This is a genomic window from Ramlibacter sp. bp-362 (assembly GCF_054956735.1).
This window is the reverse complement of sequence record NZ_JBUDXE010000011.1, coordinates 56,246-151,174: the sequence shown is the minus strand read 5'-3', so window position 1 is coordinate 151,174 and position 94,929 is coordinate 56,246. Positions and strand designations below refer to the sequence as shown.

65 protein-coding genes, 2 tRNA genes and 3 pseudogenes (1 of these 70 running past the window's edge) are annotated in these 94,929 nt (G+C 70.9%); 33 read left to right on the top strand and 37 right to left on the bottom strand.

The genetic code is table 11. The features are described from left to right. Nucleotide 1: 1 nt before the first annotated feature. Nucleotides 2-1,132, bottom strand: a complete 1,131-nt coding sequence (locus ACY0MJ_RS16675; protein WP_462639646.1) for a toll/interleukin-1 receptor domain-containing protein — start codon at nucleotides 1,130-1,132, stop codon at nucleotides 2-4. A 316-nt stretch (nucleotides 1,133-1,448) separates the two neighbouring features. Here ACY0MJ_RS16675 and ACY0MJ_RS16670 point away from each other — a divergent pair. Beyond that, nucleotides 1,449-1,931, top strand: a pseudogene (locus ACY0MJ_RS16670) (YebC/PmpR family DNA-binding transcriptional regulator); the annotation flags it as partial. A gap of 68 nt (nucleotides 1,932-1,999) precedes the next feature. Next, on the top strand, nucleotides 2,000-3,007 hold the full coding sequence (locus ACY0MJ_RS16665; RefSeq protein ID WP_462639644.1) for a J domain-containing protein: 1,008 nt from the start codon (nucleotides 2,000-2,002) through the stop codon (nucleotides 3,005-3,007). Between the two features lie 73 nt (nucleotides 3,008-3,080). On the opposite strand, the pseudogene ACY0MJ_RS16660 reads toward ACY0MJ_RS16665, so the two are convergent. Beyond that, a pseudogene (locus ACY0MJ_RS16660) lies at nucleotides 3,081-4,372 on the bottom strand (O-acetylhomoserine aminocarboxypropyltransferase/cysteine synthase family protein). Between the two features lie 187 nt (nucleotides 4,373-4,559). Here ACY0MJ_RS16660 and ACY0MJ_RS16655 point away from each other — a divergent pair. Beyond that, a complete protein-coding gene (locus ACY0MJ_RS16655; protein ID WP_462639643.1) occupies nucleotides 4,560-4,826 on the top strand; it encodes a ribbon-helix-helix domain-containing protein in 267 nt (88 codons plus the stop codon). Between the two features lie 63 nt (nucleotides 4,827-4,889). Here ACY0MJ_RS16655 and ACY0MJ_RS16650 read toward each other — a convergent pair whose 3' ends face one another. The 7 genes from ACY0MJ_RS16650 to ACY0MJ_RS16620 form a co-directional block, all read right to left on the bottom strand. Further along, nucleotides 4,890-6,311 (bottom strand): amidase, encoded by a 1,422-nt coding sequence (locus tag ACY0MJ_RS16650; protein WP_462639642.1) that lies wholly within the window; start codon nucleotides 6,309-6,311, stop codon nucleotides 4,890-4,892. Beyond that, nucleotides 6,312-7,340, bottom strand: coding sequence for a DctP family TRAP transporter solute-binding subunit (locus tag ACY0MJ_RS16645; RefSeq protein WP_462639640.1), 1,029 nt, complete (start codon nucleotides 7,338-7,340; stop codon nucleotides 6,312-6,314). It abuts the gene before it with no gap. 41 nt (nucleotides 7,341-7,381) lie between these two features. After that, nucleotides 7,382-8,680, bottom strand: coding sequence for a TRAP transporter large permease (locus ACY0MJ_RS16640; protein ID WP_462639639.1), 1,299 nt, complete (start codon nucleotides 8,678-8,680; stop codon nucleotides 7,382-7,384). Beyond that, the gene (locus ACY0MJ_RS16635; RefSeq protein WP_462639637.1) at nucleotides 8,677-9,207 is read right to left on the bottom strand and encodes a TRAP transporter small permease; all 531 of its coding nucleotides are present in this window, start codon (nucleotides 9,205-9,207) and stop codon (nucleotides 8,677-8,679) included. The genes ACY0MJ_RS16640 and ACY0MJ_RS16635 overlap by 4 nt, the downstream gene beginning before the upstream one ends. Before the next feature lie 3 nt (nucleotides 9,208-9,210). Then, nucleotides 9,211-10,176, bottom strand: coding sequence for an alpha-ketoacid dehydrogenase subunit beta (locus ACY0MJ_RS16630; protein WP_462639636.1), 966 nt, complete (start codon nucleotides 10,174-10,176; stop codon nucleotides 9,211-9,213). Next, a complete protein-coding gene (locus ACY0MJ_RS16625; protein WP_462639634.1) occupies nucleotides 10,167-11,183 on the bottom strand; it encodes a thiamine pyrophosphate-dependent dehydrogenase E1 component subunit alpha in 1,017 nt (338 codons plus the stop codon). Before ACY0MJ_RS16625 ends, ACY0MJ_RS16630 begins: the two co-directional genes overlap by 10 nt. A gap of 97 nt (nucleotides 11,184-11,280) precedes the next feature. Then, the gene (locus ACY0MJ_RS16620) at nucleotides 11,281-11,772 is read right to left on the bottom strand and encodes a YbhB/YbcL family Raf kinase inhibitor-like protein (protein WP_462639633.1); all 492 of its coding nucleotides are present in this window, start codon (nucleotides 11,770-11,772) and stop codon (nucleotides 11,281-11,283) included. Nucleotides 11,773-11,877: 105 nt separating this feature from the next. Here ACY0MJ_RS16620 and ACY0MJ_RS16615 point away from each other — a divergent pair, with 105 nt between their 5' ends. Then, nucleotides 11,878-12,630, top strand: a complete 753-nt coding sequence (locus ACY0MJ_RS16615) for an HAD family hydrolase (protein ID WP_462639632.1) — start codon at nucleotides 11,878-11,880, stop codon at nucleotides 12,628-12,630. A 53-nt stretch (nucleotides 12,631-12,683) separates the two neighbouring features. On the opposite strand, the gene ACY0MJ_RS16610 is transcribed toward ACY0MJ_RS16615, so the two are convergent. After that, the gene (locus ACY0MJ_RS16610) at nucleotides 12,684-13,574 is read right to left on the bottom strand and encodes a ketopantoate reductase family protein (protein ID WP_462639657.1); all 891 of its coding nucleotides are present in this window, start codon (nucleotides 13,572-13,574) and stop codon (nucleotides 12,684-12,686) included. Nucleotides 13,575-13,648: 74 nt separating this feature from the next. Here ACY0MJ_RS16610 and ACY0MJ_RS16605 point away from each other — a divergent pair, with 74 nt between their 5' ends. The 5 genes from ACY0MJ_RS16605 (at nucleotide 13,649) to ACY0MJ_RS16585 (ending at nucleotide 18,691) form a co-directional block, all read left to right on the top strand. Beyond that, nucleotides 13,649-14,665, top strand: a complete 1,017-nt coding sequence (locus ACY0MJ_RS16605) for a phosphotransferase (RefSeq protein ID WP_462639630.1) — start codon at nucleotides 13,649-13,651, stop codon at nucleotides 14,663-14,665. Beyond that, nucleotides 14,662-15,939 (top strand): phosphopyruvate hydratase, encoded by a 1,278-nt coding sequence (gene eno / locus ACY0MJ_RS16600; protein WP_462639628.1) that lies wholly within the window; start codon nucleotides 14,662-14,664, stop codon nucleotides 15,937-15,939. Before ACY0MJ_RS16605 ends, eno begins: the two co-directional genes overlap by 4 nt. Nucleotides 15,940-16,024: 85 nt before the next feature. Further along, nucleotides 16,025-17,437, top strand: a complete 1,413-nt coding sequence (locus ACY0MJ_RS16595; RefSeq protein WP_462639627.1) for a cytochrome P450 — start codon at nucleotides 16,025-16,027, stop codon at nucleotides 17,435-17,437. Nucleotides 17,438-17,471: 34 nt separating this feature from the next. Beyond that, nucleotides 17,472-17,936 (top strand): EVE domain-containing protein, encoded by a 465-nt coding sequence (locus tag ACY0MJ_RS16590; RefSeq protein WP_462639625.1) that lies wholly within the window; start codon nucleotides 17,472-17,474, stop codon nucleotides 17,934-17,936. Continuing rightward, complete coding sequence (locus tag ACY0MJ_RS16585) at nucleotides 17,933-18,691, top strand: TSUP family transporter (RefSeq protein WP_462639624.1); 759 nt, start codon at nucleotides 17,933-17,935, stop codon at nucleotides 18,689-18,691. The genes ACY0MJ_RS16590 and ACY0MJ_RS16585 overlap by 4 nt, the downstream gene beginning before the upstream one ends. Nucleotides 18,692-18,835: 144 nt before the next feature. Here ACY0MJ_RS16585 and clpA read toward each other — a convergent pair whose 3' ends face one another. Together clpA and clpS are read right to left on the bottom strand one after the other, a co-directional pair. Then, nucleotides 18,836-21,181: an ATP-dependent Clp protease ATP-binding subunit ClpA gene (clpA, locus tag ACY0MJ_RS16580; protein WP_462639623.1), complete on the bottom strand. Its 2,346-nt coding sequence runs from the start codon at nucleotides 21,179-21,181 to the stop codon at nucleotides 18,836-18,838. A 54-nt stretch (nucleotides 21,182-21,235) separates the two neighbouring features. After that, the gene (gene clpS / locus ACY0MJ_RS16575) at nucleotides 21,236-21,604 is read right to left on the bottom strand and encodes an ATP-dependent Clp protease adapter ClpS (protein WP_462639622.1); all 369 of its coding nucleotides are present in this window, start codon (nucleotides 21,602-21,604) and stop codon (nucleotides 21,236-21,238) included. 231 nt (nucleotides 21,605-21,835) lie between these two features. Between clpS and ACY0MJ_RS16570 the strand changes: the two are divergent. Next, nucleotides 21,836-22,033, top strand: a pseudogene (locus ACY0MJ_RS16570) (cold-shock protein); the annotation flags it as partial. A 175-nt stretch (nucleotides 22,034-22,208) separates the two neighbouring features. On the opposite strand, the gene ACY0MJ_RS16565 reads toward ACY0MJ_RS16570, so the two are convergent. The 5 genes from ACY0MJ_RS16565 to icd all read right to left on the bottom strand — a co-directional run bounded on the left by ACY0MJ_RS16565 (nucleotide 22,209) and on the right by icd (nucleotide 29,310). Further along, entirely contained in the window at nucleotides 22,209-22,922 is a 714-nt protein-coding gene (locus ACY0MJ_RS16565; protein ID WP_462639620.1) for a glycine zipper 2TM domain-containing protein, read from the bottom strand. 101 nt (nucleotides 22,923-23,023) lie between these two features. Further along, on the bottom strand, nucleotides 23,024-24,550 hold the full coding sequence (gene amaB, locus ACY0MJ_RS16560) for an L-piperidine-6-carboxylate dehydrogenase (protein WP_462639618.1): 1,527 nt from the start codon (nucleotides 24,548-24,550) through the stop codon (nucleotides 23,024-23,026). Nucleotides 24,551-24,566: 16 nt separating this feature from the next. After that, nucleotides 24,567-25,661 carry a saccharopine dehydrogenase family protein gene (locus tag ACY0MJ_RS16555; RefSeq protein WP_462639616.1) on the bottom strand — a complete coding sequence of 365 codons (1,095 nt, stop codon included), beginning with the start codon at nucleotides 25,659-25,661 and terminating at the stop codon, nucleotides 24,567-24,569. 82 nt (nucleotides 25,662-25,743) lie between these two features. After that, nucleotides 25,744-27,981 (bottom strand): NADP-dependent isocitrate dehydrogenase, encoded by a 2,238-nt coding sequence (locus tag ACY0MJ_RS16550; protein ID WP_462639615.1) that lies wholly within the window; start codon nucleotides 27,979-27,981, stop codon nucleotides 25,744-25,746. 75 nt (nucleotides 27,982-28,056) lie between these two features. Further along, nucleotides 28,057-29,310, bottom strand: coding sequence for an NADP-dependent isocitrate dehydrogenase (gene icd, locus ACY0MJ_RS16545; RefSeq protein WP_462639614.1), 1,254 nt, complete (start codon nucleotides 29,308-29,310; stop codon nucleotides 28,057-28,059). Between the two features lie 107 nt (nucleotides 29,311-29,417). On the opposite strand from icd, the gene ACY0MJ_RS16540 reads away from it, so the two are divergent. The 3 genes from ACY0MJ_RS16540 to ACY0MJ_RS16530 all read left to right on the top strand — a co-directional run bounded on the left by ACY0MJ_RS16540 (nucleotide 29,418) and on the right by ACY0MJ_RS16530 (nucleotide 30,564). Continuing rightward, nucleotides 29,418-29,654 carry a hypothetical protein gene (locus ACY0MJ_RS16540; protein WP_462639612.1) on the top strand — a complete coding sequence of 79 codons (237 nt, stop codon included), beginning with the start codon at nucleotides 29,418-29,420 and terminating at the stop codon, nucleotides 29,652-29,654. A gap of 182 nt (nucleotides 29,655-29,836) precedes the next feature. Further along, nucleotides 29,837-30,058 carry a hypothetical protein gene (locus ACY0MJ_RS16535; protein ID WP_462639611.1) on the top strand — a complete coding sequence of 74 codons (222 nt, stop codon included), beginning with the start codon at nucleotides 29,837-29,839 and terminating at the stop codon, nucleotides 30,056-30,058. A 71-nt stretch (nucleotides 30,059-30,129) separates the two neighbouring features. After that, nucleotides 30,130-30,564, top strand: a complete 435-nt coding sequence (locus tag ACY0MJ_RS16530; RefSeq protein ID WP_462639610.1) for a DUF192 domain-containing protein — start codon at nucleotides 30,130-30,132, stop codon at nucleotides 30,562-30,564. Nucleotides 30,565-30,739: 175 nt separating this feature from the next. Here ACY0MJ_RS16530 and ACY0MJ_RS16525 read toward each other — a convergent pair whose 3' ends face one another. Both ACY0MJ_RS16525 and xseA read right to left on the bottom strand, forming a co-directional pair. After that, nucleotides 30,740-31,321, bottom strand: coding sequence for a superoxide dismutase (locus ACY0MJ_RS16525; protein WP_462639609.1), 582 nt, complete (start codon nucleotides 31,319-31,321; stop codon nucleotides 30,740-30,742). A gap of 38 nt (nucleotides 31,322-31,359) precedes the next feature. Continuing rightward, nucleotides 31,360-32,664 (bottom strand): exodeoxyribonuclease VII large subunit, encoded by a 1,305-nt coding sequence (gene xseA / locus ACY0MJ_RS16520; RefSeq protein WP_462639608.1) that lies wholly within the window; start codon nucleotides 32,662-32,664, stop codon nucleotides 31,360-31,362. Between the two features lie 350 nt (nucleotides 32,665-33,014). Between xseA and ACY0MJ_RS16515 the strand changes: the two genes are divergently transcribed. The 6 genes from ACY0MJ_RS16515 (at nucleotide 33,015) to adk (ending at nucleotide 36,797) form a co-directional block, all read left to right on the top strand. Continuing rightward, nucleotides 33,015-33,647, top strand: a complete 633-nt coding sequence (locus ACY0MJ_RS16515) for a MotA/TolQ/ExbB proton channel family protein (RefSeq protein ID WP_462639607.1) — start codon at nucleotides 33,015-33,017, stop codon at nucleotides 33,645-33,647. Further along, a complete protein-coding gene (locus ACY0MJ_RS16510) occupies nucleotides 33,644-34,072 on the top strand; it encodes an ExbD/TolR family protein (protein WP_462639606.1) in 429 nt (142 codons plus the stop codon). The genes ACY0MJ_RS16515 and ACY0MJ_RS16510 overlap by 4 nt, the downstream gene beginning before the upstream one ends. 4 nt (nucleotides 34,073-34,076) lie before the next feature. Beyond that, nucleotides 34,077-35,069 carry a tetraacyldisaccharide 4'-kinase gene (lpxK, locus tag ACY0MJ_RS16505; RefSeq protein ID WP_462639605.1) on the top strand — a complete coding sequence of 331 codons (993 nt, stop codon included), beginning with the start codon at nucleotides 34,077-34,079 and terminating at the stop codon, nucleotides 35,067-35,069. Next, nucleotides 35,050-35,256, top strand: coding sequence for a Trm112 family protein (locus ACY0MJ_RS16500; RefSeq protein ID WP_462639604.1), 207 nt, complete (start codon nucleotides 35,050-35,052; stop codon nucleotides 35,254-35,256). Before lpxK ends, ACY0MJ_RS16500 begins: the two co-directional genes overlap by 20 nt. Nucleotides 35,257-35,260: 4 nt before the next feature. Continuing rightward, a complete protein-coding gene (gene kdsB, locus ACY0MJ_RS16495; protein ID WP_462639603.1) occupies nucleotides 35,261-36,022 on the top strand; it encodes a 3-deoxy-manno-octulosonate cytidylyltransferase in 762 nt (253 codons plus the stop codon). A 115-nt stretch (nucleotides 36,023-36,137) separates the two neighbouring features. After that, nucleotides 36,138-36,797, top strand: a complete 660-nt coding sequence (gene adk / locus ACY0MJ_RS16490; RefSeq protein ID WP_462639602.1) for an adenylate kinase — start codon at nucleotides 36,138-36,140, stop codon at nucleotides 36,795-36,797. Here the strand turns inward: adk and ACY0MJ_RS16485 are convergent. Next, the gene (locus tag ACY0MJ_RS16485; protein WP_462639601.1) at nucleotides 36,794-37,729 is read right to left on the bottom strand and encodes an asparaginase; all 936 of its coding nucleotides are present in this window, start codon (nucleotides 37,727-37,729) and stop codon (nucleotides 36,794-36,796) included. The genes adk and ACY0MJ_RS16485 overlap by 4 nt on opposite strands. A 68-nt stretch (nucleotides 37,730-37,797) precedes the next feature. Here ACY0MJ_RS16485 and lexA point away from each other — a divergent pair, with 68 nt between their 5' ends. Next, nucleotides 37,798-38,472, top strand: coding sequence for a transcriptional repressor LexA (gene lexA, locus ACY0MJ_RS16480; RefSeq protein ID WP_462639600.1), 675 nt, complete (start codon nucleotides 37,798-37,800; stop codon nucleotides 38,470-38,472). 112 nt (nucleotides 38,473-38,584) lie between these two features. Then, nucleotides 38,585-38,854 carry a hypothetical protein gene (locus ACY0MJ_RS16475; RefSeq protein ID WP_462639599.1) on the top strand — a complete coding sequence of 90 codons (270 nt, stop codon included), beginning with the start codon at nucleotides 38,585-38,587 and terminating at the stop codon, nucleotides 38,852-38,854. Here the strand turns inward: ACY0MJ_RS16475 and ACY0MJ_RS16470 are convergent. Then, nucleotides 38,851-39,366 (bottom strand): DUF1993 domain-containing protein, encoded by a 516-nt coding sequence (locus ACY0MJ_RS16470; RefSeq protein ID WP_462639598.1) that lies wholly within the window; start codon nucleotides 39,364-39,366, stop codon nucleotides 38,851-38,853. The two genes, ACY0MJ_RS16475 and ACY0MJ_RS16470, sit on opposite strands and share 4 nt — an antisense overlap. A 98-nt stretch (nucleotides 39,367-39,464) precedes the next feature. On the opposite strand from ACY0MJ_RS16470, the gene ACY0MJ_RS16465 reads away from it, so the two are divergent. Next, a complete protein-coding gene (locus ACY0MJ_RS16465; protein ID WP_462639597.1) occupies nucleotides 39,465-40,472 on the top strand; it encodes a D-2-hydroxyacid dehydrogenase family protein in 1,008 nt (335 codons plus the stop codon). Next, entirely contained in the window at nucleotides 40,469-41,620 is a 1,152-nt protein-coding gene (locus ACY0MJ_RS16460) for an MFS transporter (RefSeq protein ID WP_462639596.1), read from the top strand. Before ACY0MJ_RS16465 ends, ACY0MJ_RS16460 begins: the two co-directional genes overlap by 4 nt. A gap of 9 nt (nucleotides 41,621-41,629) precedes the next feature. On the opposite strand, the gene ACY0MJ_RS16455 is transcribed toward ACY0MJ_RS16460, so the two are convergent. After that, nucleotides 41,630-42,943, bottom strand: coding sequence for a hypothetical protein (locus ACY0MJ_RS16455; RefSeq protein ID WP_462639594.1), 1,314 nt, complete (start codon nucleotides 42,941-42,943; stop codon nucleotides 41,630-41,632). A gap of 45 nt (nucleotides 42,944-42,988) precedes the next feature. On the opposite strand from ACY0MJ_RS16455, the gene ACY0MJ_RS16450 reads away from it, so the two are divergent. From ACY0MJ_RS16450 to ACY0MJ_RS16430, 5 genes are read left to right on the top strand one after another with little or no spacing between them, the layout of a single operon-like run. Next, nucleotides 42,989-44,548, top strand: coding sequence for a 3-hydroxyacyl-CoA dehydrogenase (locus ACY0MJ_RS16450; protein ID WP_462639593.1), 1,560 nt, complete (start codon nucleotides 42,989-42,991; stop codon nucleotides 44,546-44,548). A gap of 1 nt (nucleotide 44,549) precedes the next feature. After that, entirely contained in the window at nucleotides 44,550-45,329 is a 780-nt protein-coding gene (locus ACY0MJ_RS16445) for an oxepin-CoA hydrolase, alternative type (RefSeq protein ID WP_462639592.1), read from the top strand. A gap of 53 nt (nucleotides 45,330-45,382) precedes the next feature. Continuing rightward, entirely contained in the window at nucleotides 45,383-46,102 is a 720-nt protein-coding gene (locus ACY0MJ_RS16440) for a Crp/Fnr family transcriptional regulator (RefSeq protein WP_462639590.1), read from the top strand. A gap of 4 nt (nucleotides 46,103-46,106) precedes the next feature. Further along, the gene (locus tag ACY0MJ_RS16435) at nucleotides 46,107-47,210 is read left to right on the top strand and encodes a phosphotransferase (protein ID WP_462639589.1); all 1,104 of its coding nucleotides are present in this window, start codon (nucleotides 46,107-46,109) and stop codon (nucleotides 47,208-47,210) included. A 22-nt stretch (nucleotides 47,211-47,232) separates the two neighbouring features. Then, a complete protein-coding gene (locus ACY0MJ_RS16430) occupies nucleotides 47,233-48,507 on the top strand; it encodes an acyl-CoA dehydrogenase family protein (protein WP_462639588.1) in 1,275 nt (424 codons plus the stop codon). A 39-nt stretch (nucleotides 48,508-48,546) separates the two neighbouring features. Here the strand turns inward: ACY0MJ_RS16430 and ACY0MJ_RS16425 are convergent, their stop codons facing one another. Further along, complete coding sequence (locus ACY0MJ_RS16425; protein ID WP_462639587.1) at nucleotides 48,547-49,233, bottom strand: hypothetical protein; 687 nt, start codon at nucleotides 49,231-49,233, stop codon at nucleotides 48,547-48,549. Between the two features lie 56 nt (nucleotides 49,234-49,289). On the opposite strand from ACY0MJ_RS16425, the gene ACY0MJ_RS16420 reads away from it, so the two are divergent. After that, a complete protein-coding gene (locus tag ACY0MJ_RS16420) occupies nucleotides 49,290-49,988 on the top strand; it encodes a glutathione binding-like protein (RefSeq protein WP_462639586.1) in 699 nt (232 codons plus the stop codon). Here ACY0MJ_RS16420 and ACY0MJ_RS16415 read toward each other — a convergent pair whose 3' ends face one another. Continuing rightward, nucleotides 49,989-51,323, bottom strand: a complete 1,335-nt coding sequence (locus ACY0MJ_RS16415; RefSeq protein WP_462639655.1) for an MFS transporter — start codon at nucleotides 51,321-51,323, stop codon at nucleotides 49,989-49,991. Between the two features lie 153 nt (nucleotides 51,324-51,476). Between ACY0MJ_RS16415 and ACY0MJ_RS16410 the strand changes: the two genes are divergently transcribed. Together ACY0MJ_RS16410 and ACY0MJ_RS16405 are read left to right on the top strand one after the other, a co-directional pair. Next, nucleotides 51,477-52,436 carry a recombination-associated protein RdgC gene (locus ACY0MJ_RS16410; RefSeq protein ID WP_462639585.1) on the top strand — a complete coding sequence of 320 codons (960 nt, stop codon included), beginning with the start codon at nucleotides 51,477-51,479 and terminating at the stop codon, nucleotides 52,434-52,436. Nucleotides 52,437-52,539: 103 nt separating this feature from the next. Further along, nucleotides 52,540-53,109, top strand: a complete 570-nt coding sequence (locus ACY0MJ_RS16405; RefSeq protein WP_462639584.1) for an MEDS domain-containing protein — start codon at nucleotides 52,540-52,542, stop codon at nucleotides 53,107-53,109. Nucleotide 53,110: 1 nt separating this feature from the next. Here ACY0MJ_RS16405 and ACY0MJ_RS16400 read toward each other — a convergent pair. From ACY0MJ_RS16400 to ACY0MJ_RS16360, 9 genes are all read right to left on the bottom strand, one after another. Further along, nucleotides 53,111-53,187, bottom strand: a tRNA-Arg gene (locus ACY0MJ_RS16400). Nucleotides 53,188-53,200: 13 nt separating this feature from the next. Next, nucleotides 53,201-54,553: a tetratricopeptide repeat protein gene (locus ACY0MJ_RS16395; RefSeq protein ID WP_462639583.1), complete on the bottom strand. Its 1,353-nt coding sequence runs from the start codon at nucleotides 54,551-54,553 to the stop codon at nucleotides 53,201-53,203. 2 nt (nucleotides 54,554-54,555) lie between these two features. Further along, nucleotides 54,556-55,452 (bottom strand): methyltransferase domain-containing protein, encoded by an 897-nt coding sequence (locus ACY0MJ_RS16390; protein WP_462639582.1) that lies wholly within the window; start codon nucleotides 55,450-55,452, stop codon nucleotides 54,556-54,558. Next, nucleotides 55,449-56,318 (bottom strand): efflux RND transporter periplasmic adaptor subunit, encoded by an 870-nt coding sequence (locus ACY0MJ_RS16385; RefSeq protein ID WP_462639581.1) that lies wholly within the window; start codon nucleotides 56,316-56,318, stop codon nucleotides 55,449-55,451. The genes ACY0MJ_RS16390 and ACY0MJ_RS16385 overlap by 4 nt, the downstream gene beginning before the upstream one ends. Next, nucleotides 56,315-58,330, bottom strand: coding sequence for a preprotein translocase subunit SecA (locus tag ACY0MJ_RS16380; RefSeq protein WP_462639580.1), 2,016 nt, complete (start codon nucleotides 58,328-58,330; stop codon nucleotides 56,315-56,317). Before ACY0MJ_RS16380 ends, ACY0MJ_RS16385 begins: the two co-directional genes overlap by 4 nt. After that, on the bottom strand, nucleotides 58,323-60,479 hold the full coding sequence (locus ACY0MJ_RS16375; protein ID WP_462639579.1) for a hypothetical protein: 2,157 nt from the start codon (nucleotides 60,477-60,479) through the stop codon (nucleotides 58,323-58,325). The genes ACY0MJ_RS16380 and ACY0MJ_RS16375 overlap by 8 nt, the downstream gene beginning before the upstream one ends. Before the next feature lie 16 nt (nucleotides 60,480-60,495). Beyond that, the gene (locus ACY0MJ_RS16370) at nucleotides 60,496-62,355 is read right to left on the bottom strand and encodes an HlyD family efflux transporter periplasmic adaptor subunit (RefSeq protein WP_462639578.1); all 1,860 of its coding nucleotides are present in this window, start codon (nucleotides 62,353-62,355) and stop codon (nucleotides 60,496-60,498) included. A 76-nt stretch (nucleotides 62,356-62,431) separates the two neighbouring features. Continuing rightward, a complete protein-coding gene (locus tag ACY0MJ_RS16365; protein ID WP_462639577.1) occupies nucleotides 62,432-63,250 on the bottom strand; it encodes a SapC family protein in 819 nt (272 codons plus the stop codon). Nucleotides 63,251-63,275: 25 nt separating this feature from the next. Then, nucleotides 63,276-89,576, bottom strand: coding sequence for an LEPR-XLL domain-containing protein (locus ACY0MJ_RS16360; RefSeq protein WP_462639576.1), 26,301 nt, complete (start codon nucleotides 89,574-89,576; stop codon nucleotides 63,276-63,278). A gap of 240 nt (nucleotides 89,577-89,816) precedes the next feature. Between ACY0MJ_RS16360 and ACY0MJ_RS16355 the strand changes: the two genes are divergently transcribed. Further along, nucleotides 89,817-90,602, top strand: coding sequence for a hypothetical protein (locus tag ACY0MJ_RS16355; protein WP_462639575.1), 786 nt, complete (start codon nucleotides 89,817-89,819; stop codon nucleotides 90,600-90,602). Here ACY0MJ_RS16355 and ACY0MJ_RS16350 read toward each other — a convergent pair. The 4 genes from ACY0MJ_RS16350 to ACY0MJ_RS16335 all read right to left on the bottom strand — a co-directional run bounded on the left by ACY0MJ_RS16350 (nucleotide 90,603) and on the right by ACY0MJ_RS16335 (nucleotide 94,823). After that, nucleotides 90,603-90,679 (bottom strand) — tRNA-Pro (locus tag ACY0MJ_RS16350). A 77-nt stretch (nucleotides 90,680-90,756) separates the two neighbouring features. Further along, nucleotides 90,757-92,181 carry a benzoyl-CoA 2,3-epoxidase subunit BoxB gene (boxB, locus tag ACY0MJ_RS16345; protein ID WP_462639574.1) on the bottom strand — a complete coding sequence of 475 codons (1,425 nt, stop codon included), beginning with the start codon at nucleotides 92,179-92,181 and terminating at the stop codon, nucleotides 90,757-90,759. A 3-nt stretch (nucleotides 92,182-92,184) separates the two neighbouring features. Beyond that, nucleotides 92,185-93,879, bottom strand: coding sequence for a 2,3-epoxybenzoyl-CoA dihydrolase (gene boxC / locus ACY0MJ_RS16340; RefSeq protein WP_462639573.1), 1,695 nt, complete (start codon nucleotides 93,877-93,879; stop codon nucleotides 92,185-92,187). Between the two features lie 5 nt (nucleotides 93,880-93,884). Beyond that, nucleotides 93,885-94,823 carry a helix-turn-helix transcriptional regulator gene (locus ACY0MJ_RS16335; protein ID WP_462639572.1) on the bottom strand — a complete coding sequence of 313 codons (939 nt, stop codon included), beginning with the start codon at nucleotides 94,821-94,823 and terminating at the stop codon, nucleotides 93,885-93,887. A gap of 79 nt (nucleotides 94,824-94,902) precedes the next feature. Between ACY0MJ_RS16335 and ACY0MJ_RS16330 the strand changes: the two genes are divergently transcribed. After that, nucleotides 94,903-94,929 carry the 5' end (the start) of a flavodoxin domain-containing protein gene (locus tag ACY0MJ_RS16330; protein WP_462639571.1) on the top strand. It continues 450 nt past the right edge of the window, so the window shows 27 of its 477 coding nt (coding positions 1-27); it begins with the start codon at nucleotides 94,903-94,905; its stop codon lies beyond the right edge, outside the window.

Here is a 94,929-nt window from a genome sequence, read left to right as displayed (position 1 = left end):
ACTATCGCCAACTCGCCGAGTCAGAAATAATCGTCTGACTCACACCAACGAGTCTCCGAGATTCCCGGCGCGGTTCAAACAGATGTAGAGGGAAGTACCTTCCTGTGCTGTCCAGTTCCCGCCTTATGGCAGCGACGTTCCCTACGCGCTCGATCAAGCCCACTCCAAGCTCGCGCTCCGGAACCCCGATAAACATAGGCTGCAGTCTTTCTGCTATTGACTTGCAGACGCGTGCAAACTCATTCGGATGTCGTGCATGCACGATCGGAAGCATGCTTTCTAGCTCATTGTCTCTACGATCTCGAATCGTCGATTGCTCGATCTGCTCAATGCTCTTCTCGACCGATGCAGGAGGATCTAGGTCATCGAAGCAGAACGCCAGTGTCACAGGGGTATAGCTTAGTACCTCATGGAACTGTTTAACGTTCCAATTTAGCTTCTTCCAGTACTTCTCGTAGTTCCCAGAGTCGAGCAGGACAATCTGTCCTTGTCTTCCGGCTTCCGTCAGATGTTCAGATATTTTTCGAGACTCCGCTTGTCGGTGTTTGCGGAGAAAGTAGATGTCGGCCGCCGAAACGAGAAACTGTGGATGATGGAGAGACAGTAAGAGGCTCAGGTGCGCCTCTACTCCGATTGTGGTCTTGGCCGCTGTAGACAACGACGGAAAGAACACGGGCAACTGAAGCGTTCTACCCCCTGCTGGGACAGTAGTCAGCCGCTGCACGATACAGGTCCGGTCGTTCGCAATCGAAGCCAGCCATGCCTCCCAAGCGCCCGCACGAAAAGCATCCACCGAATGTCTTTGCTCAAGCCCCTTAGGCAGAGGACAAGCCTCTAAGCGAACTGGGACTATCCAGTCCTTCAGGTTCTCCGCGCCTTCACGCAGCAGAGCTCGATTAGTTTCATTTTGCTGCGTACGCCAGTTCTGAACAGAGTTTCGGGAGAGGAATGTCAAGAATAGATCTGAACTCTGAATAGCTCTGGCGATCTCTTCTGGCCAGTTCTGCCCGGGTTGTAGTCGGCGGCGGTCCAACCATACATCGATGCCCCGAGCTTCAAGCTGCTCTACTTTTTCTTGAACCAAGAGCTCGTCATCATGACAATAGCTCACGAAGATGAGTCCCCTACCCATTTCCGCCCCTCGTTCTTGGTAATTTCGGCGGATGCTATCAACTTCGCAATTCGAACGCTAGCCAGCACTTGGGTGTGATCGAGCCACCTTCTTTGATGCCTTAAGGCTTACATCCTAGTAGACAGGAGTTAGACCGTTGCCGTGTGGCCGCGTTGTCGAAGCTGGGTGCAGCTCGGCGGGCGATGCAGCAACGGCCAGAAACGCCAAGGGCGGCGGACCGGCCCGCGCGGCATCTGAACCTCCGGTGCCCACAAGAGTCGGGTGCGCGAGGCATCCTTAAGTCTGCCAAACTCCCCCTCCTTTCCCGGAGACATTCATGGGTGCCCAATGGAAAGCCAAAGGCAAGGCCCAAGCCGCCGACGCCCGCGGCAAGTTGATCGGCCGCCTGGCCAAGGACATCATGGTCGCCGCGCGCAGCGGCGCCGACCCCGCCAGCAATTCCCGCCTGCGGCTGGTGGTGGAGCAGGCCCGCAAGGCGTCGATGCCCAAGGACACGCTGGAGCGCGCCACCAAGAAGGGAGCCGGGCTGACCGGTGAGACGGTGCACTTTGAGCACGTCATCTACGAGGGCTTCGCGCCGCACCGCGTGCCGCTGATGGTCGAATGCCTGACGGACAACGTCAACCGCACGGCGCCCGAGATGCGCGTGCTGTTTCGCAAGGGCCAGCTGGGCACGTCCGGCTCGCTGCCCTGGGACTTCCACTACGTCGGCACGATCGAAACCAAACCCGCGCAGCCGGGGAACGATCCCGAGCTGGCGGGCATCAAGGCGGGCGCGCAGGGCTTCGAGCCCGACGGCGCGCACGACGACGTGCAGAACGTCTACGTGGGGCTGGCAGGCTGAAACTTCCTCGCGCAAGCGCCGGCATGCGGGACCCCTCCCTGTCCTCGCTGCAGATCCGTCCCGATGCCGGCCAGCCGGTGCTGTCGGCGCAGCAGTCGCAGTTCAACGCCTTGGTGCAGGACGTCGCGACGTGGCGCGCCACGCTGGCCGACTGGAAGGAGCGCTTCGAGCGCCTGCACCAGGTCGTGGAGCCTCTGCGGCGTGAGTTCCATGCGGCGTGGCGCGAATGGGTGCTGGCGCTGGAGAACGCAAGCCACCATCCGGAGCTGACGCGGGGCGAACAGGCGCAGCTCATCGAACTGATGCGCGACGCGGCATCGGCCCTGCTGCAGGTGGACGAGGACGACACCATCGCGGAACTGGCGAAGCCTCTGCAGGACGAACCGGCCTCCGCGCAGCCCTCGCCACCCGATGCCCCCGCCGCAACCAGCGACGAAGACCTCCAGCACCTCGCCGACGACTGGGAACGCCAGGCCGCCGCCCCAGCCGCCCAACGCGCCGAATGGGCGGCCAAGCGCCGCTCGGCCGCCGCGCTCCGGCGCAGCAAGCAGGCTGCGCAGGAAGTGTCGCAGTCGCTGCGCGACGTGTACCGGCGCCTCGCCAGCGCCGTGCATCCGGACCGCGACCCCGACGCGGACGTGCGCGCGCGCAAGACGGCGCTGATGCAGCAGGCCAACGAGGCCTACGCCGCGGGCAACCTGCTCGCGCTGATGGAACTGCAGCTGCAGGCCGAGGAATTGGATGCCGCCCACCTGGCCACCGTGGACCAACGGCGCCTGGTGCACTTCGTCATCATCCTGCAAGGGCCGCTGGCGGACTTGCAGTCGGAGGTGCGCCGGCTCGAAGCGGACTTTCGCGCGGCGGTGGGCGCGCCGCCCGGTCACGGCCTGCAGCCGCGCAAGGCCGACCGCTTGATCTCGTCCGAGGCGCAGGCCCTGCGCAGTGAGCTGGAGTTGCTGCGGCGGCAAGTCAAGGCGCTGGCCGATGTCGAGGCAACGAAGGACTGGCTGCGGGCGCAGCGCAGGGCCTGAGGTTCGTTGCGCGGTTACGCGGCACAGGTGGGGACGCCGGGTCGTCTGCGGCGAACCCGGCCTACGGCGCCCGTCAGCCCGCAGCTGCCGCCAGCGCCTGATCCAGATCCGCCCGCAGGTCGTCGATGTGCTCGATGCCGACCGACAGACGCACCGTGTCCTCCGACACGCCGGCCTTGACCAGCTCCTCCGGCGAGAGCTGGCGGTGCGTCGTCGAGGCGGGGTGCGTGGCGAGGGAGCGCACGTCGCCGATGTTCACCAGCCGCGTGAAGAGCTGCAGCGCATCGAGGAAAGGCGCGCCCGCCTCGCGGCCGCCGTCGAGGCCGAAGGTCAGGATGCCGGAGGCGCGGCCGCCCAGGTACTTCTGCGCCAGCGCGTGCTGCGGGTGGCCGGGCAGGCCGGCGTACTTCACCCACTTCACCTTCGGATGCGCCTGCAGGTGCTTGGCCAGCGCCAGCGTGTTGTCGCAGATGCGGTCCATGCGCAGCGGCAGCGTCTCGATGCCCTGCAGCACCAGCCAGGCGTTGAAGGGAGAGATCGCCGCGCCCATGTTGCGCAGGGGCACGACGCGCGCGCGGCCGATGTAGGCGGCCGGGCCCAGCGCCTCCGTGTAGACCACGCCGTGGTAGCTCACGTCCGGCTCGTTGAGGCGGCGGAAGCGCGCCTTGTGCTGTGCCCAGGGGAACTTGCCGCTGTCGACGATGATGCCGCCGATGCTGTTGCCGTGGCCGTTGAGGTACTTGGTCAGCGCGTGCACCACGATGTCGGCGCCGTGCTCGATGGGCCGCAGCAGGTAGGGGCTGGGGACGGTGTTGTCGACGATCAGCGGGATGCCATGGTCGTGCGCGACCTTGGCCAGCGCGGCGACGTCGGTGACCTTGCCCAGCGGGTTGCCGATGGATTCGCAGAAGACCGCCTTGGTGCGTTCGTCGATCAGGGCGGCGAAGGACGCCGGCTGGTCCGGGTCGGCGAAGCGGACCCCGATGCCCTGCTGCGGGAAGGTGTGCGCGAACAGGTTGTAGGTGCCGCCGTAGAGCGCGCTGGCCGACACGATGTTGTCGCCGGCCTCGGCGATCGTCTGGATCGCCGCCGTGATCGCCGCCATGCCCGAGGCCACGGCCAGGGCCGCCACCCCGCCCTCCAGCGCCGCGACGCGCTGCTCCAGCACCGACTGCGTCGGGTTCATGATGCGCGTGTAGATGTTGCCCTCGACCTTCAGGTCGACAGGTCGGCGCCGTGCTGGGCGCTGTCGAAGGCATACGCCGTCGTCTGGTACAGCGGAGGCACGACGGCCCGCGTGGTCGGCTCGGGCGTGTAGCCCGCGTGCACCGACAGGGTCTCGAACTTCCAGTCCTTCTTGCTCATGCTTCAGTCTTCCATGGGGAGTGCAGGGGGAGTCTCCAGCCGGCAGGGGAAATCCCGGCGGTGGGAGCGGCCCGCCATTCTGCAGGAAGGGAGTCGCCCTCCTGTTCCTGACGCACGGAGCCCGGCCTTTGCCGATGGAGATCTCGCCAAAATATGGCAAAACGGCTATGTTCACCCGATGGGCACGATGAAGATCTCCCTGCCGGATGGCCTGAAGGCTTTCGTGGACGAGCAGGCCGCCCGGCGCGGCTATGGCTCGAGCAGCGAGTACATCCGTGACCTGATCCGCAGGGAACAGGACAGGCTGCAGTTCAGGGACCTGATCCTCGATGGAGCCGCAAGCCTCCGTACGGGTGAAGCGGACGCGTCTTACTTCGATTCCCTTCGCTTGCGCGTCACCACGAGGTCTGATGCCGCGAAGCAGCAGGCTCCCACCCGCCTGCGCAAGCCCTGAGCCCGGGAGCGGCCTCGATCACCCTCACCCCCGCCCTCTCCCGCACGCGGGAGAGGGAGCAAATCAGGCCGCCGCCCGCGGATCGATCGGCGTGAGCGGCCCCACCTCCAGCACCTGTTCCAGCCAGGCCCCGATCTGCAGCAGCCGTGCCTCGGTACGCGGTGCGCCGATCACCTGCAGGCCGACCGGCAGGCCGTCGCGGGTGAAGCCGCAGGGCAGCGCCAGCACCGGGCAGCCCGTGACCGAGACCGCGCAAGTGGAAGCGAGCCAGCCCATGTAGCCCTCGAACTGCACGCCGTTCAGGCTTTCGAGGTAACGCTGTTCCACCGGGATGGCCGGCGTCATCACGGTCGGGCAGATGAGCACTTCGTGCTGCTCCAGGAAGCGCGCCATGCGGCGCACGATCTCGCCCTGGGCGATCTCCGCGCGCGCGATGTCCGCCGCGCGCAGGCCGAAGCCGTACTCCGCGTTCGCGATCACCTCGGGCTTGAGCTTGTCGCGGTGCTGTTCGAGCATCGACCCCATGTTGGCCACGAAGCCGGCGCCGCGCAGCACCTGGAAGGTCTGGTACGCATCGCGCAGGTCCGGGTGCGCCTGCTCCACCGGGCAGCCGGCCGCTTGCACCTTGCGCGCGGCTTCCGTGCACACGCGCGCGACTTCCGCATCCAGCGTGGGATAGAAACCCAGGTCCAGGCTGAAGGCGATGCCGCGCGGCGGCCGCGGGTTGCCGGCCGCCGCCAGGTAGGCGCCCTGCTCGACCGGCCAGGACAGCGGATCGAGCGGATGCCAGCCGGCTTCGCACTCCAGCATCAGCGCGCAGTCCGCCACCGACCGGGCCATCGGCCCTTCGACGTTGAGCGGCGAATACGCCTGCTTCTGGATGCGGGGCACCAGGCCGGCGGTGGGCCGCAGGCCGACCAGCGAGCAGAAGCTCGCCGGCAGGCGGATGCTGCCGCCGAAGTCGTTGCCGGTGCCCAGCCACACCTGCCCCGAAGCCAGGGCCGCGGCCGTGCCGCCCGAGGAGCCGCCCGGCGTGCGCGCGGTGTCCCAGGGGTTGCGCGTGATGCCGAACACCTCGTTGAAGGTGTTGCCGCCGGCCGCGAACTCGGGGATGTTGGACTTGCCGATCACCAGCGCGCCGTTGGCCTCCAGCCGCTGCACGCAGGGATCGGACTGCGCCGACACCTGGTCGGCCAGGATAGGCGAGCCGAAGGTGCAGCGCACGCCCTGCACGTGCACGTTGTCCTTCACCGCGATGGGCAGCCCGTGCAGGTAATGCGGCGGATGCTCGCCGCCGCGCTGCTGCATCAGCCGCCTGGCCTGGTCGCGCGCGCGGTCCAGGCACAGGATGGGCATGGCGTTGAGCACGTCGTCGGTTTCGGCGATGCGCGCCGCGGCCGCATCCACCATCTCCAGCGGCGACACTTCGCCTTTCGCCAGCAGCGCCACGGCTTGCGTGGCGCCCAGGGCGCACAGCGGGTCCACTTACTTCTTGCGCGCCGCGATCGCCTTCTCGGCCGCGTTCACGAGGTCCACGCCGATCGACTTCTTCCACTTGTCGTAGACGGGACGGGTCACCTTGACGAACGCCTCGCGCTCGGCCGGCGTCAGGTGCGTGACGGTCACGCCCAGAGCGGCGATGTCCTTCAGCAGCGGCTGGTCGGCCTCGGCCAGGCCCTTGCGGGCGATGGCGATTTCCTGCTTGCCGGCGTCGATGGCGGCCTGGCGCACGATCTCGCGGTCGGCCGGGGTCCAGGAGTTCCAGACTTCCTTGTTCACCACGAACACCAGCGGGTCGGCCACGTAGCCCCACATCGTCACGTTCTTCTGGCCCACGTTCTGCAGCTTGGCGGCCGTGAAGATGGACATCGGGTTCTCCTGGCCGTCCACGGCGCCGCTGGCGAGCGCCGGCTGCGCGTCGGCCCAGCTCATCTGCGTCGGGTTGGCGCCCAGCGCGGTGAAGGTGTCCAGGAACAGCGGCGAGCCGACCACGCGGATCTTCATGCCCTTCATGTCCTCGGGCGACTTGATCGGGCGCTTGGAGTTGGTGATCTCGCGGTAGCCGTTCTCGCCCCAGGCCAGCGGCACGACGCCGGCGCGGTCCAGGATGGCGAACATGCGCTTGCCGACCTCGCCCTGGGTGAGCGCGTCGATGGCCGCGTAGTCGGGCATCAGGAAGGGCATGGAGAACAGGTTCAGCTCCTTCACCTGGGGCGACCAGTTGATGGTGGAGCCGATCGCCATGTCGATCACGCCCTGGCGGATGGCGGTGAACTCGCGCGTCTGGTCGCCCTGCACCAGCGAAACGCCCGGGTACAGCTTGATGTTGATGCGGCCGTTGGTGCGCTCGCGCACCAGGTCGGACCAGATCTGGCCGCCCTGCCCCCAGGGGAAGGCGGTGCCGACCACGAGCGACATCTTGTACTCGGGCTTGTAGGTCTGCGCCGGGGCGGCGGCGGCGACGGCCAGCGCGCCGGCGGCGGCGGCGAACTTGAGGAAGGTGCGGACTTTCACGACGACGGTCTCCTTGGGGTTGTGTCGTTGGGACGGGGAACTCAGTAGCCCAGGGCTTTCGGCAGCCACAGGGCGATGGACGGGAAGACGATGACGAGCGCGATCACCACCAGCATCGCGCCCACCAGCCAGCCGATCCAGCGCAGCGTGTCTTCCATGCGCACGCGGGCGATGCGGCAGGTCACCATGAGGTTCACGGCCATCGGCGGCGTGAACTGGCCGAGCGCCACCAGCAGCGTCAGCAGCACGCCGAACCAGACCACGTCCCAGTGGTAGTGCCGGATCAGCGGCTCCATCAGCGGAATGAAGATGAGGAAGATGGAGATGCCGTCGAGCACCATGCCCACCAGCACCAGCAGCAGGACCAGCAGCGACAGCACGCCCCACTCGCCCAGGCCCGACTGCGTGATGGCGCGCGTGATGGGGTCGATGATGCCCAGCGTGGACAGCGAGTAGGCGAACACGCCCGCCAGCCCCACGACCAGCAGGATGATGGCGGACAGTTCCGCCGATTCGCGCAGGATGGGGAACAGGTCGCGCACCCCGATCGTGCGGTGCACCGCCATGCCGATGAAGAGGCCGTAGAACACCGCGACCACCGCCGCCTCCGTCGGCGTGAACCAGCCGGCGCGCATGCCGCCCAGGATCAGCACCGGCGCCGCCAGCCCCCAGCTCGCCTCGCGCAGGCTGGTCCAGAAGCGCGGCCGCGGCAGGTCGGCCTCCGCCGCGCCCAGGCCGTGGCGCCGCGCCAGCCAGACGGCCGGCAGGATCAGCGCCAGGCCCACCAGCACGCCCGGCAGCATGCCGGCGGCGAACAGCGCCGGCACCGAGGCGCCGGGCACCAGCACCGAGTAGACGATGAAGGCGATCGAAGGCGGTATCAGGATGTCCGTGGACGCGGCCGCGCCGACGATCGAGGCCGAGTAGCCGCCCGGATAGCCGGCCCGCGCCATCGCCGCGATCATCACGCCGCCGACCGCGGCCGCATTGGCCGGGCCCGAACCGGAGACGCCGCCCAGGAACATGGCCACCGCGATCGCCACCAACGGCAGCATGCCGGGGCCGCGGCCGACGATGGCGATCGCGAAGTTCACCAGCCGCGACGCCACTCCCGAGCGGTCGAAGATCGAGCCGAGCAGCACGAACATCGGGATGGCGAGCAGCGGGTACTTGTGCAGGCCGGCGTAGAAGTTCTGCGGCACGGCCAGCAGCCCGAACCACTGCGTATCGAGGTTGGCCAGCCCGATCGCGGCGGCGCCGGCCAGGCCCAGCGCCACGCCGATCGGCACGCCCACCAGCATCAGGCCGACGAAGGCGGCGAAGAGGATGAAGCCGATCATGACTGCCTCCCGCGGCGCAGGAACAGGCCGAAGGCGCGGCCGGCGATCGCCAGCGACAGGATCGGCAGCCAGATCGAATACCACCACTGGGGCACGCCGATGCCGGGCGAGGTCTCGTCGTAGCGCCAGTGGTCGTACACGATGCGCACGCTGAGCGCCGCCAGGAACAGGAACATGCCGCACACCATCAGCGCACTGAAGCGCGCCAGCCTGCGCCGCCGCGCGGGCGAGCCGGCATCGGCGAAGAACTCGATGCGGATCTGGCGGTTGCGCGCCACCGAGGCGGAGCCGGCCACCAGCGTCAGCACGATCATCAGGAACACCGAGAGCTCCTCGGTCCAGGCGAAGGACTGGTCGGTGAAGTAGCGCACCAGCACGTTGGCGAAGGTGATCAGCGCCAGCAGCGCCATCGCGATCACGCTGATCCAGTCCTCGATCCGGAGCGGCACGCGCGTGGGCTCGTCCTGCTCCTCTTCCAGCGGAAGCTCGCCGGGCAGCGGCCGGGCGCTGTCATGCTGTTGCGACATCGTCTAGCGTCCCCCGGCGACCAGTGCGCGCGCCGCCTCGGCGATGGCTTCGGGCTCGACGCGCGACTGCGCCTCCAGCACCGGCGCGTAGCCGACCGGAATGCGCGGCGCGCCCAGCCGGCGGACGCGGCAACCCGTCGCCTCCGCCGCCGTCGCCGCGATCTCGGCGCCGAAGCCGGCGGGCTGCACGGCCTCGTGCACCACCAGCAGGCGCCCCGTGCGCTGGCATGAGGCCAGCACGGCGTCGCGGTCCCAGGGCCAGATGCTGCGCAGGTCGATCAGTTCCGCCTGCACGCCCTGCGCGGCGAGCGCCTCGCAGGCCTGCGCGCAGGCCTGCACCTGCCGGCTCCAGCTGACGATGGTGAGGTCGCCGCCAGGGCGCAGCACGCGGGCCCGGCCCGGCACCGCAAGCTCCGCGGGATCGACCTCGCCTTGCAGGCCCCACAGCGTCTTGTGTTCCATGTAGACGACCGGGTCGCCGCTGGCGAGCGCGGCGCGCAGCAGGGAGTAGTTGTCCTGCGGCGTGGCGGGGCACAGCACCACCAGGCCCGGCAGGTGGGCGAACCAGCTTTCCAGCGACTGCGAGTGCTGCGCCGCCGACGCGTCCCAGATGCCGATCGGCATGCGCACCACCATGGGCACGCGGCCCTGGCCGCCGAACATGAAGCGGTTCTTCGCGCCCTGGTTCGCGATCTCGTCCATCGCGCAGAGCGCGAAATCGACGACGCGCATCTCGACCACCGGTCGCAGGCCCGCGAGCGCCATGCCGACGCCGGCGCCCAGGATCGCGGCTTCGCTGATCGGCGTGTCGATCACCCGCTGGGCGCCGAAGCGCTCCTGCAGCCCGCGGTACTGCCCGAAGATGCCGCCGCGGCCGACGTCCTCGCCGAGCACGACCACGTTGGCATCCGCTTCCATCTCGTGCTGCAGGGCCAGCACCGCGGCCTGCGCGTACGTCATCAGCGCCATTGGCCGGCTCCCGTGGTCTGTACGTCCGTGAAGGCGCTGGCCGCATCCGGCCAGGGCGCCGCCTCCGCGGCGGCGAGGGCGCGCTCCACTTCCGCGGCGGCCTCGCGCTCGAGGGCCTGCAGGTGCGCGGCCTCGGCGCCGGGCAGCGCGAGGTAGGCGGCGCGGGCGCGGGCGATCGGGTCGGTCTTGAGGGCCTCTTCCAGCTCGCCGCGGTCGCGGTACGCGGCCGGATCCACCGAGACATGGCCCTTGACGCGGTACGTGATGGCGTGCAGCAGGCGCGGCCCGCTGCCCGAGCGCACCTGCGCGACCAGCCTGGCGGCGGTGCGGTGCACAGCCACCACGTCGTTGCCGTCCACCTGCACCGCGGGAATGTCCAGGCTGGCGGCGCGCGCCGAGGCGCCCTCGCCTGCCGTCATCGGGCCGCTGGCCGTGGTGGCGCTCCAGCGGTTGTCCTCGCAGACGAACAGCACGGGCAGCTCAAACACGCGCGCCCAGTTCAGCGCCTCCAGGAAGGGGCCGCGGTTGATCGCGCCGTCACCGAAGAAGCAGGCGGTGATGCCTTGGCGCTGCTGCAGCTTCTGCGCATGCGCCGCACCGACGGCGATCGGCAGGCCGGCGGCCACCACGCCGTTGGCGCCCAGCATGCCGACCGAGAAGTCCGCGATGTGCATGGAGCCACCCTTGCCGCCGTTGTAGCCGCTGGCCTTGCCGAACAGCTCGCACATCATGCGCACGGGATCGGCGCCCTTGGCCAGCGTGTGGCCGTGGCCGCGGTGGGTGGAGGTGAGATAGTCGTCGGGCCGCAGGTGCGCGCACACGCCGGCGGGCACGGCCTCCTGCCCCGTGGACAGGTGCAGCGGGCCACGCACGCGCGCGCTGCCGGCAGCCGTCATGCCGTAGGCGCTGACGCCGCCCTGGCTCGCGACTTCCGCCGCGTCTTCGAACGCCCTGATGCGGACCATCGTCCGGTACAGGGCCAGGAGTGTCTCCGCCTCAGAGGCCATCACTGCAAAGCCTTTTCGTTGCTGATGGCTATTCTAGGGAGCTCTTGTCGAGCAAGGGTTTTCCCGAGGCGGCGGGCGGCCATCGCCCGTGAACGATCTAGCGCTCGTACTTCGCCGTCAGCTTCGCCTCCGCGATCTTCGCGAAGTGGATCATGAAGCCGACGTACGCCGCCGACGCATCGTCCGGCACGTCCAGCTTGTCGACGTTCAGCGCATAGAGCGTGAAGACGTAGCGGTGCGGCCCATGGCCGGGCGGCGGCGCGGCGCCGCCGTATTCCTTGCTGCCGAAGTCGGTGCGGCCCTGCTTGGCGCCCTTCGGCAACTGCGCATTGCCCGCGACGCCGGCGCCCTTGGGCAGGCTCGTCGCATTGGCGGGGATGTCGTACACGACCCAGTGCCACCAGCCCGAGCCGGTGGGCGCATCCGGGTCGTACATGGTCAGCGCGAAGCTCTTCGTGCCCTCGGGCGCGCCGCTCCACGTGAGCTCCGGCGACACGTTCTGGCCGCCCGCGCCCATGGCGTGGTGGACGTGCTCTTTCGGCAGGGTGGCCTGCTCGGCGAAGTTCGGGCTGCGGAGGACAAGACTCATGGGGCGCTCCTCGGTTGGATGGTGAAGGACTGCGCGACGCGGTGCCGGCCGACACCGGCGCGCGGCGGTCCCGCTATCCTAGGCCAGCCACGCCGCCGCTGTCCCATGGCCCTCGAACTCCAGCGCATCCGCGCCCTCTGCTTCGACGTCGACGGCACCATCGCCGACACCGACGACCACCTGGTCGCGCAACTCGCCGGCCTGTTCGCCCGCGTCCCCGGCGTGAGCGGACGGCGCAGCGAACGCCTCGGGCGCCAGGTCGTGATGGGCCTGGAGACGCCCGTGCACGGCGCCTATGCGCTGCTCGACCGCTTCGGGCTCGATGTGCCGGTGAGCCGGCTGCGCGCGCGCCTGAAGGCCGCGAAGCAGCGCCAGGCCGACGCGTCGCACATGCGCAATCCCGAGGCCATCGACGAAGTCCCGCACGACATGGTCGCGGGCGTGCAGGAGATGCTGCACAAGCTGGCCGCGCACTATCCCATGGTGACCATCAGCACCGGCGGCGCGCCGCGCGTGGAGCGTTTCCTGGAGCACTACGGCGTGCGCGAGCTGTTCACGGCCGTGATCGGGGCGCAGACCACGCGGCGGATGAAGCCGCATCCGGAGCCGCTGTTCTACGCGGCGGAGAAGATGGGCGTGGATCCGCGGGACTGCCTGATGGTGGGGGATACGACGATCGATGTGCGCACCGGGGTGGCGGCGGGGGCGCAGACGGTGGGGGTGTTGTGCGGGTTCGGGACGGAGAGGGAATTGCGCGAGGCGGGGGTCGGGTTGATCCTGAGGACGACGTCGGACCTGCTGGCGGTGTTGCGGCCGCAGGAGGATGCGTTGGGGAGGACGGCGAGTCCCAAGGGGTGAGCGCGCAGCTGCCCTCACCCCGGCCCTCTCCCGCGAGCGGGAGAGGGAGTGGGTCACTTCTTTTCGATCAGCTTGACCAGGGACCAGAGCACGCGGTTCGCGGGCGTGGGGATGCCCAGCGCTTCGCCGCGGCGGACGACGTAGCCGTTGAGGTAATCGATTTCGGTGGGCTTGCCGCGCGCGAGGTCCTGCGCGGTGGAGGAGTACTGCGCCGGCATGCTCTCGACCAGCTTGCGCGTGGCAGCATGCGCGTCGCCGGGCACCTGCACCCCGTCGGCCTGCGCGACCGCCAGGCATTCGTCCACGACGTCGCGCATCACGTCCCGGATGCCCGCGCCCTGCACGTTCTCGCCATACGGCTTCTGCGCGATCGCCGACACCGCGTTGTACGCGCAGTTGAGGATCAGCTTCATCCAGAGCGCGCCGCGCACGTTCGCGGAGATGTCGGTCGGCACGCCGGCCGCCGCCAGTGCCTGCGCCGCGCGCTCGCTGCCGGTTGCCGGCTCGATCACCAGTTCGCCGCGGCCGTGGTGCTTCAGGTGGCCGGGGCCGGCCATTTCGGTGGCGACGTAGACGACGGCGGCGGCCACCGCGTGGTCCGGCAGCACGGCGCGCAAGCGGTCGGCGTTGTCCACGCCGTTCTGCAGGCACAGCACCAGCGTGTCCGGCCGCAGGAAGGGCGCGAGCTGGCGCCCTGCCGACTCGGTGTCCATGGACTTGACGCAGAACAGCACGAGGTCCGCACCGGCCGCATCGCGCGGATCGGTCACGGCGGACAGGCGCACCTGCTCGTCGAAGCTCTTCGTCTCCATGCGCAGGCCGTCGCGGCGGATCGCCTCCACGTGCTGCGGGCGCGCCACGAGGGTCACGTCGTGGTCGGCACGGGCCAGCATGCCTCCGTAGTAGCAGCCGACGGCGCCGGCGCCCATGACGGCGACTTTCAGGGGACGGGATTCGGGCATGCGCGGCTCTCCGGTGCTGGGGGGAACCGCATTCTAGGAAGACATAATGCCCCGCCATGGCGTATGTCGATCTCGCGCAGGATCCGCAGGCGATGCGGCGCATCTTCCTCGCGCTGGGCCTGGCGCAGGCGGACGAGGCCGTGCACGCCACCGCGCTGGCCGGCGGCGTGTCCTCCGGCATCTACCGCGTCGACCTGCGCGGCGGCAGCTACTGCGTGAAGCAGGCCCTGCCGCAGCTGAAGGTCGCCAAGGAATGGAAGGTGCCGGTGGAGCGCGTCTTCTCCGAGGTGGCTTACCTGCGCGCCGTCGCGCCCATCGCGCCGGGCCAGGTGCCGCGGGTGCTCGGCGAGGACGCGGCGAGCAAGAGCTTCGTCATGGACTTCCTGGGCCCGCTGGACCACCGCAACTGGAAGTCCGAGCTGCTGGCCGGCCGCGTGGAGCCCGAGGTCGCGCGGCGCACGGGCGAGCTGCTGGGCCGCATCCATGCGGCCACCGCCGACCACACGGAGCTGGCGGCGCGCTTCGCCACCGACGCCAACTTCCACGCGATCCGGCTGGAACCCTACCTGGTGGAGACGGCGCGCGTGCACGGCGACCTGGCGGACACGCTCGCGCAGCTCGTGCAGCGCACGGCCGCCACGCGCCGCGTGCTCGTGCACGGCGACGTCAGCCCCAAGAACATCCTGCTGGGGCCCGCCGGCCCCGTGCTGCTGGATGCGGAGTGCGCCTGGTTCGGCGACCCGGCCTTCGACGCTGCGTTCTGCCTCAACCATTTCCTGCTGAAGGCCGCGCACCTGCCGGCGCACGCGCCCGCCCTGCTCGCGTCCTTCGACGCCTTCGCCGCCGCCTACTTCGCGCGGGTCACCTGGGAGCGGCGCGAATCACTCGAAGCGCGCATCGCCACCCTGCTGCCCGGCCTCACGCTCGCCCGCATCGACGGCAAGTCGCCCGTCGAGTACCTGGGCGAGCCGCAGCGGGACGCCGCGCGCCGCGCCAGCAGCGCGCTGCTGCGCGACGCGCCCACCACCCTTGCCGACATCACGCTCCGCTGGAGCCGGGAATTCAACGCATGAGCATCGAACAGGTCCTCGCCCGCCGCATCTGGGATTCGCGCGGCCGGCCCACCGTGGAAGTGGAAGTCGTCAACAGCGACGGCACGCGCGGCATCGGCATGGCGCCGGCCGGCGCCTCGCGCGGCCGCCACGAAGCGGTGGAGCTGCGCGACGGCGGCCCGGCCTTCCGCGGCCTGGACGTGCAGCAGGCGCTGCGCGGCATCGAGCGCGAGATCGCGCCCGCCCTGCGCGGCCGCGACGCGGCCGACCAGGAAGGCATCGACGCGATGCTGATCGCGCTGGACGGCACGCCCGACAAGTCGCGCCTGGGCGGCAACGCGCTCATCGCGACCTCGCTCGCGGTGCTGCATGCGGCGGCCGCGCAGGCAAGACAACCCTTGTGGGCCTGGCTCGCGCAGGGCCGCGCCGTGCAGCTGCCGCTGCCGCAGGTGCAGGTCTTCGGCGGCGGCGCCCACGCGGGCCGTCGCGTGGACGTGCAGGACTTCATGGTGATCGCGACCGGCGCGCGCTCCTTCGCGCAGGCGATGGAGATGACGGCCGAGGTGTACCGCGCGGCGGGCGAGGTGATGGCCGCGCGCGGCGCGCTGGCCGGCGTCGCCGACGAAGGCGGCTGGTGGCCCAGCTTCGAGCGCAACGAGGACGCGCTGGACACGCTGGTGCACGCGATCGTCAAGGCGGGCTACGTGCCGGGCGAGGAGGTGGCGATCGCGCTGGACATCGCCGCCTCCGAATTCGGCCATGGCGGCCGCTACCGCCTCGCGCTGGAAGGCGAGGAGCTGGACAGCGACGGGATGTGCGAACGCCTGCTGGGCTGGATAGCCCGCTACCCCATCGTCTCGATCGAGGACCCGCTGGCGGAGGACGACGAGGCCGGCCTCGCCGCCTTCACGCGCGCCGTCGGCGGCCGCGTGCAGGTGGTCGGCGACGACTATTTGGTAACGAATGCCGAGCGCGTGCGCCACGCCGCGCAGCGGGGCGCGTGCAACTGCGTGCTGGTGAAGCCCAACCAGGCGGGCACCGTCACCGAGACGCGCGCGGCGCTCACGGCCGCGCAGTCGCTCGGCTACGGCACCATCGTCTCGGCCCGATCGGGCGAGACGGAGGACGTGAGCATCGTGCACCTCGCGACCGGCTGGAACGCCGGCCAGCTGAAAGTCGGCTCCTTCGCGCGCTCCGAGCGCATGGCGAAGTGGAACGAGGGCATCCGGCTGGAGACGCGCGCCGGCGCACCGGCGGGCTTCGCCGGCGCGGCCGCGCTGGCCCGCGGACGCTGAACGTCTTCCCCCGTTCGGGGGATCCGCGAAGCTGGCGCCGCCTGCCGCGCGCCCCTATGCTGGCCTCCCCATCCCGGAGGCACCCATGGAAGCAGCCGCTGCACCGGCCACGCGCATCGCCGACCTGCCCGGGCCGCCCGGGCTGCCCGTGGTGGGCAACGCGCACCAGATCGAACTGCCGCACTTCCACGAGCAGCTGGAAGCCTGGCGCGAGCACTACGGCGATGCGTACCGCATCCGCATCTGGGCGCGCCAGTTCATCATCTTCGGCGACCCGCAGCTGGCCACCGAGGCCATGCGCGATCGCCCCGGCACTTTCGGCCGCACCGAGCGCGTGTCGACGACCGCCACCGAGATGGGCTTCGGCGGCCTGTTCGCCTCCAACGGCGAGAAGTGGCGGCGCCAGCGCCCGATGGTGATGGCCGCCTTCGATCCCGGCCACGTGCGGCGTTATTTCCCGGCCCTGCAGCTCGTCGCGCAGCGGCTGGCGAACCGCTGGGGCCGCGCCGCCGACACCGGCACGCCGATCCCGCTGCAGCAGGACCTGATGCGCTACACGGTGGACGTGATCGCCGGCCTGGCCCTCGGCACCGACATCAACACGCTGGAGGACGAGCGCGACGTGATCCAGCGCCACATGGACCAGATCTTCCCCATGCTGTTCCGGCGCACGCTGGCGCCCTTCCCGTACTGGCGGTGGTTCAAGCTGCCGGCGGACCGCGCGCTCGATCGCCACCTCGCGGCCTTCCGCGGCGCCGTGCAGGACTTCATCGCCGCGGCGCGCGAGCGGATGCAGGCCGATCCCTCGCTGCGCGAGTCCCCCAGCAACCTGATCGAGGCGATGATCGCCGCGCGCGACCGCCCGGGCAACGCCCTGGACGACGAGGACGTCGCCGCCAACGTGGGGACCATGCTGCTGGCCGGCGAGGACACCACGGCCAACACGCTCGCCTGGATGTTCTGGCTGCTGGCGCGCAACCGCTATGCGCTGCAGCGCGCCACCACCGAGGTGCGCATGGCGCTGGCCGGCGACCGCGGGCCGACGCGCTTCGAACAGCTGGAGGCGCTGCCCTTCGTGGAGGCCTGCGCCCACGAGACCATGCGGCTGAAGCCGGTGGCGCCCATCCTGCCGCTGCAGGCCGAGCGCGACACGTCGCTGGGCGGCATCGCCATCCCGAAAGGCACGCTGTGCATCTTCCTGATGCGAGCAGGAGCGGTCGACGCGCGCAACTTCCCGCGGCCCGACGCCTTCGACCCCGACCGGTGGCTGCGCGACGAGGGCGCGGCCGGCAAGCGCATCTCCATGCCCTTCGGCGCCGGTCCGCGCATGTGCCCCGGGCGCTACCTCGCCCTGCTGGAGATCAAGATGGCGGCCGCCACCCTGCTCGGCGGCTTCGACCTGCTCTCGGTGGGCGCGCCCGATGGCGGCGCGGTCAGCGAGCGGCTCGCCTTCACCATGACGCCCACGCCCCTGCGCCTGCGCGTGCGCCGCCGCTGAGCGCGGGCCGGGCGAGCCGATAATGGCGCCGGCGATGAACTACTGGCTGATGAAATCCGAGCCGGACGAGGCTTCGGTGGACGACGCGCTCGCCGCGCCCGACGCCACCGTGCCGTGGACGGGCGTGCGCAACTACCAGGCGCGCAACTTCATGCGCGACGGCATGCGCGTGGGCGACGGCGTGCTGTTCTACCACTCCAGCTGCGCCGAGCCGGGCATCGTCGGCATCGCGCGGGTGGCCTCTCAGGCCTACCCGGACCCCACGCAGTTCGACCCGAAGTCGCCGTACCACGACCCCGCCTCGAAGCGGGAGGAACCGCGCTGGCTGCTGGTGGACGTGCAGGTGCTGCGCAAGACGCGCAACCTGACCCTGCCCGAGCTGCGCGCCGATCCGGCGCTCGCGGACATGCTCGTGCTGAAGAAGGGCAATCGCCTGTCCATCACGCCGGTGGAAGCGAAGCACTGGAAGCGCATCCTGCAGAAGCTGGACGCTCAATGACCGGCTGGCAGGTCGCGGGCTTCCTGGCCTGCCTGGCGGTCGCGACCTTCGCGCAGAGCATCACCGGCTTCGCGCTGGCGCTGATCCTGCTGGGCCTCACGGGCCTGTTCGAGCTGGCGCCGCTCGCCGACGTCGCGAACGTCGCCACCGTCACGGCCCTGTTCACTTCGGCCATCCACCTGCGCGGCGCGCGCAAGGACCTGGACTGGCCGATGATGCGCTCGACCATCATGGGCAGCGTGATCGGCGTGGCGGTCGGCGTGGGGCTGCTCGGCTGGCTGAGCGCGAACGTGCAGATGGTGCTGCGGCTGCTGCTGGGCATCGTGATCGTCGCCTGCGCGATCGTCGTGCTGGTGCGCACCGAGCCGCTGCCGCAACGCTCGTCCAACGCCTCCTTCCAGGGCTTCGGCTTCCTCTCGGGCGTGCTGGGCGGCCTGTTCTCGGCCTCGGGGCCGCCGCTCGTGTACCAGTTCTACCGGCAGCCGCTGCGGCTCGCGGCGCTGCGCGACACGCTGATGGCGTCGCTGGCCTTCGGCGGGGTGATCCGCGTGATCATGGTGGTAGCCAGCGGCCAGTTCAGCCTGCGCTCGCTGGGGCTGTGCGCGATCGCGGTGCCGTTCGCGTCGGCGTTCACGTGGTGGATCAAGCGGCACCCGCCGGGGTGGGATCGCGAGGTGGTGCTGAAGATCGTGTGCGTGCTGCTGGTGATCACGGGGGTGGGGTTGATCGCCCCGGCGATCGCGGCCTTGGCGTGAGGATGCTGGGGTTCGCCTTCGGCTCACCGCCAGCCTACGGGAAGCGCGCATCGATTTCGTAGGCTGGCGGTGAGCGCAGCGAACCCCAGCATCTCGCCCAAAGAAAAAGCCGCCCGAAGGCGGCTTTTTCGCGGTGGCCGAGGCTTACTGCCCGTCGCTGGAGATCTCCTCCGGCTCCGGCTTCGCCTTGCCTTCCTTCTTCGGCAGGGGCTGGATGTCCAGCTGGACGTCCGCCTTTTCCTCGCCCTTCTCGTCGGTCTTCAGCTCGATGTCCACCGTCAGGCGCCCACCTTCCGTGAGCCGGCCGAACAGGAGTTCGTCGGCCAGCGCCCGGCGGATGGTGTCCTGGATCAGGCGCTGCATCGGCCGCGCGCCCATCAGCGGGTCGAAGCCCTTCTTCGCCAGGTACTTGCGCAGGTTGTCCGTGAACGTGACCTCGACCTTCTTCTCGGCCAGCTGCTGCTCCAGCTGGAGCAGGAACTTGTCGACGACGCGCAGGATGATCTGCTCGTCCAGCGGCTTGAAGCTGACGATCGCGTCCAGGCGGTTGCGGAACTCGGGCGTGAACAGCCGCTTGATGTCGGCCATCTCGTCGCCCGGGCTGCGCTCGGTCGTGAAACCGATCACCGCCTTGTTCATGGTCTCGGCGCCCGCGTTCGTGGTCATGATGATGATCACGTTGCGGAAGTCGGCCTTGCGCCCGTTGTTGTCCGTCAGCGTGCCGTGGTCCATCACCTGCAGCAGCACGTTGAAGATGTCCGGGTGCGCCTTCTCGATCTCGTCGAGCAGCAGCACCGCGTGCGGCTTCTTCGTGACCGCCTCGGTCAGCAGGCCGCCCTGGTCGAAGCCGACGTAGCCGGGAGGCGCGCCGATCAGGCGCGACACCGCGTGCCGCTCCATGTACTCCGACATGTCGAAGCGGATCAGCTCGATGCCCATGATGTAGGCCAGCTGCTTCGCCGCTTCCGTCTTGCCGACGCCCGTGGGGCCGGAGAACAGGAAGGCGCCGATCGGCTTGTCGCCGCGGCCCAGGCCGCTGCGCGCCATCTTCACGGAGGCAGCCAGCACTTCCAGCGCCTTGTCCTGGCCGAACACGACGCTCTTGAGGTCGCGCTCCAGGTTCTGCAGCTTGCCGCGGTCGTCGTTCGACACGGACGCGGGCGGAATGCGGGCGATCTTCGCCACGATCTCCTCGACTTCCGCCTTGGAGATGGTCTTCTTGCGCTTGTTCACCGGCAGGATGCGCTGGGCGGCGCCGGCCTCGTCGATCACGTCGATGGCCTTGTCCGGCAGGTGGCGGTCGTTGATGTACTTGGCGCTCAGCTCCGCCGCCGCCTGCAGGGCGTTGGCGGCGTACTTCACGCTGTGGTGCTCCTCGAAGCGGCTCTTGAGCCCCTTGAGGATCTCGATCGTCTGCTCCACGCTGGGCTCGACCACGTCGACCTTCTGGAAGCGCCGCGACAGGGCCGCGTCCTTCTCGAAGATGCCGCGGTACTCGGTGAACGTGGTCGCGCCGATGCACTTCAGCTGGCCGCTCGAGAGCGCCGGCTTCAGCAGGTTGGACGCGTCCAGCGTGCCGCCCGACGCCGCGCCGGCGCCGATCAGCGTGTGGATCTCGTCGATGAACAGGATCGCGTTGGGCTTGTCCTTCAGCGAGCGCAGCACGCCCTTGAGGCGCTGCTCGAAGTCGCCGCGGTACTTGGTGCCCGCCAGCAGCGCGCCCATGTCGAGGGAGTACACGGTGGATTCCGCGAGGATCTCCGGCACGTCCTTCTGCACGATGCGCCAGGCCAGGCCTTCGGCGATGGCGGTCTTGCCCACGCCGGCCTCGCCCACCAGCAGCGGGTTGTTCTTGCGGCGGCGGCACAGGATCTGGATCACGCGCTCGACCTCGTACTCGCGGCCGATCAGCGGATCGATCTTCCCGTCACGCGCGGACTGGTTCAGGTTCAGCGTGAACTGCTCGAGCGGCGAGGCCTTCTCGTTCTTCTCCCCGCCCTCGCCCTCTTCGGACGAGGCGTTCTCGCCGCTCTTGGCGGGCTCCGGCGGGTCGCTCTTCTTGATGCCGTGGGCGATGTAGTTCACCACGTCCAGCCGCGTCACGCCCTGCTGGTGCAGGTAGTACACGGCGTGCGAGTCCTTCTCGCCGAAGATCGCGACCAGCACGTTGGCGCCGGTCACTTCCTTCTTGCCGTTGCCGGTGGACTGCACGTGCATGATCGCGCGCTGGATGACGCGCTGGAAGCCCAGGGTCGGCTGGGTGTCCACGTCGTCCGTGCCCGCGACCTGCGGGGTGTTGTCCTTGATGAAGTTCGCCAGCGACTTGCGCAGGTCGTCGATGTTCGCGCTGCAGGCGCGCAGGACTTCGGCCGCGCTGGGATTGTCCAGCAGGGCCAGCAACAGATGCTCCACGGTGATGAACTCGTGGCGCTGCTGGCGCGCTTCCACGAAGGCCATGTGGAGGCTGACTTCCAATTCCTGGGCAATCATGAGATTTCCTTCTGCCTGTCGTTCAAAACTTTCTCTCTTCCTCTGAGTGTCCGGCTACTCTGCCGGTTCACTCAAACACTGCAGGGGGTGCCCCGCCTGCCGGGCGGCTTCCTGGACCTGCTGCACCTTGGTGGCCGCGACGTCCCTCGAATAGACGCCGCAGATGCCTTTTCCGTCGAGGTGGATCTTCAGCATGATCTGCGTGGCCGTCTCCCTGTCCTTGTTGAAAAACTCCTGGATCACCACGACCACGAATTCCATGGGCGTGTAGTCGTCGTTCAGCATGACGACCTGGTACATCTGCGGGGGTTTGGTCTTCTGGGTTTTCCGCTCCGCCACCACAGAGCCGCCGTCGTCGTCCGACGGCCGGATCACGGGCCCGGCCGGAGGAGGAAGAGGTGTCTGACTGGCCATGAAAATCATTCTATCGAGCGGGAATCCGGCCCGCCGACCCAAGGTGAAATGGCGACGGTCCCGTCACATTCAAGCGACAGGATTTCGCGCCGTCCGCGGCAGCCCGCACGGGGGCGCCGGACGAGCAGAAACGCTTGCGCGGCGCGCACTTGCGTGCTACTAAGTGAAAATATTGACAGCTGAGCGGTCTTCAAGGACACTCGCGCGCAATCGAGGGAACAAAAAACGGGGGCGCGCATCATGGCGACCGGCACAGTCAAGTGGTTCAACGACGCCAAGGGCTTCGGGTTCATCGAGCCCGACGGCGGCGGTTCGGATGTCTTCGCCCATTTCTCGGCGATCACCATGGACGGCTTCAAGACCTTGAAGCAGGGTTCGCGCGTGAGCTTCGAAATCCAGCAGGGCCCCAAGGGGCAGCTGGCGCAGAACATCCAGGCCCAGCCCGGCCCGATCCAGACGCAGCCCGCGACGGGCACCGAGCGTCCGCCCCGCCAGCCGAAGGTCCGCGCGCCGCAGTTCCATGCGCCCAGCGGCCACGGCAGCGGCGGCGATCACATCAACAAATAGGGGCGGCCGCCCCGAAAAAAAGCCGCCCTCGGGCGGCTTTTCTCGCTCAGGCGGCGACCCAGACGCCGTCGCCCCGCCGGCAGGCCGTTCCCTGCGTTCGCTGCACGCCGTTGGGGCCGCGCACTTCCAGGGTGTAGGGGCGGCAGTGCCGGCCCGAGCGCATGACCACCTGCTGCGGCACCACGACGTAGGTGGAGGGGCCCTGGACCCACTGCACGCGGTGGTTCACCGGCGCGACCTCCAGCACCTCGCCCACGCAGGCCTGGTTGCCGGAGTCGATGCGGCGGCCGATCTCGCCGCCCACCAGGACGCCGGCCACGGCGCCGCCGATGGTCGCGAGCGCGCGGCCGTCGCCCTTGCCGATCTGGTTGCCCAGCACGCCGCCGACCACGCCGCCCAGCACGCTGCCGACGGCGGCGCTGTTGCAGCGGACCACGCCCGTCGCGACCGGCTGCGGCCGGTACTGCGGCGCGTAGACGTATTCATTCTGCTGGCGCACGATCCACGGCGGATACACCATGACGGTGCGCGTGGGCGCGGGCTGCACGACGACGACGCGCTCGCGGGGGACGCGGCACGTGCGCTTCTCCTCCATCTCGCCGTGCTTCCACTTGCGTTCGACCTTGCAGTCGCCGTCCCAGAATTCTTCCTTGTGCTTCTTGTGGCCCCAGGCGTGGCCGTGGCCGTGGCCCGGGTCGGCGAAGGCCACCGGCGCGGCGCAGTAGGCCGCCAGGGCGGCGAGGATGATGGTGTGACGCATGCGTTGCTGTTCTCGAGTGATGCTCCCACCGCAACGGTAGCGCGGCGGCGCGCGTTGACGCCGCCGTTGATACCGCTGTAACGACCGGTTGGCGCGCCGCCTCAGAGATCGAAATGGATGCCCTGCGCCAGCGGCAGCGCGGCGCCGCGGTTGATCGTGTTGGTGCTGCGGCGCATGTAGTTGCGCCAGGCGTCGGAGCCCGACTCGCGGCCGCCGCCCGTTTCCTTCTCGCCGCCGAACGCGCCGCCGATTTCCGCGCCCGAGGTGCCCAGGTTCACGTTGGCGATGCCGCAGTCGGAACCGGCGGCGGACAGGAAGGCCTCGGCTTCGCGCAGGTCGTTGGTGAACACGGCCGACGACAGGCCCTGCGGCACGCCGTTGTGCAGAGCGATCGCCTCGGCGAAGTCGCGGTAGACCATGACGTACAGGATGGGCGCGAAGGTTTCCTCGCAGACCACGGGCGTCTGGGAAGGCATCTCCACGATCGCCGGCTCCACGTACCAGGCCTCCTGCGCAATGCCTTCGGGCAGCACGCGCTTGCCCCCCGTCAGCACGCGGCCGCCCTCGGCCTGCGCCCGCTCCAGCGCCCGCTGCATGGACTCGAAGGCGCGGCCGTCGATCAGCGGGCCCATCAGCACGCCCTCTTCCAGCGGGTTGCCGATGCGCACGCTGCGGTAGGCGCGCACCAGGCGGTCCAGCAGCTCGGCCCGGCGCGACTCGTGCACGATCAGCCGGCGCGTCGTCGTGCAGCGCTGGCCCGCGGTGCCCACCGCGCCGAACACGATCGCGCGCACGGCCAGCTCCAGGTCGGCGCTCGGCGCGACGATGAGGCCGTTGTTGCCGCCCAGTTCCAGCAGGCAGCGGCCGAAGCGCTGCGCGAGGACCGGCGCGAGCGCGCGGCCCATGCGCGTGCTGCCGGTGGCCGACACCAGCGGCACGCGCGGATCGGCCGCGAGCGCCTGGCCCAGCGCCTGGCCGCCGACCAGCAGCTGCGACAGGCCGTCGGTCTCGCGCGCATCGCCCCAGCGGCCGGCGGCGCGCTCGAAGAGCGCCTGCACGGCCAGCGCCGTGAGCGGCGTCTTCTCCGACGGCTTCCAGATCACCGGGTCGCCGCAGACCAGCGCCAGCGCCGCGTTCCAGGACCACACCGCGACGGGAAAGTTGAAGGCCGTGATCACCCCCACGACGCCCAGCGGGTGCCACTGCTCCATCATGCGGTGCTCGGGCCGCTCGGAGGCGATGGACAGGCCGTGCAGCTGGCGCGAGAGGCCCACGGCGAAGTCGCAGATGTCGATCATCTCCTGCACCTCGCCCTGCCCTTCGGCCACGATCTTGCCGGCCTCGATGGAGACCAGCCGGCCCAGGTGCTCCTTGTGGCGGCGCAGTTCCTCGCCCAGCAGCCGCACCAGCTCGCCGCGGCGCGGCGCCGGCACGTCGCGCCAGCGCGTGAAGGCGGCGGCGGCGCGGGCGATCGCCGCATCGGCCGCCGCCGCGTCGTGTTCGCGCAGCCGAGCCAGCACGCTGCCGTCGATGGGCGAACGCACGGCCAGCGTGCCGCCCGCCAGCCCGCCGGGCTCCAGCCCGAGCGCCGCCCAGGCGGCCTGCAATTCGCTGTTCATGTCCTGCATGGGATCTCCCTTGTCTTCAACCGATGGATTCGACCTGGCGCAGCGCCTCGTAGGCCCGCCCGAAGCGGTTGGCCAGGAAGTCCGGCAGGGCGATGCGCTCCTGGGCGATGAAGCCCGAGCGCGGCAGCTTGCCGGCGCGGAACAGGTCCACCGCCGCGCACACGCCGGCGGCCGTCGTGATCTGGATCGCCGAGAGCGGCTGCGCCGCCTCGCGGTCCGCGAAGATCTTGCGCGCGAACACCTCCTGCACGAGGTCGCCGCCCTTGAGGCCGCTGGCCGTCACGAACACCAGCACCACGTCCTGCATGGTCGTGGGCACGGCACGGCGCAGGATCGCCTTGAGCGTCTCCTGGTCGCTCTTCAGCTGCAGCTCCTCCAGCAGCACGCGCATCAGGGCGTTGTGGCCGGGGTAGCGCACGGACTTGTAGTCCAGCGTGCGGGCGCGGCCCCGCAGCGTCTCGCAGAGCGTCCCCAGCCCGCCGCTGGTGTTGAAGGCCTCGTACTCGGTGCCGTCCAGGCTGAAGTGCTCCAGGCCTTCCAGCGGCAGCACCTCGATCATCTCGCCGTCGCGGATCGCCTCGCAGGGGTGGCAGTACTCGTTGATGAGCCCGTCCACGCTCCAGGTCAGGTTGTACTTCAGCGAGTTGGTGGGAAAGGCCGGCAGCGCGCCGACGCGCATCTTGAGGTCGTGCAGCGTGTCGAACTGCTGCGCGAGGTGGTAGGCGACGATGCTGATGAAGCCGGGCGCGAGACCGCACTGCGGCATGAAGGCCGTGCGTGCGTCCCGCGCCAGGGCCTTGATCGCGCGCGTGGCGGCGACGTCTTCCGTGAGGTCGAAGTAGTGGCAGCCGGCCTCGGCCGCGAGCCGCGCGGTCTGGGCCGCGAGGTGGTAGGGCAAGGCGTTCACCACCGCGTCGTGGCCGCGCAGCGCGTGCAGCAGGACGGCGGGGTCGGCACTGTCCAGCGTGCGCACCTCGATGGCGGGAGCGGCCAGGCGCTGCAGCGCGGCCGGGTCCCGGTCCAGCACGGTGAGGGCGTAGTCTCCGGTGGCCGCCAGCTGGCGGGCGATGGTCTGGCCGATGTGGCCGGCCCCGAGGAGAGCGATCTTCATGCCCTGATTGTGGGCGAGGCACGAGCGGGCGGGGGTGCCCCCACCCCGACCCTCCCCCGGAGGGGGAGGGAGCTGGGAGGCGTCAGCCTTGCAGGGAGGCCAGGGCGGCGTTGAAGGTCGGGCTGGGGCGCATCACGGCGTTGACCTTCTCGCGGTCCGGCAGGTAGTAGCCGCCGATGTCCACCGGCTTGCCCTGCACGCCGTTGAGCTCGGCCACGATCTTCTGCTCGTTGGCGGCGAGCGCCTTGGCGAGCGGCGCGAAGCGCGCGGCCAGTTCCTTGTCCTCGGTCTGCTCCGCCAGCGCCTGGGCCCAGTACAGCGTCAGGTAGAACTGGCTGCCCCGGTTGTCCAGCTCGCCGGTCTTGGGCGACGGGCCCTTGGCGTTGTCCAGCAGCTTGCCGGTGGCGGCGTCCAGCGCGGCGGCGACGATCTTCGCCTTGGCGTTGTTGGTCTTGATGCCCTCGTCCTCCAGGCTCACGGCCAGGGCGAGGAATTCACCGAGCGAATCCCAGCGCAGGTGGTTCTCCTCCACCAGCTGCTGCACGTGCTTGGGCGCGGAGCCGCCGGCGCCCGTCTCGTACATGCCGCCGCCGGCCATCAGCGGCACGATCGACAGCATCTTGGCGCTGGTGCCCAGCTCCATGATCGGGAACAGGTCGGTCAGGTAGTCGCGCAGGATGTTGCCGGTGACGCTGATCGTGTCCATGCCGCGGATCACGCGCTCCAGCGTGTAGCGCATGGCGCGCACCTGGCTCATGATCTGGATGTCCAGGCCGCTGGTGTCGTGGTCCTTCAGGTAGGTGCGGACCTTCTTGATCACCTCGTTCTCGTGCGGGCGGTACGGGTCCAGCCAGAAGACCGCCGGCATGCCGGAGTTGCGCGCGCGCGTGACGGCGAGCTTCACCCAGTCGCGGATCGCCGCGTCCTTCACCTGGCACATGCGCCAGATGTCGCCCTGCTCCACGTTCTGCGACAGCAGCACCTCGCCGGTGGCGAGGTCGGTGATGTTGGCGACGCCGTCCTCGGGGATCTCGAAGGTCTTGTCGTGCGAGCCGTATTCCTCGGCCTGCTGCGCCATCAGGCCGACGTTGGGCACCGTGCCCATGGTCCGCGGGTCGAAGGCGCCGTGCCACTTGCAGAAGTTGATGACCTCCTGGTAGATGCGGGCGAAGGTCGACTCCGGCATCACGGCCTTGACTTCCTTCAGGCGGCCGTCGGCGCCGTACATCTTGCCGCCCTGCCGGATCATCGCCGGCATGGAGGCGTCGACGATGATGTCGTTGGGCGAGTGCAGGTTGGTGATGCCGCGCGCCGAATCCACCATCGCCAGCTCGGGGCGGTGCTCCTGGCAGGCGTGCAGGTCCAGCTTGATCTCGTCCTGCTTGGATGCCGGCAGCACCTTGATCTTCTCGTACAGGCTGGCGAGGCCGTTGTTCGGGTTCACGCCCAGCTCCTCGAACAGCTTGGCGTGCTTCTCGAAGGCTTCCTTGTAGAACAGGCGCACGCAGTGGCCGAACACGATGGGGTGCGAGACCTTCATCATGGTGGCCTTCACGTGGAGCGAGAACATGATGCCGGTCTTGCGGGCATCCTCGATCTGCTTCTCGTAGAAGGCCAGCAGCGCCTTCTTGCTCATGAACATCGAGTCGATGATCTCGCCGGCCAGCAGCGAGGTCTTGGGCTTCAGCACGATGGTCTTGCCCGACTTCGTGATCAGCTCCATCTTGACTTCGCGGGCCCGGTCCAGCGTCATCGACTTCTCGCCGTGGTAGAAGTCGCCCTCGGTCATGAAGGACGCGTGCGTGCGCGAGGCGGGGCTCCACTCGGCCATGCTGTGCGGGTGCTTGCGCGCGTATTCCTTCACCGCGCGCGGCGCGCGGCGGTCGGAGTTGCCCTCGCGCAGCACCGGGTTCACCGCGGAGCCCAGCACCTTGCCGTAGCGCTGGCGGATCGCCTTCTCCTCGTCGGTCTTCGGGTTCTCCGGGAACTCGGGGACCATGTAGCCCTTGGAACGCAGCTCGCGGATCGCCGCGACCAGCTGGTTCTGCGAGGCGCTGATGTTCGGCAGCTTGATGATGTTGGCATCGGGCTGCAGCGTCTTCTTGCCCAGTTCGGCCAGGGTGTTGGGCACCTTCTGCGCGTCGGTCAGGAATTCCGGGAACTCGCCGAGGATGCGGTTCGCCACGGAGATGTCGCTCTCCACCACGTCGATGCCGGCCGCGGACGCGAAGGTGCGGACGATCGGCAGGAACGAATGCGTGGCGAGGTACGGGGCTTCGTCGGTCAGCGTGTAGATGATCTTGGAACGGTCGGCAGCCAAGGCAGTTCTCTCAGAAGGTTGGTGGCGTCGCGCCACGATGCGAGGGTTTATTTTACGCTGTGGAACAGCGCGGCCTCACATGTGGTCGATCATCACCTGCCCGAAGCCCGAGCAGCTGACCTGCGTCGCGCCTTCCATGAGGCGCGCGAAGTCGTAGGTGACCTTCTTCGACAGGACCGCCTTCTCCAGCGAGCTGATGATCAGGTCGGCGGCCTCCGTCCAGCCCATGTGCCGCAGCATCATCTCGGCCGAGAGGATCTCGGAGCCGGGGTTCACGTAGTCCTTGCCGGCATACCGGGGCGCGGTGCCGTGCGTGGCCTCGAACATCGCCACCGTGTCGCTCATGTTGGCGCCGGGGGCGATGCCCATGCCGCCGACCTGCGCCGCCAGCGCGTCGGAGATGTAGTCGCCGTTCAGGTTCAGCGTGGCCACGACGCTGTATTCGGCCGGGCGCATCAGGATCTGCTGCAGGAAGGCGTCGGCGATCGCGTCCTTCACGATGATGTCGCGGCCCGTCTTCGGGTTGCGCAAGCGGCACCACGGCCCGCCGTCGATCGGCTCGGCGCCGAACTCCTTCTTCGCCAGCGCGTAGCCCCAGTCGCGGAAGCCGCCCTCGGTGAACTTCATGATGTTGCCCTTGTGGACCAGGGTCACGCTGGGCTTGTTGTGGTCGATCGCGTACTGCAGCGCCTTGCGCACCAGGCGCTGCGTGCCCTCGACCGACACCGGCTTGATGCCGATGGCGGAGCTCTCCGGGAAGCGGATGCCGTGGATCCCCATCTCCTGCACGAGGAAGCCGATCACCTTGCGCGCGCCCTCGCTGCCCGCCGGGTATTCGATCCCGGCGTAGATGTCCTCGGAGTTCTCGCGGAAGATCACCATGTTGGTCTTCTGCGGCTCCTTCAGCGGCGAGGGCACGCCCCTGAAGTACTGGATCGGCCGCAGGCAGACGTAGAGGTCCAGCTGCTGGCGCAGGGCGACGTTCAGCGAGCGGATGCCGCCGCCCACCGGGGTGGTCAGCGGGCCCTTGATCGAGACCACGAACTCGCGCGCGGCGGCCAGCGTCTCGTCGGGCAGCCAGACGTCGGGGCCGTAGAGGCGCGTGGCCTTCTCGCCCGCGTACATCTCCATCCACTGGATCTTGCGGCGGCCGGCGTAGGCGCGGTCCACCGCGGCGTCCACCACCCGCAGCATCACCGGCGTGATGTCCACCCCGATCCCGTCGCCCTCGATGTAGGGAATGACCGGCCGGTCCGGCACGTTCAGCGACATGTCGGCGTTCACCGTGATCTTCTCGCCCTGGGCGGGCACCTGGATGTGCTGGTACATGGGGAAATTCTAGTGGCGGGCGCCGTGTCAACCGGCCGGCCTGCTGCCGCGTTGCCGGGTGGTCTGGCATCCGTCAGGCACATCTCACAAAGACAAGGAAACATCCCATGAGCAAGCTCCTCGCCGCCCTCGTCGCCGGCCTCTTCTCCGCCGTCGTCTTCGCCCAGGGCACCGCTGCCCCGGCCGCCGCCGCGCCCGCCGCCGCCGCCCCGGCCGCCAAGGTCGAAGCGAAGAAGGAAGAGAAGACCGAGAAGAAGGCGGCCGCGAAGAAGGCCACCAAGAAGGTCGCCAAGAAGAAGGCCGACACCAAGAAGGAAGCCGCCGCCGAAGAGAAGAAGTCCTGATCGGGCTGCTTCCGGTTGCGCAAGGAGCCGCCTGCGGGCGGCTTTTTGCTGCGCTCCGTGAATACCCCGCCCCCGTCGCTGCGCGCGCATGTCAACGCGGGCGGCGCGCGCGCCGTTACGGATGGGCCCCCGGCCGTTCCGGGAGGCGCCCGCCCCGGATTCCACCCTGAAAGGACCTCTCCATGAACAAGCTCCTCGCCGTCATCCTCGCCGGCCTGTTCTCCGCCACCGTGTTCGCGCAGGCCGCCGCCCCCGCGGCCCCCATGGCCGGCGCCTCCGACGCCAAGGCCGAAGCCAAGGCCCCGGCCAAGAAGGCGACCAAGGTCGCGAAGAAGTCCAGCAAGAAGTCGGTCAAGAAGGCCAGCGCCAAGAAGGCCGTCGAGCCCAAGACCGACAAGAACTGAGCACCGCCTCGCACGGCGCGAATGCCCGCCCGCGCGCGGGCATTCTGCATTTGTTCCCGCACAATGGCACCATGAAGAAGTCCCTCGTCCTCGCCGCCGCCCTGGCCGCCTGCGCCGCGTTCGCCCAGGAGCCGCAGATGAACCTGCCGCGCGTGAAGCTCAATGCCGGCATGCACGTGATCGACGCCCAGGTGGCGTCCACGCCCGACCAGCGCATGACCGGGCTGATGCACCGCAAGGAGATGCCGCAGCACGAGGGCATGCTGTTCGTGTTCGAGTACCCGGCGCAGCAGTGCTTCTGGATGAAGGACACCCTGCTGCCCCTGGCCGTGGCCTTCGTGGCGGACGACGGCACCATCGTCAACATCGACGAGATGAAGCCCCAGACGCTCGACGCGCACTGCTCGGCGAAGCCGGTGCGCTACGTGCTGGAGATGAACAAGGGCTGGTTCGCCAAGAAGGGCATCAAGCCCGGCGCGAAGCTGGAAGGCGCGCCCTTCCACTGAACTTCCGAATGCGGACAGCCGGACGCAAAGGTCGCAAAGGATTCGCAGAAGTCGCAATAGGAAACCGGAAGGAAGAATTTTCTTCCTCCTTCATCGGCTGTTCTTTTGCGACCTTTGCGTAACCTTTGCGAGCTCTGCGTCCGGCTGTCTGGCTGTTTGGCTGTCTAGCGCGCGATCAGCCGAAGTTCTTCGCCGCGAATTCCCAGTTCACCAGCTTGTCGAGGTAGGTCTCGACGAACTTCTGGCGCAGGTTGCGGTAGTCGATGTAGTACGCGTGCTCCCACACGTCCACCGTCAGCACCGCGCGGTCGGCGGTGGTGAGCGGCGTGCCGGCGGCGCCGGTGTTGACGATGTCGACGCTGCCGTCCGGCTTCTTCACCAGCCAGGTCCAGCCGGAACCGAAGTTGCCGACGGCCGACTTCACGAAGGCTTCGCGGAAGGCCTGGTAGCTGCCCCACTTGGCGTTGATCGCCTGGGCCAGCGCGCCGGTGGGCTCGCCGCCGCCGTTGGGCTTCATGCAGTTCCAGAAGAACGTGTGGTTCCACACCTGGGCGGAGTTGTTGTAGATCGCGCCCGAGGACTTCTTGATGATGTCCTCCAGGGGCATGTTCTCGAACTCCGTGCCCTTCTGCAGGTTGTTCAGGTTCACCACGTACGCGTTGTGGTGCTTGCCGTGGTGGTACTCGAGCGTCTCCTTGGAGTAGTGCGGCGCCAGCGCATCGATCGGGTACGGCAGGGGGGGCAGGACGTGTTCCATCTTCTTCCTCGGTGGGTTTGTGGTTTGAACGGCCGATTCTAGGGACGATTCGCCGGCTGGGGCAGCACCTGCAGATCAACCGTGCCGTCCGCAAGGGCTGCGCGCACGGCCTGGCCCGCGCGCGCGTCGGCGACGCTGGTGATCGCGCGGCCCGACGCCGCGTCGGTGAGCAGCGCGTAGCCGCGCTGCAGCACGAGCCTGGGGTCGAGCAGCTGCAGGCGCAGCTCGAGCCGCTCGCAGTGCCGCGCGGCCCGCTCCACGCGGCCCGCGGACGCCGCGCGCAGCCGCTCGCGCGACAGCACCAGCGCATCCTGCGCGCGCTGCAGCCGCGTCCCGAGCGCGAAACGCAGCCGCTGCGCCTGCCGCTCGATGCGCAGGTGCTGCTGGGCCGTGCGCGCGGAGGGGCGCCCCAGGTGCGCGGCCGCCTGGTCGAGCCGCTGGTTCGCGCGGTCGAGCCGGCCGAAGGTGGCCTGCTGCAGCCGCTCATGCATCATCGCCAGCGCGGCGAGCCAGGTCTCCTGCGGCTGCGCCGCCAGTTCGGCGGCCGCCGTCGGCGTCGGCGCGCGCAGGTCGGCGCAGAAGTCGGCGATGGTGAAGTCGGTCTCGTGGCCCACGCCGCTCACCAGCGGCACCGGGCTCGCGACGATCGTGCGCGCGAGCTGTTCGTCGTTGAAGGACCAGAGGTCCTCGATCGAGCCGCCGCCGCGCACGAGCAGGATCACGTCGATGCTGCCGCGTTCGGCCAGCCGGTACAGCGCCTGCAGCCCGGCCACGAGTTCGCCCGCCGCCTGGCCGCCCTGCACGGAGGCCGGCGCCAGCACCACCGGCACGTGCGGCGCGCGCCGCCGCAGGCAGGTGACCACGTCGTGCAGCGCCGCCGCGCCGAGCGAGGTGACGATGCCGATGCCCTTGGGCAGCAGGGGGAGCGGCCGCTTGCGGCCGGCGTCGAACAGGCCCTCGGCCTCCAGCTTCGCCTTCAGGCGCAGGAACTGCTCGAACAGCGCGCCCTGGCCGGCCCGCCGCATGCTCTCGACGATCAGCTGCAGGTCGCCGCGCGGCTCGTACACGCCCAGTCGCCCGCTCACCTCCACCAGCTCGCCGTCGCGCGGCGCGAAATCCAGCAGCCCGGCCGCGCGGCGGAACATGGCGCAGCGGATCTGCCCCTGCGCATCCTTCAGCGAGAAGTAGCAGTGGCCGCTGGCCGCGCGCGAGAAGCCGGTGAGCTCGCCGCGCACCGTCACGGGATTGAAGCGCGCTTCGAGCGCGTCGGCCACGGCGCGGCACAGCGCGCCCACGGCCCAGACGCGGCGCGCGACGCCCGCCGCGAGGTTTCCGTCCGTCAACAAACCAGGCACTCCCGAGGGTAAACCCCATGGAATTCCATCCACAGCGTGCTCCAGAGGCCCTTCGTGCCGGACGGCCGCGCGCCAACGCAGATTTCTCCGAGCAAGTGCTTGATCTGCAAAGGGAAATTCCTGCTCATTTGGTCATCGTTCTGTCTGGGTGAAGCACTGGCGCGGGCCGGCGGGGTGGCGAGGGGCCTTTCTCAACAAAGTTATCCACAACTTTTGTGAGTGTCGTCCTACGGCCACGCGGCTACGTCCTACAGTGCGCAACTCGCTGATAATCCGGCGACGCGAGGCGCGCGAAATGACGCCCTTCCAGCAGTAAGAGACCCGGCGGAGTACCCCTTTTGCTTTCGATCATACAAGCCGCAGGCTGGCCGATCTGGCCGCTGGTTGCCTGCTCCATCCTCGCCCTCGCCCTGGTCATCGAGCGCTTCCTGAGCCTCAAGACCGCCAAGGTCGCGCCGCCCCGCCTGCTCGACGAGGCGCTGGCCGTCTCCCGCGTGTCGGTGCCCTCGCCCGACGTGGTGCGGCAGCTGGAACAGAACTCCGCGCTCGGCGAGGTGCTCGCCAGCGGCTTCCGCGCGCTCAACTCCGACCCGCGCTGCAGCGAGGCCGACCTGCGCGCCAACATGGAGCACACGGGCCGCGCGGTGGCGCACCGCCTCGAGCGCTACCTGAACGCGCTGGCCACCATCGCCTCGGCCGCCCCGCTGCTGGGCCTGCTGGGCACGGTGATCGGCATGATCGAGATCTTCGGCTCGCAGGCGCCCACGGGCGGCGCCGCCGGCGGCAACCCGGCGCAGCTCGCGCACGGCATCTCGGTCGCGCTCTACAACACGGCCTTCGGCCTGATCATCGCGATCCCGGCGCTGATCTTCTGGCGCTACTTCCGCGGCCGGGTCGACGAGTACCTGCTGACGCTGGAACTGGCCGCCGAGCGCTTCGCCCGCCACCTCAACCAGCTGCGCCGGGCATGAACTTCCGTCCCCGCGTCAAGGAAGAACCGGAGATCAACCTGATCCCGTTCATCGACGTGCTTCTGGTCGTGCTGATCTTCCTGATGCTGACCACCACCTACAGCAAGTTCACGGAGATGCAGCTGAAGCTGCCGGTGGCCGACACCGAGGCGCAGCGCGACTATCCGCGCGAAGTGGTGGTCGCCGTGTCCAGCGACGGCCGCTACATGGTGAACAAGCATGCGGTGAACGGCCGCAGCCCCGACGCGCTCGCGGAGTCGCTGGCCGATGCCGCGAAGATGGGCAAGGATTCGGTCGTGATCATCAGCGCCGACGCGACCGCCACCCACCAGTCGGTGATCACCGTCATGGAAGCGGCCCGGCGCGTGGGCCTGAGCCAGATCACCTTCGCCACCCAGTCCTCGGCACAGGCCGGGGCCAAGTAGCCCGATGGCGCAGGCGCTGCAGCGCGCCTGGCTGCGCCGCGGCCCGCTGGCCAGGCTGCTGCTTCCCGTCTCCCTGCTCTACCGCGCGCTGGTCGCGCTGGCCCGCGCCTCGTACGCCAGCGGCCTGCGCCGGCGCGAGCGGCTGCCGGTGCCGGTGGTGGTGGTCGGCAACGTGGTCGCCGGCGGCGCCGGCAAAACGCCGGTCGTGCTGGCTGTGCTGGAACACCTGCGCGCCCGCGGGCTGCAGGCCGGCGTGGTCTCGCGCGGTTACGGCCGCGCCGGCAGCGGATGCACCGAGGTCGGCCCCGATGACGATCCCGCGCGCGTGGGCGACGAGCCCCTGCTGCTGCGCCGCCGATCCGGCGTCCCGGTCTTCGTGGCGCCGCGCCGCGCCGACGCCGGCCGCGCCCTGCTGCGCGCGCATCCCGGCACGCAGGTGATCGTGAGCGACGACGGCCTGCAGCACCACGCGCTGGCACGCGACCTGGAGATCTGCGTGTTCGACGGCCGCGGCACCGGCAACGGCTGGCTGCTGCCGGCGGGGCCGCTGCGCGAACCCTGGCCGCGGGCCGTGGACCTGGTGCTCGTGCACGGCGGCGCGCCGGGCATCGAAGGCCACGCGATGGAACGGCGGCTGGCGGCGCACGCGGTGCGCGCCGACGGCGCCACGCTGCCGCTCGCGCAGCTGCGCGGCCAGCCCGTGCATGCGCTGGCCGGCATCGCCCGGCCCGAGACCTTCTTCGCCATGCTGCGCGGGCAGGGCCTGGACCTCGCCGCGACGGTCGCGCTGCCGGACCACCACGACTTCGCTTCCGCCCCCTTCCCGCCGGGCGCCACGCTGGTCTGCACGGAAAAGGACGCCGTGAAGCTGTGGCGCCTGCGGCCCGACGCGTGGGCCGTTCCGCTCGAGGTGGCGATCCCCGATGCGTTCTGGCAGGCATTCGATCGCCTGCTCGATGCGCGGCTATCATCGCCGCATGGATCCCCGCCTCCTTGAGCTGCTGGTGTGCCCCGTGACCAAGGGGCCGCTGGACTACGACCGCGAGCGCCAGGAACTGCTCTCGCGCAGCGCCCGCCTCGCCTACCCGATCCGCGACGGCATCCCGGTGCTGCTGGAGGAGGAGGCGCGCACCCTCAGCGACGAGGAACTCGAGCGCCTGCCCCCGCGCACGCCGCTGGTCTAGGCGCATGGGTTTCACCGTCCTGATCCCGGCGCGGCTGGCATCGACCCGCCTGCCGGACAAGCCCCTGGCCGACATCGGCGGCCTGCCCATGGTGGTGCGCGTGGCGCAGCGCGCCGAGCAGTCGGGCGCCGCGCAGGTCGTCGTGGCCGCCGACAGCGAACGCATCGCCGACGCCTGCAGCCGCCATGGCGTGCGCGCCGTGCTGACGCGGCCCGACCACCCCTCCGGCAGCGACCGCCTGGCCGAGGCCTGCGAGCAGCTCGGGCTGGGCGGCGACGACCTCGTGGTCAACGTGCAGGGCGACGAGCCGCTGATCGCGCCGGCGCTGATCGACGCGGTGGCCGGCCTGCTGCAGCAGCGGCCGCAGGCCAGCATGAGCACCGCCGCGCACCCGATCGCGTCGCTCGCGGAGTTCACCAACCCGAACGTCGTGAAGGTCGTGCTGCAGGCCGACGGCCTGGCGCTCTACTTCACGCGCGCGCCCATCCCGTGGTGGCGCGACGGCTTCGCGCAGGGCGTGAACGCCCTGCCCGACCCGGCGCCGCTGCGGCACATCGGCATCTACGGCTACCGGGCCGGCTTCCTGCGCGACTTCCCCCGCATGCCGCCCGCGCCCGTGGAGTCCTGCGAGGCGCTGGAGCAGCTGCGGGCGCTGTGGCACGGCCACCGCATCGCCGTGCACGTGAGCGACGAGGCGCCGGGCGCGGGCGTGGACACGCCCGAGGACCTCGAGCGCGTGCGCCGCCGGTTCGCCGCCGGCGCCTGAGGCCCCCCGCCGCGCGCGGGGGTGCATGCTATCCTCTGCCGCAACGGCGCAGGCCGGCGCGGGAGGCGCCGCGGCCACCGCGCCTCCCGCTTCCAGGAAAACCGAGGATTCCCCCATGAGACTGATCCTGTTGGGCGCGCCCGGCGCCGGCAAGGGAACACAGGCAGCCTTTCTCTGCCAGAAATACGGCATCCCGCAGATCTCCACCGGCGACATGCTGCGCGCGGCCGTCAAGGCCGGCACGCCGCTGGGCCTGGCCGCCAAGAAGGTCATGGACTCCGGCGCGCTGGTCAGCGACGACATCATCATCGGGCTGGTGAAGGAGCGCATCGCGCAGCCGGACTGCGCGCGCGGCTTCCTGTTCGACGGCTTCCCGCGCACGATCCCGCAGGCGGAGGCGATGAAGAACGGCGGCGTGAAGATCGACTGCGTGCTGGAGATCGACGTGCCCTTCGACGCGATCGTCGAGCGCATGAGCGGCCGCCGCTCGCATCCGGCCTCGGGCCGCACCTACCACGTGAAGTTCAACCCGCCCAAGGTCGAGGGCAAGGACGACGTGACCGGCGAGCCGCTGATCCAGCGCGACGACGACCGCGAGGAAACGGTGCAGAAGCGCCTGGAGGTCTACGCCGCCCAGACCCGCCCGCTGGTGGAGTACTACAGCAACTGGGCCAAGGCCGACCCGCAGAACGCCCCGAAGGTGCGCCGCATCGACGGCCTGGGCAGCGTGGAAGAGATCACCGCCCGCGCGCTGCAGGCGATGGCGGACTGCTAACGCATCAACTCCAACATCAACGCGATCCTCGCCTTCACCGGCGAGAGCCCGTCCATCCCGGGGATCGCGTCGCCTTCCCGCCCGAACACCCGCCCCTGCGCGCAGCGTGCGCTGCGCCGGACAGCCACGCCCTGCTGCTGCGCCGCGAGCAGCGCCTCTTCGAGCGCGTGGTGCACCGTGCCGTTGCCGGTCGCCGCGACGACCAGGCCCGCCACGCCATCGCGCACCAGCGCATCCACCGTCGCCGCGGACGCGCCGGCGTAGCTGAAGACCACCTCCACCCGCGGCCAGGCCTCGGGATCGGGCACCGTCGCGGCATTGCGCAGCGCCGGCCCCTGCGGCCACGCGCGCAGCACGCGCAGCCGCCCTTCCTCGACGTAGGCGATCGGCCCGGCGTCGCCCGAGCTGAACGCATCGGCGCGCCAGGCGTGCAGCTTCTGCACGTCGACGGCACCGTGCACCGCGCCCGCGAACACCACGCTCACGCCCTGCGCGATCGGCGAGGACGCGACCGCGAGCGCGTCGACGAGGTTCTGCGGCCCGTCGGCCGCCGCCGAAGTCGCCGGGCGCATCGCGCCGGTCAGCACCACGGGCTTCACCGGCGCGAGCACCGCGTGCAGGAAGAAGGCCGTCTCCTCCATCGTGTCGGTGCCGTGCGTGACGACGATGCCGGCGACCTCGGGCCGCGCGAGCCAGTGCGCGCAGCGCCGGGCGAGGCTGCACCACACCGCGAAGTCCATGTCCTTGCTGTCGATCTGCGCCACCTGCTCGGCGCGCACGTCGATGTCGGCGGCGAGCGGCAAGCCGCGCAGCAGGTCCTCCACGGCGATGGCCGCGGCCTGGTAGCCGAGGTTGTCCTGCGCCGATGCGGCGCGTCCCGCGATGGTCCCGCCGGTGCCCAGGACGACGATTGTTCTTCGACTCACTTGCATTCCCGTGGAAACTGTTGAAAAATACAGGTACTGGATATCAACACAGTGCACCCACCGAGGAGCCCGCCATGATGGACACGCCCAAGCTGACGGCCCGCCAGCAGCAGATTCTGGACCTGATCCAGAGCGCGATCGCGCGCACCGGCGCCCCGCCCACGCGCGCGGAGATCGCTGCGGAACTCGGCTTCAAGTCCGCCAACGCCGCCGAGGAACACCTCCAGGCGCTCGCGCGCAAGGGCGTCATCGAGCTCGTGAGCGGCACGTCGCGCGGCATCCGCCTGCGCGGCGAGGCGCTGCGCTCCATCAACGAATCGCGCCACAAGCAGTTCGCGCTGCCGCTGCCCGGCATGGCGCAGCTGGCGCTGCCCCTGGTGGGCCGCGTCGCGGCGGGCTCGCCCATCCTCGCGCAGGAACACGTCGACCAGACCTACTACGTCGAAAGCGGCCTGTTCCAGCGCCGGCCCGACTACCTGCTGAAGGTCCGCGGCATGTCGATGCGCGACGCCGGCATCATGGACGGCGACCTGCTCGCCGTGCAGGCCACGCGCGAGGCCAAGAACGGCCAGATCATCGTCGCGCGCCTTGGCGACGACGTCACCGTGAAGCGCTTCCGCCGCAACAAGCAGGTGATCGAGCTGCACGCGGAAAACCCCGACTACCCGACCATCGTGGTGGAGCCGGGCGAACCCTTCGAGGTGGAAGGCATCGCCGTCGGCCTGATCCGCAACACGATGCTGATGTAAATCCCCGCGGCCGCCGCAGGTGGCAGGCGTATGGCGAGGCGTCGCCATCACCCTGCGGCCGCCGCATGTCCAACCAATCCTGCCTGTGTCTTGCGCGAACAGGAGCTGTCACATGGCAACCGCATTCTTCCTTCCCCTCTCCCACCTGCTGCAGGCGCTCGCCGCCTTCTTCGCGCCGCCGCGCGCCGTCGCCGTGCCTTGCGCCGTGTCGCGTCCGGCCGCGCGCCGCATGGCGCAGCCCGCGCCGGCCAAGCCCTTGCGCGTCGTCCGCGTGCTGGAGCCCAGCGCCCCGCGCGCGATCGCCGGGCGCATGGTGATCTCCGGCCGCCTGGCCGACGTCTGCGCCGAACTCGACCGGCTCGCCGCCCTGGAAGCGCGCTAGCGCTTGCCGCCGGACAGGTAGTCCGCCTTGCCCAGGTCCACGCCGTTGTGCCGCAGGATCGCGTACGCGGTGGTCACGTGGAAGAAGAAGTTGGGAAGGGCCCAGGTGGTCAGGTAGGCCTGGGCCGTCATGGTGCGGGTGGCCTCGCGGCCCGCGGGGAAGGTGATCTCCTTGTCCTCGGTGCCGTCCAGCGCGCTGGCCGGCACGCTCCCCAGATAGTCCACGGTCTTCTGGATGCGGGCCTTCAGCTCGGCGAAGGTCGTCTCGGTGTCGTCGAACTTCGGCGCCTCCCGGCCCGAGATGCGCGCCACGGCCAGCTTGGCCGCGTCGCAGGCGATCAGCACCTGCCGCGTGAAGGGCAGCATGTCGGGCGCCAGCCGGAAGTTCGCCAGCACCGCCGGGTCGAACTTGCGTGCCTGCGCGTTGGCCTCGCCCTTGTCGAGGATGTGCACCAGGTTGCGCAGCATGTGCTGGAACAAAGGCACGCTGGCTGCGTACATGGACATCGCCATCGGAATTCCCTCCTGTCTGGAAAGGCCGCATCGTACGCCGGCCGCGCCCGGCGCGCCGGCCGCGGCACCGCCGCGGCGGCCAAGGCACAATCGAGGGAATGAACATCGTCATCCTCGATGATTACCAGGACGCCGTGCGCAAGCTGCAGTGCGCGTCCAAGCTGGAGGCGTATCCGGCCAAGGTCTTCACCAACACCGTCAAGGGCATCGGCCAGCTGTCGGTGCGCCTGCGCGACGCGGACGTGATCGTGCTGATCCGGGAGCGCACCGCCATCTCCCGCCAGCTGGTGGAAAAGCTGCCGCGCCTGAAGCTGATCTCGCAGACCGGGCGCGTCGGCGCGCACATCGACATCGAGGCCTGCACCGAGCGCGGCATCGCCGTCGCCGAGGGCGTGGGCTCGCCCGTGGCGCCGGCCGAACTGACCTGGGCGCTGATCATGACGGCCATGCGCCGCCTGCCGCAGTACATCTCCAGCCTCAAGCACGGCGCCTGGCAGCAGTCCGGCATGAAGTCGGCCTCGATGCCGCCCAACTTCGGCATCGGCATGGTGCTGCGGGGCAAGACGCTGGGCATCTGGGGCTACGGCAAGATCGGCCAGCTGGTGGCCGGCTACGGCAAGGCCTTCGGCATGCGCGTGCAGGTCTGGGCCAGCCCCGAGTCGCGCGCCAAGGCGGAGGCCGACGGCCTGATCGCCGCGCCCAGCCGCGAGGCCCTCTTCGCCGAGAGCGACGTGCTGAGCCTGCACCTGCGCCTGAACGAGGAGACCTTCGGCATCGTGAAGCTGGAGGACCTCAACCGCATGAAGCCGACGTCGCTGATCGTCAACACCTCGCGCGCCGAACTGATCGAGCCCGAGGCGCTGATCGCCGCGCTCAACCGCGGCCGCCCGGGCATGGCGGCCATCGACGTCTTCGAGAGCGAGCCGATCCTGCAGGGCCACGCCCTGCTGCGGCTGGAGAACTGCATCTGCACGCCGCACATCGGCTACGTGGAGCAGGAAAGCTACGAGCTGTACTTCGGCGCCGCCTTCGACAACGTCGTGAACTACATCAAGGGCACGCCCACCAACATCGTCAACCCGGGAGCGCTGCAGGTGCGGCGGTGAGCCGCAACGGGGTCCTCTGGGCCCTGCTGTTCGGCAACTTCGTGATCGGCACCGGCGTCATGACGGTGCCGGGCACGCTGGACGAGATCAGCAGGGCGCTGGACGTGTCGATCGCCACGGCCGGCCAGCTGATCTCCGCCGGGGCCGTGCTGATGTGCGTGGGCGCGCCGCTGTGCGCCGCGCTCGTCGCCGGCTGGGACCGCCGCCGCCTGCTCGCGTTGTCGATGGCGTGGTACGCGCTGCTGCACCTGGCCTGCGCCCTCGCTCCCGGCTTCGCCTCGCTGCTGGTCCTGCGCGTGCTGGCCCTGGTGGCGCCCGCGATCTTCACGCCGCAGGCGGCGGCCTGCGTGGGCCTGCTGGTGCCGCCGCAGGAACGCGGCCGCGCGATCACGTTCATCTTCCTGGGCTGGTCGCTCGCCTCGGTGCTGGGGATGCCGATCGCGGCCTACGTGGGCGGCACGCTGGGCTGGCGCAGCGCCTTCGGCGTGGTCGCGGTGCTGAGCGTCATCGCCGGACTCTGGGTGTGGCGCGCGATGCCCGACGGCGTGCAGCCGGCGGCGCTGTCGAAGGCCGCGTGGGGCGAGACCTTCCGCTCGCGCGCGCTCATGACCGCCGTGCTGGTGACGGTGCTCTCCGGCGCCGGCCAGTTCGTGCTGTTCTCCTATTTCGCGCCCTACTTCCGCGAGAAGCTCGCCGTCACGCCGGCGCAGCTGAGCCTGTACTTCATGTGGTTCGGCGCCTTCGGCCTGCTGGGCAACATGCTCATGGCCCGCTCCATCGACCGCATGGGCGCGCCGCGCGCGGTGATGATCGGCATCGCGCTGATGGCCGCGAGCCTGCTGCTGTTCCCGCTCGGCACCAGCCTCTGGCTCGCCGCCGCCGTGAGCGTGCCCTGGGCGCTGGGCTGCTTCTCGTCGAACTCGGCGCAGCAGGCGCGCCTGGTCGGGATCGCGCCGCCGCTCGCGGCCGCTTCCGTGGCGCTCAATTCCTCCGCGATCTACGCCGGCCAGGCGATCGGCGCGGGCGCCGGAGGCTGGCTGATCGCGCGCGGCGGCATGGACTGGCTGCACTGGGCCGGCTTCGTCGGCCTGCTCGCCGCCATGGCGGCGAGCGCGCTGGCGACGCACTACGCGCGGCGCGAGGCCTGAGCCGGCCGGTCAGGCCGGCTTGCGCGCGCCTGCGGCCGTCTCGTCCCAGGCGCTGACGTCGAAGTCCAGCGGCGCCAGCTCGGAGGCGGGTTCGTCCAGGTCGATGTCCACGCCCAGGCGCGGCGAGGCCGGCGGGATCAGCAGCCGGTCGCGCTCGCCCGGGCCCGTCGCGGGCGCGTCGAGCGCGTTGAGCGGCTGCAGCGTCGTGTCGCTGCGCCGCGGCCGGGCAGCGGCACCCTCCGCCTCCTGCGCCGGGGCGCCGAGGTCGCGCGCGACGTGGAACAGCAGCACCAGCTCGCGGTAGGCCTCCAGGCTGAAGGGCTCCGCGCCGGGCAGGCCCGGCTTGCGGAAGATGGACTCCTCGATCACCTCCAGCACCTTCGGCGAAGGCCACAGCGCGACGATGCGGCTCAGCGCCCGGCTGTAGCTCTCCAGCGATGGCGTCGGCTGCCCGAACTGGTCGAACTCCGGCACCTGCGCCGTGAAGCGCTGGCGGAACTCCGCGCGCAGCCGGTCGAAGGAAGCGCGCTTGCCGAGGCCGTGGTACAGCTCCAGCAGGTCCAGCCAGGCGAGCGCGCCGGTTTCCACCGGCCCGCGCACGTGGCCCTCCAGCAGGCCGACCGCCTGCTCCGGCTCGCCGATCGACAGGAAGAAATCCGCCTTGTCGTGGACGTCGATCAGTTCCTGCACGCCCACCATGCGCAGGCTGGCGTGGCCGCCCCCGGCCGGCACGGGGTCGGCGGGCGGCACGACGATGGGCACGGGCGCCACCGGGCGGGCCGGCGGTGCCGGCGGCGCCTCCACGGGGATGTCCACCGCCTGCGAGGGCGGCGTGGCGTCCTGCGCCTCGAACCAGCGGCGGACGCGCTCGAGCCGGTGCAGCTGGTACCAGCGCCGGGCGAGCCAGGCCAGCAGCAGCGCGAGCACCACGGCGAGGCCCGCCGCCAGCCGGCGCGCGAAGGCGCGGCTGGCCTGCAGCTCGTCCACCTGCGCGCGCAACTGCGCGACCGCGGCGGCGTCGCTGCGCGTGCGCTCGCGCGCGGCCTCCAGCTCGCGCTGCGCGGCCTGCAGGCGCTGCGCGTCCTGCACGGCCAGCTCCGGCCCGCCCTGCGCGCGCCGCCAGAGCGCGGCCAGGCCTTCACGCTGCCGCGGATCGGCCAGCGGCTGCGTCGCGAGTTCGGTGGTGAGGCGCAGGACGGGATCGTGCTCGATGGCGAGATCCAGCGCCTCGAGCCGCAGGCGCGGGGGCGCGGCGGGGGCGCAGACGGGCAACGCTGCGCAGGCCGCAAGGGCCAGGGCGCGGACGGTAACCGTGTGCAACATCGCGAGCCATTCTAGGCACGGCCGGGTGCGCGGCCAACAGGGTCCGTGCCCGGAGCGTGGCGCGCGCGCACCGATAATGGGCCGATGGAAATTCGATACAACACCGTCGGCGTGGCGGGCGCCGGCGCCATGGGCCGCGGCATCGCCCAGATCGCCGCGCAGGCGGGCAGCCAGGTGCTGCTGTACGACACGCAGCCGGAAGCCGTGCAGCGCGCGATCCGCGAGCTCGGCGCCCAGTGGGACCGGCTGCTGGAGAAAGGCCGCATGGACGCCGCCGCCGTGCAGGCCGCCAAGGAGCGCCTGCGTCCGGCCGCCAGCCTGCAGGACTTCGCCGCCTGCGCGCTGGTGATCGAAGCCGTGATCGAGCGCCTGGACGTCAAGCGGGCGCTGTTCGCCGAGCTGGAAGGCATCGTCGGCGCCGACGCCGTGCTGGCCACCAACACCTCGTCGCTGTCGGTGACGGCGATCGCCGCCGGCCTGCAGCGCCCGCAGCGCGTGGCGGGCTACCACTTCTTCAACCCCGTCCCGCTGATGAAGGTGGTGGAGGTCATCGGGGGCCTGAAGACCGATCCCGCCGTGTGCGAAGGCCTCGCGGCCTACGCGCGCCAGATGGGGCACACGCCCGTGCTCGCGCAGGACACGCCCGGCTTCATCGTCAACCACGCGGGCCGCGGCTACAACACCGAGGCGCTGCGCATCGCGAGCGAGGGCGTGGCCGACTTCGCCACCATCGACCGCATCCTGCGCGACCAGGTCGGCTTCCGCCTCGGTCCCTTCGAACTGATGGACCTCACCGGCCTGGACGTCTCGCACCCGGTCATGGAGTCGGTGTACCGCCAGTACTACGACGAGCCGCGCTACCGCCCCAACGTGATCACCGCGCAGCGCATGGCCGGCAACGTGCTGGGCCGCAAGACCGGCGAGGGCTTCTACCGCTACGTCGACGGCAAGGCGCAGGTGCCGGCCGAACCGCCGGTGCCGCAGGTCGCGGACATGCCGCCCGTGTGGGTGTCGACGCGCGCCGCCCGCCGCTCGGAGCTGTACCAGCTGCTGAAGGACCTGGGCGCGAAGATCGAGACCGGGCAGTCGCCCTCGGCGCAGGCGCTCACGCTGGTGGCGCCGCTGGGCTTCGACGTGACGACGGTCGCCGTGGTCGAACGGCTCGATCCGGCGCGCACCGTGGGCATCGACCTGCTGGTCGAGGACGCCGCGACGAAGCGCCGCGTGCTCGCCACGAATCCGGCCACGCGCGCCGACATGCGCGACGCCGCGCACGCCCTGTTCGCGCGCGACGGCAAGCCGGTCAGCGTGATCCGCGACTCGGGCGGCTTCGTCACGCAGCGCGTGCTGGCCACGATCGTGAACATCGCCGCCGACATCTGCCAGCAGCGCATCTGCTCGCCGCGCGATCTCGAGACCGCCGTCACGCTGGGCCTGGGCTACCCGCTCGGGCCGCTGGCCATGGGCGACCGCTGGGGCCCCACCAACGTGCTGGAGGTGCTGTTCAACATGCAGACCGTCTACGGCGACCCGCGCTACCGCCCCAGCCCCTGGCTGCGCCGGCGCGGCGCGATCGGCCTGTCGCTGCTGCAGGAGGAAGCCTGACATGGCCGCCGAGCTGAAGAGCGCGAGCCAGGGCCGCACCATGGTCCTGACCATCAGCAACCCCGAGCACCGCAACGCGCTGGGGCCGGAGATCTACGCGGCGGGCGTCGAGGCGCTCAATGCAGCCGACCGCAACCCCGACGTCGCCAGCGTGGTGATCACCGGCGCGGGCAGCACCTTCTGCGCGGGCGGCAACCTGCAGCGCCTGCTGGAGAACCGCGGCAAGCCGCGCGAGGTGCAGGCGCAGTCCATCGACGGCCTGCACGGCTGGATCGAGGCGATCCGCACCTTCCCCAAGCCCGTGGTGGCGGCGGTGGAAGGCGCGGCGGCCGGCGCCGGCTTCTCTCTGGCGCTCGCCTGCGACTTCATCGTCGCGGCCGACAACGCCGTCTTCGTCATGGCCTACAGCACCGTGGCCCTGTCGCCGGACGGCGGCGGCAGCTGGAGCCTCGCGCGGGCCCTGCCGCGCCAGCTGGTGAGCGAGCTCCTGATGTGCGGCGAGCGCATCACGGCGCCGCGCCTGCAGCAGCTCGGCGTGGTCAACCGGGTCACGCCCGCGGGCGGCGCGCTGGACGAGGCGCTGGCCCTGGCCGGCAGGCTGAACGAGCGCGCGCCCAACGCGCTCGCCAGCATCAAGGAGCTCCTGAACGACGCGCCCACGTCGGACCTGGCGGCGCAGCTCGCGAGCGAGCGCGACCATTTCGTGCGCAACCTGCACCACGCCAACGGCGGCATCGGCATCCAGGCCTTTTTGGCCAAGCAGCCGCCCCGCTATACCTGAGCCGTCCCGCACGCGACAATGGCGGGAGGCGCCAGTCGCCCACAAGACAGACCATGGACGACCCGATTCTTACCATCGAGGAACGCGCGGCGATCAACAACGGTCGCTGGTTCTCCACCCTCTCGCCCTCGCTCCGCCACGACATCCTGCGATGCGCCTTCGTCAAACGCTTCCGCGACGGCGAGCTGATCTGCGCGCGGGGCGACCCGGCCGAAGCCTGGAGCGCGGTGGCGCGCGGCGCCGTGCGGGTGAGTTCCACCTCGATCACGGGCAAGCAGGTGACGCTCACCTACGTCGAGCCGGGGATCTGGTTCGGTGACGTCGCGATCTTCGACGGCGAGCGCCGCACGCACGACGCCTGGGCCCACGGGGACACGACCATGCTGCTGGTGACGCGCGCGGACGTGCAGAAGATCCTGGCCACGCACGTCGAGCTGTACGAGGCGCTGCTGCGCCTGCACGCCCGCCGCATCCGCCAGCTGTTCGGCCTGGTGGAGGACCTCAACACCCTGCCCCTGCGCGCGCGCCTGGCCAAGCAGCTGGCGCACCTGGTGCGCAGCTATGGCGTGCCCTCGCTGGGCGACGCGCGCGAGATGCGCATCGGCCTGCAGCTCGCGCAGGAGGAACTGGCGCAGCTGCTGGGCGCCTCGCGCCAGCGCGTCAACCAGGAACTCAAGGCGATGGAGCGCGACGACGTGATCCGCATCGAGCCGGGCGGGCTGGTGGTGCGCGACCGCGAGGCCCTGATGCGCATCGTCGAGACGGAGCACTGAGGCCATGAGCGACAGCTACGAGCACTTCATCGGCACGCGCCCCGTGACGGGCAAGCACGCCTTCGACGTCGGCGCGCTGGCGGCCTGGCTGGAGGGCCACGTCGAAGGCTTCCGCGGTCCGGTGACCGTGGAGATGTTCAAGGGCGGCCAGTCCAACCCCACCTACAAGCTGCTGACGCCGACGCGCAACTACGTGATGCGCTCCAAGCCGGGGCCCGCGGCGAAGCTGCTGCCCTCCGCCCACGCCGTGGAGCGCGAGTTCGCGGTGATGCGCGGGCTGGCGGGCACGGACGTGCCGGTGCCGCACATGCATGCGCTGTGCGAGGACGAATCGGTGATCGGCCGCGCCTTCTACATCATGGAGTGCATGGAAGGCCGCGTGCTGTGGGACCAGGCGCTGCCGGGCATGACGCCGGCGCAGCGCGGCGAGATCTACGACGAGATGAACCGCGTGATCGCGGCGCTGCACACGGTGGACTTCGCCGCGCGCGGACTCGCCGGCTACGGCAAGCCGGGCAACTACTTCGAGCGCCAGATCGGCCGCTGGAGCAAGCAGTACAAGGCCTCCGCCGACGGCGCCGGCCCCATGAGCCAGCCCATCCCCGAGATGGAGAAGCTGGTGGACTGGCTGCCCGCGCACATCCCGCCGGCCGCACGCGACGAAGGCAAGGTCTCCATCGTCCACGGCGACTACCGGCTGGACAACGTGATGTTCCACCCGACCGAGCCGCGGATCATCGCCGTGCTGGACTGGGAGCTGTCCACGCTGGGCCATCCGCTCGCGGACTTCAGCTACCACTGCATCGCCTGGCACGTCCCGCACCCGGGGCGCGGCATCGGCGGCCTGGACCACCGCGCGCTCGGCATCCCGGGCGAGGACGAATACATGCGCCGCTACTGCGAGCGCACCGGGCTGGCGACCGTCGCCGACCTGAAGGCCGACTGGAACTTCTACATGGCCTACAACCTGTTCCGCATCGCCGCCATCCTGCAGGGCATCGCCAAGCGGGTGGAGGCCGGCACCGCCTCGAGCGCGCAGGCCGCGGCGTCCGCCGCGGGCGCGCGGCCCATGGCGGAACTGGCCTGGCGCTTCGCCCGCGCCGCCTGACCCCATCCCCAGGAGAAAGAACATGGACTTCGACTACTCCCCCAAGACCAAGGAACTCCAGGCCCGCCTGCAGAAGTTCATGGACGAGCACGTCTACCCGAACGAGGCGACGTACAAGCAGCAGCTGCAGGCCAACACCGAGGCGGGCAAGCGCTGGACGCCGCTGCAGGTGATCGAGGACCTGAAGCGCAAGGCGCGCGCGGCGGGGCTGTGGAACCTGTTCCTCCCGGTCGACACGGCCGAGGCCTCGGGCTACAAGGGCGCAGGCCTGACCAACCAGGAATACGCGCCGCTCGCCGAGATCATGGGCCGCGTGCCGTGGTCCAGCGAGGTCTTCAACTGCTCGGCGCCCGACACCGGCAACATGGAGACGATCGCGCGCTACGGCTCCGACGAGATCAAGGCGCGCTGGCTCAAGCCGCTGCTGGAAGGCGAGATCCGCTCCGCCTTCGCGATGACCGAGCCGGAGGTCGCCTCCTCGGACGCCACCAACATCGCCACGCGCATCGAGCGCCAGGGCGACCACTACGTCGTCAACGGCCACAAGTGGTGGATCTCCGGCGCGGCCGACCCGCGCTGCAAGGTCTTCATCACCATGGGCAAGACGGACCCGGAGGCGCCGAAGCACTCGCAGCAGAGCATGATCGTGATCCCCGCCGACACGCCCGGCATCCGCATCGTGCGGCCGCTGAACGTGTTCGGCTACGACGACGCGCCGCACGGCCACGTCGAGATGTACTTCGAGAACGTCAAGGTCCCGGCCGGCAACATCCTGCTGGGCGAGGGCCGCGGCTTCGAGATCGCGCAGGGCCGCCTGGGCCCGGGGCGCATCCACCACTGCATGCGCCTGATCGGCCTGGCGGAGCGCGCACTGGAGCTGATGTGCCGCCGTTCGATGTCGCGCACCGCTTTCGGCAAGACGGTGGCGCAGCAGACCGTGACGCAAGAGCGCATCGCCGAGGCCCGCTGCAAGATCGACATGGCGCGCCTGCTGACGCTCAAGGCGGCGTGGATGATGGACGTCGCGGGCAACAAGACGGCGAAGACCGAGATCGCCATGATCAAGGTGGTCGCGCCCAACATGGCCTGCCAGGTGATCGACTGGGCGCTGCAGGCCCACGGCGGCGGCGGCGTCTCCGACGACTTCCCGCTCGCGAGCGCCTACGCGCACGCCCGCACGTTGCGCTTCGCCGACGGCCCCGACGAGGTGCACCGCAACGCGATCGCGAAGTGGGAGCTGGGAAAGTACGGCAGCTACGGCAAGGACGCGCCCGCGGCGATCACGCGCGGCGCTTGACAGGACATGTCATCCCGGGCTCGACCCGGGATCCATGCCTTATCTCTTGAACGCCCCCATCGCGCTGTCGCACGCGCTCACGAAGACGTCCGTGGCGTGGTCCAGGACAGCCATGTCGGCCGGGGCGTACTGCATGCGCAGGTAGCACTTGCCGCGCAGCAGCACGATCATGAAGGGCACCTGCGGCGTCGGTGCCGGCTCGGGCCAGGACATCAGCTGCTCCACGAGGTGGTCGTCCACCCACGCGAGCGCGTTCTCGCGCGCATCGGCCAGCACCGCGTAGCGCGCCCAGAAGGCCTCGGGCGGGCCTTCCCAGCCGATCTCGTCGTACATGGCGAGCCAGCGCATTTCCTCGGGCAGGCGCGGGTCGGCCGTGGTCTGCAGCGTGTCGGTGATCATGCTGTAGGCGCGGCGCTCCAGCGCGTCCTTCAGCGGGCGGTTGATGATCATCGCGCCGACGTCGTCGTTCACGCCCAGTTCGGCGCGGGCGCGCAGTTCCTCGCCCGCGATGTAGTCGCGCGAGGGGCGCCCCAGTTCCATGCGCCAGGAGCGTCCGCCGACCTTGCCCTGCATCGACAGCGTGTTGCCCAGCGCGCCGCTGGAAAAGCTCATGCCGCGCGAGGCCGCCCATTCCGACACGGGCGCGTGCCCGGCGTGCGAGGGCATGCTGTCGCCGCGCTGCTCGCGGGCGTCGCGGTGGAAGGCCTTCTTCAGTCGATCGAACATGCGCGGTGGCTTTGGCCTAAAGTCGGCCGATTATGATTGAAACAGGAGGTTACGGCGTGGCGACGATCCGACTTTTTTCCTGGCCCACCCCCAACGGCCACAAGGTCCACATCATGCTGGAGGAGTGCGGCCTGCCCTACGAAGCCATCCCCGTGAACATCGGCGCCGGGGAGCAGTTCCGCCCGGACTTCCTGGAGATCAGTCCCAACAACAAGATTCCGGCCATGGTGGACCCGGACGGGCCGGATGGCAAGCCAATCTCGCTGTTCGAGTCCGGGGCGATCCTGGTGTACCTGGCGGCGAAGACCGGCCGCTTCCTGCCCGCCGGCGACCGCGCCCGCTTCGAGGTGCTGCAGTGGCTGATGTTCCAGATGGGCGGCGTGGGGCCGATGCTCGGCCAGGCGCACCACTTCCGGATCTACGCGCCCGAGAAGATCGGCTACGCGATCGACCGCTACACCAACGAGGCGCGGCGCCTGTACGGCGTGATCGAGAAGCGGCTGGAGGCCAGCGAATGGCTGGGCGGCGCCGAGTACTCCATCGCGGACATCGCCACCTTCCCCTGGCTGCGCAGCTGGGAACGCCAGGGCGTCGTGCTGGAGGACTATCCCCACCTGAAGCGCTGGTTCGACACCATCGCGGCGCGCCCGGCCGTGCAGCGCGGCGTGAAGGTGCTGGCCGACCTGCGCAAGCCGATCACCGACGACAAGGCCCGCGAGAACCTGTTCGGCGCCAGGCAGTACCAGCGCCGCTGATCAGGCGCGCAGGCGCAGCAGGCTGAAGGCCGAGGAGGCGGCGGCCAGCGCCGCCGCCAGGCCCAGCGCGATTGCCGGCCCGCCCTCGCGCACGCCCACCTCGCTGAACACCAGCCCGGTCAGCACGGCGCCCAGCGACTGGCCGGTCAGGCGCGCCGTCCCCAGCATCCCGCTGGCCGCGCCCGAGCGCCGCAGCGGCGCGCTGGTGACGATGATGTGGTTGTTGGGCGACTGGAACAGGCCGAAGCCGATGCCGCAGATCGCCAGCGGCACCATCATGTGGGCGCCGCTGGGGGCGGCGGGGAGCAGCGCCAGCCAGGCGAGACCCAGGGCGAGCAGGCCCAGGCCGATCCCGCCCAGGAAGCCGCCCGGCACGCGGTGGATCAGCCGCCCGGCGATCGGCGCCACCACCACGATCGCCGCGGGCCAGGCCGTGATGAGCAGGCCCGTCTCGAAGTGGCTGCGGCCCTGGCCTTCCAGCAGCAGGAAGGGCAGCGCGATGAAGGCGAGCGTCTGCGCCGAGAAGGCCGTGATCGACGTGCACATCGACAGCGCGAACACCGGGATGCGCAGCAGGTCCACCGGGAAGAGCGGCGCCGCCTGCCGACGCTGGCGGCGCAGGTAGAGCGTGCCGATCGCGAGGCCGGCGGCCAGCATCGCGAACGCCACGCCCAGGTGCGCCGCGCCGGGACCGCTGCCGCGCCGCGCGCCCATCGCGTCGGCCGCCAGGAAGACCAGGGCGAACATGGCCATGTTCATCGCCACGTCCAAGGGGTGCAGGCGCGGCCCGGAAGGCGGCACCGTGTTGCACGGCAGCGCACGGCGCCCCAGCACCAGCACCAGCGCGCCGAGCGGCAGCTGGATCAGGAACAGCCAGGGCCAGGAGGCCAGCGACAGGACGATGGCCGCGATGGTCGGCCCGGCCACCGAGGCCGTGGCCACCACCAGGGAATTGAGCGCGATGCCACGCCCGAGCACGTCGGCGGGATAGGTGAGGCGCACCAGCGCCGCGTTGACGCCCATCATTCCGGCCGCGCCCAGGCCCTGCACCGCGCGGGCGCCGGCCAGCAGCGGCAGCGTCGGCGCCAGCACGCACCCGAGCGAAGCGATGGTGAACACGGCCAGGCCCACGAGGTACACGCGCCGGTAGCCGACCCGCTCGCCCAGGTGCGCGCAGGGCAGCAGCAGCGTGAGCGTGGCGAGCTGGTAGGCGTTGACCACCCAGACCGACTCGGAGGCCGAGGCGCCCAGGTCGCGCGTGATGTCCGGCAGCGCGAGGTTGACGATGCTGGAGTCCAGCACCGACAGCGCGATGCCCAGGAGGATGGCGGCCATCGCCCAGTAGCGCGCCGGCGCCGGCAGGCCGTCCGGCGGCGACCCCCTCCCCTGTTCCTCCTGCTTGTGCACGGGCGCGAGTCTACCTGCGCGCAGCTCCTACAATCCCGCCTTTTGCCCGCGCGCGCTCACGCGGGCGGCAAGGCTGTACCGATGTTCAAGAGCGCCTGTTTTTTCCGCATCGCCGAGGATTTCGTCCTGCCCGATCGCGATGCCCTCGAGCGGGTCCTGCAGAAGGCCCGCTTCGTCCCCTGCGGGCCCACCGAGCCCGAATCCACCGGCTGGGTGCCGCCGCGCGGCGGCAAGAGCAAGGTGCTGGCCGAGGTGGTCGACGGCCACCTGATCCTGAAGCTCTGCACCGAGAAGCGCGCCGTGCCCGCGTCCGCGATCCGCGCCGGCGTCGACGAGCGCGTGGAACGCTACCGGGCCGAGACAGGCAACGAGCGCGTGCCCGCCAAGGTCAAGAAGGGCTTCAAGGAGGAGGTGCTGCTGGACCTGCTGCCGCGCGCCTTCACCAAGCGCGCCACCACCCTGCTCTGGCTCGACGCGAAGCGCAGGATGCTGGTGGTGGACGCCGGCAGTCTCGCGGCCGCCGACCGCATCGTGTCCTCGCTGCTCGCCGCCCTGCTGGAAGTGCCCGGCGCCGGGCCGGCGCTGGACCTGCAGCTGGTGCACACGCAGAGCTCGCCGGCCGCGTCCATGGCGCACTGGCTGTCCACGCGCGAGGCGCCCTGGCGCTTCACCGTCGACCGCGACTGCGAGCTGAAGGCGGCCGACGAACAGAAGTCCTCGGTGCGCTATGCCCGCCACACGCTGGAGATCGACGAGGTCGCCCAGCACATCGCCGCCGGCAAGATGCCCACGCAGCTGGCCATGACCTGGAACGACCGCGTGTCCTTCGTGCTGGCGGAGACGGGGCAGCTGCGCAAGCTGAAGATGCTGGACGTGGTGCTGAAGGAAGCCGAGGACGCCAAGGGCAAGGACGACGACAACTTCGACGCCAACGCCGCCATCCTCACGGGCGAACTCGCCCAGCTGATCCCGGACCTGCTGGAGGCCCTGGGCGGCGAGATGGCCGGCGAACCCGAGGCGCAGGAGGCCCGCGCGGCCTGAACGGCGCCCCGTCCTACAGACCGCGCCGGCCGGGGCCCGTATCTTGCCCCGCAGCCCGCACCCATGGAGCGCGCCGACCGGCGTGCGCCCGTTTGCCCGCTCCATGACGTCCTCCCGCCCCTTCGCCTGCTCCCACGGCGTCCTGTTCTACCGGGACGAAGCCCTGCTGTCCGCCGGAGTGGCGCGCCACGTCGCCGACGCCCTGCGCTGCGGCGACCCGGCGCTGGTGCTCGCGCGGCCGGCCCTGCTGCGCGAGGTGACGATCGAGCTGCACCGCCAGCACGTGGACGGCGAGCCCTTCGGGCCGGAACGCGGGACCCTGGTGGCGCTGGATGCGGAAGACACCCTGGCGCGCATCTGCATCGCCGGGCGGCCCGACGCGTCCCTGTTCCACGACGTGATCGGCGACACCGTGCGCAAGCTGGCCGCGGGCGGCCGGCGCGTGGCGGCGTATGGCGAGCTGGTGGGCGTGCTGTGCGCGCGCGGCCAGTACCACGATGCCCTGCGCCTGGAAGCGATGTGGAACGAACTGCTCGCGGGCGTGGACGCGTCGTTGCTGTGCGGCTATGCGCGCCGGCTGTTCACCGCGCCGGAGACCCACCGGTTCGCCGACGCGATCCGGGCGGCGCATACGGAAGTCCACGAGGACGTGGTCGCGTTCGCCGCGGCCTGAGTGGCCTGCCCGGAGGGAATCGAACCCCCGACAACCTGCTTAGAAGGCAGGTGCTCTATCCAACTGAGCTACGGGCAGGCGAGCCACTATCCTAACCCGGGCGGCCCGCCAGGCTCGCCAGCCACTGGGCGGCTTCCGGCCACGCGGGAGCGGCGCGGCATGCGGCCTGCGCCCAGTGCCGCGCCTCGTCGGGGCGCCCGCGCCGCGCCGCGCACACCGACAGGTGCAGCCAGGCCGCCACGCGCGTCTCGTCGTCCGCCGCCGCGCGTTCGAGCCAGGGCAGCGCGTCGTGCGTCCCGCCCGTGGCCATGAGCAGCCGGCCGATCTGCAGCGCGAGGTCGGGATGGCCGCCGCCCCAGGCGAGCGATCGCTCGTCGCAATCGACGGCTTCCTCCAGGCGGTCCAGCGCGACGTAGAGCAGTCCCAGCGCCACCCACGCGGCGGCGAGGCGCCCGCCGTCGCCGGAGGCCGTGCGCAGGCGCCGGTGCAGGCGCACCACGGTGGCGAGGTCGGTCGCCTGCGGCCGCGCGCGCAGGGCGCCGAGGTCCCGCAGGACGTCGTCGGCGTAGTGCGGATCGGCCGCCGCGGCCCGCGCCAGCAGGGGCGCGGCCACGGCGGCATCCGGCGTCGAGAGCGCCAGCGCATGCCAGGCGGCCCCGCAGTCCGGACGTTCGAGCACCAGGGCCTGCAGCGCCTCCAGGCGCCCGGGCGATGCCGCCGGTGTACGCTCGGTCGCGAGCAGGCGCTGCCAATAATCCGCATCCTCCGCGCTGCCTTCCCACAGCGCCGCGAGCGCATCGGCGATGAAGCGGTGGCGCAGCGGCAGGAAGCCGGTGCCCACCGAACGCGCGACGCTCAGGTGCAGGCCGCTGCCCACGCGCTGCCGCAGCTTGGCCACGACTTCGGCCGGCGTGATCCAGACTTCATCCTGCGGCAGCTCCACGAAGTAGTCGGCGTCGATGTCGACGGCCACCGGGCCTTGCAGCGGCAGGGCGGCGAGCTGCGCGAGATCGAGCACCGCCAGCGAGAGGCCCAGGAGCTCGCCTTCGATCCAGCCGCCCGGGACCCGCCGGAACGAGGCGAGCTGCTGCGGCGTGACGCCCTCCATCTGCCGCAGCGACTCCAGCGCCGTCGCCGCATCGCGCAGCACGTGCGGCGGCGCGACCCACACCAGGCGCCGCAGCACGCCCAGCTGCCCGGCGGCATACAGGAAGTCCTCGATGCCGAAGCAGGCGTCGCGGCTGGGGCTCAGCGGATGCGCGCCCTCCAGTGCCGCCAGCGCGGATGCATCGGCGCAGGCGCGCAGGCGGGCGATCCGCTCGGGCGCGATGAACTGCAGGTCGAGGTGGGCGTCGAGGCAGATCACCGTGGCGTCGCGCAGGCCGGCGGCCCACCAGTGCGGCAGCACGGACGCGTGTTCCTCGAAGACGGTGGCCTGCCCCATGTTCACGCCCGCAGCGGCTTGCGCGCGACGAAGCGGCCGACCGTGAAGGCGCCGCACTCCGCGGCCTCGCCCAGCACCAGCACGCCTTCCATGATGTAGCGGCGCAGGCCGTCGCCGCTCGCGCGCAGCTCCCGGCGCAGCGCCGCGCGGCCGGCCTGGTCGGCCATGAAGCCGCGCAGCAGCGCCATCTCCTCGCGCATGTCGCGCGCGAGCTCGACGTCGAAGCCGGCGCGCGCCATGCCCTGCGCGTAGTCGCCCAGCGTGCCGAGCGCGGGGATCACCCAGGTCGCGCCGATGCGCGCGCTCCAGTGCGCGCGCAGGTCCGGCGCGCAGGCTTCGCTCGCGAGCCAGTCCTCGCCGGCGAGCCGCCCGCCGGGACGCAGCACGCGCCAGGCTTCGGCGAAGAAGGCGTCGCGGTCGGGGAAGTGGCAGGGCGACTCGAAGAACAGCACCGCGTCGAAGCTCGCGTCGTCGTACGGCAGCGCGCCGGCGTGGCCGGCGTCGAAGGCGACCCGGTCCGCCAGTCCCTCGCGCTGCGCCGCCGCCCGCGCGATGGCGCGCTGCGCCGCGTTGGGCGTCAGCCCGCGCACGCGCGCGCCGGTCGCCGCGGCGATGTGGCAGGCCGGGCCGCCGACGCCGCAACCGACGTCCAGCACCGCGCTCCCCGCGGCGATGCCCGCGCTGCGCGCCACCAGGAGCTCCATGCGCAGCTGGTCCTGCGGCCCGATGGGGCCCTGCGCATCGTAGAAGCCGGTGTGCCAGTGGTCGCCGAGGAATTCGCGGTAGAAGGGGATGCACAGGCCGTAGTAGCGGTCGACCAGTTCGGCCGAGACCGGCGCGCCGCCGCGCAGCGCCGCCAGCACCGCCGCCGTTTCCGCGTGACCGGCCCGCGCGCTCACTTGTAGATGCTGCCCGGGAGCGCGGCGGCGGGCGGCGGTGCCAGGTCGCGCAGTGCCGGGAAGTCCACGGCGCAGCGGATGCCCGCGGGCACCTTGCCGCCGGCGTTGGGCATCTGCAGCCGCACGCCGAAGGTGCCGCTGGCCGTGTCGAACACGCTGTCGATGACGGTGATGTTTGCGGTGTAGCGGCCGCCGATGCCTTCCGGCACGACCTCCGCCGTGGTCTTGGTCTTGAGCTTGCCCCAGGCGGCCAGGGGCAGCACGACCTCCACGCGCAGGGGCTCCACCTGCACCAGCTTCAGGATGGCCTTGCGCCCGGTGCCCGCCTCGGCCAGGTCCCCCGGGTTGAGCATGCGATCGAGCACGATGCCGTTGAAGGGACTGTGCAGCGTGCGCCGGTCGAGGAGGTCCTGCGCGTGGCGCAGTTCGTACTTCGCCTGCTCGCGATCCTCGCGGGCCTGCCGCAGTTCGGCTTCGAGAATGTGCTTTTCCGCTTCGGCCTCGTCGCGCGCCTGCGCCGACACGAAGTTCTGCGCTTCCAGCCGCGTGGAGCGCTCGAGCTTGCGGCCCGCGTACTCCAGGCGGGCCTGCGCCGATTGCAGCCGGCCCTGCGCCTCCGAGCGCACCCGCGCGAGCTGCACGGCGGAGGCTTCGGCCGCCGAATCCAGCTGCACCAGCGGCTGGCCGGCGCGCACGCGGTCGCCGCGCTGAACGTAGACCTTGTCGATCACGCCCTCGACGGCGCTGCGCACCTCCACCACCTGGTTGGGCTCGATCAGGCAGTCGAAGGGGCGCGCCGCGCCGGCCGCGGGCCACAAGGCGGCGGCCGCCAGCACGGCGCCGAAGGCAGGCAAGGAAGCTTTCATTCCGCTCTCCCGGTGAAGGCCAGCGTGCGATGCTGCTGGCGGTCCTGTCGCAGGTTGGCCCGGCGCGCGGAGGCGTACCGGTGCTCGGTGGAATGCTGCGCGCGGCGGCGCAGCAGGGTGAAGGCCAGGGGCGGCAGGCGCACGCCCGCGGCGACCCAGGCGCGCAGCAGCGCCGCCGCGCGCGGCGTGCACAGCTCGAACAGTTCGTCCTGCAGCGACACGATGGCCTCGCAGCTGCCCGGGTCGCCCTGCCGCGCGCAGCGGCCGACCAGCTGGCGGTCGACGCGGCGGGAATCGTGGTACTCGGTGAGGATCACGTGCAGGCCGCCGCGCTCGGACACCTCGTCGGACAGGAGGATGTCGGTGCCGCGCCCGGCCATGTTGGTGGCGACGGTGATGCGCCCGCCCTGCCCGGCCTGCGCCACGACCTCCGCCTCGGCGGCGTCCTGCTTCGCGTTGAGCAGGGCGTGCTCCAGGCCGCGCGCCCGCAGCACGGCGCTCACCTCCTCCGAGGCCTGCACCGAGCGCGTGCCGATCAGGACGGGCCGGCCCTGCACGCGCGCCATGTCCTCCGCCGCGGCGGCGACGCGCTGCCATTTCTCCTGCACCGTCGCGCAGACAGTGACGCCGCGGTCCACGCGGCGCGAAGGGCGGTGCAGCGGGACGCGCGCGAGCTCCAGGCCGTACACCGACTTGATCTCGCCGGCCGCCTCCGCCGCCGTGCCGGTCATGCCCGCGAGGTGCACGTAGCGCCGGAACAGCCGCTGGTAGGTCAGGCGCGCGAGCGTGTCGCGCCGCGGCGTCGTCTCGACGCCTTCCTTCAGCTCGATCATCTGGTGCAGCCCGCGCTCCCAGGACCGGTCGGGCATCACCCGGCCGGTCGACTCGTCGACGATCTGCACCTTGCCGTCCACCACCACGTAGTGCTGGTCGCGCCGGTACAGCAGCAGCGCGGACAAGGCCTGCCGCACCAGTTCCTCGCGGCCGCGCACCGAGGTCCACGGGCCGTCGCGATCGGCGGCGAAGTCGTCGAGCCGCGCGTGGCCGGCGTCGGTGAGCGTGACGGCGTGCTCCAGCGGGTCGACGCGGTAGTGCTCGCCTTCGCGCAGCGCGCGCGCGAGCTGCAGCGCCGCCGAGCCGTGCTCCGCCTCCTCGGCGCCGCCGCCGCTGGCCGACAGGATCAGCGGCGTGCGCGCCTCGTCGACGAACACGCTGTCGGCCTCGTCCACGATCGCGAAGTAGAGGCCGCGCAGCACCAGGCCCTCGCCCGTCGGCGCGGCGCCGGCCAGCCGCAGCAGCGACTGCTGCAGGCGGCTGCCGCGCGCGCCCAGCGCCACCCGGTCGCGCAGGTAGTCGAAGGCGATCTCCTTGTTGGTCGCATAGGTGATCGCCTGCGCGTAGGCCGCGCGGCGCTGCGGGCGTTCCATCCCCTGGCACACCACCCCGACGCCCAGTCCGAAGAAGGCATAGAGCGGTTCCATCTTGCGGGCATCGCGCTCGGCGAGGTAGTCGTTCACGGTGATCACGTGCACGGGGTAGCCCGCCAATGCCATCACGCAGGCGGGCAGCGTCGCGCAGAAGGTCTTGCCCTCGCCGGTGGCCATCTCCACCAGCCGGCCGCGCAGCAGCGCGTAGCCGCCCATCAGCTGCGTGTCGAAGTGGCGCTGCCCCAGGGTGCGCTGGGCGGCGGCGCGCACCAGCGCGAAGGCTTCGGCGCTCGCCTCCACGCCGAAGCCTTCGCGCCGCAGCCGGCCGCGCAGGGCGGCGGCACGGCGGCGCAAGGCCTCGTCGGGCAGCAGCCGCACGCCCTCCTCGCGCGCGTTGGTGGCGGCCACGAGCCGGCGCAGCTCGCCGTCGAAGCCGGCCAGCCGGCGGCGCGCCGGGGCGATGCTGCGGTCGTGCAGCCAGGTGGCGAGCCGGTCGTGCCAGCGCGGCTCGTCCTCGGCGCGCTCGGCATAGGGCCGCCCGTCCGCGAGGACGACGTCCGCGAAGAGGCTGCCGCGCCTAGACATGGAAATGCGAGAGGAACAGGCGCCGCACGCTGCGCAGCCACTGCCGGCCGAGCGGCTCCGGCGGATGCTCGAAGCGCGCGTGCACGCGCTGCCCGAAGAACAGCGGCAGGGCCGCGCCGGACCCGCCCGCCACCGCGACGTCGAACTGGAAGGTGCGCTCCAGGGTGCGCTCGCCGCGGCTGTCGCGCGCGTCGGTGGCCAGCTGGCCGCCGCCGGCGGTGGCGAGCACGCGGCTGGGCAGGTACTCCTCGCCCGCGGGCACCTCGCGCTGCAGCCGGCCTTGCAGGATGCGGTCCGGCGCGTGCGCGAGGCGCAGCTCGACGCCCGTGGTCGCCGCGCGCACGAGGTCGGCAGCGTCCTGGGTCGCCACCACCCGCGCCACCAGCCGCGGCGCGTCGAGCACGTAGCCGAGCAGCTCGCCCTGGTTCTCGAAGCGGCCGGGCAGGTCCTGCGGCGCGCTGGCCATGAACACGCCGTCGCCGCCCGCGCGCACGGCGAGCCGCGCGACGCGCTCGCGCGCGCTGGCGAGCTCGCTGCGCGCGGCGTGCAGCTGGTCCTGCACGATCGCCGCCTGGCCGCGATCGGACTGCAGGTGCGCGAGGTACTGGGCCTCCAGCTCCGCCACCCGCGCCTGCGCCACGGCTTCGGCTGTTGTCAGCGCGGGATTGCGCAGCTGCACCAGCAGCTCGCCCGCGTGCACCGCCGTGCCCGGCTTCGCGACCACGCGCTCGACGAAGCCCGCCTCGCCGTTGCGCACCATCGCCGAGGGCGGCAGCCAGGCCACGCCTTCCAGCACGGTGCGCGAGGGCGCGGGCACGACGAAGAGCAGCAGCACCAGGGCCGCCACGAAGCCGCCGACCACCGCCCGCACGCGCACGCGCTTCGCCTGCAGGCCCGGGCTCGTGACGACGTGCTTCAGGCTGCGCACGATCGGCATCACGGCCATCGCGATCACCGCCCAGATCGCCAGCACCACGCCGACGATGAAGAACTCCTTGGCGATGAACAGGGCGATGGCGATCGTCACGAACACGCGGTAGATCGACGACAGCAGGCCGTAGGCCAGCAGCCAGGCCTTGTCGCGCGCGGAGGTCTCGGGCGTCACGGCGTCTTCCACGCCGAAGGCATGGCGCTCGACCAGGTAGCCCCAGTAGCGCGTGGCGCGCTGCGCCAGGTTGGGCACCTCCAGCAGGTCCGACAGGATGTAGTAGGCGTCGTAGCGCAGCAGCGGGTTGCCGTTGAAGATCAGCGTCGACACGCCCGCCACCACCATCACGTTGAACAGGAGCGCGCGCACGAGCGAGGGCTCGACCAGCAGCCACAGGTAGAAGGCGAGCGCCGCGACGAACAGCTCCACGCCCATGCCCGAGGCCGCCACCACGGCGCGCTGCAGCCGCGAACGGAACACGGTGGAGGCCGACGCCTCCACGTAGGGCACGGGGATCAGGACCAGCAGCACGATGCCGACGTCGTGCACCTCGCCGCCGCCGCGCTTGACGGCGGCCGCGTGGCCGAACTCGTGCAACGCCTTGATGAGGGGGAACACCAGCCACAGCAGCAGCAGGTTGCCGGAGGCGAGCACGTGGTCCGACAGGTCGCCGGCCAGGTCCTGCCAGTGCGGCGGCAGCAGCACCAGCGCGGGCAGCACCACCGCGAGCCACAAGAGGCCGCCCCAGCGGCTCCACAGCAGGTCCACCACGCCGCGGATCCGGTTCAGGAAGGCATCCGGGTCCCACAGGTGCAGCCGGATCGCCATCGGGTTCAGGTAGGAGCGCTGGCGCGTCGCGCGCTCCTGCTGCTCGCCGCGCTCGAACAGCTCGCCGACGTCCGGCGTCGCGTCGGTCTGCAGCAGGTCGGCCGAATGCAGCTGGCCCAGCAGCCGGATCACCTCGTCCTGCGTCGGCGCGTCCTCGCCCAGCTGGCGGTTGGTGCGTTCCCACAGCTGCTGCACGGTGCGCTTGCCGTCCATGGCGGCAATGAGGAAGCGCGCCGCCGGCGTGAAGCGGTGGACCCGGTTCGACACCGGGTCCTGCACCAGGTACCAGAGCGCGCCGCGGTAGCGCATGCGGTGCAGGCGCGCGTGGCTGCGCAGGCGCGGCTGCAATTCCGCGACGCGGTACCAGGTGTTCGACAGCAGCGGTGCGTCCATGCGCGCGTCCCGGCCCTCAACCCAGCCAGCGCCACGTGGCGAGCTCGATCCACTCCACCAGCGGGTGGGTCCAGATCCACAGCAGCTTGCGCGGGCCCACCTCCACCTTGCCCACGCCCTCCATGCCGGGGCGCAGGCGCGCCGGGGCGTCGTCGAGGTGCGCCTCGACGCGGAAGTAGTTGCGCCCCTCCTCGGCCGTCGACACCGGCGTGATCTGCCGCACGGTGAACGGCAGGCGCTCGTAGGGCATGCCGGCCAGCGCGATCTGGCCGTGCTGGCCCAATGCGATCTCGGCGATGTCGCGCTCGTCGACGTGCAGCACCACGCGCCAGGCGTCCAGCGGCGCCACTTCGAACAGCACCTTGCCCTGCTCCACCGGCGAGCCGAGCAGCTGGCTCAGGTCGCCGCTCACGACGATGCCGGAGAACGGCGCCTTCAGCACGGCGCGGTCCAGCCGCTCCTCGACCAGCGCCAGCTGCGCCTGCGCCTGCCGTTCCTGCGCCGCGGCGACGGTCATCGCGGCGCGGTCCTGCGTCGCGGCGGCCTGCCGGTAGCGGCGCTGCACCTGCTCGGCTTCCGACAGCCAGCGCACGCGCTCGAGGCGCAGCTCGCGGTCGTCCAGGCGCGCCAGCGTCTGCCCCTGCTGCACGGCGTCGCCCGCGCGCACCAGGCTCTCGCCCACGAAGCCCTGGAAGGGCGCCACCACCGCCCGCTGCACCGCGCCCTCGATCACGACCTTCGCGCTCACGCGGTAGGGCCAGGTCGCGAACGCGAGCACCGCCGCGAGCGCCAGCAGCGAGACGGCCGCGAGCTTCAGCCCGGGATGGCGCGGCCCGAACAGCGCCGTGGCGCCGCGCTGCAGCGCACCGGTCAGGCGTTCCCAGGCGCTGCGCTCCTCGCGCTGCTTCAGCGCGAGCACGGGACCGAGCAGCTGGCCGATGGTTTCGGCCAGCTCCAGCTCGGAGGCGTCGAAGGGGCGCTCCTGCACCCGCTCGAGCGTCAGCACGCCGATCGGCTCGCGGTCGTCCAGCAGGGGCACCGACAGCACGCTGGAGCCGCTGCGCGCCGACGACAGCGCCGCGTGCGCGAGGCCGCCGACGGCGTCCTCGTCGAGCGGCGGGTGCACCTGCGGCTGGCCGAGGTCCAGCACCTCGTCCATCGCGTCGTCCAGCAGGCGCACGAAGTCGCTGCGCGCGTCGAAGCTGGCGGTGTGCGAGAGCGCCGCGACGGCGCAGCTCTGGTGGCGCGAGAAGCCGAGGGCCACGCGCTCGCAGCCCAGGCGCGCGGCGAGCTCGTTCGCCACGGCCAGGGCGGCCGCCTTGAGCTTCTTCTGCTGCAGGGCGGTGGCGACCACCTGGCTGGCGAGCGCCAGCCGCTCGGCCCGCTGCTGCTCGCGCGCGAGCGACTGGCGGCGGAACTGGTCGACCAGCCAGGCGCTGCCCCAATGCAGCTGGCGCAGCACGCGCTGCACCTCCGGATCGGGCCGCGGCTTCACCTCCAGCACGACGGCCCCGTGCAGGAGCCCGTCCACCTCGATCGGGTAGCCGATGGTGACGATGGCCGTCCCCGTCTCCGGCGTCTCGCCTTCCTGCACGACGCCGCGCCGCTGCTGCAGCGTGGCCTGCGCGGTGGGCCCGAGGTGCAGGAGGTTGTGCGAAGGGTCCGGCCAGCTCGCCGCCGGGCTGTAGCTGCCGTCCTCGCCGGGCCCCAGCAGCACCAGGCCGCCCTGCGCGCGGTCGACCTGCCCGCACAGGATCGCCAGCCAGCTGGTGCAGAAGTCGCTGGTGTCGGCAGGCGCGGAGAAGCGCGCCCACTGTGCCGATTCCAGCTTGGCGTGCGCCCCGTCCACCAGGGAATAGATCGATGCTCCGGTCATCGCCGCTCCGTGCGCCTGCGCGCCGGTCCTTCCACTTCAGCGGCCCGGCGCGAAGGGCGCCCCGGGCCGGTCGTCCTCAACTGGCCTGCGCGCTCGCTTCGGGCGCGCCGCGGCGCGCCGCCTGGGGCACGGCGGCATCGGCATCCGCCGGCGCATCCTCGGAGGCATCCACCTTGCGCGTGACCACCAGCTTGTCCTTCACCAGGGCGAAGTTGCGCAGCGACTGCAGGTGCAGGTAGACCAGCTCCAGTTCGTCGGTGGCCGCCAGCTGCGCCAGCGTCTCGGCCGGCAGCGACTTCAGGCGCTGGCGGTCGATGGCCTGGAAGCCGCCCAGCGACATCTTCTCGCTGCCCAGGGTGAACTGCGCGCGCATCGGCTCCAGCAGCTTCAGCTCCACGAGCTTGCGGCAGAAGGCCTGCGTGCGCAGGAACTGGCTGCGGTACTCCTGCAGGAACTTCAGCACGTTGTCCACGTAGGGCGTCTGCTTGCCGTCCGGGGTGAACAGCGCCTGCCCGCGCCCGAGGTAGTTGAGGCCCTGGAAGGCCTCGTCGATGCACAGCGTGAAGGTCTTGCCGTCCTCGCTCGCGGAGAAGATGAAGGGATAGCGCCGCACGAAGGCCGGCAGGTAGCTCGCGCTCCAGCTGTCGTCCTCCTTCAGGTACAGGTTCTCGCCCGCGCGCGCGCCGAGGATCACCACCGGGATCACGTCGGCGCCGTTCTGCGCGAACACGATGGCGTACTCGGGCGCGGCCTGCGGGAATTCGACGGCCATCAGCGGCACGGAATTGATGCGGCGGGCGAAGCCGTAGCCCTTGCCCAGTTCCACCGCGCCCTTCCCGTGGCGCCCGCTCGAAACGGGGACGGCGGTTTCGTAGATCAGCAATTGCGTGCTCATAAGCGAAGTACTCCTCTTGGTTGGCTCAGACGCGGGAAGGGGCCGGGCGCACGGAGGCGCCCAGCTTGGGGGCGAGGTCCACGTGGACGCGCAGCGACGCATTGGGATTGCGCTGCGCCTCGTCGCGGGCCAGGTGGTTGACGAAGTCCTGCTGCCAGTCCGCCGCGGGCGCCGGCGGCAGCGCCAGCGCGTCGACGCTGGTGGACCAGGCGATGGCCGGCGCGTCGGCGGGCGGCACGGGCGACCACGGCTCGGGCAGCGGGAAGCCCTGCAGGCCGTCTGCCGCGCCGGTGCGCGTGCCGGTGGCGAGGGTCTCGGCCATCACGCCGGACTCGGTGTGGTCCAGGCCCGCCGCGTGCCCGAGCTCGTGCTCCAGCACGCTCAGCAGGTCCATGCGGCCGGCGGCAGGCGCGCGGTCCGCCACCAGCAGCACGCCGTCGTCGGTGAACTCGCGGTCGTCGCCCGGGCTGCGGTCGATGAACCAGCCATGGCCGGCGGCATCGAAGTCCACCAGGATGTGCCCGTCGGCGTAGCGCGCGAGTTCCAGGCCCGGCAGGTCGGTGATGCTGACGTCCACGCCGCGCATGGCGTCCACCAGGTCGGCGCCCTGCGACGCGGCCCAGCGGCGCAGGGCTTCCTGCACCATGGCGTCCAGCGTGCCGGCCTGCAGCGCCTCGCCGCCGACCGGCGCGGCCGCCGCTTCCGCGGCCAGGAGCGTCGCGGGCGCCGCCGCCACCGCGGAGTCGTTGGTCTTGAGCGTGACCTGGTCGAAGCTGGCCGCCCCGCCGCGCGCGGCCAGGCCGAAGTGCCCGTCCACGACGACCGCGTTGTAGACGAAGCCCACGGCCGCCTGGCCGTTCAGGCTGACGCTGACGGTGGAGCCCTTGAGGCTCACGCCCAGCGTGAAGTCCACGCCGGCCTCGATGCTGCGCGCCACCGAGGCGTCCACGACGATGCCGCGCGCCGTCCGGTGGCCGATCAGCACCTGGTCCGCCGCCGCATCGGCCAGCACGAACTTGTACTCCGTGTCCGAGTAGCGGTCGAACACGAAGCCGGCCTGCGCCGAGGTGTTCAGCGTCGCGTTCAGCTCCAGCAGCGCCAGCGCCTGGATCGCGTCGACGCCCAGCGTGAGGCCCTGCACCGCGGTCTCCGTGCCGCTCGGCGTGCCCACGATCCGGCCGCTTCCGGCCGTCCAGGTGCCGGTGGCCGGCTGGCCCGCGAAGATCGCGCCGGGACCCGTGGTGAGCTCGTCGGTCCGGATGGTCGTGGCCTGCGGCTGCAGCACCTTCACGGCGACGTTGTCGTAGCTGCCGCGCGACATGTTGGAGCCGACGCCCACCAGGCCCCAGTTGAGGCCGTAGGACCAGCCGTCCACCACGCGCGGCACGAAGGTGCGCGAGAGGCTCGCCTTGTTGTCCACGATGATCGTCGCCGTCAGGCCGTTGACCGACAGCAGCAGGTTGTAGGCCGTGCCGGCCTTCGCCTGCATCGGGGTCTGCACGTCGACCCACCAGCCGCTCGCGTCGCGGTGGCCGATCACCAGCTTGTTGATCGAGACGTCGATGCCGGCGAACTTGAAGTCGTCGCGCGAGACGTAGTCGAACACCAGGTAGGCGTTGGCCTTCCAGCCGGAGGTCGGCTTCTCCGCCGTCACGCTGGCCTGCACCTCGTAGTAGCCGGGCAGCGCGTCGCCGATCTGCATGACGCTGACCGCGTCGCCCAGAGGCGAATCCGCGGACACCTGCAGCACGCCGGCCTGCGCCGTCCACTTGCCGCTGTCGGCCGCGAAGCCGCTCAGCGGCACGGCCGGATCGTCGAACGAGGCGGAGCGCAGCACGTCGCGCGGGCCGCCCGGCAGGTTGCCGGCCTGCGGATCGCGCGGGCCGCCGGTCTGGTCCTGCCAGGCCGCGTCCTGCTGCCGCACCACGCCCAGTTCGCCCATCGGCTCGCCGTTGCGCACGGCGGAGGCACCGGTATCCGCGGCGCGCGTCATGTCCACGCCGTCCGAGGCGGACAGCGCGTACAGGAACTCCGCCATCTGCGGCTGCAGCGTGCGCGACACGGTACCCAGGCCGAAGGGCGCGAAGGGCACGATGAAGCTGTTGAACTCGCCCACCCAGTCGATCAGGCGGTCGCCGCCGGTGTTGCCGATCAGCACGTCGCGGCCGGAACCGCCGTAGGCGCGGTCCTCGTAGCTCGGGTGCGTGTCCGGCGCGTCGTTGGTGCCGCCCGTGGTCTCGAGGTTGTCGTCGGCGTTGAGGAGGTCGTTGCCCCAGCCGCCGTACAGGTTGTCGCGGCCCGTGCCGCCGACCAGCCAGTCGTTGCCGTTGTCGCCGAAGATCTTGTCGTCGCCGTCCGACTGCACGGTGCCCCAGGTGGCGCTGGTGACCGCGACGCCCTCGGTGGCGCTGAAGTTCAGCAGGAAGCCGGCGATCTTCGTGCGCGGCGCGTACTCGTCGTACAGCGCGAACTCGGTCGAGACGGGGTCGTAGGCCAGCACGTCGCCCGGATTCACCGGCTTCGCGTAGAACGCCCACTGCGCCTCGGCGCCGGAGATCGCGTCATCGCCGCTCGCCCCGTGCAGCCAGTCGCTGCCCAAGCCGCCGTAGATGATGTCGTCCGAGCGGTGCGTCGAGGTGCCGCCGAAGTCGTCGGCATCGCCGATGAAGCCGGCGTCGGTGCTGAAGGGGGTGATATCCACGCCCTTCTTCAGCTGGCCGGTGACGTCGGTGTCGGCCTGCTGCACGTTGCCGGGCGTCGTGATGAAGCCCTGCACGCTGGCGGCGTGCACGCCGTTCAGGTGTTCCACCGTGCCGTTGCGGCTGGTGAAGATGCGGCCGTCGTCGCCGAGCACGCCGTCCTGGCCGGTGCCGCCGGAGATCCAGTCGTTGCCGTAGCCGCCAACGATGTCGTCGTCCTGGCCCTCGCCGAACAGCACGTCGCTGCCCAGCTGGCCGTAGATGAAGTCGTCGCCGGATTCGCCGTGGATCTCGTCGTTGCCGCCGATGTCGTTGGCGGCCGACGCGCTGACATCGAGGCCTCCGGGCGTGTAGTCCAGCAGCTCGGCGCCGCGCACGACGATGCGGACGTCGCCGCGATCCTCGAACGGCGAGCTCTGGTCGTAGTTGAAGGCGAGCAGGCCGCCGCCCGTTCCGACGAGGCGGAAGATGTTGCCGTTGTCGCCCAGCAGCATGTCGGCATCGTTGGCATGGCCGCTCGCGGCCGTGTCGCCCGCGTCCAGCCGGCCGGCGTCGGTGAGCGCCACGTCGGTGCCCGCGCCGCCGAACAGCAGGTCGCGCCCGCTCGCGTCGGTGCGGCGGTCGGGCGTGTCGAGGCTGAACAGGCTGGAGCTGCCGCCGATGATGTCGTCCTGGCCGAGGTTGCCGAAGATCACGTCGTTGCCGCCGTTGCCTTCGATGTAGTCGTCGCCGTCGGTGGCGAGGTTCTCCTGCGACGCCTGCACGGACAGCGTGCCGTCGGCGAGCCGGTGCGCGCCCACGGTGAGCGTGATGGAGCCGTCGCCCTGGATGACGTCGTCGCCCAGCTGGCCGAAGATCTGGTCGTCGTCCGCGCCGCCGGCCATGGTGTCGTTGCCGAAGACGCTGGTGCCCGCGGCTTCGGTGGCGCCGTCGTGGTCGCGCAGCCGGATGTCGAAGTCCTCCCAGACTGGCGCGCCGCCGGGAATCGCCTGCGAGGCGCCGGTCACCAGCACCTTGCCGGCCGTGCCGGGCGCGGTGCCGTAGATCTGGCCGCCCTGCTCGCCCGTCAGCACGCGGTAGCGCGCGTTCAGGAAGCCGTCGCCGCTGCGGCGATCCAGTTCGACGTTGTCGCCGAACAGGAGGTCGCGGCCGCTGCCGCCGTCGATGGCGTCGCCGTAGGCGCCGCCGACCAGCACGTCCTCGCCGGCGTTGCCGCGCAGCGTGTCGGCGCCGCCCAGCGCGTCCTGCTCGCTCGCGACGCGCACGATGGCCCCGCCCGCGTACGTGACGCGGCCATGGTCGCCCAGCACGATGTCGTTGCCGGTGTTGCCGGACAGGTCGTCGCCCGCCGCGCCGCCGAGCACGAGGTCGTCGCCGGCATCGCCGCTCACGACGTCCGCACCGCCGCCGTCGTCCGGGCTGTTGGTGAAGACGAGATCGGGCGTGGCCAGGTTGCCGTCGAGGGCCACGTAGTCGATGACGCCGTGGTCGCCGAGAATGATGTCGGCCTCGGTGCCGCCGGAGATCGTGTCGCCGCCGTTGCCCCCCAGGATACGGTCGACGCCCTGGTTGCCGGCGATCGTGTCGGACACGCCGTTGCCGGGCTCCACCGTCGCGATGCGCGTGACCTGGCCCGTGGTCAGGATGCGCAGCGTGCCCTCGGCCTGGTCGATGCGGCCGTGGTCGCCGAACAGGATGTCGTCGCCGGCGTCGCCCGTGAGCGTGTCATGGCCGGCCGCGAGGCCGTCGTGGTCGGGCTGCGTGCTCGCGTTGGCCGTGACCACCGTGATCACGCGCGTGTTCACGTCCACGTTGATGCCGGAGTCGCCGTAGATGTGGTCGACGCCCGCTTCGCCATGGATGGTGTCGTCGCCCGAGCCGCCGAACAGGTGGTCGCCGGCCTGGCTGCCGCGGATCGTGTCGTTGCCGGCGCCGCCATAGACGGTCACGCTCGCGCCGGAGGCCGACGCGTCGATCGTGTCGCTGCCCGCATGGTCGAAGCGGATCGCCTCGGTCGAGGGCGCGCCCGACTCGCCGCTGTAGCGCACGCCGTCCTGTGCCGTGTCGCCGTAGAGGACCAGCGGCGAGCGGCTGTTCGTGACCGTGATCGTGTCTCCGGCGGCCTCGGAGGTGTTGCCGCCGCCGTGCACCAGGGTGATGCCGCCGTGGTCGGCCGTCGTCACCAGCGTGTCGGTGATCGTGAAGTGGTCGTCGCCCTGCCCCAGCAGGACCTCCGCCACCTCCACGTTGCGGAACGTGATCCCGCCGGAGAAGGTCTTCCCGCCCTCGGGGAAGAACTCGGTGCCGAAGCTCACGTCGCCGCCGATGCCGAGGCCCGAGACGTTCGTGCTGTTCGCCGCGTCGCCGTCGAACCAGAGTCCGCGGCCCATGGTGCCTGTGTCGTTCGAGACGCTGGAGTCGTTGCGGATGTTCAGCGTGTCGATCATCGCGTCTTCGTCGGTCGGCACGACGATGTCCGGCAGCTCCGCGTCGGTCTCGTCCGGCAGCAGGATGGCCGTCCGGATCGAGCGGTCGGCCGCGGCGTCGACGTAGCCCTCGATGAACAGGGGGCCCGCGATGCTGGAAGCCACGTGCGGCTGGATCGGGAAGGTCTTCAGCGGCTGCTCCGGCGCCGGCGGCTGCGGCTCGGCGGCGTGCACCGTCACCGTCTGCGCCACGTACCAGTTGCCGGTCGTGAAGGTCAGCGTCGTCGGCGAGGTCGTCGTCAGGTCGTCCGGCAGGATCGTGACCGTCACGTCGGCCGTCGGGGCCTTCGTCAGGCGCACCGTGTAGCTGTCCGGGGCCGCTTCGTCGGCCGCCGTGGACGGGTCGTCCGCCACCACCAGCGTGCTGCCGTCGCTCTGCTCGATGAGCAACCCGGCGCTGTCGTTGTCCACCACCTGCAGGTCGAAGCGGGCGGACGCGTAGCCGCCGGTCGCCGTGTGCTGGATGGACGCGACCATCGCGTTCTCGACCGCGGTGTCGTCCACCGCCGTCACCGTCATCTCGACGGCGTCGTTCCAGTTGCTGGCGTCGAACGTGATCGTGTGGGTGGCGGCGTCGTAGCGGCTGTCGCTGCTGGAGACCGAGACCTGCGCGTCCGGCGCGAGCGTGACCACCACGGTCCCGGACGCCACGGGCTTGCCGAGGCGCACGGTGTAGGTGTCGGTGATGCCGGTCGTGGCGTCGCCTTCCAGCACCTGGTCCTGCGCGCCGCTGCCGGTGACGATCACCTCGGGCCGGTCGTTGTCCTGCACCGTGACGCGCACGTTCTTCACCGCGACGTGGTCGAAGGCGGCGTCCTCGCTCTGCGTGCTGTGGCTGATGGCGTAGACGCGCTCGCCTTCGGACAGGCCGTCGTCGACCGCCTTCACCCAGATCGTCTTCGCGGACGTGTCGGTGACCGTCAGCACCAGGTAGCGGCTGAAGTGCACACCGTCGGTGGACACCAGCACGGAGTCGCCGCCGGCGTCTTCTTCCTCCTGCGTCGTGCGCGCCGCCGAGACGTTGATGTAGACCGGCTTGCCGGCTTCCGGGGCCGTCGCCAGGCGGATGGTGTACTGGTCGGTCGTGGTGCCGTCCTCGTCCACGCGGGTGTCGCCGTCGCCCTGTTCGACGATGACCTGGCCGCCCGCCGGGCTGGCCACGTTCACGCCGACGCCGGAGGCGAGCATGCCGTCGTAGTCGGCATCGTCCGAGCTCACGGCGTGCTCGATCGCGCCGCTGCGGCCTTCCAGGTCTAGGCTGACGATGTCCTCGGTGACATCGCCCGCCACGTCGAAGGTGTCGTTGCCCTTGCCGCCGATGATGGTCGTGATGACGCCCGCGCGGGTGCTCTGGACGAAGAAGTGGTCGTCGCCTTCCAGGCCGTCGACGTCCAGCGCCTCCATGTTGTCGTAGCGCACGTTCAGGCCGGCGCCGTACACGCCTTGGTCGGTGATGACGAAGTCGTCGCCGAACTCGGTGCCGATCACGACCACCTTGTCGAAGCCGGCGCCGCCGTCCAGGTCGACCGGCGCGTTGATGTTGTACATCACCGTGTCCGTGCCCTCGCCGCCGATGGCCTGCGTCGTGCCCTCGGTGGACAGGCCGGGCTGGTCGACCAGCGCGAAGGCGCGCACCACGAAGACGTCGTTGCCGTCGTTGCCTTCCAGGCGCAGTTCGGCCTTGTTGCTGTAGACGGTGAACTCGTCGTTGCCCGTGCCGCCGTACGCGGTGAGCGCGAAGGTGGCGCCGCGGCTCAGGAAGCCGGCGGTCGTCGCTATCGTCGAGAAGGCGTCGCCCGCCGCCACCGTGCCGCCCGGGGCGGGCAGCGAGACGCGCGGCGAGCCGTACATCTGGCCGACCTGCACCTCGTCGTCGCCGGCGCCGGCATCCAGCGTCGTGAGCGTCGCGTTGTCGTCGACGGCGAAGAAGTCGTCGCCGCCGAAGCTGCGCACGATCAGCCGCGAGTTGATGTTCTCGTCGTAGTTGATGCGCTCCACGTCGCCGTGCGCCTGGTTGCGCACGTCGGACACGGTGCCATGCAGCAGGGCCACGAAGGCCGGCGTGTTGGCCGCCACCGGCGCCGACATGCCCTCGGTGAGCGCCTCGACCCGGCGCAGCAGGAAGACGTCGGCCTGCCCGCTGCCCTCGATGGTCAGCGTGTCCAGCCCGTCGGCCTTGCCGCCGCTGTCGAGCGCGTTGACGATGTAGTCGTGCGTGCCGCCGGCCAGGCTGCCGTGCGTGCGGACGATGTAGGTGTCGGTGCCGCCGCGGCCGTCCATGTCGACCGTGTCGCGGACCAGCGCGTTCGTCGCGTCGTCCAGGCGGTCGCGCACGCTGGTGAGCGTGGTCATGTGGTCCACGATCAGCGTGTCGTCGCCTTCCAGGAACCCGTCGGTGTCGCCCAGCATGCGGACATGCCCGCTCACCGCGGTGGGCCGCAGCGTCAGCACGTCGTCCTGGCGCTCGCCGGCCAGCTCGATCTCGTTGGCCGCCAAACTGCCTTCCACGGTCAGCGTGGTTCCGGTGGCGTCGTTGTTGCCGTCGTCGCCTTGGCCGGTGTGCACGGTCAGGTGCCTGCCGGCGGAGGCGCTGGTGCCGGCGTGGAGATACGCGTCGTCGCCGGCCTGCACGAGCATGTCGCCCGACGCGGAAATCGACGCGCCCGCCTCCATCACGAAGTCGTCCGCGGTCCCGGGGTTGTCGCGCACGGACAGGATGCCGTCGCCGGCCTGCGCCGTGACCGTGCCGATGTACAGCGTGCCGGCGGTCTCGGTGACGTTCAGGCTGAAGGAGGCCTCGGCGTCCAGCCGGCCCTTGGACGGGTTGGACGAATCGATCTCCAGCGCGTCGCCCGGGGTGCCGATGCTGCCGCCGTTCGCGTCCAGCGTGATGTTGCGGCCGGTGACGTTGTTGCCCAGGTCGGCGTTGGCGTCGAGCAGCGAGCCCGCCGAGGTGACCAGCGACACGTCGTCCGTCTTGCTGCGCACCTTGTCGATGCGCATCGCGCCCGCGGTCTCGATCATGTAGACCGTGGACAGCGCCAGCGCGTTGACGGTGCCGGCCACGCCGCCGAAGGAGGTGTCGATGTCGAGCGGGTTCAGCGCGTTGCCGATCTCGCCCGCCTTCGCCTCCAGCACGAGGCTGATGGCCTCGATGTCGGCGCCCGCGTCGGCGTAGCGGTCGGAGATGCTGTCGTCGGCCAGGATGTCCACCGTGCCCTCGCGCGCGGAGAGCAGGCCGATGTTCACGTCGCCCTGCACCGTCAGCGTGACGTCGCCGTGGGTGGAGCTGAAGGTGGTGATGTCCAGCGTCGCCGGGCTGTTGAGGAAGACGTCGCCGCCCGCCAGCCCGGAGAGGTCGCCGCCGACCTGCACGTCGAAGAAGTTGCCCGCCGTGCCGATGGCGCCGCCCGCGCCCAGGTAGAGGTCGCCGGTCTCCACGTTGACGATGGGCCCGGCCACGTCGTCGAAGGCATCCCGGATGTTGCCCTGGGCGACGAGCCGGCCGCCCAGCGTGGCGTCCACGCGCTCGACCGTCATGTTGCCCGAGGTGACCTCGATCTCGGCGTGCGCCTGGGTCGTGACCCGCGCCACGTAGAGGCTGCCGATCGCCTGCGGCGTGCTGTCGATGGTCAGGGTGCCGTTCGCCTGCTGCAGCAGGATGTCGCCCGTCGCGTCGGCGTACAGCTTGCCGTTGCCGCCGACCGCGATGCGCATGGCCTCGCCGGGGCTGTCGCCGCGGATCACGCCGTTGCTGGCGAGCGTCAGGTCGCCGAAGGTGCCGATGGCGGCGAAGCCGTCCACCCCGGCGTCGATGATGTCGCCGGCGGACTTGATCTGCACGTCGCCCTTGCCGCGCACGCTGGCGATCGCGAGGTCGTCGTCGCTCTCGAGCGAGACGCTGCCGTCGGCCAGGGCCGTGAGCACGCCGTCCACGTGCACGTCGACGTCGTCCTGCAGCCGCAGCGCGACGCGTTCCAGGTTGGTCTTGTCCAGCACCAGCTGGCCGTTCTGCAGCGCGTCCGTGCCCGTGTCGTCGTTCGAGCGGTCGGCCGTGACCAGCGTCCAGCGCGCCTCGTTGGCGAACACCTCGTTGCCCAGGTCCAGGTTGCCCGACGTCCCGAGGTACTGGTACAGGCCGTAGCTGTGGCTGTCGAATTCGACCAGCACGTAGCCGTCGTGGGCCACGAAGACGGAGGACGGCGCGTCCGACCGGCTGGTGCCGGTGAACACGTAGGTGATGTGCTGCCAGCGGCTCGCATCGCCGAAGTCGGCGTTCCGCAGGTGGCTGCCGTCGGCGCCGCTCGCGCCGATGTAGCGGTAGGTCGCGTACTGGCGCCCGTAGACGTCGCTGGCCGTCGCCGTCGCGAGCAGTTCCTTCTCGGCGCTGCTCAGGCCGGAGAAGCCGCCGGTGAGCGACAGCACCGTGGCCGGGTTGCTGCGGCCGATGCTGCCGCTGCCGTCCACGGCGATCAGCGTCACGTTGGCGCCGACGACGTTGAGCGACTCCGGCGCGGCCTGCACCGGGTCCTGGCCCTTGAACTCGGCCAGCGGGTACAGGTAGCTGTAGAGGCCCGGCGACACGGGGAAGTTGAACGCTTCCGGATCGATGTCGTTGGTCGGGTCGGTGTCGAAGTACACCGTCTCCTGCCTGGCCACCAGCCGGTGGCCGATGCCGGTGACGCCGTCGCCGCCGTCCACCAGGTCCACCGAGAGCGCGATGGCCTCGCCCGCCGCGGCGTCCTCGGCGGTGAGCGCGAGCGAGAAGGTGCCGTCCGGCCGCGCGATCAGGAAGTAGCTGTGGCCTTCCTCCAGGCCGCCCAGCGCCTTGCCCGTGGCGCCGTCGTGGACGTACGTGACCTCCTGCAGGTCCGCCAGCGTGTTGTCGTCGCCCAGGTCCAGCACCAGCTCGCCGGCCACCGTGACCGGCGCCGCCGCGGATTCGGCCCGGAAGCGGATCGCCTCGACGCCGTTCAGCTGGTCGATCATCTTCTGCTGCTGCGGCGTGAGCGGGTCGCTGTTCGCCAGCTGCGGCAGTTCGAGGTTGTAGTCGAGGATGGAGCCGCTGCTGGTGCGCAGCGTGACGTCGCCGCCCGCCTCCACCGAGGCCGTGCCGCTGAACTGCGTGGGCAGCACCAGCCGCAGGTCGCCCGCGGTTTCGTGGATGTTGATGTCGTCGCCCGCGCGCGCCGCGAAGTACGTCGAGTCGACGTTCAGCGCGTTGGCGCCGCCGATGTCGGCCGTCGCGCCCGTGGCCGCCAGTTCGACGCGGATGCCCTTCACCAGGGTGTCCGCCGGGTTGCCGGCGGTGAGGATGCCGTCGGTGGCGATGATGGTCGTGTTCCCGCCCGTGCTGACCACCTCGCCCAGGCGCAGCGCGCTGGTGTTGGCCGTCTGCCCCGGGGCGAGCTCGGACGTGCCGAGGTCGGCCACGCCCGTGATGTGGATGTCGCGGCCGGCGTGCACTTCCAGCTGGCCGACGCCGCCCTCGACCACCAGCCGGACGTCCTGTCCCGCGGTGACGGTGGGCGCGTCGTTGAAGATCGCCGTGGTGTCGGTGCCCGTCACCGAGCCTTCGGCGGAGCCGAGCGTGATCGAGCCGCCGTTGGCGACCGTCACGTTGCCCTCGATCTGCAGGCCCGTGCGGCTGCTGACCTCGATGGTGGATCCGGTGTTGCCCCGGAAGCCGATGTCGATGTCGTAGTCGGCCTTCAGCGCGTGGGTGTAGTAGTCCTTCTTGCCCTCGACGACCGTCACCTCGGTGTGCTGCGTCTTGGTGCGCAGCCAGCCGCCGCCGGTCTCCCACTGCTTCGCGGTGAGGGTGTAGTTCAGGAAGTCGCTGCTGAAGTCGGCGCTGCCTTCCGAGCCGGCGCCCTGGTCGATCCAGCGGTCGGTGTCGCCGTAGTTCTCCTCGGGCAGCACCGCCTCGCCGGTGAAGTTGGCGAGGTAGATGTGGCCCACCGTGCCGCCGGTGCCACCCGCCGTGCCGACCCGGTAGACGCGCGTCGCGCCGGCCGTGACGTCGACGTCGCTGTCGGCGATGCGCGAATAGGTGATGGCGTAGGCCTTGTCCACGGCCACCGTGGGCGTGTCCGCGTCGGTGCTGCCGTTGCCCGTGAGGGCCTCGGATTCCAGCAGCGGGGCGGCGTCCTTGAATTCGATCGTCCGCCACTTGTAGGAGTTGTCGCCCGACAGCCAGTCTTCCAGGTCGGTGTCGCCGCCGAACAGGTTGAAGCTGTTGCGCTCGTACTTGGTGACGGTGGTCTGCGTGAACTCCTGGCCTTCGGTCCACACGTAGTGCAGGCCCGGGCGGGTCTCGTACTTGTCCACGGCGCCCACCGGCCCCGCCTGCGGGGTGTAGGTGATGTAGCCGATCGTGTCGCCGTCCTGCACGGTCGTGCCCAGCGTCGCGTCGAACACCTCCTTGGTGACGCTGCCCGCCGTGAACGTGTACTCGGTCTTGGCGCTGTCGGTCGCGGAGCCGTTGTCGATCCGCGCCGTGTCGATGATGGTGATCTTGCCGACGCGGTTCTTCGTCGTGTCGATCCGGTTGACGACCAGCTTGTACTTGCTGTCGTTGCTGATGTCGACGTTCGCGTAGCCGTACGCGGCCACGATCTTGCCGCCGCCGGTGCTGAGGATCTGGCCGGCGAGGATCACGCGGCCGCCCTCGGGCACGATGTCGTCCACCACGATGGCCTGCTGCGCCGCGTCGAAGTGCGCGCGCACCGGGATGGCCTCGTCGCCGAAGTCGACGCCGGTGAGCGGGTCGCCGTGCGCGTCCACCAGTTCGTCCGTCGCGCCCGGCACGAAGTCGGCGCCGATGTGCAGTTCGACGTCCTGGGCGCCGCTCTGGATCAGGCCGTTGATGTCGAGGAAGCGGGCGGTGATGGCGATGGTGCCCTGGGCCAGGATGCGGGCGCCCTGGGCGGCGATGGCGCTGTCCAGGTTCATGTCGGTGTCGAGCACCGGCGAGCCGAACAGCGGGGGCGGGCTCGCGCCCATCACGTCCGCGGCGTTGTTGAACGAGAGCGAGTCCGGGCTGCCGTCGTTGTTGTACACCGCGCGGCGGAGATAGTCGAAGTCGATCAGCTGCCGCGGGTCCTTGCCCGTGTGGAACCAGTCGTCCGAATTGAGCGTGAAGTCCTTGAACGCGGTGATGGTCACCGGGTTGCCGCGGATCTCGCCCGAGACGGTGATGCTGCCCTCCATGTTGTTGATGGTGACGGCGCCCGTCTCGTTGATCACGTCGCCGACGATGTACAGGTCCTGGTCGAGCGTCGGCTCCGGCAGGCCGCCCAGGTCGAAGGCGCCCTGCTGGTTCTGGACGATGGAGATCGTCTTGTCGCCGCTGCCGGAGGCTCCCGTCAGGGCCACGTTGTTGAAGTACACGTTGCCGGGCGCCAGCACGGTGTAGGCGCCGTTGATGGAGGTGACCACGCGGCTGTCGTTGATCACCGCGTCGTGCACGGTCATCGTGAACGGCGAGTTGTTCAGGATGTCGATCCTGGCGCCGGCATGGGCCGTGATGTCGCCCGCGGTCACGCGGTTCTGCACCGCCGCCAGGGAGGCGGCGTCGGCCTCGACGAACACCGAACCCGGCGAGGCGTAGACGTCCGGCAGGTCGACGAACAGGATGTCCAGTTCGCGCCGCACGGACGGCTGGATGCCGGGCGTGTCCGGGTCGCCGTCCACCAGCAGACCCAGTTCCTCCAGGGCCTCGTTGATCAGGTCCAGCTGGACCTGGTACCGCGCGATCGCCTCGGCGTTGCTGGCGTGGCTGGTCATCCAGGCCACCACCTTGTCGCGCTGCTCCAGCAGCACGTTGCCCAGGTTCTTGTAGACCAGCGTCGGCGCGTCCATCTCCACCGGCTTGATCACGAAGAACTTGCCGGTGAGCGCGTTGCGGATCGTCGCCGTCGCGTTGCTCTCGTACACCGTCACGGTGTCCGGGTTCATCAGCGTGCCGTCGTTCGCCCGGGCGTCCGCCAGCGAGCTCATGTGGCGCCAGCGCGCGGTGTTCGTGAAGTCCTCGTTCTCCAGGATGATCTCGGTGGAGAGGTCGGACACCGGCACCCACTGGTAGTAGTCGCCCGCGATCCCGGCGCCGAAGGAGCCGGCCACCAGGTGCACGACGGTGCCGGTGTTGATGTTGAACGGGATCGTCGCCAGGTCCAGCGCCGCGTATTCGTAGGCGATGTCGGAGTCGATGCCGAGGGCGGCCTTCTGCGTCGCGTTCAGCTGCTGTCCCAGCGTGACGCCGGCCGGCAGCGCCGAGATCGGCTTGATGTGCAGCAGGGACTGGTTGTTGACGCCGGCCTCGACCGAGGCCGTGCTGGCGATCGTGACGACGTTGCTGCTGCTGGTGTCCGGGTTGTCGTCCACGGAGACGCCGTAGGGCACGAGCGACAGCGACAGCACGTCGCCGCTCTCGTGGCCGCGCGCGTTCCCGCCGATGCCCTCGATCGAGCGCAGGTAGACGTTCTGCAGGCCCTGCACCTTGGTGTTGCCCTGCACCGAGATGTTGTTGTGCTCGTGCAGCGTGACGTCCGCGATGGGCACCCCGATCGCCGGCAGCAGCGAGTAGGCCTGCACGTTGGCGTTGGCGTAGCCGTCGCTGATGTTCACCTGGCCGCTGGAGTCGCGGCCGGCGAACAGCTTGACGTCCTTGCCCTTCACCGTGGCGTTGTTCAGCAGGATGTCATTGCGCGTGTCGAGGTTGGTGAGGGCGACGGAGCCGCCGGCGCCGGTGATCGCCACCGCGATCGTGGTGTCCACGTCCGTGCGCGCGTAGGCGTTGGAGCGGGTCGTGATCTCCACGTCGCCGGCGATGCTGCGCACCGTGGCGCCGTTGAGGTTGACGACCGAGCGCGTGTCCGCGGAGATGTCGGACTTGCCGAGCGAGATGCCCAGGGCGCCGTACGCCTCGGTCTCGACCTGGTCGAGCGCCTCGATGTCGGTGAAGCTTTCCAGCCGCAGCACGCCGGGGCTGGCGTTGCTGCCGTCGGACAGGAGCACCGCGCCGCCGGCCACGTCGATGCGGGCCTCGAACGCGTCGAGGTTCGTGCCGACGTCGGTGGAACTGAGCAGGGCCGTGACGCCGCCGAGGGACACGGAGGCCGAGGCCAGGTTGGTCTCGCCCAGGTTCTGGTAGTGCGTCTTGTCGAAGGCGTTCTTCGCGCTGACCACGATGTTGGTGGCCGTGACCTGCGCGTTGCTGCCGATGCTCACCAGGGCGTCGCCGGTCGCCGTGACATCGGCCTGGGCGCCGCCGCCCGTGGCCAGGCCGAACTGGAGCGCCTCGGACTTGATGTCGAGGTTTTCCTCGTTGATCGAGCGCAGGTTCACCGACTCCGAGCTGATGGTGGCGTTCGCGCCGATCCGCACCAGCGTTCCCTGGTCGCTGTCCACCTCGGCCACCGCGCCCGTGACGGCGATGGCGCCGCCGCCGGCGGCCTGCCCGAAGGCGAGGCCGGTGTCTTCGCTGTGCGCCTCGAAGGTGACGTACCGGGCGTCGCCGATGCTCGCGCCGTTCTCCATCACCGCCTGCACCTCGGAGGTGCTGTCGCCGGCGCCGATGTCCACGGTCGTGACCATGCCACCCACGGCGATGCCGCCGACGGTGACGCCGTGGCCCGTGGCGTGGCCCACGTTGGTCATCGTGGCCTGCACCAGCACGTCGTCGTCCGTCGCGGTGGTCGACGTCGCGCCCAGCGTGGCCGTGGCCGTGCCGTCCAGGTTGGCGTCGGCGTAGTTGACGCCAACGGCGATGAGGCCGCCCGCCAGCGCGAAGGTCTCGGCGTCCGCCGTGTTGTCGGCGTCGGCCGTGAGCGTCAGGGACTGCGCCGTGACGCTGGCGTCGGACCGCACGGTGACGCTGCCGCCGGCGTGCGCGTCGGTGATGCTCAGGCCCACGCCCACGGTTCCCAGGCCCACGCCCGCGGCGGTGGATTCGCTGGTGTTCACCGCGTTGCCGATGACGCTCACGCCGCCGCCGGCCTGGATCGTCCCTTCGATCGCCGCCGTGACGGTGGCGACCGCGTCCGAGTAGGCGACAGCGCCCGAGGCGCCGATCAGCGCCCCGCCCGAGCCGGCCAGCGCCGTGGCGACGGCGCCGTCGCCGCTGCCCACGTTGTGCCGCGCGCGGAAGCGCACCTGGCCGCTGCCCGACGTGGTCGTCACCGTGCTGCCGCTGCCCAGCGTGGCCGTGACGGCCGGGGCCAGGTTGGCGAAGACGAAGGAGCCGGCCAGCGCGCCGACGCCGCCGGAGAAGCCTTCGACCTGGCCCTTGGCGTCCATGTGCGTGTCGGCGTCCACGGTCACGCTGCCGCTGGTGCGGATGTCCGCGCCCGAGCGGACTTCCGCCACGACTTCCGGCGTGACGTCGACGAAGGCGAAGTTGATGCTGCCCGCCACGGCGCCGACGCTCAGCCCGAAGGCCGTGACCTCCGTGGTGACCGTGGACGCCGCGTTGGCGGCCAGGCTGCCCACCGTGTCCGCGCCCTGCCCGATCTGCACGTCGCAGCCGACGTAGGCCAGGGTCTCGGCCACGCCCTCCGCCGTGTTGTCGACCTCCAGCTTGGCGAACGAGGCGCCGACCGCGGCCGCGCCCGCCGTCAGGGCGGGCGTGAGCACGTGGAAGTCCTGGTCGGTGATCGCGTCGATGTCGATCGCGCCGGCCTTGCTGACCGTGGCGCCGTTGGAGATGCCCGCGCTGCTGGTGCTGGCGTCCGTGACCACGGCCACCGCCGCGCCCAGGCCGACGAAGCCCGCGCCGCCGGCGAGCGACAGGACGTTCACGTCCTCGTCGAGGTCGCTCAGGATGCGAAGCGTGCCGCCCGCGCTCAGCGAGCCGCCCGCCGCGGCGGTCACGTTGGAAGCGAGCGTGACCACGGTGACGCCGGCGCCGCCGCCGACGACACCCGCGGCGACACCGCCCGTGACGAGGTCGATCTCCACGTCCTCGACCGCCCGCACACGGATCGCGCCCGTGTCGGACGCGACCTGCGCGTTGCTGGCGATCAGCGCGGACGTGCCGTGGATCTCCGCCGGCCCGGCACCGAGCGCCGCGGCCACGTCGGCGGCCGACAGGCGCGAGCTGCTCATCGAACCGGCACCGCTGTTGACGATGCCGGCCAGGCGGCCGTCGCTCGTCTTCTCCGCGTCGGGATCGTCGGACGGCGTGTCGCCGAAGGCCCCGTCGAGCTGTCCGCTGACGGTGCTGGAGGCGTTCTGCCCCTGTTGCGCCGCGTCCTCGTCGGCCGACGGGCCGCTGTCGTCCTCGCTGAGCACCAGCGCGTTGTCGTGCTGGCCCTCGTTGCCGTCCTCGTCGTTGTCCGAATAGTTCTGCGACAGCGCGGAACCGATCGACCAGACCGAGACGGAGGCCGCGACGCCGACGACGCCGCCGGCACCCGAAAGCACGAAGCCGTCCAGGTCCTTGATCGCCAGCGCGTTGACCTCGATGTCATGCACCGCCCGCACCTGCGCGTCGCCGAGCACCTGCGCCGTGGTGTCGTTGTTCACGACGCCGACGGTGACGGCCGCGCCGACGCCCACGAAGCCGCCGGCGAGCGCCCCGGCGAAGGTCGTCATGCGCGCCGCGTTGGCCGCGCCGACGTACACGCCCTGGTCGGGGTCGGCCGTGCTGTTGTCGCCCTGGTTCACCTCGGCGTTGCCGATGAAGGCCCGGGTGTCGGAATCGAGCACCGTGACGGTCACGGCGCCGGACACGCCGACGAAGCCGCCGGCCGCCGCCACGCCGATGTGCAGCAGGTCCTCGCTGCTGGCCGCCTGCACGACCAGGCCGTGCCGCGTCCCGCGGCTGAAGTCGTCGGCCGCGTCGCCGCCCTGCAGCGTGCCGGTGAAGACGCCGCTCGTTCCGGTGCCGGCGCCCAGCGCCTGCACTTCGGCGCCGTTGGCGACCGAGGCTTCCGTGTCCTTGTTGATCACGGTCACGCCCACCGAGGCGCCCACGCCCACGAAGCCGGCGCCCAGCGCGCCGGCGATGAGGGTGTGCTTCGTGTCGTCGGTCGCCAGCACCACGGCATCGCCGCCGGCGGACACCGTGCCGGCCAGCGTGGCCGTGGTGGTGTTGTCGATCGACAGCACGCTGACGCCGCCGCCCACGCCCACCGTGCCGGCCGCCAGGCCCATGCCGATCATCAGCAGGTCTTCCGAGGCGTGCGCCTGCACGCGCACGTCGTCCACCGCCTTCACGTCCGCCGAGGCGTCGATGCTCGCTTCCGTGTCCATGGACAGCACGGTCACGTCCACGCCCGGGGCGACGCCCGCGCCGCCGCCGAAGCCGGCACCCGCGGCCAGCGCGACGTGGTGGAAGTCGCTGCCGGCGCTCACCGCGACGGTCTGCAGGCTGTCCGCGCCGGTCGGGTCGCTGTTCACCTGCGCGCCCGTGCCGATGTAGGCACGGGTGTCGGTGTCCACCACGTTGACGGCCGCGGCCACCGCCACGCCCGCCGCACCGCCGGCCGCCAGCGCGGCCGAGTAGGTCTCGATGTCGTCGCGGTTGGTGGCCGAAACGGCCACGCCCCGCACCATGGTCGTCGTCGGCGTCAGGTTGCGCTGGCCGGGGAGGGCCTGCGTGCCGCCCTCCTCGTCGCCGTTGGTGTCGACCTCGCCCACGTCCGGCGTGCCGACTTCGCCGCCGCTCTTGAGCGAATCGACGTCCTGCGACGGCACGTCCTGGGCTTCCAGGATGGCGATCTTCTGGATGGCGTGGTCGGTGCCGACGCCGCCGGCCGTGAGGTTGACGCGGTTCGTGCCGGCCACGGCGTCCTCGCGGCTTTCGTAGAAGCTCGCCTTGTTGCCGTTCATGCGCACGAAGTAGCGGCCGCCCTCTTCCAGGCCGCCGACCGACACGTTGTCCTTGCCGCGGCCATGGTGGTAGGTGACGGCGTCGCCCGTCGCGAAATCGTTCGCGCCGAGGTCGATCTCGTCGGTGCCGGTGTTCACGGCGCCCACGCCGAAGGTCGCGCTGATCGCCGGCGCGTCGGCCACGAAGCTCTCGCCGAACGCGCCCGTGTTGGCCGCGAGGCCCGTCGCGCCCAGGCCGGTGACGGCGGCGCCGTCGCCGATGAAGGCTTCGGTGGTCTTGGTGATGACGCTCACCGTGGCGGCCGCGCCGACGCCGGCCGTGCCGCTGACGGCGATGGTCGCCACGACCTTGTCCATCTCCGTCCGGTCGTCGGCGGCGATGCGCACGGTGCCCTGGGCGACCACGTCGCCGGCACCGGCCGACGCCGTGCCGTCGGCCGGGTCGTCGCCGATGAAGGCGCGCGTGGTGATGTCCAGCACGTGCACGCTCGCGTTGACGCCGATGCCGCCGGTGCCGCCCAGCGCCAGGCCGGCGGCGACCGAGGTGACGTCCTCCGACGAGGCCGCGTTCACGTCGATGTTGCCGTCCACGTGCGAAGTCACGCCCGAGCCCATCGAGGCGGTCGTGTCCTTCACCAGCGACAGCGCGTCCGCGCCGACGGCGATGCCGGCGGTGCCGCCCACGCCGACCGAGCCGGCGACCGAGACGATGGTCGTGGCGTCGCTCGCGCGCACGGCCAGGCCCGGCCTGCCGGCGGCGACGCCGTTCCCGGCATTCACCTCCGCGCCGTCGCCGATGGTCGCGCGCGTCGTTTCCTCCAGGATGTTGATGGTCGGCGCGACGCCGAGGCCCACCGAGCTGGCGGCCGCGCCGGCGGCCGTGACGGCGATCAGTTCCTCGGTGGAGGTCGCCTGCACCGTGATGCCGGTCGTGCCGGCGGCCTCGGCATGGTTGTCGCTGCCGATGCGGGCCTCGACGGTGTCGAGGTGCACCATCGTCGTGTTGGCGACGCCGACGCCGGCGCTGCTGCCGACGCCGATGGCCCCGCCGATCATCAGGGAGTCGAAGTCGCCCTGGGCGCTCACCTCGATGTCGCCGCCGGCCGTGAGCGTCGTGCCCGCGCCGTCCTCGACGTAGGCCTGGGTCTCGGTCGTGAGCACCTGCACGGCGATGGAGGCCGCGACGCCGGCGCTGCTGGTGCTCAGGCCGAAGGTGGCGGCGATGGAGGTGATGTCCTCGGCGGACGAGGCCTGCACCTTGATGTCGCCGGCCGTCGCTTCCAGGTCGGCGTCGTTGCCCACCCAGGCCGTCGTGTGGCGGACGATCACGCCGACGTCGAGCCCGATGCCCACGCCCGCATTGCCCGTGGAGCCCGCGAGGCCGCCGGCGGCGCTGAACAGGGTGATCTCGTCGCTGGCCGAGACGGTGATGTCGCCGGTGTCGGCCGTGACCTGGGCGCCGTCATCGATCTTCGCGTGGGTCTCCACGAGGTAGACGTTGACGCTGGAGGAGCCGCCGACGGCCGTGCCGCCGCCGGAGGCGGCCACGCCGGCCGCGAAGCTGCTGACCCCGACGGTGCCGATCACCGGCAGTTCCTCGCTCTTGGGCGCGAGCGAGGCGTCCGCCTCGACGCTCACGGAGCCGCTGGCCTGCACGGTGGCGTCCTCGCCGACGCTCGCGCGGGTGTCCATGCGGTCGACGATGTTCAGCGCCACGGCGATGCCGACGCCGGCGCCGCCGCTGCTGGTGCTGAGCGCGGCGCCGCCCGCGATGTTCTGGATCTCGTTGTGGCTGGTGGCGGTGGCGGTGACGTCGCCGCCGGTGGCGTCCAGCGTCGCCCGGTCACCGATCGTGGCCGCGGTCTCCACGTCCACGATGTTGATCGACACCGAGCCGCCGATCGCGTTCTGCTTGGCGGCCGCGCCCGCGAGCGCGCGGGTCTGGAAGGTGTTGGTGCCGTCGCCGGCCATCCCGGCTTCGACCGTGATGCTGGCGGCGCTGAGTTCGGCGTCCTCGCCGACCTCCGCCGTGTTCGACAGGAGCGCGATGTTGAGGCTGACGCCGCCGGCCACGCCGGTGGATGCCTTGGCGTTCGCCGCCGTGGAGAGACCCTGGGCCACGGTGTCGGCCACCGCGCTGGAGCCCACGGTCAGGTCGCCGCTGGCGCTGATCGTCACGTCGTGGGCGATGCTCGCGTGCGTGTCGGCGTCGAGGTAGTTCACGCCGATGGACGCCGCGACGGCGGGTCCCTGGCTCGCCTGCTGGCCGGACTGGCTGCCGGAGTTCTGGTTGGCGCGGTCGCTGCCGCTGCTCTGCGCATCGGACGCCGGGCGCGCCGTCGTGCCGGCGCGGTTGGTCGCGTAGCCGGACTGCGCGTTCGTCTCCTGCTCCGAGTCGCGCGAATCGTTGTTCTCCTCGTCCTTGCTCGATGCGCCCGAGGCGCTGGCGCGGCCCAGGGCCTGCACATCGGCCTGCGAGGCGGCGGTCACGTCCACCTGGGCCGCGCCGCTGAAGCTGCGCTCCAGTTCCGCCTCGGTGTCGTTGACGACGATGTTCAGCGCCACCGCCACGCCGACGGCGGCGTTCTTGCCGGCGGCGGTGCCGCTGCCGGTGGTCAGCACCGTGCTGTCCAGGCTGGCGGTCGCCGCCAGGTCGCCGGAGAGCGTGATGGTGTCGGGCGTCCCGGCATCGCTGCCCACGTGGGCGCGGGTGGTGTTCTCCACCACCGCGATCGCGACCGAGGCGCCGACGCTGGTGCCGCCGCCGCTGGCGCCGTTCTCGGCCGTCGTCAGCGCGGCGCTGTCCGCATCCGCCGTCACCACGAAGTGGCCCGTGCTGCCGGACACCTGCTCGCCGTCCTCGACCTCCGCAATCGTGTCGGCCAGCAGGATGTTCAGCGCGAAGGAGGCGCCGACGCCGACGCTGCTGCCTCCGGCGCCGCCGGTCACGCCGGAGGGCTTCGCCGTGACGAAGCCTTCCGCCGCGCTGGCGGCGTGGATGTCGACGTTGCCGCCGGTGAGCGTCACCGTCGCGGCGTCGGGCGTCGGCGCGTTCGCCGCGTCCTCGTCGTAGCCGACGACCGCCAGCGAGTCGACGTTCGCCACGCTGATCGCCACGGAGCCGGCCACGCCGATCTTGCCGCCGCTCGCGCCCGACTGCGCCTCGGCGCGCATCGAGCTGGCCGCGTCGACCAGCTTCTGCGACGCGCCGCCGGCGGACGTCAGCTTGATGGCCTTGCCGGCGAGCGCGTCCTCGCGGCTGGCCGCGAGCTCGGCGCGGTCGCCGTCGAGGATGATCACGTAGTAGGTCTGGCCGTTCGCCAGGCCGCCGGCGGTCGCGCCGCCGCCGTTGTCGTAGCGCACGGCGTCGCCGGTGCGCAGCTGGTGGCCCTCGTCGAGGTCGATGACCCGGCGCTGCGCGGAGTCGAAGCTGGCCTCTTCCTGCTCGAAGCCGAGCAGGCCGCCGTACTCCAGCTTGTGCCCGGTGCCCGTGCCCTGGCTGGTGAGGTCCACGCGGCCCTCGCTGCCGCCGTCCTTGGCGCGCGACTCGCCTTCCTCGTCGCTGCTGCCCTCGTACAGGACGACCTTGCCGCCGTCCTCGACCCGCGCGTAGTAGTCGTGGCCGTCGGTGAGGCCGCCGATCGCCGTCCCGCTGCCGTTGTGATAGGTGACCTTGTCGCCCGTCTTGATCGTGTGGCCGAGGCCGATGAAGAGCGTGTCGGCCGAGGTGTCGACCAGGTTCACCTGGGTCGGCGTGAAGTCCACCTCCCGGTCGGCCATCGTCGCTTCGACGGTGAGGCCGTCGGCGGTGATCGTCGAGCCGGCGCCGATCGTCGCCACGTTGTGCACCGTGCCGACGTTCACCGCGACGCCGACGCCCACGCCGGTGCCGCCGCTGCTGGTGACGGCGCTGCCGTCGGCCGTGGCCACCGCGTCGGTGAGGTTGGACGCCTGCAGCACCACGGCGCCCGTGCCGCCATTGCCGGCGGTGACCTGGCTGAATTCGGGCAGCGACGCGCGCGAGGTGGACGTCGCCACCGTCACGGCGACCGCACCCGCGACGCTCACTGACCCGCCCGAGGTGTCGGACGAGGCCGCGTCGGTCTGGTTGGCGCTGCCGTTGCCGCCCCCGTTGGCGCTCGAGCGGCTCTGGGCGAAGTCTTCCTGGTTGCCGACCTGCTCGTCGGTCTCCTCGGAGCTCTCGTCCTCGCCTTCGCCGCCGGCCACGCTGGCGTGCGCGTCCGCGCGGTTGATGGAGACGGTGCGTGCGAGGAACTGCACGGCGCCCGCCGCCGTGATGTCGCGCGCGGTGGTCGCCACGGCGGAATCGTTGGCGATGGTGAGCGCCAGCGAGATGCCGACGCCGGTGTCGCCGGATTCGGTGTCGCCCTGGGCGTCGGTGAGCGTCTCGCCCTCGTGGCTGGCGCTGGCCGTGAGCGTGCCGCCGAGGGCCAGCACGGGATCGTCCGACGCCGCGTCGAGGAGTTCGGCGCGCGTGTCGTTGTCGGAATAGGAAATCGCGATGACGGGCGTGACCGCCGTCTTGCCGGCGGCGCCGCCTTCGGCGGCCGTCTCCATGGCATTCGCGGAGTCGGCCGAGAGGCCCAGGTCGTGGCCGCTCGCGAGCACCACGCCATCGCCCAGCAGGGCGTCGGTGTCCGTCTCGCCGATGTTGAGCGCCACCGAGGCGCCCACGCCGATGCTGCCGCCGCCCTCCTGCTTGCCGGTGGCCTTGGCCGTGTTCGAGACCTTGTTGCTCGCCTCCAGGCTGGCGTCGCCCGCCGCGCCCAGCGTGAGCGTGGCGCCGTCCGCCACCTTCGCGCTGGTGCGGCTGATGCCGATGTTGATCGCGAGCGCGCCGGCCACGCCGGTGTCGGCGCCGCTGGAACCGGAGGTGGCGGAGGCCTCGAAGGCCTGGACCTGGTTGCCGCCGGCCTCCGGCACGATGGCCCGGACCACCAGGCCGTCGGCCGTCACGGTGCTGTCGCCCAGCAGCGCCTCGTTGGTGACCGTGGCGACGTTGACCGCCACGGCGACCCCGATGCCGGTGCCCGTCGGGCCGCCGCCCGTCTCGAAGCCATGCCCGGTGCCCGTCGCCGGGTCCGTGCCCAGGTCCACGCGGCCGTCGGTGCCGCTGCCGTTCGCGTGTTCCTCGGTGTCGAACAGCTGCACGTCGTTGCCGTCCACGCGCAGGTAGTAGGCGTGCCCGTCCTCCAGGCCGTCCACCGCGGTGCCGCCCGGATCCTTCCGGTAGATCACCTTGTCGCCGGTTTCGAAGCCATGCCCCGCGCCCAGCGTGATCGTCTCGTTCGACGCATTCACGGCGCCGGCGGCGGTGGGATCGAACTCCACCGTGTGCGCCATGACGGTGCTGGCGTCGGCGATCGCCTTCGCGTCGGCCTGGTTCTCCGACTGGATCGTCAGCACGCCGTCGGTCCCGGCCGTGCCGGTGGTGAGGGTGAGGCCCGCGGCGACATTCGCGCGCGCGGTCGCGGACTCGATGCCCACCGCGACGGCGCCGGCGACCTGCACCTTGCCGCTCGAGGTCTCGGCCGAGGCGCCCTCGGTGCCGGGGGTCTCGGAATCGGAGCCGGCATCTTCCGCGCGGCCGGCGGCGAGGTCGCGGTTGGCCGCGACCTGCTGGTTCACCCCGCCCTCGTCCGCGGCGTCGCTGCCTTCGGGCGGCGCGTCGTCCTCGCCGCCCGCGACGCTCGCCTTGCCCTTGACGGAGTTGCTGGAGACGTTGCGGGCCGTGAGCGTGGCGAGGCCGCCGGCGCTCAGGTCGCGCGACAGGCCGACCATGGCGAGGTCGGTGCCGATGCCCAGCGCCAGCGAGATGCCCACGCCGGTGTCGCCCGATTCGGTGTCGCCTTCCGCGACCGTCTCCACCGAGCCCTTGTGTTCGGCCGTGGCGAGGAGGTCGTCGCCCAGCGTCAGGGTGGCGGGCAGGCTCTCCTGCTGCAGCAGGGCCCGCGTGTCGTTGTCGGAGACGCTGATGGCGACCACCGGGGTCACGGCCGTGCCGCCGGCCGCGCCGCCCTTCGCCTCGGTCACCATCGCGTTGCCGGACTTCGCGTCCAGCGTCAGGTCGGCCGCGCCGAGCACGTTGGCGTCGGTGCCGAGGATGGCGTCCGTGTCGGTCTCGCCGATGTTCAGCGCGAAGCTGCCGCCCACGCCGACGTCGCCGCCGCCCTCCTGGCTGCCGCTCGCCCGGACGGTGCTGGAGATCGCGTTCTCGGCGCGGATGACGAGGTTGCCGCCGGTGACCTGCACCACCGTGCCGTCCTCGACCCGCGCGCTGGCATCGCTGATGACGGTGCCGATGGCGAGCGCGCCGGCCACGCCGACGTCGCCGCTGCTGGCGCCCGCGATCGCCACGACGGCGAAGCGGTGCAGCTTGTCGACCGTGACCAGGCTGTGGCCCGTCGCGCCCGCGGTGCCGGTCGCGAGGTCGACCCGCCCGTCCGCGCCGCCGGCCGTCGCATGTTCCTTGCTGTCGTACAGCTTGAGCGTGCCGTCGGACTGCACGGCGACGAAGTAGTGGGCGTCGTCGTCCAGGCCGCCGATCTCCTGCGCGGCCGCGCCTTCGTGCTGGTACACCACCTCGTCGCCGGTCTGCAGGCCGTGGCCGCCGTCCGCGAGGGACAGCTGGTCGGATCCGTCGTCGACGTCGCCCGAGCCGAAGGCGAGGCTGCGCGTGCCCGTGAGCGCCTGCACGTTCGCGCTGCCGGCCGAGATGCCGCTGCCGCCCAGCCAGGCCTGGTTGTGCAGCACGTCGACGCCGACCGCCACCGCGACGCCGACGCCGGTCGCGCCTCCCCCGGTGCTGCTGCCGTCGGCCGTGGTGCGCGCGCTGTTGGCGCTGGTCGCCTGGACGTCGAGCAGGCCGGTGGAGACCACGCTGCCGCCGGTGTCCACCGACGCCTGCGTGGTGGACGTGAGCGTGCCCACCGCGACCGCGCCGGCGAGGGACACGCTGCCTTCCGACGTGGAGGCGTCGTTGTCCGCGAGGGCATCCTGCGACGCCGTCGCATCGCCGCCGTCGGTGTCGGTCGCGCCGCCCTGGGTCGACTTCGCCAGCGAGGTGACGGTGTTCTGCGAAGTGGCCCGCACGGACACGGAGGCGGCCTGCACGGCCGCCGTCCCGCCGATCGCGGCCGTGGTGCCGGTGTCGACGACGGCGACGCCGAGCGTGGCGCCCGCGCCCGCGGCGGAGCCGTCGGCGAGCGCGGAAGCGAGGACCACGTTGTCGGACGCCAGGCCGAAGGCGCCGGTCACGTCGAGGTCGGACGAGCCGTCCACGCGCGCGTTCGCGTCGCTGATCAGGACCAGCACCGCGATGGCGGCGTCGGCGTTGCCGTCGGTCTGCGTCGCCAGCGCCGAGAGGGACGCGAGCGCCGAGACGTCGGAACGGGCGTTGACGGACAGCGCGCCGGTGGCGTGGATGTTGCCGTCGGTGATGTCGACGCTGGCGGCGGAGTTCGCGTAGATGAAGGCCAGCTGCAGGAGGCCGAGGCCCAGGCCCGTGTTGTCGATGGCGATGGTGGACGTGCTGCTCAGCGCGATGTCGTGCGCGTGCAGCGCCCCGTAGACGTCGAGGTCCGCGTCGCCGTCGGCCAGGAAGTCGAATTCATAGCCGAGGTCGCCGACGCCGGCGAAGAAGTCCTCCTGGGCGTCCGCCAGCAGGTCGTTGGCGAAGCCCGTGCTTTCCTGATCGACATGCAGCCCGAGGTCGTGCGTGCCGCTCAGGGTCAGCGAGGCGCCGGAAGCCACCTCGATGTCGGCGTTCGAGTGCACCGAGAAGTCGTAGTCGAGCGTGGCCGTGCCGGAGAGGACCAGCTTGTCCTTCAGGATGTCCTGCCCGCCGCCGTCGAAGTCGATGGTGAGCGCGCCGCTGCCCGGCGCCAGCAGCGCCAGGCTCGCCATGTCGATGGTGACCGTGTCGGCGAAGAGGCCTCCGGTGCCGCCGGCGCGGGCGATCGTGATCGAGTCCTTGTCGGCGTCGATGTCCGCGGAGAAGACGACGTTCGACGCGTTGCCGGTCTCCGTCATCCGGACCTTCAACCCGCCGTCATCGACGACGGCGAGCGTGAGGCCGGTGACCGCGGCGTCGACGGGGCTGGCCGGATACTCGACGTCGGCCGAGAGCAGCAGGCGCGGCTCCAGGGCCTCGAGCGCGAACTCGGGCCGGCGCCGCCCGCGCCGGCGCGTGGGCAGGTCGGGCTGGACGGATCCGAACGCGAGCCGGATGTGGCTTGCGATCCAGGAACGGGCAAACGCCTCGCGCAGCGAGCGAATCGGCAGCATGGCACCCCCTCGGGCCCGTCTCGGCGACCGGCCCAACGTTGTTCAGGAATCGAATCTCCCTCCGGCCATGGAGTTGTTGTGGGGTGCCGGACATTCGACTTACAGTCGACGCGACCATCGGGCCGACGCCTTTTTATAGGCGAACCGGTTGTGAATCTCTACGTGGATTTCAATTTCATACAAATGCAATTGAATTCGGGGCCTGTTTTTCGACGCGCGGTCTTGCGAGGCTGGGAGGAATTGCTTATTCGCGCGCAGGAACTGCGGCGGCCCTTCGGCCGCGAGCAGTCGTTCAAGCTGGTGCCGGGGCGGCTGGTGGCCGACCGGCTGCTGGTCGGGCTGCATGCCGCGGGGCTCGATGCGCAGGCCCTGTTCGGGCTCTGCGAGGAGCTGGGCCTTCCCCCCGCGGGCCGCGCGCTGCTCGAGGCGCAGCTGCCGCGCGCCAACGCCGTGTTCCTCGCCTGCGAGGAAGCCGGCGGGCCCCCGCTGTACAAGGCGTATCTCGAGTTCTGGGACGAGGTGCGCGCGCGCGTGCGCGCCGGCGACCGCTCACCGCAGGTGCTGCACTTCGGCGTGAAATGGAGCGCGGCGCAGCCGGGCCGGCACGAGGAGGCGCGCTACGTCTGCCACCCGCTGCTCGCGTCGCGCGAGGTGCTGCTACGCATGGCGGCCGCCTACCCGGCGCAGGACGAGGCGAGCGCGCTGGAGCCGGCGCGCGCCATCGTGCGGATGGCGGCGCGGCGGCGCCCGGACGCCGCCTTCCTGTATCTGGATGCATCCGAAACCGGCAATCCGCGCCGGTCCTTCGATATCAACCTGTATGCGGCGGGCCTGCAGGTCCAGGAAGCGGCGGGCAGCCTGCGGCAGGCGGCCAGCCACTTCGGCGTGCCGGCGCGGGCGCTGGAAGACCAGTTGCAGGTCCTGGGGCCGCTGCCCCTGGGCCACCTCTCGGGCGGCCGCGACCGGCGCGGCGCCGAGTTCCTGAGCGTGTATGCCGAGGTCGCGCCGCTGCCGGCGGCGCCGTGATGGTCGGAGCGACAGGATTCGAACCTGCGACCCTCTGGTCCCAAACCAGATGCGCTACCAAACTGCGCTACGCTCCGATCCGGCGCATTCTACCGGCGGGGGGCCTGGAAGCCCTGGGTCCTCGCCTTCGCGAGGATGACGGAGGGGACGAGGTTCAGAGCTTCACGTACTCGTAGTCCACCGGCTGGGCGTTGATCCCGCGGTCCGGCGGCGCGATCCACGCGGCCATCTTGCCGGGCTCGGTGACGCGCTGCATCAGGCTCTTGACGAAGCGGATGTCGTCTTCCACGGGCAGCCATTCGGCCTTGCGCGCCTCGAATTCCGCGGCGCTGATCGGGTTGCCCTGCGGGTCCGTGTGCAGGCCGGCCCAGGCGCCCACGCTGCGGCGGAAGCGCGTCGACGGCAGCTTGAACTGGAAGTCCACGCCGGACTTCTTCACCAGCATGTTCCAGCGGGTCACGCCGACGTTGCAGTCCTTGGCGTATTCCAGGCGCGTGATCTCGTTGATGCCGTTGCGCACGGCGATCTCCTCGTCGCGCACGCCGCCCTGGCCGTCCGGCACCTGGATCACCATGGTGGTGCCGGTCTCCACGTGGTCGGCGAAGCGGGACTCGTCCGGCCGGCCCTTGATGCCGTTGCTGAAGTAGTTGGCCGCGTTGGAGGACGACTCCGAGCCGAACAGGTCCAGCGAGCTGGTGAACCAGAAGTTCATGAACTTCTGGATCGTCGGCAGGTCGATGGCGCCGGCGTTGCGGATCTTCTTCCAGTCGTCGGTGTCCAGCTCCTTCATCACTTCCAGCGTGCGCTTGATGACGCGGCCGACGCCGGTCTCGCCCACGAACATGTGGTGCGCTTCCTCCGTCAGCATGAACTGGCAGGTGCGCGACAGCGGGTCGAAGGCGCTCTCGGCCAGCGACTTCAGCTGGAACTTGCCGTCGCGGTCGGTGAAGTAGGTGAACATGAAGAAGGACAGCCAGTTGTCCATGGGCTCGTTGAAGGTACCCAGGATGCGCGGCTTGTCCGGGTCGCCGGAGTGGCGCTCCAGCAGCTCCTCGGCCTCCTCGCGGCCGTCGCGGCCGAAGTAGGCGTGCAGCAGGTAGACCATGGCCCACAGGTGGCGGCCCTCTTCCACGTTCACCTGGAACAGGTTGCGCAGGTCGTAGAGCGAAGGCGCCGTGTGGCCCAGCAGGCGCTGCTGTTCGACGGAGGCGGGCTCGGTGTCGCCCTGCGTCACGATCAGGCGGCGGAAGGTCGAGCGGAACTCGCCGGGCACTTCCTGCCAGGCGTCCTGGCCCATGAAGTCGCCGAAGCCGATCTTGCGGTCCTGCTGCCGGTCGGCCAGGAAGATGCCCCAGCGGTAGTCGGGCATGGGCGTGTAGCCGTACTGCGCCCAGCCCTGCGCGTCGACGCCGACGGCGGTGCGCAGGTAGACGTCCTTGGCCTTGAAGTCGCTCGGGCCCATCTCGTCCCACCAGCGCAGGAAGGCGGGCTGCCAGTGCTCGAGGGCACGCTGCAGCTGGCGGTTGTCGGCCAGGTCGACGTTGTTGGGGATCTTCGCTTGCAGGTCGATCGTGCTCATGTCTTAAACCCTCTTCCAGTCGAATTTCGCCTTCTTGCCGGTGCCGAACAGCTTCAGCGCGCCGTCCTCGCCCACCGCGTTCGGGCGGATGAAGATCCAGTTCTGCCAGGCCGAGAGGCGGCCGAAGACGCGGGTCTCCATGGTTTCCTTGCCGGGGAAGCGCAGCGACGCTTCCATCCCGGTCAGCGCATCGGGCGACAGCGACGCGCGCTCTTCCAGCATCAGCCGGATCTCGTCGTCCCAGTCGATGTCGTCGGGCGTCAGCGTCACCAGGCCCAGGCCCAGCGCCTGGTCGGCGCGCAGCGGGCTGTCCTGCAGGCCCTGCAGCTGCGCGATGGTGGCTTCGTCCTCGTTGAAGCGGGTCTGCAGGCGCGTGAGGCCGTTCACCTCCGGGTAGCGGCCGAAGTTGGCGGGCGACAGGCGCAGGGCCGGCGCGGCGTCGGGCGCATCGGGCAGGTCCAGCATGTAGATGCGGTCGCAGGCCAGGGCCAGTTCGTACAGCGTACCGGCAAAGCAGGAGCCCTCGTCCACCAGCGCGATCAGCGAGCGGCTGGTGACGTCCAGGCGGGCGAGCGTGCGGCGCAGCGCGCCGAGCGTCTCGCGCACGAGCCAGTGGTCCTTCAGCTTCCCGAGCGTGGCGTCGGCCTGCAGGACGAGGTTGGCGTCGCCGCGGGTCTTGAGCACCCAGGTGCCGATCTCCAGCTCGTTGGTGCGCAGGTTCAGGATGGCGTCGTCCAGCTCGCGGGCGAACTGCAGCGGCCACCACTTCACGCCGGCCGCGACGATCGCCTCGGGCGTGGACTCGATCGCCGCCTTGGGCGCGTTCACCGTCAGCGTCGCGATGCGCGTGGCGCGGTCGATCTGCACGTCCACCACGTCGTAGTGGTAGCCCTGGTCGTCGATCTTCGCCTTCAACGGCGTCAATTCGATGCCCTGCTCCGGGCCCTGGCGGGTGGACTGGCCGCGCAGCGCCGCCACTTCGGAGTCCACCAGCGCGCCGAAGGCCTGCGGCTTGGCGTAGGCGTCGATCAGCTTCCAGTCGCGGGCGCGGTCGGCGCGCACGCCTTCGCTGGTCGTGCAGAAGATGTCGGCGAGATCCCGGCGCACCTTGCGCTTGTCGGTCACGCGCGTGAGGCCGCCGGTGCCGGGCAGCACGCCCAGCAGCGGCACTTCCGGCAGGCTCACGGTGGAGGAGCGGTCGTCCACCATCACGATGCGGTCGCAGGCCAGCGCGAGCTCGTAGCCGCCGCCCGCGCAGGCGCCGGTCACGGCCGCGATGGACTTCAGGCCCTCGTTGCGCGAGGAGTCCTCCAGGCCGTTGCGGGTCTCGTTGGTGAACTTGCAGAAGTTCACCTTCCAGGCGTGCGTGGACAGGCCCAGCATGTAGATGTTGGCGCCGGAGCACCAGATGCGGTCCTTGCCGCTCTCGAACACGACCACCTTCACGGCCGGGTGCTCGAAGCGGATGCGGTTCAGCGCGTCGTGCAGCTCGATGTCGACGCCGAGGTCGTAGCTGTTCAGCTTGAGCTTGTAGCCGGGCTTGAGGCCGCCGTCCTCGTCGATGTCCAGCTTCAGGCGCGCGACGTCGCCCTCTACGGACAGCCTCCAGTGGCGGTAGCGGGACGGGTGGGTGGCGAAGCTCACGAGCTCGCGCTCCTCTCCGGCCAGCACCTGCTTGAACAGCAGGGGTTCGGTCATGGCGTTCATCGGGTCTCCAGGGTCAGGGCTTGCGGCGCGGGGACGGCCCGCTCCAGGTCTTTCAGGGATTGCTTGACGCTGCGGGCGGCGGTGTCCACCACGGCGTCGGCGCGCGCATACAGGGCTTCGCGGCTGGCGAGGATGCGGCGGATGTCCTCCAGCGCCTCGCCCATCGCGTTGCGGGGGAGCTCGCCCTCGCCCTGCGTGTTGAAGGGCCGCAGGTCGCCCTGGGCGACGACGCGGCTCATGTGTTCCTCGGGGCTGGCCTTGACCCACACGCAGTAGAAGTGGCTCTGCAGGAGGTCGAAGGTCTCGCGCTCGCTCACGATGCTGCCGCCGGTGGTCATGACCACGCCCTCGGCGTGCTCCTCGGCGATGCGCAGCAGCGCGCGGCGCTCGTAGCGGCGGTAGCCGGACTGGCCGTGCAGCAGCAGGATCTCGTTCATGCTGGTGCCGGCCTCGCGCTCGATCTCGCGATCGAGTTCCACGAAGGGCACGCCGCGCTGCCCCGCGAGCTGCGCGCCCAGCGTCGTCTTGCCGGCGCCGCGCAGGCCCACGAGGGCGATGCGCTGTTCGCGCCCGCGCGCGTCCGCCAGGCCGAAGTGCGTGGCGAGCAGCGCATGGGCCTGGTCCAGCTGGGCGTCGTCCAGGCGTCCGAGCAGGCTGTGGATGCGGGCGAGCGCCGGACGCGGCGCGTCCTGCATCAGGTCCAGCACGGTGATGTTCAGGGCCCGGGCCGCGGCCTCCAGCGAATACATGGAGACATTGCCCTTGCCGGCCTCGACGTCGGCGAGGAAGCGCTCCGACAGGCCGGAGTCGGCGGCGAGCTGCTTGCGCGTCATGCCCCGCCGCGCGCGCCAGGCCCGCACCCGGGCGCCGAGTTCGGCGACTTCGCGGTGTTCGGTGTCGGTCACGGGCTGCATGGCGGGTTGGTTTTGAAGCAAAGCTTGCGCTGGATCAAGATTGCACTATACTTCCTGCAAGCTCAGTGTCAAGCAGTTTACTGCATGTGATCGGAAATCCATGAAGCTCAAGATCCTCGTCGGCACC

What these genes read in the sequence shown, in the direction of transcription:
- ACY0MJ_RS16630 (WP_462639636.1), bottom strand. Translation starts at nt 10,176, where the DNA reads ATGGCGCTGATGACGTACGCGCAGGCCGCGGTGCTGGCCCTGCAGCAC.
- ACY0MJ_RS16440 (WP_462639590.1), top strand. Translation starts at nt 45,383, where the DNA reads ATGGACGACCCGATTCTTACCATCGAGGAACGCGCGGCGATCAACAAC.
- ACY0MJ_RS16500 (WP_462639604.1), top strand. Translation starts at nt 35,050, where the DNA reads ATGGATCCCCGCCTCCTTGAGCTGCTGGTGTGCCCCGTGACCAAGGGG.
- ACY0MJ_RS16530 (WP_462639610.1), top strand. Translation starts at nt 30,130, where the DNA reads ATGAAGAAGTCCCTCGTCCTCGCCGCCGCCCTGGCCGCCTGCGCCGCG.
- ACY0MJ_RS16385 (WP_462639581.1), bottom strand. Translation starts at nt 56,318, where the DNA reads ATGAAAGCTTCCTTGCCTGCCTTCGGCGCCGTGCTGGCGGCCGCCGCC.
- ACY0MJ_RS16635 (WP_462639637.1), bottom strand. Translation starts at nt 9,207, where the DNA reads ATGTCGCAACAGCATGACAGCGCCCGGCCGCTGCCCGGCGAGCTTCCG.
- ACY0MJ_RS16675 (WP_462639646.1), bottom strand. Translation starts at nt 1,132, where the DNA reads ATGGGTAGGGGACTCATCTTCGTGAGCTATTGTCATGATGACGAGCTC.
- ACY0MJ_RS16585 (WP_462639624.1), top strand. Translation starts at nt 17,933, where the DNA reads ATGACCGGCTGGCAGGTCGCGGGCTTCCTGGCCTGCCTGGCGGTCGCG.
- ACY0MJ_RS16445 (WP_462639592.1), top strand. Translation starts at nt 44,550, where the DNA reads ATGGCCGCCGAGCTGAAGAGCGCGAGCCAGGGCCGCACCATGGTCCTG.
- clpS (WP_462639622.1), bottom strand. Translation starts at nt 21,604, where the DNA reads ATGATTTTCATGGCCAGTCAGACACCTCTTCCTCCTCCGGCCGGGCCC.
- ACY0MJ_RS16555 (WP_462639616.1), bottom strand. Translation starts at nt 25,661, where the DNA reads ATGAAGATCGCTCTCCTCGGGGCCGGCCACATCGGCCAGACCATCGCC.
- ACY0MJ_RS16535 (WP_462639611.1), top strand. Translation starts at nt 29,837, where the DNA reads ATGAACAAGCTCCTCGCCGTCATCCTCGCCGGCCTGTTCTCCGCCACC.
- ACY0MJ_RS16365 (WP_462639577.1), bottom strand. Translation starts at nt 63,250, where the DNA reads ATGAGCACGCAATTGCTGATCTACGAAACCGCCGTCCCCGTTTCGAGC.
- boxB (WP_462639574.1), bottom strand. Translation starts at nt 92,181, where the DNA reads ATGAGCACGATCGACCTGCAAGCGAAGATCCCCAACAACGTCGACCTG.
- ACY0MJ_RS16510 (WP_462639606.1), top strand. Translation starts at nt 33,644, where the DNA reads ATGAACTTCCGTCCCCGCGTCAAGGAAGAACCGGAGATCAACCTGATC.
- ACY0MJ_RS16465 (WP_462639597.1), top strand. Translation starts at nt 39,465, where the DNA reads ATGAACATCGTCATCCTCGATGATTACCAGGACGCCGTGCGCAAGCTG.
- ACY0MJ_RS16430 (WP_462639588.1), top strand. Translation starts at nt 47,233, where the DNA reads ATGGACTTCGACTACTCCCCCAAGACCAAGGAACTCCAGGCCCGCCTG.
- ACY0MJ_RS16605 (WP_462639630.1), top strand. Translation starts at nt 13,649, where the DNA reads ATGGCGTATGTCGATCTCGCGCAGGATCCGCAGGCGATGCGGCGCATC.
- ACY0MJ_RS16590 (WP_462639625.1), top strand. Translation starts at nt 17,472, where the DNA reads ATGAACTACTGGCTGATGAAATCCGAGCCGGACGAGGCTTCGGTGGAC.
- ACY0MJ_RS16485 (WP_462639601.1), bottom strand. Translation starts at nt 37,729, where the DNA reads ATGCAAGTGAGTCGAAGAACAATCGTCGTCCTGGGCACCGGCGGGACC.
- ACY0MJ_RS16525 (WP_462639609.1), bottom strand. Translation starts at nt 31,321, where the DNA reads ATGGAACACGTCCTGCCCCCCCTGCCGTACCCGATCGATGCGCTGGCG.
- ACY0MJ_RS16395 (WP_462639583.1), bottom strand. Translation starts at nt 54,553, where the DNA reads ATGGGGCAGGCCACCGTCTTCGAGGAACACGCGTCCGTGCTGCCGCAC.
- boxC (WP_462639573.1), bottom strand. Translation starts at nt 93,879, where the DNA reads ATGACCGAACCCCTGCTGTTCAAGCAGGTGCTGGCCGGAGAGGAGCGC.
- ACY0MJ_RS16435 (WP_462639589.1), top strand. Translation starts at nt 46,107, where the DNA reads ATGAGCGACAGCTACGAGCACTTCATCGGCACGCGCCCCGTGACGGGC.
- clpA (WP_462639623.1), bottom strand. Translation starts at nt 21,181, where the DNA reads ATGATTGCCCAGGAATTGGAAGTCAGCCTCCACATGGCCTTCGTGGAA.
- ACY0MJ_RS16595 (WP_462639627.1), top strand. Translation starts at nt 16,025, where the DNA reads ATGGAAGCAGCCGCTGCACCGGCCACGCGCATCGCCGACCTGCCCGGG.
- ACY0MJ_RS16380 (WP_462639580.1), bottom strand. Translation starts at nt 58,330, where the DNA reads ATGTCTAGGCGCGGCAGCCTCTTCGCGGACGTCGTCCTCGCGGACGGG.
- ACY0MJ_RS16425 (WP_462639587.1), bottom strand. Translation starts at nt 49,233, where the DNA reads ATGTTCGATCGACTGAAGAAGGCCTTCCACCGCGACGCCCGCGAGCAG.
- eno (WP_462639628.1), top strand. Translation starts at nt 14,662, where the DNA reads ATGAGCATCGAACAGGTCCTCGCCCGCCGCATCTGGGATTCGCGCGGC.
- ACY0MJ_RS16565 (WP_462639620.1), bottom strand. Translation starts at nt 22,922, where the DNA reads ATGCGTCACACCATCATCCTCGCCGCCCTGGCGGCCTACTGCGCCGCG.
- ACY0MJ_RS16370 (WP_462639578.1), bottom strand. Translation starts at nt 62,355, where the DNA reads ATGACCGGAGCATCGATCTATTCCCTGGTGGACGGGGCGCACGCCAAG.
- ACY0MJ_RS16415 (WP_462639655.1), bottom strand. Translation starts at nt 51,323, where the DNA reads ATGGCCGCCATCCTCCTGGGCATCGCGCTGTCGGTGCTGGACTCCAGC.
- ACY0MJ_RS16475 (WP_462639599.1), top strand. Translation starts at nt 38,585, where the DNA reads ATGGCAACCGCATTCTTCCTTCCCCTCTCCCACCTGCTGCAGGCGCTC.
- lpxK (WP_462639605.1), top strand. Translation starts at nt 34,077, where the DNA reads ATGGCGCAGGCGCTGCAGCGCGCCTGGCTGCGCCGCGGCCCGCTGGCC.
- amaB (WP_462639618.1), bottom strand. Translation starts at nt 24,550, where the DNA reads ATGCAGGACATGAACAGCGAATTGCAGGCCGCCTGGGCGGCGCTCGGG.
- ACY0MJ_RS16470 (WP_462639598.1), bottom strand. Translation starts at nt 39,366, where the DNA reads ATGGCGATGTCCATGTACGCAGCCAGCGTGCCTTTGTTCCAGCACATG.
- ACY0MJ_RS16410 (WP_462639585.1), top strand. Translation starts at nt 51,477, where the DNA reads ATGTTCAAGAGCGCCTGTTTTTTCCGCATCGCCGAGGATTTCGTCCTG.
- ACY0MJ_RS16625 (WP_462639634.1), bottom strand. Translation starts at nt 11,183, where the DNA reads ATGGCCTCTGAGGCGGAGACACTCCTGGCCCTGTACCGGACGATGGTC.
- ACY0MJ_RS16620 (WP_462639633.1), bottom strand. Translation starts at nt 11,772, where the DNA reads ATGAGTCTTGTCCTCCGCAGCCCGAACTTCGCCGAGCAGGCCACCCTG.
- ACY0MJ_RS16640 (WP_462639639.1), bottom strand. Translation starts at nt 8,680, where the DNA reads ATGATCGGCTTCATCCTCTTCGCCGCCTTCGTCGGCCTGATGCTGGTG.
- ACY0MJ_RS16615 (WP_462639632.1), top strand. Translation starts at nt 11,878, where the DNA reads ATGGCCCTCGAACTCCAGCGCATCCGCGCCCTCTGCTTCGACGTCGAC.
- ACY0MJ_RS16665 (WP_462639644.1), top strand. Translation starts at nt 2,000, where the DNA reads ATGCGGGACCCCTCCCTGTCCTCGCTGCAGATCCGTCCCGATGCCGGC.
- ACY0MJ_RS16375 (WP_462639579.1), bottom strand. Translation starts at nt 60,479, where the DNA reads ATGGACGCACCGCTGCTGTCGAACACCTGGTACCGCGTCGCGGAATTG.
- icd (WP_462639614.1), bottom strand. Translation starts at nt 29,310, where the DNA reads ATGTACCAGCACATCCAGGTGCCCGCCCAGGGCGAGAAGATCACGGTG.
- adk (WP_462639602.1), top strand. Translation starts at nt 36,138, where the DNA reads ATGAGACTGATCCTGTTGGGCGCGCCCGGCGCCGGCAAGGGAACACAG.
- ACY0MJ_RS16360 (WP_462639576.1), bottom strand. Translation starts at nt 89,576, where the DNA reads ATGCTGCCGATTCGCTCGCTGCGCGAGGCGTTTGCCCGTTCCTGGATC.
- lexA (WP_462639600.1), top strand. Translation starts at nt 37,798, where the DNA reads ATGATGGACACGCCCAAGCTGACGGCCCGCCAGCAGCAGATTCTGGAC.
- ACY0MJ_RS16455 (WP_462639594.1), bottom strand. Translation starts at nt 42,943, where the DNA reads ATGTTGCACACGGTTACCGTCCGCGCCCTGGCCCTTGCGGCCTGCGCA.
- ACY0MJ_RS16405 (WP_462639584.1), top strand. Translation starts at nt 52,540, where the DNA reads ATGACGTCCTCCCGCCCCTTCGCCTGCTCCCACGGCGTCCTGTTCTAC.
- ACY0MJ_RS16540 (WP_462639612.1), top strand. Translation starts at nt 29,418, where the DNA reads ATGAGCAAGCTCCTCGCCGCCCTCGTCGCCGGCCTCTTCTCCGCCGTC.
- kdsB (WP_462639603.1), top strand. Translation starts at nt 35,261, where the DNA reads ATGGGTTTCACCGTCCTGATCCCGGCGCGGCTGGCATCGACCCGCCTG.
- ACY0MJ_RS16655 (WP_462639643.1), top strand. Translation starts at nt 4,560, where the DNA reads ATGAAGATCTCCCTGCCGGATGGCCTGAAGGCTTTCGTGGACGAGCAG.